This window comes from Noviherbaspirillum sp. UKPF54 (genome assembly GCF_007874125.1).
In the GTDB taxonomy this organism is placed as follows: Bacteria; Pseudomonadota; Gammaproteobacteria; order Burkholderiales; family Burkholderiaceae_D; genus Noviherbaspirillum.
This window is the reverse complement of record NZ_CP040128.1, coordinates 287124-398243: the sequence shown is the minus strand read 5'-3', so window position 1 is coordinate 398243 and position 111120 is coordinate 287124. Positions and strand designations below refer to the sequence as shown.

Annotated in this window: 110 protein-coding genes, 1 tRNA gene and 2 pseudogenes (1 of these 113 cut by a window edge); 60 read left to right on the top strand and 53 right to left on the bottom strand. The window is 63.9% G+C overall.

Annotated features, from left to right (window positions below):
- Both FAY22_RS01840 and infA read left to right on the top strand, forming a co-directional pair.
- Window positions 1–270: the 3' portion of a DUF1488 family protein gene (locus tag FAY22_RS01840; RefSeq protein ID WP_146328653.1), read on the top strand. It extends 6 nt beyond the left edge of the window; 270 of the gene's 276 nt are visible here — the last part of the coding sequence; its start codon lies off the left edge, out of view; the stop codon is at window positions 268–270.
- Window positions 271–685: 415 nt separating this feature from the next.
- A complete protein-coding gene (gene infA, locus FAY22_RS01835) occupies window positions 686–949 on the top strand; it encodes a translation initiation factor IF-1 (RefSeq protein ID WP_146328652.1) in 264 nt (87 codons plus the stop codon).
- A 99-nt stretch (window positions 950–1048) separates the two neighbouring features.
- Here infA and FAY22_RS01830 read toward each other — a convergent pair.
- The 4 genes from FAY22_RS01830 to FAY22_RS01815 all read right to left on the bottom strand — a co-directional run bounded on the left by FAY22_RS01830 (window position 1049) and on the right by FAY22_RS01815 (window position 3170).
- Window positions 1049–1125 (bottom strand) — tRNA-Arg (locus FAY22_RS01830).
- A gap of 73 nt (window positions 1126–1198) precedes the next feature.
- Entirely contained in the window at window positions 1199–1705 is a 507-nt protein-coding gene (locus FAY22_RS01825; RefSeq protein WP_146328651.1) for a pyridoxamine 5'-phosphate oxidase family protein, read from the bottom strand.
- 161 nt (window positions 1706–1866) lie between these two features.
- Complete coding sequence (locus FAY22_RS01820) at window positions 1867–2265, bottom strand: hypothetical protein (protein ID WP_146328650.1); 399 nt, start codon at window positions 2263–2265, stop codon at window positions 1867–1869.
- Window positions 2266–2462: 197 nt separating this feature from the next.
- Window positions 2463–3170, bottom strand: a complete 708-nt coding sequence (locus tag FAY22_RS01815) for a hypothetical protein (RefSeq protein ID WP_146328649.1) — start codon at window positions 3168–3170, stop codon at window positions 2463–2465.
- 107 nt (window positions 3171–3277) lie between these two features.
- Between FAY22_RS01815 and FAY22_RS01810 the strand changes: the two genes are divergently transcribed.
- Both FAY22_RS01810 and FAY22_RS01805 read left to right on the top strand, forming a co-directional pair.
- Window positions 3278–4291, top strand: coding sequence for a PHB depolymerase family esterase (locus FAY22_RS01810; RefSeq protein ID WP_146328648.1), 1014 nt, complete (start codon window positions 3278–3280; stop codon window positions 4289–4291).
- A gap of 135 nt (window positions 4292–4426) precedes the next feature.
- The gene (locus FAY22_RS01805) at window positions 4427–5998 is read left to right on the top strand and encodes a wax ester/triacylglycerol synthase family O-acyltransferase (RefSeq protein ID WP_146328647.1); all 1572 of its coding nucleotides are present in this window, start codon (window positions 4427–4429) and stop codon (window positions 5996–5998) included.
- A 24-nt stretch (window positions 5999–6022) separates the two neighbouring features.
- Here the strand turns inward: FAY22_RS01805 and FAY22_RS01800 are convergent, their stop codons facing one another.
- Window positions 6023–8086, bottom strand: coding sequence for a YhgE/Pip family protein (locus FAY22_RS01800; RefSeq protein ID WP_168204735.1), 2064 nt, complete (start codon window positions 8084–8086; stop codon window positions 6023–6025).
- Between the two features lie 298 nt (window positions 8087–8384).
- On the opposite strand from FAY22_RS01800, the gene FAY22_RS01795 reads away from it, so the two are divergent.
- The gene (locus FAY22_RS01795) at window positions 8385–8885 is read left to right on the top strand and encodes a TlpA disulfide reductase family protein (RefSeq protein WP_146328645.1); all 501 of its coding nucleotides are present in this window, start codon (window positions 8385–8387) and stop codon (window positions 8883–8885) included.
- Between the two features lie 3 nt (window positions 8886–8888).
- Here the strand turns inward: FAY22_RS01795 and FAY22_RS01790 are convergent, their stop codons facing one another.
- Window positions 8889–10514: an NAD(P)/FAD-dependent oxidoreductase gene (locus FAY22_RS01790; RefSeq protein WP_146328644.1), complete on the bottom strand. Its 1626-nt coding sequence runs from the start codon at window positions 10512–10514 to the stop codon at window positions 8889–8891.
- Window positions 10515–10671: 157 nt separating this feature from the next.
- Here FAY22_RS01790 and FAY22_RS01785 point away from each other — a divergent pair, with 157 nt between their 5' ends.
- A complete protein-coding gene (locus FAY22_RS01785; RefSeq protein ID WP_146328643.1) occupies window positions 10672–11316 on the top strand; it encodes a TetR/AcrR family transcriptional regulator in 645 nt (214 codons plus the stop codon).
- A gap of 4 nt (window positions 11317–11320) precedes the next feature.
- On the opposite strand, the gene FAY22_RS01780 is transcribed toward FAY22_RS01785, so the two are convergent.
- The 4 genes from FAY22_RS01780 to FAY22_RS01765 form a co-directional block, all read right to left on the bottom strand.
- The gene (locus FAY22_RS01780) at window positions 11321–11767 is read right to left on the bottom strand and encodes a hypothetical protein (RefSeq protein WP_146328642.1); all 447 of its coding nucleotides are present in this window, start codon (window positions 11765–11767) and stop codon (window positions 11321–11323) included.
- Between the two features lie 173 nt (window positions 11768–11940).
- Window positions 11941–14352: a penicillin-binding protein 1A gene (locus FAY22_RS01775; RefSeq protein ID WP_146333132.1), complete on the bottom strand. Its 2412-nt coding sequence runs from the start codon at window positions 14350–14352 to the stop codon at window positions 11941–11943.
- A 194-nt stretch (window positions 14353–14546) separates the two neighbouring features.
- A complete protein-coding gene (locus FAY22_RS01770; RefSeq protein WP_146328641.1) occupies window positions 14547–15311 on the bottom strand; it encodes a transporter in 765 nt (254 codons plus the stop codon).
- Between the two features lie 76 nt (window positions 15312–15387).
- Window positions 15388–15960 carry a hypothetical protein gene (locus FAY22_RS01765; RefSeq protein ID WP_146328640.1) on the bottom strand — a complete coding sequence of 191 codons (573 nt, stop codon included), beginning with the start codon at window positions 15958–15960 and terminating at the stop codon, window positions 15388–15390.
- Window positions 15961–16182: 222 nt separating this feature from the next.
- On the opposite strand from FAY22_RS01765, the gene FAY22_RS01760 reads away from it, so the two are divergent.
- The 6 genes from FAY22_RS01760 to FAY22_RS01735 all read left to right on the top strand — a co-directional run bounded on the left by FAY22_RS01760 (window position 16183) and on the right by FAY22_RS01735 (window position 21239).
- Window positions 16183–16752 carry a sugar O-acetyltransferase gene (locus FAY22_RS01760; protein WP_146328639.1) on the top strand — a complete coding sequence of 190 codons (570 nt, stop codon included), beginning with the start codon at window positions 16183–16185 and terminating at the stop codon, window positions 16750–16752.
- 74 nt (window positions 16753–16826) lie between these two features.
- The gene (gene asd / locus FAY22_RS01755; RefSeq protein ID WP_146328638.1) at window positions 16827–17678 is read left to right on the top strand and encodes an archaetidylserine decarboxylase; all 852 of its coding nucleotides are present in this window, start codon (window positions 16827–16829) and stop codon (window positions 17676–17678) included.
- 25 nt (window positions 17679–17703) lie between these two features.
- Window positions 17704–18120, top strand: coding sequence for a secondary thiamine-phosphate synthase enzyme YjbQ (locus FAY22_RS01750; RefSeq protein WP_146328637.1), 417 nt, complete (start codon window positions 17704–17706; stop codon window positions 18118–18120).
- Between the two features lie 152 nt (window positions 18121–18272).
- Window positions 18273–19217 carry an ABC transporter ATP-binding protein gene (locus FAY22_RS01745; RefSeq protein ID WP_146333130.1) on the top strand — a complete coding sequence of 315 codons (945 nt, stop codon included), beginning with the start codon at window positions 18273–18275 and terminating at the stop codon, window positions 19215–19217.
- Window positions 19214–19975, top strand: coding sequence for an ABC transporter permease (locus FAY22_RS01740; RefSeq protein WP_146328636.1), 762 nt, complete (start codon window positions 19214–19216; stop codon window positions 19973–19975). Before FAY22_RS01745 ends, FAY22_RS01740 begins: the two co-directional genes overlap by 4 nt.
- Before the next feature lie 121 nt (window positions 19976–20096).
- Complete coding sequence (locus tag FAY22_RS01735) at window positions 20097–21239, top strand: ABC transporter substrate-binding protein (RefSeq protein ID WP_246860619.1); 1143 nt, start codon at window positions 20097–20099, stop codon at window positions 21237–21239.
- Window positions 21240–21256: 17 nt separating this feature from the next.
- Here the strand turns inward: FAY22_RS01735 and FAY22_RS01730 are convergent, their stop codons facing one another.
- On the bottom strand, window positions 21257–21490 hold the full coding sequence (locus tag FAY22_RS01730; RefSeq protein ID WP_146328635.1) for a hypothetical protein: 234 nt from the start codon (window positions 21488–21490) through the stop codon (window positions 21257–21259).
- A gap of 204 nt (window positions 21491–21694) precedes the next feature.
- Between FAY22_RS01730 and FAY22_RS01725 the strand changes: the two genes are divergently transcribed.
- The 7 genes and pseudogenes from FAY22_RS01725 (at window position 21695) to FAY22_RS01695 (ending at window position 29856) form a co-directional block, all read left to right on the top strand.
- Window positions 21695–21913: a heavy-metal-associated domain-containing protein gene (locus FAY22_RS01725; protein WP_146328634.1), complete on the top strand. Its 219-nt coding sequence runs from the start codon at window positions 21695–21697 to the stop codon at window positions 21911–21913.
- A gap of 208 nt (window positions 21914–22121) precedes the next feature.
- On the top strand, window positions 22122–22376 hold the full coding sequence (locus tag FAY22_RS01720; RefSeq protein WP_146333126.1) for a DUF2933 domain-containing protein: 255 nt from the start codon (window positions 22122–22124) through the stop codon (window positions 22374–22376).
- Entirely contained in the window at window positions 22373–23032 is a 660-nt protein-coding gene (locus FAY22_RS01715) for an isoprenylcysteine carboxylmethyltransferase family protein (protein WP_146328633.1), read from the top strand. The genes FAY22_RS01720 and FAY22_RS01715 overlap by 4 nt, the downstream gene beginning before the upstream one ends.
- A 74-nt stretch (window positions 23033–23106) precedes the next feature.
- Window positions 23107–25392 (top strand): annotated as a pseudogene (locus FAY22_RS01710) (heavy metal translocating P-type ATPase); the annotation flags it as partial.
- A 482-nt stretch (window positions 25393–25874) separates the two neighbouring features.
- On the top strand, window positions 25875–26276 hold the full coding sequence (locus FAY22_RS01705; protein WP_146328632.1) for a hypothetical protein: 402 nt from the start codon (window positions 25875–25877) through the stop codon (window positions 26274–26276).
- Between the two features lie 323 nt (window positions 26277–26599).
- Window positions 26600–27793, top strand: coding sequence for a ChaN family lipoprotein (locus FAY22_RS01700; protein WP_146328631.1), 1194 nt, complete (start codon window positions 26600–26602; stop codon window positions 27791–27793).
- Entirely contained in the window at window positions 27790–29856 is a 2067-nt protein-coding gene (locus tag FAY22_RS01695; RefSeq protein ID WP_210411875.1) for a M1 family metallopeptidase, read from the top strand. The genes FAY22_RS01700 and FAY22_RS01695 overlap by 4 nt, the downstream gene beginning before the upstream one ends.
- A gap of 66 nt (window positions 29857–29922) precedes the next feature.
- On the opposite strand, the gene FAY22_RS01690 is transcribed toward FAY22_RS01695, so the two are convergent.
- The 3 genes from FAY22_RS01690 to FAY22_RS21890 all read right to left on the bottom strand — a co-directional run bounded on the left by FAY22_RS01690 (window position 29923) and on the right by FAY22_RS21890 (window position 31733).
- Window positions 29923–30516, bottom strand: coding sequence for a phospholipase D family protein (locus tag FAY22_RS01690; RefSeq protein WP_146328630.1), 594 nt, complete (start codon window positions 30514–30516; stop codon window positions 29923–29925).
- Window positions 30517–30648: 132 nt separating this feature from the next.
- Complete coding sequence (locus tag FAY22_RS01685; RefSeq protein ID WP_146328629.1) at window positions 30649–31197, bottom strand: hypothetical protein; 549 nt, start codon at window positions 31195–31197, stop codon at window positions 30649–30651.
- Window positions 31198–31496: 299 nt separating this feature from the next.
- A complete protein-coding gene (locus FAY22_RS21890) occupies window positions 31497–31733 on the bottom strand; it encodes a hypothetical protein (protein WP_168204734.1) in 237 nt (78 codons plus the stop codon).
- Here FAY22_RS21890 and FAY22_RS01680 point away from each other — a divergent pair, their 5' ends adjacent.
- Window positions 31734–33467 carry a glycosyltransferase family 39 protein gene (locus FAY22_RS01680; RefSeq protein ID WP_168204733.1) on the top strand — a complete coding sequence of 578 codons (1734 nt, stop codon included), beginning with the start codon at window positions 31734–31736 and terminating at the stop codon, window positions 33465–33467.
- 26 nt (window positions 33468–33493) lie between these two features.
- On the opposite strand, the gene FAY22_RS01675 is transcribed toward FAY22_RS01680, so the two are convergent.
- The gene (locus FAY22_RS01675) at window positions 33494–34420 is read right to left on the bottom strand and encodes a hypothetical protein (protein WP_146328627.1); all 927 of its coding nucleotides are present in this window, start codon (window positions 34418–34420) and stop codon (window positions 33494–33496) included.
- Window positions 34421–34613: 193 nt separating this feature from the next.
- Between FAY22_RS01675 and FAY22_RS01670 the strand changes: the two genes are divergently transcribed.
- Window positions 34614–35900 (top strand): DUF2863 family protein, encoded by a 1287-nt coding sequence (locus FAY22_RS01670; protein ID WP_246860618.1) that lies wholly within the window; start codon window positions 34614–34616, stop codon window positions 35898–35900.
- A gap of 6 nt (window positions 35901–35906) precedes the next feature.
- Here the strand turns inward: FAY22_RS01670 and FAY22_RS01665 are convergent, their stop codons facing one another.
- The 4 genes from FAY22_RS01665 to FAY22_RS01650 form a co-directional block, all read right to left on the bottom strand.
- Window positions 35907–36104 (bottom strand): DUF3079 domain-containing protein, encoded by a 198-nt coding sequence (locus tag FAY22_RS01665; protein ID WP_146328626.1) that lies wholly within the window; start codon window positions 36102–36104, stop codon window positions 35907–35909.
- Window positions 36105–36178: 74 nt separating this feature from the next.
- A complete protein-coding gene (locus FAY22_RS01660) occupies window positions 36179–36796 on the bottom strand; it encodes a hypothetical protein (RefSeq protein ID WP_210411874.1) in 618 nt (205 codons plus the stop codon).
- Window positions 36797–36845: 49 nt separating this feature from the next.
- Window positions 36846–37091 (bottom strand): hypothetical protein, encoded by a 246-nt coding sequence (locus FAY22_RS01655; protein WP_146328625.1) that lies wholly within the window; start codon window positions 37089–37091, stop codon window positions 36846–36848.
- Between the two features lie 379 nt (window positions 37092–37470).
- Window positions 37471–37728 carry a hypothetical protein gene (locus tag FAY22_RS01650; protein WP_168204732.1) on the bottom strand — a complete coding sequence of 86 codons (258 nt, stop codon included), beginning with the start codon at window positions 37726–37728 and terminating at the stop codon, window positions 37471–37473.
- Between the two features lie 167 nt (window positions 37729–37895).
- Here FAY22_RS01650 and fusA point away from each other — a divergent pair, with 167 nt between their 5' ends.
- Window positions 37896–40016, top strand: coding sequence for an elongation factor G (gene fusA / locus FAY22_RS01645; protein ID WP_146328623.1), 2121 nt, complete (start codon window positions 37896–37898; stop codon window positions 40014–40016).
- 188 nt (window positions 40017–40204) lie between these two features.
- Here fusA and FAY22_RS01640 read toward each other — a convergent pair.
- Window positions 40205–40603: pseudogene (locus FAY22_RS01640) on the bottom strand (hypothetical protein); the annotation flags it as partial.
- Window positions 40604–40672: 69 nt separating this feature from the next.
- Window positions 40673–42187 carry an AMP nucleosidase gene (locus FAY22_RS01635; RefSeq protein ID WP_146328622.1) on the bottom strand — a complete coding sequence of 505 codons (1515 nt, stop codon included), beginning with the start codon at window positions 42185–42187 and terminating at the stop codon, window positions 40673–40675.
- A 205-nt stretch (window positions 42188–42392) separates the two neighbouring features.
- On the opposite strand from FAY22_RS01635, the gene kefC reads away from it, so the two are divergent.
- Window positions 42393–44198 (top strand): glutathione-regulated potassium-efflux system protein KefC, encoded by a 1806-nt coding sequence (kefC, locus tag FAY22_RS01630; protein WP_146328621.1) that lies wholly within the window; start codon window positions 42393–42395, stop codon window positions 44196–44198.
- 26 nt (window positions 44199–44224) lie between these two features.
- On the opposite strand, the gene FAY22_RS01625 is transcribed toward kefC, so the two are convergent.
- The 4 genes from FAY22_RS01625 to mscL form a co-directional block, all read right to left on the bottom strand.
- A complete protein-coding gene (locus tag FAY22_RS01625; protein ID WP_168204731.1) occupies window positions 44225–46834 on the bottom strand; it encodes an EAL domain-containing protein in 2610 nt (869 codons plus the stop codon).
- Window positions 46835–47099: 265 nt separating this feature from the next.
- A complete protein-coding gene (locus FAY22_RS01620) occupies window positions 47100–47999 on the bottom strand; it encodes an FUSC family protein (protein WP_246860617.1) in 900 nt (299 codons plus the stop codon).
- On the bottom strand, window positions 47948–48193 hold the full coding sequence (locus FAY22_RS22235; protein ID WP_246860616.1) for a hypothetical protein: 246 nt from the start codon (window positions 48191–48193) through the stop codon (window positions 47948–47950). The genes FAY22_RS01620 and FAY22_RS22235 overlap by 52 nt, the downstream gene beginning before the upstream one ends.
- Before the next feature lie 64 nt (window positions 48194–48257).
- Entirely contained in the window at window positions 48258–48674 is a 417-nt protein-coding gene (mscL, locus tag FAY22_RS01615; protein WP_146328619.1) for a large conductance mechanosensitive channel protein MscL, read from the bottom strand.
- Window positions 48675–48814: 140 nt separating this feature from the next.
- On the opposite strand from mscL, the gene FAY22_RS01610 reads away from it, so the two are divergent.
- Window positions 48815–49642: an HDOD domain-containing protein gene (locus FAY22_RS01610; RefSeq protein ID WP_146328618.1), complete on the top strand. Its 828-nt coding sequence runs from the start codon at window positions 48815–48817 to the stop codon at window positions 49640–49642.
- Here FAY22_RS01610 and FAY22_RS01605 read toward each other — a convergent pair.
- The gene (locus FAY22_RS01605) at window positions 49608–50642 is read right to left on the bottom strand and encodes an AraC family transcriptional regulator (protein ID WP_146328617.1); all 1035 of its coding nucleotides are present in this window, start codon (window positions 50640–50642) and stop codon (window positions 49608–49610) included. The genes FAY22_RS01610 and FAY22_RS01605 overlap by 35 nt on opposite strands.
- A gap of 115 nt (window positions 50643–50757) precedes the next feature.
- Here FAY22_RS01605 and FAY22_RS01600 point away from each other — a divergent pair, with 115 nt between their 5' ends.
- Entirely contained in the window at window positions 50758–51723 is a 966-nt protein-coding gene (locus FAY22_RS01600; RefSeq protein ID WP_146328616.1) for a sterol desaturase family protein, read from the top strand.
- Here the strand turns inward: FAY22_RS01600 and FAY22_RS01595 are convergent.
- On the bottom strand, window positions 51707–52225 hold the full coding sequence (locus tag FAY22_RS01595) for a hypothetical protein (protein WP_146328615.1): 519 nt from the start codon (window positions 52223–52225) through the stop codon (window positions 51707–51709). The genes FAY22_RS01600 and FAY22_RS01595 overlap by 17 nt on opposite strands.
- Window positions 52226–52643: 418 nt before the next feature.
- On the opposite strand from FAY22_RS01595, the gene FAY22_RS01590 reads away from it, so the two are divergent.
- The gene (locus FAY22_RS01590; RefSeq protein WP_146328614.1) at window positions 52644–53492 is read left to right on the top strand and encodes a type IV pili methyl-accepting chemotaxis transducer N-terminal domain-containing protein; all 849 of its coding nucleotides are present in this window, start codon (window positions 52644–52646) and stop codon (window positions 53490–53492) included.
- Between the two features lie 16 nt (window positions 53493–53508).
- On the opposite strand, the gene FAY22_RS01585 is transcribed toward FAY22_RS01590, so the two are convergent.
- Window positions 53509–54789, bottom strand: coding sequence for an HD domain-containing phosphohydrolase (locus FAY22_RS01585; protein ID WP_146328613.1), 1281 nt, complete (start codon window positions 54787–54789; stop codon window positions 53509–53511).
- 217 nt (window positions 54790–55006) lie between these two features.
- Between FAY22_RS01585 and FAY22_RS01580 the strand changes: the two genes are divergently transcribed.
- A complete protein-coding gene (locus FAY22_RS01580; protein WP_146328612.1) occupies window positions 55007–55348 on the top strand; it encodes a zinc ribbon domain-containing protein YjdM in 342 nt (113 codons plus the stop codon).
- 36 nt (window positions 55349–55384) lie between these two features.
- A complete protein-coding gene (locus FAY22_RS01575) occupies window positions 55385–55732 on the top strand; it encodes a HopJ type III effector protein (RefSeq protein WP_146328611.1) in 348 nt (115 codons plus the stop codon).
- A 54-nt stretch (window positions 55733–55786) separates the two neighbouring features.
- Here FAY22_RS01575 and FAY22_RS01570 read toward each other — a convergent pair whose 3' ends face one another.
- A complete protein-coding gene (locus FAY22_RS01570; RefSeq protein ID WP_246860615.1) occupies window positions 55787–56254 on the bottom strand; it encodes a hypothetical protein in 468 nt (155 codons plus the stop codon).
- 485 nt (window positions 56255–56739) lie between these two features.
- Here FAY22_RS01570 and FAY22_RS01565 point away from each other — a divergent pair, with 485 nt between their 5' ends.
- The 15 genes from FAY22_RS01565 (at window position 56740) to FAY22_RS01495 (ending at window position 69888) form a co-directional block, all read left to right on the top strand.
- On the top strand, window positions 56740–57213 hold the full coding sequence (locus tag FAY22_RS01565; protein WP_146328610.1) for a YbhB/YbcL family Raf kinase inhibitor-like protein: 474 nt from the start codon (window positions 56740–56742) through the stop codon (window positions 57211–57213).
- A gap of 45 nt (window positions 57214–57258) precedes the next feature.
- Window positions 57259–58440: an SRPBCC family protein gene (locus tag FAY22_RS01560; protein WP_146328609.1), complete on the top strand. Its 1182-nt coding sequence runs from the start codon at window positions 57259–57261 to the stop codon at window positions 58438–58440.
- A 270-nt stretch (window positions 58441–58710) separates the two neighbouring features.
- Entirely contained in the window at window positions 58711–59454 is a 744-nt protein-coding gene (locus tag FAY22_RS01555; protein ID WP_146328608.1) for an ABC transporter ATP-binding protein, read from the top strand.
- Window positions 59448–61826, top strand: coding sequence for an ABC transporter permease (locus tag FAY22_RS01550; protein WP_146328607.1), 2379 nt, complete (start codon window positions 59448–59450; stop codon window positions 61824–61826). The genes FAY22_RS01555 and FAY22_RS01550 overlap by 7 nt, the downstream gene beginning before the upstream one ends.
- Before the next feature lie 3 nt (window positions 61827–61829).
- Window positions 61830–63065, top strand: coding sequence for an efflux RND transporter periplasmic adaptor subunit (locus FAY22_RS01545; RefSeq protein ID WP_146328606.1), 1236 nt, complete (start codon window positions 61830–61832; stop codon window positions 63063–63065).
- Between the two features lie 462 nt (window positions 63066–63527).
- Window positions 63528–64648, top strand: a protein-coding gene (locus tag FAY22_RS01540; RefSeq protein WP_146333116.1) for an IS3 family transposase whose coding sequence is annotated in 2 segments (ribosomal slippage) — window positions 63528–63771 and window positions 63771–64648 — 1122 coding nt in all. Because the reading frame shifts where the segments join, the coding sequence is not laid out codon by codon here.
- A gap of 42 nt (window positions 64649–64690) precedes the next feature.
- A complete protein-coding gene (locus FAY22_RS01535) occupies window positions 64691–65161 on the top strand; it encodes a hypothetical protein (protein ID WP_146328605.1) in 471 nt (156 codons plus the stop codon).
- A gap of 120 nt (window positions 65162–65281) precedes the next feature.
- On the top strand, window positions 65282–65755 hold the full coding sequence (locus FAY22_RS01530) for a GNAT family N-acetyltransferase (protein ID WP_210411873.1): 474 nt from the start codon (window positions 65282–65284) through the stop codon (window positions 65753–65755).
- Between the two features lie 48 nt (window positions 65756–65803).
- Window positions 65804–66199 carry a VOC family protein gene (locus tag FAY22_RS01525; RefSeq protein ID WP_146328603.1) on the top strand — a complete coding sequence of 132 codons (396 nt, stop codon included), beginning with the start codon at window positions 65804–65806 and terminating at the stop codon, window positions 66197–66199.
- A 140-nt stretch (window positions 66200–66339) separates the two neighbouring features.
- Window positions 66340–66663 carry an EthD family reductase gene (locus tag FAY22_RS01520; RefSeq protein WP_146328602.1) on the top strand — a complete coding sequence of 108 codons (324 nt, stop codon included), beginning with the start codon at window positions 66340–66342 and terminating at the stop codon, window positions 66661–66663.
- 38 nt (window positions 66664–66701) lie between these two features.
- Window positions 66702–68006 (top strand): glycosyltransferase, encoded by a 1305-nt coding sequence (locus FAY22_RS01515; RefSeq protein ID WP_146328601.1) that lies wholly within the window; start codon window positions 66702–66704, stop codon window positions 68004–68006.
- 54 nt (window positions 68007–68060) lie between these two features.
- Window positions 68061–68294 carry a GDCCVxC domain-containing (seleno)protein gene (locus tag FAY22_RS22230; RefSeq protein WP_146333113.1) on the top strand — a complete coding sequence of 78 codons (234 nt, stop codon included), beginning with the start codon at window positions 68061–68063 and terminating at the stop codon, window positions 68292–68294.
- Window positions 68295–68339: 45 nt separating this feature from the next.
- Entirely contained in the window at window positions 68340–68777 is a 438-nt protein-coding gene (locus tag FAY22_RS01505; RefSeq protein ID WP_146328600.1) for an SRPBCC domain-containing protein, read from the top strand.
- 36 nt (window positions 68778–68813) lie between these two features.
- Window positions 68814–69194, top strand: a complete 381-nt coding sequence (locus FAY22_RS01500) for a nuclear transport factor 2 family protein (protein ID WP_146328599.1) — start codon at window positions 68814–68816, stop codon at window positions 69192–69194.
- A 91-nt stretch (window positions 69195–69285) separates the two neighbouring features.
- Window positions 69286–69888, top strand: coding sequence for a trans-aconitate 2-methyltransferase (locus tag FAY22_RS01495; RefSeq protein WP_146328598.1), 603 nt, complete (start codon window positions 69286–69288; stop codon window positions 69886–69888).
- Window positions 69889–69946: 58 nt separating this feature from the next.
- Here FAY22_RS01495 and FAY22_RS01490 read toward each other — a convergent pair whose 3' ends face one another.
- The 7 genes from FAY22_RS01490 to FAY22_RS01460 all read right to left on the bottom strand — a co-directional run bounded on the left by FAY22_RS01490 (window position 69947) and on the right by FAY22_RS01460 (window position 75243).
- Window positions 69947–70489, bottom strand: a complete 543-nt coding sequence (locus FAY22_RS01490; RefSeq protein ID WP_146328597.1) for a hypothetical protein — start codon at window positions 70487–70489, stop codon at window positions 69947–69949.
- A 1-nt stretch (window position 70490) separates the two neighbouring features.
- Window positions 70491–70739 (bottom strand): hypothetical protein, encoded by a 249-nt coding sequence (locus FAY22_RS01485; protein ID WP_146328596.1) that lies wholly within the window; start codon window positions 70737–70739, stop codon window positions 70491–70493.
- 208 nt (window positions 70740–70947) lie between these two features.
- Entirely contained in the window at window positions 70948–71712 is a 765-nt protein-coding gene (locus FAY22_RS01480; RefSeq protein WP_146328595.1) for an FRG domain-containing protein, read from the bottom strand.
- A gap of 45 nt (window positions 71713–71757) precedes the next feature.
- Window positions 71758–72741, bottom strand: a complete 984-nt coding sequence (locus FAY22_RS01475; protein WP_146328594.1) for a lysylphosphatidylglycerol synthase domain-containing protein — start codon at window positions 72739–72741, stop codon at window positions 71758–71760.
- Complete coding sequence (gene clsB, locus FAY22_RS01470; protein WP_146328593.1) at window positions 72738–73955, bottom strand: cardiolipin synthase ClsB; 1218 nt, start codon at window positions 73953–73955, stop codon at window positions 72738–72740. Before clsB ends, FAY22_RS01475 begins: the two co-directional genes overlap by 4 nt.
- A 204-nt stretch (window positions 73956–74159) precedes the next feature.
- Window positions 74160–74660: a hypothetical protein gene (locus FAY22_RS01465; protein WP_210411872.1), complete on the bottom strand. Its 501-nt coding sequence runs from the start codon at window positions 74658–74660 to the stop codon at window positions 74160–74162.
- Between the two features lie 121 nt (window positions 74661–74781).
- Window positions 74782–75243 (bottom strand): hypothetical protein, encoded by a 462-nt coding sequence (locus FAY22_RS01460; RefSeq protein WP_168204730.1) that lies wholly within the window; start codon window positions 75241–75243, stop codon window positions 74782–74784.
- A 593-nt stretch (window positions 75244–75836) separates the two neighbouring features.
- On the opposite strand from FAY22_RS01460, the gene FAY22_RS01455 reads away from it, so the two are divergent.
- Together FAY22_RS01455 and FAY22_RS01450 are read left to right on the top strand one after the other, a co-directional pair.
- Window positions 75837–77171, top strand: coding sequence for a triacylglycerol lipase (locus FAY22_RS01455; RefSeq protein WP_246860614.1), 1335 nt, complete (start codon window positions 75837–75839; stop codon window positions 77169–77171).
- 129 nt (window positions 77172–77300) lie between these two features.
- Window positions 77301–79853: an EAL domain-containing protein gene (locus FAY22_RS01450; protein ID WP_146328589.1), complete on the top strand. Its 2553-nt coding sequence runs from the start codon at window positions 77301–77303 to the stop codon at window positions 79851–79853.
- 1 nt (window position 79854) lies between these two features.
- Here the strand turns inward: FAY22_RS01450 and FAY22_RS01445 are convergent, their stop codons facing one another.
- Together FAY22_RS01445 and FAY22_RS01440 are read right to left on the bottom strand one after the other, a co-directional pair.
- The gene (locus tag FAY22_RS01445; protein WP_146328588.1) at window positions 79855–80502 is read right to left on the bottom strand and encodes a DsbA family oxidoreductase; all 648 of its coding nucleotides are present in this window, start codon (window positions 80500–80502) and stop codon (window positions 79855–79857) included.
- On the bottom strand, window positions 80499–80705 hold the full coding sequence (locus tag FAY22_RS01440) for a hypothetical protein (protein ID WP_146328587.1): 207 nt from the start codon (window positions 80703–80705) through the stop codon (window positions 80499–80501). Before FAY22_RS01440 ends, FAY22_RS01445 begins: the two co-directional genes overlap by 4 nt.
- 321 nt (window positions 80706–81026) lie before the next feature.
- Here FAY22_RS01440 and FAY22_RS01435 point away from each other — a divergent pair, with 321 nt between their 5' ends.
- The 3 genes from FAY22_RS01435 to FAY22_RS01425 all read left to right on the top strand — a co-directional run bounded on the left by FAY22_RS01435 (window position 81027) and on the right by FAY22_RS01425 (window position 83305).
- Entirely contained in the window at window positions 81027–81806 is a 780-nt protein-coding gene (locus FAY22_RS01435) for a YdcF family protein (RefSeq protein ID WP_146328586.1), read from the top strand.
- A gap of 173 nt (window positions 81807–81979) precedes the next feature.
- Window positions 81980–82837: a CHASE domain-containing protein gene (locus tag FAY22_RS01430; RefSeq protein ID WP_146328585.1), complete on the top strand. Its 858-nt coding sequence runs from the start codon at window positions 81980–81982 to the stop codon at window positions 82835–82837.
- A gap of 312 nt (window positions 82838–83149) precedes the next feature.
- The gene (locus FAY22_RS01425; protein WP_146328584.1) at window positions 83150–83305 is read left to right on the top strand and encodes a DUF3096 domain-containing protein; all 156 of its coding nucleotides are present in this window, start codon (window positions 83150–83152) and stop codon (window positions 83303–83305) included.
- Window positions 83306–83384: 79 nt separating this feature from the next.
- On the opposite strand, the gene FAY22_RS01420 is transcribed toward FAY22_RS01425, so the two are convergent.
- The 3 genes from FAY22_RS01420 to FAY22_RS01410 all read right to left on the bottom strand — a co-directional run bounded on the left by FAY22_RS01420 (window position 83385) and on the right by FAY22_RS01410 (window position 87257).
- Entirely contained in the window at window positions 83385–83975 is a 591-nt protein-coding gene (locus FAY22_RS01420) for a chalcone isomerase family protein (protein WP_246860613.1), read from the bottom strand.
- Window positions 83976–84071: 96 nt separating this feature from the next.
- Window positions 84072–85766 (bottom strand): methyl-accepting chemotaxis protein, encoded by a 1695-nt coding sequence (locus FAY22_RS22555; RefSeq protein ID WP_210411871.1) that lies wholly within the window; start codon window positions 85764–85766, stop codon window positions 84072–84074.
- 318 nt (window positions 85767–86084) lie between these two features.
- Window positions 86085–87257 carry an ATP-grasp domain-containing protein gene (locus FAY22_RS01410; RefSeq protein ID WP_146328583.1) on the bottom strand — a complete coding sequence of 391 codons (1173 nt, stop codon included), beginning with the start codon at window positions 87255–87257 and terminating at the stop codon, window positions 86085–86087.
- A 364-nt stretch (window positions 87258–87621) separates the two neighbouring features.
- On the opposite strand from FAY22_RS01410, the gene FAY22_RS01405 reads away from it, so the two are divergent.
- Window positions 87622–88785 (top strand): GGDEF domain-containing protein, encoded by a 1164-nt coding sequence (locus FAY22_RS01405; RefSeq protein WP_168204729.1) that lies wholly within the window; start codon window positions 87622–87624, stop codon window positions 88783–88785.
- Here FAY22_RS01405 and FAY22_RS01400 read toward each other — a convergent pair.
- Window positions 88775–88975 (bottom strand): hypothetical protein, encoded by a 201-nt coding sequence (locus tag FAY22_RS01400; RefSeq protein ID WP_146328581.1) that lies wholly within the window; start codon window positions 88973–88975, stop codon window positions 88775–88777. The two genes, FAY22_RS01405 and FAY22_RS01400, sit on opposite strands and share 11 nt — an antisense overlap.
- A 193-nt stretch (window positions 88976–89168) precedes the next feature.
- Between FAY22_RS01400 and FAY22_RS01395 the strand changes: the two genes are divergently transcribed.
- Complete coding sequence (locus tag FAY22_RS01395) at window positions 89169–89735, top strand: hypothetical protein (RefSeq protein ID WP_146328580.1); 567 nt, start codon at window positions 89169–89171, stop codon at window positions 89733–89735.
- Window positions 89736–89890: 155 nt separating this feature from the next.
- Window positions 89891–90145, top strand: coding sequence for a hypothetical protein (locus tag FAY22_RS01390; RefSeq protein ID WP_146328579.1), 255 nt, complete (start codon window positions 89891–89893; stop codon window positions 90143–90145).
- A 38-nt stretch (window positions 90146–90183) separates the two neighbouring features.
- Here the strand turns inward: FAY22_RS01390 and FAY22_RS01385 are convergent, their stop codons facing one another.
- The 4 genes from FAY22_RS01385 to FAY22_RS01370 form a co-directional block, all read right to left on the bottom strand.
- Complete coding sequence (locus tag FAY22_RS01385; protein WP_146328578.1) at window positions 90184–90576, bottom strand: group III truncated hemoglobin; 393 nt, start codon at window positions 90574–90576, stop codon at window positions 90184–90186.
- Window positions 90577–90671: 95 nt separating this feature from the next.
- The gene (locus tag FAY22_RS01380; protein ID WP_146328577.1) at window positions 90672–91166 is read right to left on the bottom strand and encodes a hypothetical protein; all 495 of its coding nucleotides are present in this window, start codon (window positions 91164–91166) and stop codon (window positions 90672–90674) included.
- A gap of 54 nt (window positions 91167–91220) precedes the next feature.
- Window positions 91221–91727, bottom strand: a complete 507-nt coding sequence (locus FAY22_RS01375) for a DUF1269 domain-containing protein (protein WP_146328576.1) — start codon at window positions 91725–91727, stop codon at window positions 91221–91223.
- An 87-nt stretch (window positions 91728–91814) separates the two neighbouring features.
- Window positions 91815–92237 carry a nuclear transport factor 2 family protein gene (locus tag FAY22_RS01370; protein WP_146328575.1) on the bottom strand — a complete coding sequence of 141 codons (423 nt, stop codon included), beginning with the start codon at window positions 92235–92237 and terminating at the stop codon, window positions 91815–91817.
- A 242-nt stretch (window positions 92238–92479) separates the two neighbouring features.
- Between FAY22_RS01370 and FAY22_RS01365 the strand changes: the two genes are divergently transcribed.
- The 4 genes from FAY22_RS01365 (at window position 92480) to FAY22_RS01350 (ending at window position 95990) form a co-directional block, all read left to right on the top strand.
- Entirely contained in the window at window positions 92480–93484 is a 1005-nt protein-coding gene (locus tag FAY22_RS01365) for a formylglycine-generating enzyme family protein (protein ID WP_146328574.1), read from the top strand.
- 75 nt (window positions 93485–93559) lie between these two features.
- Window positions 93560–94666, top strand: a complete 1107-nt coding sequence (locus FAY22_RS01360) for an S-(hydroxymethyl)glutathione dehydrogenase/class III alcohol dehydrogenase (protein ID WP_146328573.1) — start codon at window positions 93560–93562, stop codon at window positions 94664–94666.
- A 23-nt stretch (window positions 94667–94689) separates the two neighbouring features.
- A complete protein-coding gene (fghA, locus tag FAY22_RS01355; RefSeq protein WP_146333108.1) occupies window positions 94690–95535 on the top strand; it encodes an S-formylglutathione hydrolase in 846 nt (281 codons plus the stop codon).
- 41 nt (window positions 95536–95576) lie between these two features.
- Window positions 95577–95990 (top strand): DUF2721 domain-containing protein, encoded by a 414-nt coding sequence (locus tag FAY22_RS01350; RefSeq protein WP_146328572.1) that lies wholly within the window; start codon window positions 95577–95579, stop codon window positions 95988–95990.
- Window positions 95991–96020: 30 nt separating this feature from the next.
- On the opposite strand, the gene FAY22_RS01345 is transcribed toward FAY22_RS01350, so the two are convergent.
- Both FAY22_RS01345 and FAY22_RS01340 read right to left on the bottom strand, forming a co-directional pair.
- On the bottom strand, window positions 96021–97043 hold the full coding sequence (locus FAY22_RS01345; protein WP_210411870.1) for a cyanophycinase: 1023 nt from the start codon (window positions 97041–97043) through the stop codon (window positions 96021–96023).
- Between the two features lie 110 nt (window positions 97044–97153).
- Window positions 97154–98833 (bottom strand): N,N-dimethylformamidase beta subunit family domain-containing protein, encoded by a 1680-nt coding sequence (locus FAY22_RS01340; protein ID WP_146328570.1) that lies wholly within the window; start codon window positions 98831–98833, stop codon window positions 97154–97156.
- Window positions 98834–99139: 306 nt separating this feature from the next.
- On the opposite strand from FAY22_RS01340, the gene FAY22_RS01335 reads away from it, so the two are divergent.
- Together FAY22_RS01335 and FAY22_RS01330 are read left to right on the top strand one after the other, a co-directional pair.
- Window positions 99140–100312, top strand: coding sequence for a diguanylate cyclase (locus FAY22_RS01335; RefSeq protein WP_146328569.1), 1173 nt, complete (start codon window positions 99140–99142; stop codon window positions 100310–100312).
- Window positions 100313–100463: 151 nt separating this feature from the next.
- A complete protein-coding gene (locus FAY22_RS01330) occupies window positions 100464–102035 on the top strand; it encodes a PAS domain S-box protein (RefSeq protein WP_146328568.1) in 1572 nt (523 codons plus the stop codon).
- Window positions 102036–102062: 27 nt separating this feature from the next.
- Here the strand turns inward: FAY22_RS01330 and FAY22_RS01325 are convergent, their stop codons facing one another.
- A complete protein-coding gene (locus tag FAY22_RS01325) occupies window positions 102063–103295 on the bottom strand; it encodes a malic enzyme-like NAD(P)-binding protein (RefSeq protein ID WP_146328567.1) in 1233 nt (410 codons plus the stop codon).
- Window positions 103296–103887: 592 nt separating this feature from the next.
- Complete coding sequence (locus tag FAY22_RS01320; RefSeq protein WP_146328566.1) at window positions 103888–104250, bottom strand: hypothetical protein; 363 nt, start codon at window positions 104248–104250, stop codon at window positions 103888–103890.
- Window positions 104251–104728: 478 nt separating this feature from the next.
- Between FAY22_RS01320 and FAY22_RS01315 the strand changes: the two genes are divergently transcribed.
- A complete protein-coding gene (locus FAY22_RS01315) occupies window positions 104729–106120 on the top strand; it encodes a CHRD domain-containing protein (RefSeq protein ID WP_146328565.1) in 1392 nt (463 codons plus the stop codon).
- Window positions 106121–106191: 71 nt separating this feature from the next.
- Here the strand turns inward: FAY22_RS01315 and FAY22_RS01310 are convergent, their stop codons facing one another.
- Window positions 106192–106725: a DUF3617 domain-containing protein gene (locus tag FAY22_RS01310; protein WP_168204727.1), complete on the bottom strand. Its 534-nt coding sequence runs from the start codon at window positions 106723–106725 to the stop codon at window positions 106192–106194.
- 154 nt (window positions 106726–106879) lie between these two features.
- On the opposite strand from FAY22_RS01310, the gene FAY22_RS01305 reads away from it, so the two are divergent.
- Together FAY22_RS01305 and FAY22_RS22550 are read left to right on the top strand one after the other, a co-directional pair.
- Window positions 106880–108673, top strand: coding sequence for an ExeA family protein (locus FAY22_RS01305; RefSeq protein ID WP_146328563.1), 1794 nt, complete (start codon window positions 106880–106882; stop codon window positions 108671–108673).
- Window positions 108674–108677: 4 nt separating this feature from the next.
- Window positions 108678–109334, top strand: a complete 657-nt coding sequence (locus FAY22_RS22550; protein ID WP_168204726.1) for a general secretion pathway protein GspB — start codon at window positions 108678–108680, stop codon at window positions 109332–109334.
- A gap of 59 nt (window positions 109335–109393) precedes the next feature.
- Here the strand turns inward: FAY22_RS22550 and FAY22_RS01295 are convergent, their stop codons facing one another.
- Both FAY22_RS01295 and FAY22_RS01290 read right to left on the bottom strand, forming a co-directional pair.
- A complete protein-coding gene (locus FAY22_RS01295) occupies window positions 109394–109843 on the bottom strand; it encodes a host attachment protein (protein WP_146328561.1) in 450 nt (149 codons plus the stop codon).
- Window positions 109844–109950: 107 nt separating this feature from the next.
- Window positions 109951–111012, bottom strand: a complete 1062-nt coding sequence (locus FAY22_RS01290) for an alpha/beta fold hydrolase (protein WP_146328560.1) — start codon at window positions 111010–111012, stop codon at window positions 109951–109953.
- Between the last annotated feature and the right edge of the window lie 108 nt (window positions 111013–111120).

Sequence of the window (111120 nt, the reverse complement as noted above, 5' to 3'; positions counted from 1 at the left end):
CAACCGCTCAACGCGCCGCGCCTCTCGCCCGAAGGCGTGGCCTTTACCGTCGTGGTGGATTATGCCAGGCGCGATTGCCTGATCACGACGCAAGCGCTTTGCAAGCTGCGCGCCGTCGACGGCGACAACCCGCACGCCGACATCATGGGCATCTTCAAGACCTTCGAAGCGTACATCCACGGCATCGCGCGACGGCTGGCCGCCGCCGGCGTGACCGGCTCGCCGCTAATCTTGCGGCCGGAAACCTTTGCCTCGCCGCGCACGCGGTAACACTGGCTGACCGCGCCGGTTGCGCAGCCATTCGTCACCTGTCATTTCACCATGGCCGAACGGCGCTGCCATGCCCTCCGGCAGCGCGGCATGACCGCCTGTGGTATAGTGCGGCAGTCCGATGGCGATTGTCCGCTTGGCCGGAACCCGGTTTCCGCATCCGCCTTTTCCAGTTCCTCGGTCGCGCAGAGATCACCACTTTACGTGCGCTGACCACCTTCATCGTTCATTGCCGTATTCGCCGCCGCCCCGTGCGGCGCCCTATGTCCGCGCCGGCCCGCTTGACGCCGGTGGCGTTGTTTGCTTTTCTCCACCCGGCGCTTGCGCGCCCACTGCCTGGAATGGCCCGTCTCGATGCATCGCAGGCGCGGCATCGGGCATGGGCTCCCGGCGCAATTTGATATTGGATTACATCATGGCTAAAGAAGACTTGCTCGAAATGAATGGCCTCGTCACCGAAGTGCTGCCGGATTCGCGTTTTCGCGTCGATCTCGAGAATGGACACCAGCTGATCGCCTATACCTCGGGAAAGATGCGCCAGCACCATATCCGCATCCTGGCCGGCGACAAGGTATCGATTGAATTGTCGCCCTACGACTTGAGCAAGGGCCGGATCACCTTCCGTCATCTCGAACAGCGCGGTCCCGCCCGCACCGGCGGCTACCAGCGCCGCCGCTGATGCCGCTTCGGCCCCGGCATGCCGGAGCCGAGCGATCAGAGATTAGAAATAGAAAACAGAAAAGGGGCCACATTCCGAAAAATGTGGCCCCTTCGTGTATGGTGCGGCTGGCAGGAATCGAACCCACGACCCCTTGGTTCGTAGCCAAGTACTCTATCCAGCTGAGCTACAGCCGCGAGGGGCGCAAGTGTAACACGTTTGTCGAAAAAAGGGGGCGCTTTTCGGCATGCGCGCACCGCCAATCGATGTTCAGTGCGGCGGATGTGCCCTGCCGTGCTCGCCCAGGGCGTCGGTCTTGCCGGTTAATATCCCCTTCGCCAGGCCGTACAGGCGCTTGACCGCGCTGCCGGGCGCATCCCAGTAGTAAGCCTCTTCGAGCTTGACCTTCAGCAGCGCAAGATTGGGGTCGTCCAGACCGTCGCGGAACCAGGGTTGCAGCCACGGCGTCCACAATTCTTCCATTTTCTTGCGGTCGCGCACCAGTTCGGCGGTGCCCGCAACCGACAGGTAGTCCTGCTTGTCAGGGCGGGCATAGGCCAGGTTCACGCTGGCTTGCTCGCTGACGTCGTCGACCTTGTGGGAATCGAGGCTCGTAAAAAACCACAGGTAGCCGTCGCTGTCCATTTGCAGCGTCGTCATCGGCCGGCTATGCAGGGTGTCGCCGTGCTCGCATGTCGTCAGCATCGCGAACTTGATTTCCTCAACGAGCTGCGCCACCTTTTCCATGCCTTCGTTGGCTTGCTTGTCCACATCCATTTCGATCTCCCCGAGATCCGGAAACGAACGGGTTTGACCGCGCGGGAATCGGATAAATTCCGTCAACGTTGCCAGCGGCGCGGCGCCGGTCGGAGCGCCGCGACCGCCGCTCGCCGGCAAAGACGAATGCCTGGCGGTGACGAACAGGCACATCGCTGCCGTTAGCCGCCCATCGGATTGGTGCCGGCGCCTCCAGTAGCCGGTGTGCCGCCGCTCGAGGAACCTCCGGTGGCCGGCGTGCCGCCGCCCGAGGTGCCGCTGCTGGCGGCCGTCGGCACCGCCTGCGCGGAGCAGGCGAATGTTGGCGCGCCGCTCGTGCTGGTGGTCGTGCTCGTGCCGGTGTTAGTCTGGGTGCAGAACACCACCAGGCCCTTGGCCGTGTCGATGAACCATGCCGAGCCGGGCGTCGTGGTGCCGGTCAGGGTGCTGCCGCCGCCATTGGAAATGAGCGGGATGAAAGGAATCGAGGTGCTCGTGGTGCTGGTTGTCGAGGGAGTTTGTGCGGATGCAATAACGGCGGGGATCACCATGGATGCCGCCAGGAGAGCAAAAGGCTTCATGAGTCACTCCTTGAATCAAGGTTGGAGGACTTACCATTATGTGGAGCGATTCGGGATGATCAATGCGGGGGCGGAAATTTCGCGCTGCGTTGACGCACATCGCGTACGGTATTTGACCAATGTCCGAGGTCGTGCAGTTTCAGGAACTCGCCTTGCCCCTCTCTCCATGCCGCGGGCGCTCGCGGGATTACTGCGCGTCAGTAGTACCGTTCAATCGCGCGCATGGACCCGACATAGGTATGGCGGATCTGTGCGTCGCAATAACGGTGGCTGCTGCCAACGGGACAACTGATCCTGGCCAGGCAGGTGGCCCTGCACTGCGATCCCTCGCGCTTGCGATAGGCAACGCATTTTGCCAGGTCGAATTGCTCCCCGCTCAAGGCGCCGGCCGGGCAACTGGTCACGCATACCCTGTGCTGGCACGTCGCGCACGGATGCACGCCGCGCACCGGCCTGGTCGGCTCGAAGCGGGTGTCCGCCACCACCAGCGCGCGGTAGGCGTACCAGGAACCCCACTCGGAATCGATGCCCACCATGAACGGGCTGGCGTGGTGCCATCCAGCCAGCTGGCCGAGACGCTGCAAACCGATCGCCTGGGTGCCCGGGTAAAGGATGTCGTAAGCGTGTTGCGCCAGGCTGCCGGCGAACCATTGCCTTACCGTCCGCACAGTGAAGTCGTCGATCGGATCGTCCGAGGCGATGCCGGCGGCGGTGACGGATTGCCACAGTTTTCTGCCGGCGTGCCCGATCAGGATCAGCTGGCGATAGGAGCGGCCGGGAGTGCAACTCGCGGCGACCGCGGCGGCGATGTCCGTCGGCAGCGCATCAAGATCGAACACCGCCTGCCGATTCAGTCCTGCGCCGTCGAGCAAGGCGGGATCGAACACCTGGAAATTTCCCATCATTTTTCCATGATTCCTTCTTATAGTTACCGGAGGCGGCGCGCCGCCGCATAAGATTGCAGTTTATCGGGAAGATAAAGATTTTGCAGTTTGGACATCCGGAGTCATCCATGAAACGATACGCCTCACTTGCCCTCTCCCTTGCACTGCTCGCCAGCGGCATCGCCCTGGCGCCGCCCTCGTCCGCCGCGGATGGGCCGCTGCGGCAGTGGCTCAAGGAGCGCCGGCTGCAACGGCAGCAGCAGGGCGCCGCCGACGCCGGCGAACGGATTACGCAGCCGGGCGACTACCGCTTCGAGCTGGAGCACGGCGGGCTCACGCGCACGTACCGGGTCCATGTCCCGGCGAAGTACGATCCGGCCACGCCCGCGCCGCTGCTGGTGGCGCTGCACGGCGGCGGCGGCAGTATGGATTACCAGGCCGATGACGCCCGCTACGGCTTGATCGGCAAGTCCGAGCGCGAAGGCTTTGTCGCCCTGTTCCCCAACGGCTTCAGCAAACTGCGGTCCGGCAAGTTCGCAACCTGGAACGCCGGCAACTGCTGCGGCGGCGCGCGCGATGAAAATATCGACGACGCCGGTTTCATCCGGCAAGCGGTCGATCGCCTCACGCGCCAGATGAACATCGACCGCAACCGCGTCTACGCCACCGGCATGTCCAACGGCGGCATGATGGCCTACCGCCTCGCCTGCGAGATGCCCGACGTGTTCAGAGCCATCGCGTCGGTAGCCGGCACCGACAACACGCGCAGCTGTAACCCGAAAAGCCCGGTAGCAGTGCTGCACATCCACGCCAGAAATGACAACCACGTGCTGTTTGCCGGCGGCGCGGGGCCGGGGCTGCCGGACGCCTCGAAGGTCACCGATTTCACCTCGGTCGCCGACACGGTGGCCAAATGGGTGCAGCTGGACGGCTGCAGCGCGAAGCCGCGCCGCATCCTCGACAAGGACGGCGCCTATTGCGAGCTGCATGCGCCTTGCCGGGGCCAGGCCGAAGTCGAGCTCTGCGTGACCGAGAGCGGCGGCCATTCCTGGCCCGGCGGCCAGAAGGCGCGCGGCGACGAGCCGCCCTCGCAGGCGATCTCGGCCAACGACGTCATGTGGGAATTCTTCAAGCGGCGCTGAGCAGGCGCGCCGCCTTGATTAGAGCCCCTACTACTGGTCACATGACCTATTTGATTGAGGAAAGTCCAAAGCCCGCTTTTTCATTGTGGAAGACTGACGCGTTTCCCGACCAGTCAGTCCACCATAGGAGAAGCAATGAAACAACTCAGCGGCCTGGATGCGGCATTTCTGCATCTGGAACTGCCGGAAATGCCCATGCATATCGGCGCCCTGCACCTGTTCGATCTGCCGCCAGGCTATTGCGGCGACTTCCATGAAGACGTGAAGGCGCATGTGGCCGGCCGCATTCACCTGGCCGACCTCTTCACCAAGAAACTCGCCCACCTGCCGCTGGATTTCGCCAACCCGGTATGGGTCGAGGATGGCGAAGTCGATCTCGACTACCACGTGCAACGCGTCATGCTGCCCCGGCCGGGCACCATGGCGCAGCTGGAAGCGGTGGCGGCGCGGCTGCATTCCCACCTGCTCGACCGCAGCCGGCCGCTGTGGGAGTTCCATGTGATCGAAGGCTTGAAGTCGGGCCAGGTTGCGCTCTACATCAAGGTCCATCACGCGGCGATCGACGGCGTGGGGGCGGAATCGGTATCGCGCGCCGTGCTCGATACGAGCCCGCTGCCGCGCGCGGCAGCCACACTGCCGGAGCGCACGAAGGCGGCGGACCAGCCCGGCGTCAGCGCCATGATCGCCAACGTGCTACGCCACACCGCCACGCAGTACTGGAAGATCGTGAAATACCTGCCGACCACGGCCAAGGCCGTCGGCAGCCTGATGCTGCCGTCAGCCGGCAAAAACGGAAAAGGCGGCAAGCGTGGCGGCCTGGCGAACCGGCTCAAGCCGGGCCCGAGAACGCCGCTCAACACCACCATCACCAACCAGCGCGTCTTCGCCACCGTCCGGATTCCGCTGGTCGAAGCCAAGGCTGTCGGAAACGCGTTCGGCGGCAGCCTCAACGATGCCGTGCTGGCCGTATGCAGCGGCGCCTTGCGGCGCTACCTCGACGCCCGGGGCGCGCTGCCCGCCGAGCCGCTGAAGGTGGTGATGCCGGTGAACCTGCGTGCGCAGGGCAATACCGAGCAAAACAACCAGTTCAGCATGGCGCTGGCCAGCCTGCCGACGGACCAGGCCGGCGCGAAGGAGCGCATGCTGGAGATCGTTGCATCCTCCAGCTCCCTGAAGTCCACGCTCAGCCGCGTCAAATCGGCGCTGCCGACGGATCTGCCGAGCCTGGGCGTGCCGTGGCTGATGAGCGCGTTCGCGTCGCTGTACAGCCGTACGCGCCTGGCCGACCGGGTGCCGCCGCTCGCCAACGTGCTCATTTCCAACGTGCCCGGCGTGCAGACGCCCTTGTACATGGCGGGCGCGCGCATGGCGAGCTATTACCCGTTGTCGATACCGCTGCACGGCATCGCGCTCAACATCACCGTGATGAGCTATAACGGCGCGCTCGAATTCGGCTTGATCGCATGCCGCCGCGCCATGCCGGACGTGCGCGAACTGGCGAAATTCATGAGCGAGGCGCATCTGGAACTGATGGCGCTGCTGCAGGCGGAACAGAGGAAAGCGCCCCGGCGCAAGGCCGCAAGGAGAACGGTCAAGGCGCACGCCGCAGCGGAAGAACCCGCCCGCGCCAGCGTCACGCCCCTGCCGTTGAAAACCCCAGTCAAGACCGCGCGCCGCGCCAGGCGGGCCGCCGCCGATGCGGCGTGAGCCCTGCGGGCGGCGGATGGGTGATTACTTGGCGGTCGCCGCCAGCGCGCCCGCCTGCGGGAATGCGCCGGCGCGGCCGGCCATGTCGACGTCGAGCGCCGGGCGGTAATCCTCGGCCCTGACGATCTTCCACTTGCCGGCGAACGCCGCGATCAGGAACGCTATCGCGCCTTCGAGCAGCAGCAAGCCCAGCGCATTGGGCCAGGCGCCGCCCGCCGCGCCGGACAGGCTTGCGCGCAATGCCTGGACGACGCCGGTCATCGGCAGATAGGGTTGCACCGCGTGGTAGACGCCGGTGGTCAGTTCGAGCGGCATCAGCGCGCCCGCGGAAGTCAGCTGCGCCAGCAGCAGCAGGATGGCAGCGCCCTTGCCGGCCGCGCCGAACACCCTGACCAGCGCGAACAGCAGCGCGAGATAGGCGAAAGCCGCCGCCGCCAGCGTGGCGCCGAAGCCTGGCATGTCGGGAATGCGCACCTCCAGCAAGAGCACCAGCGCCAGCACCGCGACGATGACCTGCATCAGCACCAGCACGCCCGGCACGGCCAGCTTGCCGAGCGCCTTCGACAATCCCGGCGCCTGCTGCACGGAGGCCGGCAAGCGGTTGAAATGGAACAGAAAGGCCATCGCCACCACGCCCATCCACAGCGCGGCCGCCAGCAAGTTGGGCGCGAATCCGGCGGCGCGCCCGGCCACCGGCGCGCTCACCTGCAGATCGACCTGCACCGCGCCGGCCGGAATGGCGGCGCCTGTGTCGCCCTCGGCGCCCGGCGCCGGCAGCGCTGCGTCGACTTGCTGCAAGCCAGCGGAAAGCGTCGCGGCGCCCTCGTTCAGCTTGACCAGGCCGGCGGCCAGCTTGCCCGCGCCTTCGTTCAGGCGCATGGCGCCGCCGGCGAATGCGCCTGTGCTGTCGGCGAGCTGCTTCATGCCGGCGGCAAAAGCGTCGATCCTGGCGTCCTCCGGCATCTTGGCAGCCATGGCGTGGATGCCTTCGTTGAACTTCATCAGGCCGGCGGCCAGCTTGCCGGTGTTTTCATCGAGCCGGCGCGCGCCTTCAGCCAGCCTGGCCTGACCTTCGCCGGCCTTGCCCATGCCTGCGGCCAGCTGGCCAGCACCGGCGTCGAGCGGCGCCATCGCTTGCATCAGCATCGGGTCGGGCACCCGCTCCTTGAGCTGGCGCACGCCGCCTGCCAGCTGCCTGGCGCCGCCCTGCAACTGCGCCAGGCTCTTGCCGAACTCGGCCTCGCCCGCCGCCAGGCCATGCGCGCCGTCGGCCAGCGCCTGCAAGTCGCCATTCGACGGCTTTTTCGCATCCATCATGCGCAGGCCAGCGCCCAGCTGCTTCATCCCCGGAACCAGTTCCCCGGCGCCGGCGTTGAGTTTCCTGGTGCCTTCCTGCAGCTGCAGCGCGCCGTCCTTCAGGGTGACGGTGCCCTTTTCCAGCTCGCCGCTGCCCTTGACCGCGCCCTCCAGGCCGAACGTCAGCAGCGAAGCGCCGACATTCAGCCGCATTACCGCTTCCTTCAGCTTTGCCAGGCTTTGCAGGGAACCGGCGGCATTCAATTCGGCGCGCTTAGCGCTCATGAGGCCGTTGACGCCTTGCGCGAGTTCCGGCGCAAAGCGCCTGGCCAAACCGGCGCCGACATAGTTATTGGCTTCCGAGGCATAGACCGCCACCTTGGCCGCGCCCGGCTGGGTGCCGGCGACGACATGCTGGCTGAAATCCTTCGGGATCAGCACCGTGAAATGCAGCTTCCCGTCGCGCACCGCCTGCTGCGCCGAAGCCGCGTCGGAAAAGCGCTGGTAGCCGAACTGGCCCTGCTTCTCCAGCGCCGCCGCCACGTCGTTGCCGAATCTGACATCCTGCCCGCGAAAGCTCGTCCCGCTGTCCAGGTTGACCAGGCCGACCGGCAAGGCGGATGTTTTCGCATTCGGGTCCCAGACGCTGTCCAGGTAAATCACGGCGTATATCGCCGGCAGCAGCACCATGCCGAGCGCGGCCAGCTTAAGCGTGGGGAATCGTTGAAACAAATGGCGGTCGGCTTGAATGACTGCGGCGACGCCCTGCATGAAGCGACGGATTGATTTCATGGTTCTCCTCTCCCATTGTTTTTCATGGTTCCAATCTGCGTTGGATCTGGTCATCATCCCATGAAATGCGCTAGCAGGACTGGCGATTTATTGTCTTGAGCGGCCACAATATTCTCTAAACCAAGCTGCGCATTGTTTTTCTTATAGGAAATAAGCTCTCATAATTCCTAACTTAAATCAAATACCCGGCGACGAAAAGCTGTCATAAGTATTTCCAATTGGAAATTTCAACCTTAACCGAGGTGGGCACGGCAAATCGCCAGGCTTGCCCCGCGCACGGAACAACGGATCGCAGGACATGTTTCCCACTTCAATCAACCGCCGGCTCGTTCTGGCCTTGTTCGCGCTGCTGCCGGCGCTGCCTGCCTTGTCGCTGGCGGCGGAGCAGCCGGCCGCGTCGCACCGCGTCGAGGCCGAGATGCTCGACGGGACGCCGTTCTCGCTGGCCGGGCGCGACGGGATCACGCTGGTGTCGGTCTGGTCGCCGGAATCGCTGGCATCCCGCAAGTGCATCTGGGAATTGCAGCGCTTCGCCGCCGCCTATGCATCGCGCGGCGTCTACACGCTCGCCGCATCGGTCCCGATCGACAGGAATGCGCTGCGCGAATTCGTGGCAAAACGCCATCTTGACCTTCCGATCGCCATACTTGGCCAACACGATCTCGGCCCGCTGGACGAAACGCGCCTGCCGCTAGTCTATGTGTTCGACCGTCAGGGGCAACTGCGCGCCGCGCATGCCGGGCTGTACGCGATGCGCGTGCTCGAACGGCTGGTGGCGCCGCTGCTGGAACCGCAGTAAAGGCTAGCCGGCGGACGCGGTTTCGGACGCCGGCGCCCTGCCCGTCTGTTCAGTACGCCGCTGCGCTTCAGCCATGGTCTTCATCAGCCTGAAAAAGCCGAACGGTCCCATCATCGCGCCCGCGGCTTTCACGCCGCCTATCATCGCGCCGACCACGCCGGGAGACATGACGTCGCCCCCGGTCAGGTACAGGTTCCCGACCGGCGTTTTGGCGCCGGTCCAGGGCTGGAACAGGCGATCCGGCGTGGCGGGCAAGCCGTAGAATTCGCCGCGCGGATTGCCCTGGAAATGTTCCATCGTCAGCGGCGTCGAGACATCCACATAGTCGACCAGGGCGGCAAAGCCGGGGATGCGGCGTTCGACGCGATCGATGAGCTGCTGCGCGATGTCTTGCTTGAGCCGCTCGTAATCGTCGCCGCGCTTCTTCCAGCGGCCGTCGGACCATTGGGCGAAGCGCTCGTATTTCGCGAAGGTGATGATCTCGGCGGTATGCGATCTGGCCTGCGGATTTTTCAGCGACGCGAACGACAGGTAATAGCCCTGCGTGAAGCTGGTGTCGGCCGCCGCCCGGTTGTGGTCGTAGCCGCTATAGACCCAGTGGTTCTCGCCGCGAATGCCCAGCGTGGCCGGCGACGCTTTCAGGCCGAGATAGACCGAGATGGCGCTGGTGCCCTGCTGCAGTTGGGCGAGGTGGGCCAGCCGGTCGCGGAACGGGATGTCGACGTGGCGCGGGACGAGCTTGAGATAGGTGTTGACTGCGCCGGCGCCGGAGATGACGATGGGCGCGGCATAGTCCACTGGCGGCCGGTGGGGCTTGAGGGTGGCGATGGTGCGAACGCCGGTGGCGCGGCCGTGTTCGACCAGGATTTCAGTGACCGTCTTGCCGGACACGACCTGTCCGCCGAGGCGCTCGATGACCGGGATGATGGCGCGCGCGATCTGCTTGGCGCCGCCCACCGGATACCAGGCGCCACGCCAGTAATGGGTGACGATCAGTGCATGCATGCCGAACGCCGCCTGGCTCGGCGGCAAGCCGTAGTCGCCCCATTGCGACGCCAGCAGCGCCTTCAGCCGCGGGTCGCTGAAATGCCGCTCCAGGTACTGTTCGACCGTCAGCGCGGCCAGGCCGCCTTTCCAGCGGAACGCCAGCTTCAGCAGCGGCCGCAATGCCGCGGGCAAGGCGTCGCCCAGGTGTCCCATCGAATACCAGGTGGCCGCCGCCTTCACGTCGTGGAAGTACCGTTCGATGGCGGCCCGTTCGGCCGGATAGCGCTCGATCAGGCGCTGGCGGTACAGCTTGCCGTCGGACGGCACGTCGAATTCCAGGTCCGGGTAAACGAATTTCTCGAACTCGTCCGGCATCTTTTGCCACAGCAGGCGCCCCTCGGTGAGATAGTCGAACACCGCCTTGCCGCTGCCCCTGTCCATGCCGCCGATATAGTGCAGGCCGACGTCGAATTCGTACTTGCCCTTGCGCTTGAATTCATGGGTCTGGCCGCCGAGGTTGAAGTGCTTTTCCAGCACCAGCACGCGCATCCCGCGCTCTTTCGCCAGCAAGGCGGCGGTGGTCAGCGAGCCGATGCCGGAACCGATGACGATGGCGTCGAACGAGGCAGTGTTCTGCTGCATGGACTTTCCCCCGCTTTCGCAGTTTAATGTTATCGATGATTACATTTGATCGACTCACGATAGCACCGCGCGGCGAGCGGCGTCAATTGAAATGTGATCGCCGCTTACATTTCATCATGGCGATGCATGCGAGAAACAGACCGGCGATAATGCGGAAATGAAAAAACCAACCAAGGGCTACCATCACGGCGACCTGCGCAATGCCCTGCTGGAGGCGGCGATCCGCCATATCGCGGCGGCGCGCGAAGTCAGTTTCACGCTGCGCGAACTGGCCGGCGCGCTGGGCGTGAGCAGCGCGGCGCCATTCCGGCATTTCCCGAGCAAGCGGGCCTTGCTGGCGGCGATCGCGCAAGCCGGATTCCGGCAACTGGGCGAGGCATTCGACGCCATCGATACGGAATTTTCGAACGATCCGGTGGAATGCTTTCGCCGCAAAGGCGTGGCGTACGTGCGGTTCGCGGCCTCGCACCAGCCCTATTTCCTGGCGATGTACCACCCGGACTTAAGCGACAAGAGCGACTTCCCGGAGCTGAAGGCGGCGTGCGACCAGGCATTCGCGAGCATGCGGGCGACCGTGCGCAGCTGCCAGGAGAGGCAGCTGCTGCATGACTTCGGCGTCGAGAAAATCACGCTGGCCGCCTGGTCGGCGGTGCACGGCCTGGCGGCGCTCCTGATCGATGGCCAGCTCGCCGAACTGGGCATCGACGCGACCGAGCAGGCCGCGATCGAGGCGGCGGAAACGGTAACCATGATCGCTGGCACCGGTTTCCTGAAGCCGGCCCGGGCCAGCTCGAAAAAATAAAGGCCTAGGCCAGGGAATGCTCGTCGATCCGATTCGCCGGCAACGGTTCCTGCCCCGGAGGCTTGAACTTGCCGGGATCGCGCAATCCCTGACGCAGAATGGCGATCGCCTGTTCCCGGCCGACCTTGTCGGTCAGGCGAATCAGGTCGGTGAAGGCGGTCACGCCAAGCACTTCCGCGGCCCGGCGCATGCCGTGCACGATGGACGGCGAGTAGCGGCTGCTGTTGCCCAATAGAATGAATACCGGAATGTTGCGCGCCGCCGGATGGGTGCGCACGCAGCGCAGGTAGTCGAACACCTTGCCGTTGTCGAAATGGACGCCGCACACCACGGCGTAAATGCCTTCATCCAGGCAGGCTTGCGCCTGTTCATAGGTGTGGCAATACACGGCGCGGTACGCGTTGTCGATAATGGCGGCCGCCAGTGCCTTGTCCTCTGGCCGTATTGCCACTAATACCGTTCGTTTTTCCTGCTGCATGATGGGCCGAATCAGAAATGGCGCGGATGTCCCCGTCCTTTAAGAAGACGCGGTCCCCGGCGGGCTGCCATTGTATCGCATGCAATACAGGTTTCATCTGGAGGGAAACTTCCAGTTTCCCTCCCCGCATGCCATGGCAGCCCGGCTCATTTCCCAGGAGCGCCGGCGCCTTCCATCCCGCCGCCCGCCGCAGCGGCATCCTGGCGGCCGCCATCGGCGGGGACCGCCGGGTTGACGTTGTCGGGCGCGGCGCCGTCTTGCACCGAGTCGTCGGCCTGATTCATGATGCGCTCCATTTCATCGGTGCGCACATCGGCCCCGGCCCCGGCCTCGGCCGGCGGCGGCGCGGCAGCCGGCGCGCCTTGCGGCGCCGCAGGCCTGGTCTTGGCGGGCACCGGCGCGGGCGGCGCCGGGTTCCAGCCGAACCACCCGCTCACCTTGTTCAGCATCGATTGCAGGAAGGACTCCGGCGGTTTCGGGAAGCGGGCGCCGGCATCGATCAGGCGGGCGCGGAACGCGTGCCGGTAAAAGTCGCCCACTAGCGGCAACGCCGCGTGCGCGCCCTGCCCCCAGTAGTTGCTGCGCAGCGTCACGCGCGCATCGTTGAAGCCGACCCAGGCGCCGGTCACCAGGCGCGGATGCATCAGCATGAACCAGGCGTCGGTATTGTTTTGCGTGGTGCCGGTCTTGCCGGCGACATCGGCGCGCGCGCCGATTTGCCACTTGACCGGGCGTCCAGTGCCCTGGTTGATCACGCCGCGCAGCATGTCGGTCAGGTCATAGGCGATTTTTTCGGACAGCACGCGCTTGCCGTCGCTGGTGAAGCTGCCGAGCTCCTTGCCGTTCTTGTCGAGGATGCGGCTGACCAGGATCGGCCGGCGCAACTGGCCGCCGCTGGCGATGGTGCCGTAGGCGGTCGCCATTTCCAGCAGCGTGACCGGGCTGGTGCCCAGCGCCAGCGCGGGAACCGGCTCCAGCGGGCTTTGATCGACGCCCACCCTGCGCGCGAAGCCGGCCACCTTTTTGGGGCCGACTTGCTGCATCACTTGCGCGGTGATCGTGTTCTTCGAGTAGGCCAGGCCTTCGCGCAACGTCATCTCGCGCCCGCTCGAGCCGGACATGTCGGTCGGGCGCCACACGCTGCCGTTGCCCATCGGGATGTCGACTTCCTTGTCGGTGAAGCGCGTCTCCGGCGTCATGCCGTCCTCCAGCGCCGCGCCGTACACGAATGGCTTGAAGGTCGAGCCGGGCTGGCGCCTTGCCTGCGCCACGTGGTCGTACTGGTCCACTTCGAAGTCGCGGCTGCCGACCCAGGCCTTCACCTCGCCGTTGCTCGGGTCGATGGCGACGAATCCGGTTTCCAGCCGCGTCTTGTCGGCGATCAGGCGGACCATCAATTCGCCGTTCGCCTTGAGCTGCTTGAGCGCCGCCTCGGGCGTGGCGCCCTCGTCGAGCGCCTTGCGGTAGGCGGGCGTTTCGCGCACGAAGGCGTCAAGCAGCTCGCCGCGCGCCTTCCAGAGGTAGCCGGACTGGCGCACCGTGCGCATGCCGCGCAAGGCCGCCGGATTGCCGGCCAGCCGGCGTTCGGCGCCCACGCCCCACTCGGTATCGGCCACCGCCTGCAGCGTCTGCATCTGGCGCGCCACCGCCTGCTCGGCGAACTGCTGCAGGCGCGAATCGACCGTGGAAACCACCGTCAGGCCGTCGGAATACAGGTTGTAATCGTTGCGGTCGGCCCAGTCGATCAGCCACTTGCGCACTTCCACCGCCAGGTGGGGAGCGGCGCCGACCGGCTCCGGCTGGCGCTCGAAGTCGAGCCGGATCGGGCGCGTCTTCAGCCGGTCGAACTCGGCCTGGCTCAGCACGCCGCGCTTGGCCATCTGCGCCAGCACGACGTTGCGGCGGTCGAGCGCGCGCTCCGGGCGCAGCACCGGGTTGTAGTAGCTGGTGCCCTTCAACATGCCAACCAGGGTGGCGCTTTCCAGCACGTTCAATTCCGCGGCCGATTTGTCGAAGTAGGTGCGCGCGCCCATTTCGATGCCGAAGGCGTTGTACAGGAAGGGCATCGTGTTCAGGTAGGTGAGCAGGATCTCCTTTTTCGAATACGCGTATTCGATCTTCAGCGCGGTGATCAGCTCCTTGAGCTTGCGGGTGATGGAGCGCGTGCGCCCGATGTCTTCCGGATAGAGGTTGCGCGCCAGCTGCTGGGTCAGCGTGGAGCCGCCTTCCGGGCGCCCCTGCAGCGTGCGCACGATGCCTCCCACGGTGCGCTTCAGGTCGACGCCGTGGTGCTCGTAGAAGCGGTGGTCCTCGGTGGCGATCAGCGCGTCGACGACGTGCGGCGAGATGTCCTTCAGCTCGACCCACTCGCGGTTCATGCGCTTGAACACCGCGAGCTCCTTGCCGTCGGCCGACATCAGCACGCTGGGCGTTTCGGCCTTGGCCTTGCGCAGGTCGGCAATGCTGGGCGTAAACGGGATCAGGACAATCGCGTACGCCAGCAGAAGCGCCGCGCCTATCGCGCCGCTGGCCAGCGCCGCCTTGAACAGCGCCTTCATCCTGGCCGGCCAGGGCAGCGTGGAGTCGATGACCGATTTGAAATAACTCGCGATGCGCGCGGCGACGCGCACCAGGCGTTCGCGAGGCTTGATGTCTGCTTCCAAGATGGATTCCTACGTTGTAGCGTTGCTCGGGCAGAAGTATACGCTCTTACTGTAGGGTAATTACTCCATCTCCACCGGATTTGTCCGGCTCAGAAGTGGTAGCCGACGTTCAGGCCGGCGCCCCAGTCCGGGCTGCCATCGGAAAAGCCCTTGGTGGCGTATGCCTGCAGCTTGTAAGCCTCGCCCAGCTTGCGCGAATAGAAGGCGGTCAGTTCGCGCTGGTCGAAGCCGGCGTCGCTTGCCTTGCTGCGGTAATCGAAGATCGCGCCGGCGCTCGCCTGCGCATCGAGCTTGTAGGACAGACCGGCATTGGCGCTGACGACGTTGTTGAGCTTCAGCGTGCTGGAACTGCCGAGGAAGCCCACGCCCAGGCCGCCGAAATACGTCATGTTTCCGAATTTCTTGTAGGGATCGACCGTGAGCCAGTAGTCGTTCTGGCCGGTGCCGAGCCCCTTGTCGCTGTCGGCGGTGCCGAACTTGATCTTGCCGGTGACGTCGACGCCGGACTGCGTCTTCGGATCGGCGAACAGGGAATAGGTCGCCGCAGCCATCAGGTCACCCAGCCCGGACTCGGTGCGCACCGCCGTCGTGCTCCGGCGCACCGCGCCGACGCCGGCGATGACGTTGTCCGAGCCGGTGATGCGCACGTAAGGCAGTGTCGCCTTGAACGCCCAGTTGCCGGTTTCGTAGCCGGCGATAAAGGGGATCGACGTGATCTCGGTGCGGTTACTGGTGCCGTAGGTACCGCTGGAGTAGTCATAGCCAGTCTTGAAGGAAAAACCGCCGTCCGCCAGCGCCACCTGCGAAAAAAGCGGCGACAGCAGGGCGATGGCCGCAAAACTCAATCTTTTCATTCGTATAACAATCGCAAATCCAATAAAAAAACCGGGCAACCGCCCGGTCAACTTGACTGATCGCCAGGCGACCTGATCAGTTGCGGCGAACGCGCTCGATCTTTTCGGGACGCTCGACCTTGTCGATCCGGGCCACCTTCTCGACTTTTTCAATCTTTTCCAGCTTCTCGGCTTTTTCCACCTTGTCGGCCCGCTCGGCCTTGAAGGCGTCGACGGCTTCGCGCTTTTCCGCCGCCAGGGCCTTGCCTGCCAGCGCTTGCGCCGGCAGCACGACGGTGGCGCCATGCCCGTGCTTTTTCGCGGTCACGCCGTCCGGCAGCGTCGCGCCCGGCTTGTAGACGGTCGCCCCTTTCTTCGCGACCGCGGTGCTGGTCGTGGTCGTGGCGGCTGTGCTCGTGGTGGAAGTAACGGTGGCGGTCGTGCTCGTGGCCGGCGCATTGGCGGTCACGGTGCCCGTGATGCTCGTGGTGCTCGTAGTGGTAGTCGCCGGCGCGGTAGCGGTCGACGACGTCGTGGTGGTGGTCGCCGGTGCCGTCGTGGCGGTCGTGTCGGTGGTTGTCGTCTGCGCGAATGCGGCTCCCGTCATCAGCATGGCGGAAGCGATTGCGCTCAGGATCGCGGTGTGGCTTACGGTCTTGGTATGTTTCATGGTTTTCCCCGTTGGCGTTGTTCAAGTGAGTCGTGCCATGTAGATATTAAGGAGGAAGCGCCGCCGTGTGAGCCAGCAAAGTTGTTTCAGCTGTAAGTGAACGTTACTAGCAAGAAAACAAGTGTGTTCGCCCGCCGCGGCAGCGGCAGGCGCGGCGAACCGCGCCGATCCAGGCTGGTCTACCCGATAGTTGTGTCTCATGAAAGATGACCGGGAGGATGCGTGAAAACGGAAAAAGAGAAGATGCTGGCCGGTGAACCGTACGATCCGCTCGACCGGCAACTGTCCGACGAGCGCCGCCGCGCGCGCCTGCTCCTCAAGGCATTCAACGACACGCGCGACGACCAGATCGAAGAACGCCAGCGCCTCCTCGGGGAACTCATTCCCGCCGCCGGTGCCGGCACCTGGATCGAGCCGCCCTTCCATTGCGATTACGGAAGCAATATCGTCCTGGGCGACAAGGTCTACTTCAATTTCAATTGCGTGGTGCTCGATGTCGCGGCGGTGCGCATCGGCTCGCGCGTCCTGTTCGGCCCGGCCGTACAAATCTATGCCGCCAGCCATCCGCTCAGCGCGGAGTTGCGCAAAACCGGACTCGAACTGGGCAAGGAAATCGAAGTCGGCGACGATGTCTGGATCGGCGGCGGGACGATTCTGTGTCCCGGGGTGCGCATCGGGGCGCGCTCCGTGATCGGCGCCGGCAGCGTGGTGACGAAGGACGTCCCGGAAGGCGTTTTTGCGGCCGGCAATCCTTGCCGCATCCTCAGGAACCTCGATGACGAGAGCGCGTGACCGGGCCGGCGCGCGCGGCGATGCGCAAATGCATGAGGCTATAATCTCGCCAATTCTTTTCCACGAGGTTGGCCGTGCCCAAGCGAATTTCCGTTTTACACCAATATCTGTTGCCGAAGCAGGCGCTGACCACGCTCGCCGGCCGGATCGCGCGCGCCGAGGATGAACGCTTCACGCCGCAACTGATCCGCTGGTTCGCCAAGCGCTACGGCGTGAACATGGCGGAGGCGCTCAATCCCGACCTTTCCAGCTACACCAGCTTCAACGATTTCTTCACGCGCGCCCTGCGCCCGGATGCGCGTCCGCTGGCCGCGGCCGACTTCGTCTGCCCGGTCGACGGCGCGATCAGCCAGTGCGGCGCGATCGAGCACGACCAGATCATCCAGGCCAAGGGCCACCGCTATTCGACCGCCGCGCTGGTGGGCGGCGACGGCAAACTGGCCGCACAGTTCGATCACGGCAGCTTCGCCACGCTGTACCTGAGCCCGCGCGACTACCACCGCATCCACATGCCCTGCGACGGCAGGCTCACGCGCATGATTTACGTGCCGGGAGCGCTGTTCTCGGTCAACCCGGCCACCGCGCGCGGCGTGCCGGGGCTGTTCGCGCGCAACGAGCGCGTGGTGTGCGTGTTCGAGTCGGCATCCGGCCCGTTCGTGCTGACCCTGGTGGGCGCCACCATCGTCGGCAGCATGGCCACCGCGTGGTACGGCGTGGTCAATCCGCCGCGCACCCGCACCGTGCGCGAGTGGCGCTACGACGACCAGCAGATCGTGCTCAAGAAAGGCGAGGAAATGGGCCGCTTCCTGCTCGGCTCCACCGTGGTGATGCTGTTCCCACGCGGCGTGCTCGAATTCAATCCGGACTGGACGCCGGGACGCGCCATCCGCATGGGCGAGGCGATGGCGCGCAAGCCGAAGGCGTGATGCACGCAGCGATGACGGAGGCCCGATGACGCACCAGAGCATCCTCGAATTCACCACGCCCGGGCGCGGCACCAGCAACATCACCGCCGCCATCGCGCAAGCCGTGGCCGCCTCCGGCGTGGACACCGGCCTCGCGCACGTCTTTGTTCAGCACACCAGCTGTTCGCTGACGATCACCGAGAACGCCGACCCCGACGTGCGGCGCGACCTCGACACCGTCCTCGCACGCCTGGCGCCCGACGGCGATCCCGCCTACCGCCACGACCTGGAAGGGCCGGACGACATGGCCGCGCATGCGCGCAGCGTGCTGACCGGCACCGGCCTGACGGTCCCGGTCGGCGCCGGCCGCCTGCTGCTCGGCACCTGGCAAGGCATTTACCTGTGGGAGCACCGCGCCGGCGCGCAGCGGCGCAGCGTGGTGGTCACCGTGCTGGGCGACTGAGCCCGCGCGCGTGCCGCTGTCAATTTGCCTGATCATCTGTTGCACTTGAATCAACGCGATGTTTTAACATGATGCCTTCGCAAGGCGAGCAGGCCGGGCATGTCCGATTTTCCGTCGGCACCGCCCTGCCCGCCATTCAGCAAGGAGCACGCGTGCAACCAGTCATTTCGATCAAGGCGCTGACCAAGACCTATGCGTCCGGTTTCCAGGCGCTCAGGGACATCAATCTCGACATCCGGCGCGGAGAAATCTTCGCGCTGCTCGGCCCGAACGGCGCGGGCAAGACCACGCTGATCAGCATCATCTGCGGCATCGTCACGGCTTCCACCGGCAGCGTGACGGCTGACGGCCACGACATCGGCCGCGACTACCGCGCCGCGCGCAAGAAGATCGGTCTGGTGCCGCAGGAACTGTCCACCGACGCCTTCGAGAGCGTGTGGGACACGGTGAAGTTCAGCCGAGGCCTGTTTGGCAAGGCGCCCGACGACACCTACCTGGAAAAGGTGCTGAAGGACTTGTCGCTGTGGGACAAGCGCGATTCAAAAATCATGGCTTTGTCGGGCGGCATGAAACGCCGCGTGATGATCGCCAAGGCGCTGAGCCACGAGCCGGCCATCCTGTTCCTCGATGAGCCGACCGCCGGCGTCGACGTCGAGCTGCGCCGCGACATGTGGGCCATGGTGCGGCACCTGCGCGAAAACGGCGTGACCATCATCCTGACCACGCATTACATCGAGGAAGCCGAGGAAATGGCGGACCGCATCGGCGTGATCAGCAAGGGAGAGATCCTGCTGGTCGAGGACAAGGCGGTGCTGATGAAAAAGCTGGGCAAGAAGCAGCTCACGCTGCTGCTGCAGCATCCGCTCGCTGCGGTGCCGGCCGACCTGGCCGGCTATCCGCTGGAGCTGTCCGCCGACGGCAGCCAGCTGGTCTATACCTTCGACGCGCAAAGCGAGCATCCGGGCGTGCCGGACCTGCTGCGGCGCCTGGACGAGCGCGGCATCCACTTCAAGGACTTGCAGACGCGCGAAAGCTCGCTGGAGGAAATTTTCGTCAATCTGGTACATGGTAAAGGCGGCGAAGGAGGCCGGGCATGAACGTACACGGAATGAAGGCCATCTACCGGTTCGAAATGGCGCGCTGGTGGCGAACGCTGCTGCAGAGCATTGCGTCGCCGGTCATCTCGACGTCGCTCTACTTCATCGTGTTCGGTTCTGCCATCGGTTCGCGCATGGCCCAGATCGACGGCGTCAGCTATGGCGCATATATAGTGCCCGGGCTGATCATGCTGTCGGTCCTGACCGAGAGCATTTCCAACGCTTCCTTCGGCATCTACATGCCGAAATGGGCCGGCACGATCTACGAAGTGCTGTCGGCGCCGGTGTCGCCGTTCGAGATCGTGGTGGGCTATGTCGGCGCGGCGGCGACGAAGTCCGTGCTCCTGGGCCTGATCATCCTGGCCACGGCCCGGGTGTTCGTCGATTACACGATCGTGCACCCGTTGTGGATGGTGGCCTTCCTGGTGCTGACCTCGGTGACGTTCAGCCTGTTCGGCTTCATCATCGGCGTCTGGGCCGATGGCTGGGAAAAGCTGCAGATCGTGCCGGTCATGATCGTCACCCCGCTGACCTTCCTCGGCGGCAGTTTTTACTCGATCAGCATGCTGCCCGCATTCTGGCAAAAGGTGACCCTGTTTAACCCGGTGGTCTATCTCGTCAGTGGCTTTCGCTGGAGCTTCTATGACGTGTCCGACGTCGGCGTCGGGCTCAGCCTTGGGATGACGCTCGTATTCATGCTGCTGTGCCTGGCAGCGATCTGGTGGATATTCAGGACCGGCTACCGGTTGAAGAAATGAGCAAGCGCTTCCATACAAGGGCGGAAACCATGGCCGGAACCGCCTGTAATTTTCCAGTAAGCAAGCCGTCACTATACTGGCGCACACTCCAGATCCTGTCCTTACCGTTGCGAGGAATCCGATGCTTGTCTCCAGACTGATGCGCGCCGCGCTGATCTGCGCGCTGTCGTTGCGCGCCTTTGCCGCCGGCGCCGAAACCGGCGTCACCGACAGCACCATCGTCCTCGGCATGTCGGCCCCGCTCAGCGGCGTCAACGGCGCCTACGGCGTCGAGATGAAGGATGCGATCGCCGGCTATATCCGGCAGGTCAACGCCGAAGGCGGCATACACAACCGCAAGATCGAGCTGGTGGCGCTGGACGACGGCTACGAAACCGAGCGCGCGGTCGCCAACACCAAGGCGCTGATCGACAACCACAAGGCATTCGCGCTGCTGGGCTACTACGGCTCATCCCCGACCACGGCGGCGATGCAGGTATTCTCCGCGGCCAGGGTGCCGCTGGTGGGCACCATCAGCGGCGCGGACGCCCTGCGCACGCCGGTCAACCGCTACATGTTCCACGTGCGCGCCAGCTATGGCGACGAAACCGAGGCGATCACGGAGCAGCTGGTGTCGCTCGGCCTGAAGAATATCGCGGTGTTCTACCAGAACGACGGCTTCGGCAAGTCCGGCCTGGATGGCGTGACCGCCACCCTCAAGAAGCATGGGCTGGCGCCGACAGCGCTGGGCACGGTGGAGCGCAATTCGACCGATGTCGGCGCGGCCGTGCAGGCGATCTCGAAGGTGCAACCGCAGGCGGTCATCATGGTCAGCCTGTACAAGCCGACCGCCGCCTTCGTGCGCCAGATGAAGAACGCGGGCTTGCATCCGCAGTACGCGACGCTGTCGCCGGTGGGCGCCGACCTGCTGGTGGCGGAACTGGGCAACGACGCGCGCGGCATCGGCATTTCGCAGGTGGTGCCCTATCCATGGAACGACACGGTGCCGCTGGTGAAGGAATACAAGCACATGCTGGCGCAGCAGGGCAAGACGCCGGTGCTGTCCTATTACGGCGTCGAAGGCTTCATCACCGCCAAGACCATGGTCGAGGCGATCCGCCGCGCCGGGCGCGACCTCACCCGCGAGAAGCTGGTCGCCGCGCTGGAAGGCATGCAGGGTTACGACGTGGGCGGCTACAAGCTCGGCTATTCGGCCGCCAGCCATAACGGTTCCAGATTCGTCGACCTGACCGTCATCGGCAGCAACGGCAAGGTGCTGCACTAGAGCAGATTTGTCGCCGTTTAGATGACGAGCGACACCGGCACCAGAAGGCCGACCAGGACCAGCGTGACGAGGGAAACGCGGCTGGAAGATCGGGGATGGCGGCAAGTTTCGGCACTGTCCGATGCATCCCGATTGCGGGCAAAGAGGCGCTCGTAGTACTGGTTATGAATCACCCGGTAACGGTAGTGGGAAAAGCCGGCACCGGCCAGCGCGCCAAGCGCAAGCACCGTCCATAACAGAAATAGCAACATCGAAGCGACCTTGAAAGAAAGGCGCGCATTCTAGCACGCGGCCCGTGCGCGAGCCTCCTGCAGCCGGGCTTCCGGCGTCCATGCGCATCCCGCGCCGCCCCGCCACCTCAAGCCGGAAACGACCGGATCTATCCGATTCTCCCTTGACCTTCCCACCGCTGGAAGGTCTATCTTGACAATACGGTCAACAAAGGAGGTCACACCATGTACATGTTTCGAGTGGAAAAGATGTCTTGCGGCGGCTGTGCCGGCCGCGTGACGAAGGCAATCCGCCAGGTCGACAGTGCCGCGCAAGTGGACGTCGACTTGCAGAGCAAGCAAGTTCGCGTAACAAGCGCTGCCGATGCGCCCGTTCTGGCAGCAGCGATCACCCAAGCGGGTTATCCGGCACAAATTGCGGCTGTGGGTAACGCCGAAAAATAGCCGGCCGCAGGCGCCCTATCCGTGAATTTTTGACATGGATCATTCAGTTTGATGACCATGCTTCCTAGGATGGGCAGGAAAGGGAAATGAGCAGCGTATTACCGTGGCGGAACCGAAAGTCCTGCGGGTAGCTGAAAAGCCGGTTCCCGTCCCCTTGATGTCCCGATAAAGCGATGCGGCAAAGGAGCGGGTCATGGACAGAACCAGAATGCACAATGAGGCGCCGAGATATGCCAGGCGCTGGAAATGGGCGCTGATCGGCTTTCTTTTGGTTGCGGCCTTCTTCCTGTGGACGGAACACCGCGCCCACCTGTTTGGCATCTTGCCGTACCTGCTGCTGCTTGCCTGCCCGCTGATGCACCTGTTCCATCACGGACACGGGCACGGTCGTCACCGGGGCGGCGCTGATCCTCATGCGGGCAACACACCGCGTAAAAGCGAACGTATCGGAGAACAGCCATGAGCCACGATACGTCCGCATATGGCCTGTGGTCGCTAGTAATTTTGAACTCGCTGGTGTTCATCATCTTCGCGTTCAGCTTCACCAAGCCGAAGACGTCGCGCGACTGGCGCTCCTTCGGCGCGTTCTCGGCATTCATCGTCGCGCTGTTCTCCGAGATGTACGGTTTCCCGCTCACCATCTATCTTCTGTTGCCCTGGCTGTCGCGGCATTTCCCGGGCATCGACTTCCTGTCGCACGATGCCGGCCACTTGCTGGAAATGATGTTCGGGTGGAAGGCCAATCCGCATTTCGGGCCTTTCCACATGCTCAGCAACATCTTCATCTTCGGCGGATTCTTCATGCTCGCGTCGGCGTGGCGGGTGCTGTACGAGGCGCAAACCCGCCACCGGCTGGCCGCCGATGGACTATATGCGCACATGCGGCATCCGCAGTACGTCGCCTTCGTCTTGATCATGTTCGGATTCCTGCTGCAGTGGCCCACGCTCATCACGCTGCTGATGTTCCCCATCCTGGTCGTGGTGTATGCGCGCCTGGCGCAATCGGAAGAACGGAACATGCTTGCCGAGTTCGGGCCGGAATATGAAACATATCGGCGCCACACGCCGGCCTTCATCCCCGATTTCCGGCGCAGAGGCGCGGCCGCAGGTCGCCAGTAAGACAAGAACAGGAACGCATCATGGACGATAAAACACACCACCATCATGGCCACCAGCATGGAGACCATGCGGGCATGGCGCACGATCACGCAGAAGACAAGCCGTTCACCGACCCGGTATGCGGCATGAAGGTGGCCGCGACCCCGGACAAGACCATCGATTACGCCGGCGCCGAATATCACTTCTGCAGCGCCAAGTGCATGGAAAAATTCCGCGCCGATCCGCAGCAATACATAAAACCAGCCACGCCGGCACCGGCCGAGGCGCTGCCGGAAGGGACTGTCTACACCTGCCCGATGCATCCGGAAATCCGCCGCGACGCGCCCGGCAACTGCCCGATCTGCGGGATGGCGCTGGAGCCGGTGATGCCTTCGCTGGAAGAGGAAGAAAATCCGGAACTGGTCGATTTCAAGCGGCGCTTCTGGTGGACCTTGCCGCTGACCGTCATCGTCACGGTGCTGGCGATGGCGGGCCACCGCATCTTCCCCGACGGCCTGCCCTACCAGAGCTGGATCGAACTCGCGCTCGCCACGCCGGTCGTGCTGTGGGCCGGCTGGCCGTTCTTCGTGCGCGCCATCCAGTCGCTCAAGAACCGCAGCCCGAACATGTGGACACTGATCGGCACCGGCGTCGCCGCCGCCTACGGCTACAGCGTGGTCGCGACCGTCGCGCCCGGCCTGTTCCCGGACACGTTCATGATGCATGGCCGCATCGGCGTCTATTTCGAGGCGGCTGCGGTGATCATCTCGCTCACGCTGCTGGGCCAGATGCTGGAGCTGCGGGCGCGCTCGCAGACCTCCGCGGCGATCAAGTCGCTGCTCGGCCTGGCGCCGAAGACGGCGCGCCGCATCCGCGCCGACGGCGGCGAGGAAGATGTGCCGCTGACGCACGTGCACATCGGCGACACGCTGCGCGTGCGTCCCGGCGAAAAGGTGCCGGTCGACGGCGAAGTGCTGGAAGGCGAAAGCTCGCTGGATGAATCGATGCTGACCGGCGAACCAGTGCCCGTCACCAAGCGCGCGGGCGACAAGCTGATCGGCGCGACCATCAACACCAACGGCAGCCTGGTCATGCGCGCCGAAAAGGTCGGCTCGCAAACCATGCTGTCGCAGATCGTGCAGATGGTCGCAAACGCGCAGCGCTCGCGCGCGCCGATGCAGCGCATGGCGGATGTCGTGGCCGGCTACTTCGTCACCATCGTGGTGGCGATCGCCGTCCTGACCCTGCTCGGCTGGGGCTTGTTCGGACCGCAGCCGAGCTGGGTCTACGGCTTCGTCAACGCGGTGGCGGTGCTCATCATCGCCTGCCCGTGCGCGCTCGGCCTGGCCACGCCGATGTCGATCATGGCCGCGACCGGACGGGCGGCGACGCAGGGCATCCTGTTCCGCGACGCGGCGGCCATCGAAGGCATGCGCAAGGTGACCACGCTCATCGTCGACAAGACCGGCACGCTCACCGAAGGCAAGCCCGCGTTCGACCGCGTGGCGGCCGCGCCCGGATTTACCGAGCAACAGGTGCTGCAGATCGCCGCCAGCATCGACCAGGGCAGCGAACATCCGCTGGCGCATGCCATCGTCGATGAAGCGCGCCGGCGCAACATCGCGCTGGACAAGCCGGACGTGTTCGAGTCGGCCAGCGGCATCGGCGTGCGCGGCATGGTGGCCGGCCGGCGCATTGCGCTCGGCAACGCCGCGCTGATGGACACCGAAAACGTCGACTGGCGCGCGCTCGCCGGCGCAGCCGAGGAACTGCGCAACGAAGGCGCGAGCGTCATGTACCTGGCGGCGGACGGCAAGCTGGGCGGACTGATCGCGGTATCCGACCCGGTCAAGTCCACCACGCCGGAAGCGCTGAAGACGCTGCGGGAAGCCGGCCTGACGGTGGTGATGGCGACCGGCGACGGCGTTACCACGGCCAGGTCGGTCGCCAACAAGCTGGGCATCGCCGAATTCCACGGCGAGGTCAAGCCGCAGGACAAGCTGCAGCTGGTCGAGCGCTTGCAGAAGGAAGGCAAGGTGGTCGCGATGGCCGGCGACGGCATCAACGATGCGCCGGCGCTGGCCAAGTCGAACGTCGGCATCGCGATGGGCACCGGCACCGACGTGGCCATCAACAGCGCCCATGTCACGCTCGTCAAAGGCGACCTGCGGGCGATCGCGCGGGCGCGCATGCTGTCGGAGGACACGGTGCGCAACATGCGCCAGAACCTCGGCTTTGCTTTCGTCTACAACTCGCTCGGCATCCCGCTGGCCGCCGGCCTGCTGTATCCGTTCACCGGGCACCTGCTGTCGCCAATGATTGCCGCGCTTGCCATGAGCCTGAGCTCGGTGTCGGTCATCACGAATGCGCTGCGGCTGCGCGGCGGCGGCAGTGAAACGAAGTTGCCGCCGGCATCCGGCCCGGCGCGCGGCAGCGCGCGCCCGGCCATGTTCGGCATGCTGGCTTTCGCGCTGCTGCTCGGCCTGTACTTCGGCGCGCTCACCGCAGTGTCGGGATGGGAGTTCACCGTCAACCAGTTCGCCGAGTTCTGGTATTTCATCCTGCCGCTGGCGGCCGGGTTCGGCCTGCAGATCGGCCTGTTCGTGCGCCTGCGCGACCTCGTGGCGCAGTCGAAGCAGTCGGGAGCTGTGATTGCCGCCTCCGGCACCACCTCGACTGCCGCGATGGTGTCGTGCTGCGCGCACTATCTCGCCAATGTCGCGCCGGTGCTGGGCGCGACCGGGCTGGTCGCCTTCGCGGCGCAATTCCAGGTGGAGCTGTTCTGGGTCGGCCTGCTCTTCAGCGCCGCCGGCATCGCCTATATCGGGAACAAGGTTTTCAATGCCTCCAGGGAGCACGCAAAATGTCTCGCATGATTTTCCGCGCCTTCGTCCTGCTGGCCGCTATCGCGGCATGGAGTAGGGCCTATGCTGCCGCCGGCCCGGCGCCGCAAACGAGCAATGAAAATGCAGTGACCGTCAAAGTGACGCCGAAAAACCTCGCCGGCTCGACGTGGGAATTCGATGTCACCTTCGATACCCATACGCAGCCGCTGAACGACGATTTACTGAAGAGTGCCGTGCTTGTTTCGGCCAATGGCGCGCAGGCGTCTCCGGTGTCGTGGCAGGCCGATCCTCCCGGAGGGCATCATCGCAAGGGCGTGCTGCGCTTCAATGCATTGACGCCCCCGCCCTCCGTGGTGGAATTGCGCATCAATCGTCCGGGCGAATCCAAGCCGCGTTCATTTAAATGGGAGCTGAAATAACGCCCGGCATGGCCGGCATCGGAAATACTTGTTGTATATCTCGCGCTATTCGGCGCTTCCTTTGACGGCATTCAGCTGCACGAAAAACATCGCCCCGCGAAGGGGCGCCATGAAGCCGAAGAAACGGTCTTTTTTCATGCCCCCGAGCTCCTTGCGCGGCCGTCCTTCCTGCAAGCGCCATAGTTGACTCATGTCGATGTTCCCTTCCCGCGCGTATCCGCGCTACTGTGGATTGACGGAAGTCATGTGAAATCCAGCGTGCCTGATGCGATCATAGATGGACTCAAGCAGTTCAATCTATCCTCGGAATCGGGTCAGACACCATGCAGACAAACGGTCTACGAATCGCCAAAGCGGTACTGGCCTGCCTGGCGGCGCTCATGACCGCCGCCCATGCGGCATCGGGTTGTTTGAGTCCAAGCGCATGGACAAGCCTGGAGCAACAAACGCCCGGCGCCATCTCTGCCGCCAAGGTAATGGACGAGATGGCCAAACGCGATGTCGTCCTGCTGGGCGAATACCATGACGACGCCGATCATCATCGCTGGCAATTGCAGGTACTTTCCGACCTGTACCTATTGCGCCCGGACATGGTCATCGGCTTCGAGATGTTCCCGCGCCGCGTGCAGCCCGCGCTGGATCGCTGGGTGGCGGGCGAGCTGACGGTCAAGCAATTCCTGGAGCAGTCGGACTGGAGCAAGGTGTGGAATACGTCGCCTGAACTCTACCTGCCGTTGTTCCAGTTTGCGCGGCTTAACCGCATTCCGATGATCGCGCTGAATGTCGAAAACGCACTCAACAAGGCAGTGCGCGAAAAGGGTTGGGATGCAGTTCCGGATTCGCAGCGCGAAGGCTTGGGCAAACCGGCGGCGCCATCGGATGACTACCGCAATTTTCTACTCGAAATCTACCGCATGCACCTGGCCGCGCATGGCAAAGCACAGGACAAGGTGCGCGCCTCCGATCCCGGCTTCCGCCGTTTCGTCGAATCGCAGACGACCTGGGACAGGGCGATGGCGGAAGCGCTCGCGCAGCGTGCGCGCCCGGCTCAGGCGGGCGCGGCGCCGCTGGTCGTGGGCATCATCGGTGCCGGCCACGTGCGTTTCGGCCGGGGCGTGGCGCATCAGTTGCGCGACCTGGGAATACGGAACGTGGGGGCGTTGCTGGCCGTGGAGCATGACGCCGATTGCAAGGAGATCCGAAACGGCCTGGCCAGCGCCGTGTTCACGCTGCCGCCTCAGGCGCAGGAAAAGCAGGCCCCGCCGCGGCTCGGCGTGCGGCTCGACGACAGCGGGGATGCGGTACGCATCGTGGACGTCAGCGCCGGCAGCCTGGCCGAGCAAACCGGGCTGAAGGCTGACGACCGCCTGCTGGAAGTCGGCGGCGCGCCGGTCAAGGCGGCAGCGCAAGTGGCGCAGGCGGTCCGAAGCCAGCCGGCCGGCACCTGGCTGCCGATACGCATACGACGCGGCGCCGAAGCGCTGGACATCGTCGTCAAGTTTCCGGTGAATCCATGAAGGCAGGAAAAATGCGCTGCGCCTTCCGCCTGCTGGCCGTCCTGTTTTTCCTGCTGATCGGCGCAGCCGCGCGCGCGGCAGCGCCCGCGCTGCAACTGCAGGTCGAACTCGATCCCGGCACCCGCCGCTTCGACGCGCTCGCCGAGCTGGTTCCCGCATCGGCCGATTTCCGCTTCGCGCTGCATGAATCGCTGCAAGTAACCGCAGCCGCGGTCGGCGGCAAAAAGCTGGAACTCCATCCCACCGGCCGCAACGGCGCGCTCCGCGGCTGGCGCGTTCAGTTGCCTCCCGGCGGCGGCCTGCTGCAGCTGAAATACGGCGGCATACTGCCGCCGCTGGACCGCAGCCTGGACCATCGCGGCGTGCTGCGCAGCCTGCCGCCGATGGCGTCGCGCGAAGGCAGCTTTCTGCCCGCGGGCGGCGCGTGGTATCCGCAGCCCGCCACCCTGTTCAGCTATCGGGTAACGATCACGGTGCCGGCCGGCCAGCATGCGCTGGTTCCCGGCACCCTGCTGTCGGAGCGGGAAGCGCCCGCCGACGGAGCCAAATCCTATCGCGCCACGTTCGAGTTCGCGCAACCTGCTGACGGCATCGACCTCATGGCCGGCCCGTGGATCGTGCGCGAAAAGATGATGCCCCGGACAGATGCCCCGGACGCCGCGCCGCTGCGCCTGCGCACGTACTTCACGCCCGAGCTCGACGCCATGCCCGGCTTGGCAGACGGCTATCTCGACGATACGGCGCACTATCTCGCACGCTATTCCAGGCAGATCGGCGCCTATCCTTTCGCCGGATTTTCGATCGTCGCCAACCCGCTGCCGACCGGGTTCGGCATGCCCAGCCTGACCTATCTCGGCGCCGACGTGCTGAAGCTGCCGTTCATCCGCGCCACCTCGCTCGGCCACGAGGTATTGCACAACTGGTGGGGCAACGGCGTGTACGTCGATTACGACAGCGGCAACTGGAGCGAAGGCCTCACCACCTTCATGGCCGACTACGCCTACAAGGAGCGCGAATCAGCCGAGGCCGCGCGCGAAATGCGGCTGGCTTGGCTGCGCGATTTCGCGGCGGTGCCCGCGCAAGACCAGCAGACGCTCGCCAGTTTCCGCTCCCGCACGCATGGCGCGGCAGCCGCCATCGGCTATGGCAAGTCGGCGATGCTGTTCGTGATGCTGCGCGACGCCATCGGCGAGGAGGCATTCGACAAGGGCGTGCGCGCGTTCTGGCAAAGCCAGCGCTTCAAGCGGGCGAGCTGGGACGACTTGCGTATTGCCTTCGAGCGGGCGTCCGGTAAATCGCTGGCCGGCTTTTTCAGCCAATGGCTCACGCGCGCAGGCGGACCGGCAGTGAAAATTGACGCCGCCAGCGCAACAAGCCAGGCGGGAACGCATCGCATGCAGCTCAACGTGCAACAGACGGCTCCGGCCTATGCGCTGCATCTGCCGGTCGAGCTTGTTTTTGCAGATCATGCCGAAATGCGCTGGATCGACGTTGCGCGCGCCAGCGAAACGGTGACGCTGGATGTGCCCGCGCGGCCTGCCGGCGTGCGCCTCGATCCCGACCTGCGCGTCTGGCGCAGGCTCGACCCCGACCAGCTGCCGCCGATCCTGCGGCAATGGTTCATTGCCAGCCCGGCACGCCTGGCGGTCGTAACGCCATCGCCGGAGGCGCGGGAAGCGGCTGATGCACTCGCGCGCCGCCTGTTCGAAACCCCTCCGCGCCCGGCAGCGGCGGTTGATGCCAAAAGCGGAACGGAGCCGCTGATGCTCATCGGCCTGCACGCCGATATCGATGCTGCCCTCATGCGCGCCGGCCTGCCGCCGCGCCCCCCGGAGCTGGCAGGCAAAGGCAGCGCGCAGGTATGGACGATTTTCCACGGCAGCGCCGGCGCCAGTCCGGTCGCAGTGGTATCGGCAACCGACGCGAATGCATTGCGCGCGCTGCAGCGTCCGCTGCCGCATTACGGCGCACAAAGCTGGCTGGTGTTCGACGGCAGCCGCGCCATCGCACGCGGCGTGTGGCCGCAGCCCGGACGCTTGACCGAAGTCCGGGCAGGACCGTGAGCGTGCGCCGTTCTGCCAAAGACAACTATCGTCGCCCTCGCAATTCCTTGATTCCTTTTGTGGGCGCTAGTACGTCGAATTGAATTCCTTGCCCTCCGCGTAACGGCTCTCCCAATGCCTTGCATAGGACGCCGCCAGTTGCGGGTTGTGCCAGACGACGATCACGTTTTCGCTGTTGGAACTGGCCGCCGCCTGACTGTAGTTGAACGAGCCGGTCTGCACATGCTGGTCGTCGACGATGATGTACTTGTCGTGGTGAATCGCGTACTTGCCATTGGTGCGGGTCGGAATATGCGCGTTCGCCAGCAGGTTGAGCGCGGCGACGCCGGACTTCGACTTCAGAGCGCTGTCGTCGACCACCACGCGCACGTCCACGCCGCGCTTTTTCGCCTTGACGAGCGCCTGCACGATTTTCGGCGAGGTGAACGAGTAGGCTGCCAGGCGCAGCTCGCGTGTCGCGGAATTGATCACCTTCAGGATAAGCCGCTCGGCATCGCCGTCGGGCGAAAACCCAGTCTCGATCTGCGGCGTGGCCGGCGCCTTGTCGGTGCGCGCCTGGACCGCCTGGCTCAGCTCGTCGAGCAGTGAGATTGGCTTGGCGAAGGCGGGAGCAGCAAGCGATAAGAGTGCGGAAAGGACGACGGGAAAGGCGAATTTCATTGGGGACGATGAAGCGCTGCGCGGATGGCGATACCCGCTCACTTTACACGTTTCATTATTGTCTTACAGAAAATAATTGTTAAGAAACCGTTACATTTTGCGTCCGCCGTGCGCCCGCTATACCTCTTCGCCTCAAGCCAGCCCGTAGCTGACCACCGTCTTGAACCTAGAGTCGAACTGCAGCCGCGCCGCCGATGCCGGGTAGTCCCTGTTCCTGTATGAAAAGCCGGCGATTTCCAGCGTGCCGTTGTCGAGCGCCTCGCAGTCGCTGGGCAGCGCATAGGTCAGTTCCGTCATGCCGCCATCGATGCGCCGCGACTTCGGTGCATCGGGCACGGCAACCGCCTGCCCGACATAGGTCGTGATGTGAATTCGCGGCAGTGCTTGTTCTGCGTCCTGGGGCACCCTGATGTGCAGGTAAGAAACGTGCTTGTTGACGAACCCGACCGGGACCACGGGCGGCAACGGGTAGAAGAACGACGTCATCGCGCTGAAGATCTTGGTAGGACAGGAGAATTCGACCGTCAGCGGCACGTCGCCGTGCGGCTTTAACACGGCGTGCTGCCGGGCTTGGCCGGCGCCGTCGTTCACAAAAGAAACCTTTTCCTCGGTGCCGGATTCGGAAATGACGGCGCATGCCGACAGCATCAGCGCCAATCCGGAAATCAAACTGCCACGCATGATATACCTCCAACGGTGTGTCACGGACAACTGTCAATGCAACACAGTGACTGTCCGAATATCCATTGGTATATCTCCTTCAGAAGTCGTGCCAATGCGGCTTCCCGCTCCTTGCCAAGGACGTGAAACGGGACTGGGCAATTCGGAAAAAACAGGCTGCTTCCATCCTCTCTTTATGGAGAGACAACGGCTTTCCATAAAGTTCCATGTCCTTATGCGCCGGCTCCTAATGTTGAAAAAAACATTATCCATAGCCAATAATTTTCCGCGCTTGTAACGTTTTGTATCTATCTGTAACGCTATAATTCGGGCGGTTGCATAACGACAACGTTTCCGGCTCCCGGCCTTTGTCCGTCGAATTGCGGCACTTCTGATTTATCACTTCCTTTTTGTAAATTAGCCGGCTTCCAGGACGCAAGTCCTTGAAGCGCCGAAATCGTTTTTACTTTATGCACGGACAACAGTCGCACCAGCCGCCCCTGGGCCGGAAAACCGCCAGCCATTTCATCAGGGCCTTGCTGTTCAAAACAGCCCATATGCTCGATTTTCCCTCCCGCATACGGCGCAGCGCAGATCGCGAGGCACCGGCGCCTGTTCCGAAGCTCGGCATGCCGGCGCTACTGGCCCTGGCCATTGCATTCCTTTTGCCGGGACTGATCGGGCACGATCCCTGGAAACAGGATGAGACCTACATTTTCGGAATCATCCACCACTTGCTCGAGAGCGGCGACTGGGTAGTGCCGACGGTGGCCGGTGAGCCGTTCATGGAAAAGCCGCCGCTCTACTACTGGATCGCGGCCGGCTTCGCCTGGATGTTTTCGCCCTGGTTGCAGCTGCACGATGGCGCCCGGCTGGCAACAGGCTTTTTCATGACGATCACCTGCTGCGCGCTCGGATGGACAGCCCGGCACTGCTGGGGCCGCGGCATCGGCCGCCTGGGCGTACTGGCCCTGCTCGGTTGCCTGGGCACCGTCTACTACAGCCACCTGATGTTGACCGACGTCCCCCTGCTGACCGGATTTGCGCTGGCATCGTGCGGTTTTGCGCTGGCGCGTACCCGTTCGCAAGCTGGCGGCCTCCTGCTCGGCATCGGCGTGGGCGTCGGTTTCCTGTCCAAGGGCGTGCTTGCCCCCGGCGTACTGGGACTGACCGCCATCCTGCTGCCAGCCTGCTTCGCAAACTGGCGTAGCCGCACCTACCTGCGCACCTTGGCGCTGGCGCTGCTGGTGGCGTTGCCGGCGCTGCTGCTGTGGCCGACCGCGCTGTACCTGCGTTCGCCCGCGCTGTTCATGGAGTGGTTCTGGATGAACAACGTCGGCCGCTTCCTCGGTTTTTCCGTGCAACAGCTCGGCGCTCCGCATGCCGACGGTTTTTGGCAGGAGACCTTGCCCTGGTTTGCCTTCCCGGCCCTGCCGCTTGCCATGCTCACGCTCTGGCAGCGGCGCAAGACGATACGGGACAGCGCGCCGCTCCAGTTTTCGCTGGTCCTGTTCGGGGTGCTGATGGCGGTGCTGGCGGTATCGGCGTCCGCCCGCCCCAACTACGCGCTGCCGTTGCTGGCTCCGCTGTGCATCCTGGCGGCCCCGTCGGTCGCTGCACTTCCCGCCAGCGTGGATCGCATGTGGGCGTGGAGCGCGCGCCTGCTGTTCGGGTCGCTGGCATTTGCCGTCGGCGCGATCTGGGTCTGGCTCATGGTGCGCGGCCCGCTGCCGGACAGCTGGTCGGCGATAGGCCGCTACCTGCCTCTCGATTTCAGGCCGCAGCTGAACTTCAATGCGCTCACGATGGCGCCGCTGCTGATACTTGCGGTCGCCTACGCGGCGTCGCGCCAGCCGCGCGCCCAGGGGCGCGGCATGGTCAACTGGGTCGCCGGAATCACACTGTGCTGGGGGCTGGTTGCAACCTTGTGGCTGGACTGGATCGACACGGCCAAGAGCTATCGCGGGGTGTTCGCATCGATGGAAAGCGCGCTGCCCTACAGTCATCGTTGCATGGCCAGTTCCGGGCTGGGCGAGTCGGAACGCGCCATGCTGCGCTATGTCCTCGGCATCGATACGCAGCGCCGGGAGATCGCGCCGGACGATCACTGCGACTTGTTGCTGATCGATGGCGTGGCCGACGCCCCGCCGCGCGATATCGACACCAGCCTCTGGAAGCTGGTGTGGGAAGGAGCCCGCCCGTCCGACCAGCACGAACGCCTCTGGCTGTTCAAGGCCGTCGAAACGGCAGGATCGCTCGCGACAGCCGGGCAATCATCCTCCCCTCACTGAGAGGCCCGGTGGCGCTGATGGCGCCGTCAAGACAGGCACACACAACCTGTGTTGACGACACCGCCGTTGGCGCCCGGTTCGCAATATAGCTTGGAAACGGGCGTGCTGTTCCTTAAGACGGGCAGCAAGTCTTCCGGATTGCCGTATCCGGTTCCCAGGTTGGAGCATTGCTGCGGCGGGGTCGAGGTCGGCGTTCCCGTGATGCATACCACTGGCAAGTCCGCGCTCGGATCGGTGTAGGGGAAGCCCATCATCTGGCAGCGCGCCGCGCGCCCCTCTTGCGTGCCGAACGGCGGCGGCTGGTTGTCGAAGCGCCAGGTGCGGGGCGCCATGGCAACGACTTCACTCGCCCCGGCAGCCCCCGGCGGCAGGTTGAAGGCGCTGATGCGCACCCGCAAGGTCCCGTTCGGGATGGTGGTGGTATTGAATACCAGCGATGCCGACCTGCGGTCGGGCGCGACCACGAAGACACCGAGTCTGGGCGTGTATCCGCCTGCTGGCAGTAATTCCGCGTTCTGGATATTCGTTCCCTCGATTTTCAGGAACACGTTTCCGTTCAGAGTCGCCCCGTCCTGCGGCGCAGTGACAGCAGTAATGACGACCGGTGCGCTGTCGGTCGTGCCGGTGGAAGGCGTTGTCGTTCCGGAACTGCTTGTCGCACCCGTCGTATCAGAATTGCCGGATGAAGTGTTCCCGGTATTGGCGGATGATGTGCCGCCGCCAGCCGATGGCGTGGCGCTTGTGCCGGACGTGCCGCTGCCGGTATTGGCGGCGCCCGCCGTTTCGGCGACGCCGCCGGTGCCGGACGTGCCCGAATTATTGGCAGGAGCATTTGTACCGGATGTATTGCCGGCGTTTTGCAGGGGAACCAGAACCGCGTCGCCGCCGCCTCCGCCGCATCCGCCCAGTACGGAAAGAAAAACACAACTGCCCACCCACAGATTGACCCGCATAGATGCATCCTCTTGCAAAAGGAAGAAGCTCCCTGGTCTTTTCTTGGAGTTGTTGTGCCCGCCTCTGAGCGCCTAAGGCCCTCATCTGCGACCCATCGAGTGTGCCCATCTTTTCGCCGGGAAGTTTGATTTATTCAAAAAGTCGCTTTGCGGTATTCGAGACGCGATCATTCCCGTGACAGGAGGCCCCGACATGATGCATATTTGCATGCGCGCGGACCGCGCGGCAGCCGTCGCCTCCGCCTGCACAGCTTACGAAGAGAAAATCATGCAAAAGAACAAGCGGCCAAACCGGGGCGTTGCCGCCCCTTCTCCGGAACAGCAGGACGACGCCTTGACGCGGGAACTGGCCAGCCTCGGCGTCGAGCTCGCACGCTACGATGAAGCCGCCCTGTCCGATCCGTTGAAACGGAAGATGGGCGAGCTGCGGCGGCTGATCAGGAAATGCGTTCAACAGAAAAAGGACGACGTGCTCGACGAAGCGCTGGAACGCGTGCACGAACAGGACCGCGACGCTTATCTGTTCTTGAAGGAAAACATCGAAGAGGCCGCGCAAATCGCGATATTCCGGCGCGAGCACGGCCCCGAGCAGGAAGTGAATGCCTTTGTCATTCCCCTGTTCGCGCATAGCCAGGGCGGGCTGCGGCGCGACCAGTGCTTCCAGGACGAGGAAGCGTTCGCGCTGTTGCGCGACAGCCTGTTCGACGCGCGGCTGGAAAGCCCGGACGCGAAGATCGTGCTGGCTGCGCACGCCTACCACCTGGACGAACTCGAGCGCATCGGCTACGGACAGCTGGGCGCCATGGTGCGCGAAGCGTTCGATGCCATGACGCGCAAGAAGGCGGCGGAAGCGCCGGAAATCGCGCGCAGCATCAGCGGCTGGCCGGAAAACCGCTTCGCCCCGGACGACAGCGCCGTCGAGCTGCGCTTCCTGCTGGGCTTTGCGCTCAAGGCGCTGGACGATCCGTTTTACCAGGTGCCGGACAACGAAGCGGCCGCCGACCGCTATTTCGACGCGTGCGCGGCCCGCTTCCGGCACTGGGCGCAGCGGCATGCCGCATTGGTCCAGCGCTGCCTGGTCACGGACGGCCGCGACGTGCAGATCGATTTCCTGTACCAGGATCTTTTTTATGGCGGGAAAGAGACCGGCATGGCCGAGTACTTCACGCTGCAGATGATGGCCGACCTGCACCATGCGCTGGAAGAGAACGGGCTGGCGCCGGAACGCGCCCATGCCGTCATCGGCCCGGCCGAAGCCGACGGCGAGGCGGTCTTGCGCGTGAACTTATATGCGCAAGGCAACGACCAAGCGCTGGCCTCGGTGGACAAGCCGGCCGCTCCCGGCAGTGACTTGCGCGGCGAGGCCGACGATGCGGCCGATGCGCTGGCGACGATCGGCCTGCAGTCGGTCGCGCTGGCGATGAAATTCGATGCCGACGGACGGCCCGTCAATGCGCGGCCGTACCAGCGTCCGGCCTAAGCGCGACTATTTTTCCGTCGCCTTGGCCGGCTCCGCCTCGGTATCGAGCCCCCACTCCGCCCAGTCGTCGCCAAACAGCTCGGCCGGATGCTGGGTACGTTCCGAACCGTTGCCGCAGGCCAGCGAATCGGTCGGGCAGTACTTATCGCATCCCCAGCAGATGCGTTCGGGATTCTTTGGGTGGATGGGAAACTTTTTAGCCATTTCAGGTACTTCCCGCAAATTTGCATGCCCCGGACACGGCAGGGTCATGCATGCATTCTGACATTGTCCCGCGGCTAGGCGTGATTGTGAAGAATCAACTCCGGGTCGTCCGCGTGGTCGATCAGGATGCGCCGCACCCGGTCCTGCCAGAGTGTCGCGAATTCGCCGCGTTCCTGCGGGGCGGCAACGCCGGACAGGATCTTGCGCAACAGGGGCCCGGTGCGCGGGTCGGCTTCGACCCGGTTCATGTGCATGGAAAGCACGACTGACGAACCGTTGTCGAGCCGGTCGAAGCGCACTTCGCCTTCCAGCGCGCAAGCAAAATACATCAGGTTCTGGCGCCGGAAATCATGCCCGATGCCCTTGAAGCCGCCCAGGCCGGCGGCCCCCGTGACCAGGCTGACGACGCTGCCGATGACGCCGGTCACGCCTTCGTCGAGCGCTGCGGCAAACCGCACCTGGACCGCGCCGCGCTCGGGCACCTGTTCCGGATAGAGCAGGTTCAGCGCACGCCGCGTGAGCAGGTAGGCGCCGGCCACCGTCGGGCAGGAATGCCCGGCCAGGCGCACCGCGTCGAGATAGCGATAGGTAATCATGCCGTCGCCGCAGGCGCCGAGGAATTCGGCCAAGCCGTCGTGGACGGTGATGGCGGGAGCCTGATCGAAGAACGCAGGGTAATTCATCGTCTTCATTGCCTTTTCATCATGGGCGCGAAATACGGCCGGCGCGCGGCCGGACTGCTTAGCTGCCGCAGCTGCCGCAGCACATGCCTTCGCCGTGCGCAGGTTTCTTGACGCTGACGCCGGCGCGCTGCAAGGTGGCGCGCAATTCCTGGAGCGACGTCACGTCGTCGTCGAATTCGACATTCACGGCGGCTGACTCGGCGGACACCTTGAGCACGCCTTTGACGGCAGCCAATGCGCGGGCGGCGTTGGCGGCGCCGTCCTGATCCAGCGGGTTCAGCAGGGACAGGGTTTCGGATTTCATGATCGTCCTTCGAAGTAGGGGAAACAGGGTTCAACAAACGGATGGAAGTACTCTACCATAACATTCATTTTAAATGAATGTTTAATGCCTATTTTTTGCACTCTTCCAGCCCGCCTGGCCTGTAACGCAACACTTCAGCAGGAAACACGTCCTGTCGCCCGGGGGCTGCAACCGCCAACCGAGGCGTCGCCGATGGAATGGAATATGGAATGACACAAAGGCAATCGGCGCCCTCAGGCGCCGATTGCAGGTGCGGAAGCGTTCATGAGGTCGGGCGGAACATGTCCGCCCTGTGCTCCTCTTGCTTCAGATCACCAGACACATGCTAGTGTCGGTAGATTGCTCTGGCGAGCAATGCATGGAAGTGCCGGACAGTAAGCTAATCGATTTTCTCGACTTCACGCGTATCGGCACTCGGTTTCATTTCGATATCGTCCTTTTGCGAAATATCTCCTTTGCCTTTACTGAACGGTGCAAGCACCTTGTGCAGCATGCCTGCAAAGCCTGACTCGGACACCTGCGGCAGGTCAGATACTGCCGATGCCGTAGTGTCTTCCCGCGGAGTAAAGACGCTCTCCTTTACTGAAGAGAGTGTGGATACATCCTTCTCCGCGCCTGCGGGAATTCTGTAACACATGATCAACTCCTTCATGTCAGAGGTCGTTCCCCCGATTTCAGAATAGGACGAAGTATCTCGCATGGCAAGGATTGTTGATCTGGCGACGGATACGAACGGCTGGCTTTCCTATAATGATTTGCAGGCATGATTTGCAGGTGAAACACGCCTTTCCCGGGAGGATGACCGTGACGCGCACCACTCCGATCGAACGCTACCGCAATATCGGCATCAGCGCCCATATCGACGCCGGCAAGACCACCACCACGGAACGCATCCTGTTCTACGCCGGGGTCAGCCACAAGCTCGGCGAAGTCGATGACGGCTCGGCCGCCATGGACTGGATGGAGCAGGAACAGGAGCGCGGCATCACCATTACCGCGGCGGCCACCACCTGTTTCTGGCGCGGCATGGCCGGCGACTATCCGGTGCATCGCATTAACATCATCGATACGCCTGGCCATGTCGACTTCACGATGGAAGTCGAACGCGCGCTGCGCGTGCTCGACGGCGCCTGCATGGTGTTCGACGCGGTCGGCGGGGTGCAGCCGCAATCCGAAACGGTCTGGCGCCAGGCCGACAAATACCGCGTGCCGCGCCTGGCCTTCGTCAACAAGATGGATCGCGTCGGCGCCGATTTCTTTCTTGTGGAGCGACAAATCCGCGAGCGCGTCGACGGCAACCCGGTGCCGGTGCAGATCCCGCTCGGCAGCGAAGACGATTTCCACGGCGTGGTCGACCTGGTCAGGATGAAGGCAATCGTGTGGGACGACGCGTCACAGGGCGCGAAATTCACGGAAACCGACATACCTGCGGCGCTGCAGGCCAGCGCCGCGCAGTGGCGCACCCGCATGATCGAGGCGGCGGTGGAGGACAACGACGCGCTGCTGCAGAAATACCTCAGCGACGAAGCGCTGACCGAGGCCGAAATCAAGGGTGCGCTGCGCGAGCGCACCATCGCCGGCGCGCTCGTGCCGATGCTGTGCGGCAGCGCATTGAAAAACCGGGGCGTGCAGGCGCTGCTCGACGCGGTGGTCGACTTCCTGCCCTCGCCGCAGGACATTCCGCCGGCGGCGGGCGTGGACGAGCGCGAGCGGCCGGCCCGGCGGCGCGCAGCCGACGACGAAAAATTTTCCGCGCTGGCGTTCAAGATCGCTACCGATCCGTTCGCCGGCGACCTGGTCTACCTGCGCGTCTATTCCGGCGTGCTGGCCTCGGGCAGCGTCGCTTATAACCCGCGCACGGGCAAAAAGGAACGCATCGGCCGGCTGCTGCAGATGCATGCGAACCAGCGCACCGAACTGGCCGAAGTGCGCGCCGGCGACATCGCGGCAGCGGTCGGCTTGAAGGACGTGACTACCGGCGACACACTGTGCGACCCGTCGGCCGTGATCGCCTTCGAGCGCATGGCCTTCCCGGAACCGGTGATCGCGCAAGCCATCGAGCCGAGGAACCAGGCCGACCAGGACGCGATGGCCGCGGCGCTGGCGCGCCTGGCGCGCGAAGACCCGTCATTCCAGGTGAAAACCGACGAGGAATCGGGCCAGACCGTCATCTCCGGCATGGGCGAGCTGCACCTCGATATCCTGGTGGAACGCATGCGGCGGGAATTCGGCGTCGAGGCCAGGGTCGGCCAGCCGCAGGTCGCCTATCGCGAGACGATCCGCCATGCCTGCCCGTCAAGCGAAGGCAAGTTCATCCGGCAGACCGGCGGGCACGGCCATTACGGCCACGTGATGCTGAAAATCGAACCGCAGCCGCGCGGCCAGGGCTTCGCCTTCGCCGACGAGGTCAGGGGCGGCGCCATCCCCGCAGCCTACATTCCCGCCGTCGAGCGCGGCATCCGCGACAGCCTGACGGCCGGCGTGATGAGCAGCTACCCGGTGGTCGACGTGAAGGTCACGCTGCTGACCGGGTCCTGGCACGAGGTCGACTCCGACGACAACGCCTATCGCACCGCCGCCTCGATCGCCTTTCGCGACGGCTGCCGCCAGGCCGGACCGGTGCTGCTGGAGCCAGTCATGCTGGTCGAAGTCGACGCGCCGCAAGAAGCCATGGGCGACGTGATGGGCGACCTGTCGGCGCGGCGCGGCACGATCCTGGGCGCGGACGAGGCGGCGGGCGGCGCGGCCAGGACGATACGCGCGGAAGTGCCGCTGGCCGAGATGTTCGGCTACGCCACCACGCTGCGCTCGCTCAGCCATGGACGCGCCAGCCATACGATGCAGTTCAGGCGCTATGGGGAAGTGCCGGACAAGCTGGCCGATGCCGTGCTGACCGGGAGATATGTCGGCGGCGCGCGCCATTGACGCGGCTTTCGCGAGCGAGGGATGGCGTGAACATCGCCTTACGGACGATCGCGATGATTTTCCCGATCGGCTTGCTCGCGGTGGGCGTCATCCTGCAGCGGATCTTCCAGGCCCTCCTCTTCGATCAGCCGCGCGGCCAGCGATGGTTCGTCCATTGGCAACGCCCAACCGGGCTGTCCGTCGCCCGCGCCGAGCAGGTCGTGCGCATTCAGGATGGCGTAGACGATATCAGGATGCCGTTCCAGGCAGCGGCGCACGGCGGCGGGAACCGATTGCCGGACTTTCCGGCACAGGCCCGGCTGCTCGGCGAGCCGGATGGCCAACCCGCGCACCGTGCGCACTTCGCGCGCGCCGGGCGTGATGCGCAGCTCGATGCCCAGTTGCGCGCGCATGCGCTGCGCGACGTGCTGCAGGTCGGCGTAGCTGGCGATCGCCTCGATACGGGCGACCAGCCGTTTCTCTTCCTCCCGCGTCAGCCGTAATACGCGCAGATCGCCGCCAGGCGCGTTCAACAGCTCGTCGCGCCCGCAGATGCAGGCGCCCGGCGGGCATTCCTTGCGAATTGGATAGGAAACCGGATCGGGCATGGGTTCGGCTACGCGCGGGGTGCTGTATTAGAACCGGCGCCCGCGGTTTTGTTTCAGGGCGCCGGCTCCCTATTGGAAAGCGACCTCGGCGAAGCTGCGCAATTTCCGGCTGTGCAGCTTGTCGACGCCTTGGCGGCGCAACAGCTCCACGGCGCGAATGCCGATGCGCAGGTGCTGGTCGACGCGCTCGCGATAGAAATGGTTGGCCATGCCGGGCAGCTTGATCTCGCCGTGCAGCGGCTTGTCGGAGACGCACAGCAGCGTTCCGTACGGCACCCGGAAGCGGAAGCCGTTGGCGGCGATGGTGGCGCTCTCCATGTCCAGCGCGATCGCCCGGCTCTGGCTGAAGCGGCGCTCCGGCGTGCGGTGCGGCAGCAGCTCCCAGTTGCGGTTATCGGTGGACGCCACCGTGCCGGTACGCATTACCCGCTTCAGCTCGAAGCCGGTCAGCTGCGTGACCTCGGCCACCGCCGCTTCCAGCGCCAGCTGCACCTCGGCCAGCGGCGGGATCGGCACCCACAGGGGCAAGTCTTCGTCGAGCACGTGGTCTTCGCGCACATAGCCGTGCGCCAGCACGTAGTCGCCCAGCTGCTGGGTGTTGCGCAGGCCGGCGCAGTGCCCGAGCATGAGCCAGGCGTGCGGGCGCAGCACCGCGATGTGGTCGGTGATGGTCTTGGCGTTGGCCGGCCCCACGCCGATGTTGACCATGGTGATGCCGCTGCCGTCGGCGCGGATCAGGTGGTAGCCCGGCATTTGCGGCTGGCGCGGCGGGCGCACGCCGAGGTCGTCGCCCGGCTGCACGCTCTGGCCGATGCGGCGCGTGATGACGTTGCCCGGCTCGATGAAGGCAATGTAGTGGTCTTCGTCCTCGGGCGCCTCGGGGTCCGGCACGCGGTTCATGATTTCATGGCCGAGGCGCACGAACTCGTCGATGTAGAACTGGTAGTTGGTGAACAGCACGAAGTTCTGGAAATGCTCCGGCGCGGTGCCGGTGTAGTGGCGCAGCCGCTGCAAAGAGTAGTCCACGCGCGGCGCGGTAAACAGCGACAACGGCCGCGCCTCGCCCGGCGGCGCCTCGTGGGTGCCGTTGGCGATGCCGTCGTCCATCGCCGCCAGGTCCGGCAGGTCGAACAGGTCGCGCATGGCCAGGCGCCGCTCGGCGCTCATGCTGCCTTCGATATGGTCGTGCTCGGCAAACGAGAAATGGATCGGGATCGGCTGCGAGCTGGTGCCGATTTCGAGTTGCACCTGCTGGTGATAGCCGTGGTTCTTGAGCAGCAGGCGGAACTGCTCCAGGTAGTAGTTGGAGAACAGGTCGGGCCGCGTGATGGTGGTCTCGTAGGTGCCCGGGCCGGCGACGAAGCCGTAGGACAGCCGGGAGTCGGCGCGGGCGACGGTGTCGGTGTGCACGCGCACGAACGGATAGCAGGCGCGCACGCGGCCCGGCAAGTCTTCGCCGTTGACGAAGCGTTGCAGGCAGTCGCGCAGGTGGTTGATGCTGCAATCGTAGATGGCATGCACTTGCTTGAGCGCGGCGGCCGGGTCGTCGAAGCGCGCGGGCGCGATGAAATTAGGCGTCAGCAACTTGCCTCTCCTAAAGATGAAGTCTGGTGGAAACGCGGTTGTCTTTGCGGCTATTGTAACGAGGCCGCTGCGCTCCCGCTCGACATCGACAGGAAATAAATCCGCATGGGGCAAGGCAAACGATCCCGCCGAAACAGCCCCGTGCCGATGTAAAGTAACTGCTTTGGCGCGCCGCCATAAGTCGCCATAACGCCCGGGATCGTCGATGGACCACAGCCTGCTGTTCAATGCCCTGATTTACCTTGCCGCCACGGTGCTGGCGGTACCGATCGCCAAGCGGCTGGGCCTGGGCGCGGTGCTCGGCTATTTGCTGGCAGGCATCGCTATCGGACCGTGGGGGCTGCGCCTGATCGAAGGCGTCGAGGTGATCCTGAGCTTTTCCGAGTTCGGCGTGGTGCTGCTGCTGTTCCTGATCGGGCTCGGGCTCGACCCGAAGCGCCTGTGGTCGCTGCGCCGCTCGATCTTCGGCTGGGGCGCGCTGCAGGTCGGCGCGTGCACCCTGCTGCTGTTCGGCGCGGCGATCGCGCTGGGCGCGGCCTGGAAGATCGCGCTGATCGCCGCGCTCGGCCTGTCGCTGTCGTCCACCGCCATCGCGCTGGCCACGCTGGACGAGCGCAACCTGACCAGGACGCCGGCCGGCGCGGCCGGGTTTTCGATCCTGCTGTTCCAGGATATCGCCGCCATCCCGATGATCGCGCTCATCCCCTTTCTCGGCGCGGGCGCGCGCGCCCAGGCAGACGACGGCTGGATGGTGGCGCTGAAAGTGGCGGCAGTGCTGCTGGCGCTGGTGCTGTGCGGGCGCTACCTGATGCGCCCGGCCATGCGCTTCATCGCCAAGACCGGCTCGCGCGAGATCTTCACCTCGTTCGCGCTGCTGCTGGTGATCGCCATCGGCTGGCTGATGCAGTCGGTCGGCATGTCGATGGCGCTGGGCACCTTCCTGGCCGGCGTGCTGCTGGCCGATTCCGAATACCGGCATGCGCTGGAATCCGACCTGGAGCCGTTCAAGGGTTTATTGATGGGCTTGTTCTTCACCGCCGTCGGCATGTCGGCCGACTTCGGCGCGTTCCTGGCCCAGCCGCTGCTGGTCGTGGGACTGGTGCTGGCCCTGCTGACGATCAAGATCGGCGCGCTGTACCTGCTCGCCAAATGGTTCGGTATTCCGCGCGGCGAGCAGGCGCTGTTCGCCTTCCTGCTGTCGCAGGGCGGGGAATTCGCCTTCGTGGTGTTCGGCGCGGGCGCCACGGCGCGCGTGTTTTCCGAGCAAGTCGCGTCGCTGCTGGTGGTCGTGGTGGCCTTGTCGATGGTAGCCACGCCGCTGCTGCTGGTGTTGTACGACAAGCTGATCGCGCCGCGCTTCCGGCAGGACAAGCGCCGCGCGGCCGACCGCATCGAGCCGCAGGAAGCGCCGGTCATCATCGCCGGTTTCGGCCGCTTCGGCCAGATCATCGGCCGCATGCTGCTGGCCAACCGCATCCGCGCCACCGTGCTGGACCATGACGCCGACCAGGTCGACCTGCTGCGCAAGTTCGGCTTCAAGGTGTTCTACGGCGACGCCACGCGCGCCGACCTGCTGCGCGCCGCGGGCGCGGCCAGCGCGCGCCTGCTGGTGGTGGCGGTCGACGACGTGGAAGACAGCCTGGCGCTGGTGGACCTGGCGCGCCGCGATTTCCCGCACCTGACCATCCTGGCGCGCGCGCGCAACCTCACCCATTACTACGACCTGATGGACCGCGGCGTGACAATCATCGAGCGCGAAACCTTCGAGGCTTCGCTGCAGCTCGGCGGCAAGCTGCTGCAGGAACTCGGCTATGAGCGCCGGCGCGCGCAGCATGTGGTGAGCAAGTTCCGCGAACACAACCTGCGGCTGCTGCACGCTGCCTATCCGCATTACAAGGATCAGCCACAGATGATCTCGATGGCCAAGCAGGGGCGCAAGGAACTGGAAGACATGTTCGCGCGCGACGCCGAGGCGCTGGAGGAGCAAACGCGCGAAGCGGCCAACAGGTAGGCCGGAGATAGACCGGTACTGCGCCGCTACGCGGCCTCGGCCATCAGCGACGCGAACGCGTCGGCGGCGAGCGCCTGCGAAAACAGGAAGCCCTGCCCGTAATCGCAGCCGGCACGCAGCAGCATGTCCCGTTGCTCGGGCGTCTCGATGCCTTCCGCAACCGCCTGCAGGCCCAGCTCGTGCGCCATCACGATGATCGACTTGACGATCGTACGGTCACTGGCGCTGGCGACCATCTCCCGCACGAACGACTGGTCGATCTTCAGGTAATCGATATCGAACTTCTTGAGGTACTGCATCGAGGAGTAGCCGGTGCCGAAGTCGTCGATCGCGACCTGGATGCCGGCGTCGCGGTACGCCAGCAAGCGCTCGGCCACCGCCGGCGAAGCGTTGAGCAGCAGCCCCTCCGAGATCTCGACGGCCACCGCGCCGCCCAGCAGTCCGAGCATGTCCAGGTACTTCAGCCAGCCGACGCCCTGCTCGGCCGCGTGGAACTGGATCGGCGACGCGTTGACGCTGACCTGCACGGTCTTGCCCAGCTGCGACTGCCACTGCCGCGAACACCCGGCCGCCTGGCGGAACACCCAGTCGCCGATCTCGTTGATCAGGCCGGTTTCCTCGGCGATCGGGATGAACTGTGCCGGCGGCACCAGCCCCAGGGCCGGGTGGTTCCAGCGCAGCAGCGCCTCCGCCTTGACGATGCGTCCGGTCGCCAGCTCCACCACCGGCTGGTAATGCACTTCCAGCTGCCCGACCGCCAGCGCGTCACGCAGGTCGTTCGCCAGCCGCAGGCGGCGCTGCGCGCGCTCCTGCATCGAGGGCGTGAAATAGCGGAACTGGTTGCGCCCGGCGTGCTTGGCGGCGTACATCGCCTGGTCCGCGTTCGTGATCAGTTGCTCCGCGGTGGAAGCATCGGCCTCGAACATCGTGATGCCGACGCTGCCCGAGATGTAGACCGTCTGCTGGTTGATGAAAAACGGCCTGGCCAGCGCGCGCAGGATCTTCTGCGCCACGTCTTCGACGTGCGCCATGTCGACCAGCTCGGTCAGGATGACGGTGAATTCGTCGCCGCCCAGGCGCGCCACCGTGTCCGACTTGCGCACGCACGCGGTGAGCCGCTGCGCGGCCTCCACCAGCAGCCGGTCGCCGGCGTCGTGCCCGAGCAGGTCGTTGACTTCCTTGAAGCGGTCCAGGTCGATGAACATCAGGCTCATGGTATGCGGCGAGCGCGGCGCCTTCCTGACTTCCTGGTCCAGCCGGTCGCGGAACAGGCGACGGTTGGGCAAGCCCGTCAAGGCATCGAAGTTGGCCTGGCGCCAGATCAGCTCGTCCGACTCCTTTTTCTGCGAGATGTCGGTGACGGTGCCGGTCATGCGCGACGGCTTGTCGCTGTCTTCGTGGCCGACGACGATGCCGCGTGCGCGCGCCCATTTCCACTTGCCGTCGCCGCAGAGAAAGCGGAATTCGAACATCACCGGCATGCCCGCGCGCACGGCCGCGCGCACGGCGTTAAGCGCGCCGTTCAGGTCGTCCGGGTGCACGCGCATCTTCCATGTCTCGATGCTGTTGGGGAAATCCTGCTCGCCGTAGCCGAACATTTCCCGGAAGCGCCGCGAAAACACGACTTCGCCGGTGAGCATGTTCCAGTCCCAGACGCCGTCGCCGGAGCCTTCCACGGCCAGCTTCCAGCGCTCGTTGCTGATGCGCAGGGCTTCTTGCGCCAGCACATGCTCCGTCACGTCCTGCCCCTGGATGAAAATGCCCGCAGTCTTGCCGTCCAGGTCAGTAAACGGCTGGAACACGAAATCGACATAGCGCTCGCTCAGGGGCGCATCGGCACGCTGCTGAAACATGGCCTTCATCTGATGCCCGACGAACGCTTCGCCTGTCGTGTAGACCTGGTCCAGCAGGCGGTCGTAGCCCTGCCCGACCACTTCCGGCAGGGCCTCGACGACCGGCTTGCCGAGCACCTCGCGCTGGCCGACCAGCTGGCGGAACGATTCGTTGGCGATGTCGAGCACATGCTGCGGGCCGCGCGTGACGGCGACGAAGCCGGGCGCCTGCCGGAACAGGTGCAGCAGGTGTTCGCGTTCGCGGTCGAGCAGCCGGTTGGCCGACTGCAGCGCTTGCGCGCGGCTGAAGACGCTGCCGGCGATCTGGTAGCCGATGTCGTCGCACGCCGGCAGGCGGCCCCCGGCCTGTTGCAGCCTGACCAGTTCGGTGACATCGATCGGGTTCTGGAACAGCAGCGCCACGCCGCCCTGCGCGCTTGGCACCGGGGTATGGATCAGGCTCCAGTAGCGCTCCTCGAACACGCATTTTCCATCCGCCGTCCGGCGCGGGATGTTGTAGCGCACGACGGCGAGATGATCCGGTCGGCCGGTCGCCAGAGCGCGCTCCAGCGATGCCTGGATGATGCTGTGCCCGGACGCGGCCAGCGTATCGGGGTCGGCGGGGAACGCGTCGAACAGGCCGCGCCCCACGATCTCATCGCGGGCGCGACCGGTCAGGCACAGGTAAGCGTCATTCGCGCCGAGAATGACGAAATCGGTGGATAAAAGGAGATAGGGGAAAGGCGACGCATTTATCAGCGCCGCCAGATCCGCCTCTTCGCACAACGCGCCCAACTGGCTCATCGGATCGGAACTCCCGCTTCTCATCGTAAAACGCTGCGATGAACAGATCACGATGAAAAATTGCTCATCAGCTATATCGCCTTGCTTAAGCTTGAATAACTCTGGTTCTCTATCCTATGGTTCATTTTTTTGCAAAAAGTTTAACCTGCGGACGTATATTCATGCCCTAGAGCCGTCCAGTCATGTCGCCAGCTGGTTGATTCTCAATGGAAAGCCGCGTACACGTGTTGGTGCCGTTCAAGCAGCTGGTACGCTCACCGGACTGTCAGGGCAGAAGGCGCGCGGGAATCAGGCGCCGCACCCAGCGGCCTGCCGTGTCCCGGAAGCGCGGGCTGTGCAGGCATATGCCGCCGATCAGGCCCACGAAGCAGCCCAGCACCGTATCGAAGAAGCGCGCCTCGACCAGCGCGTACGGCGATCCATGCCCCAGCGTCGCTGCTTCGGCCAGCAGGATGGTCAGCGGCGTGATGAAAGCCGCGGCCAGCGCGTAATGCCGCACCACGATCGATTCGATCACGAAGGTGAGCGCCATCATGGTCAGCGAGATGCTCCACTTGTCCAGCGGGATCAGCAGCAAGCCCCATGACAGCAGCAGGCCGACGCTGGTGCCGATCACGCGGTGCAGCTGCCTGGTCCAGACCGCGCGCAGCGATGCGCCCTGGATCACGGCCAGGCAGCTCACCGGCACCCAGTACGCCTTTTGCAGCTGCAGCAGCTGGGCCGCGGCGAGCGAGATACCGACGAATGCGCCGATGACGACGGAATCGAACACCACGAAATCGAAGGTCGGCTGCGGCAAGGGAGCGACCGGCTTGGGCGCATGTCGGCGCAGGATGTAGACGCTGTAGAAGAAGCCGATTGCGCAGGCCAGCACGCTGCCCATCGCGATCAGCCCGACCTGCAGCGGCAGTTGCAGCAGCTCGACCGGCGAATACGCTCCGATCGACGCGGCCATGATGAAAAACAGGCCGCCCGGCGGCCCCATGCCGTAATAGCGGCACACCATCATCACCAGCAGCGCGATGGCGGCCAGCACCGGCGTCATTGCCACCGGAAAGAAATGGCTCATCAAGCCCAGCGTATAGCAGGCGATCATGCCGAAGGCGCAGGCCATCAGCGTGACCATGCGGTGATACAGCGGCGTGCCGGGCAGGTAGAGAAACACCAGCCCCCGAGCGAGGACACCAGCCCGTAGCCGAGGTGATCGAAATAGGCGCCGACGAGCAGCGGCAGGCCGGAAGCCAGCGCCGCCGCGAACGGCATTTGCCAGGCGCGGTCGCTGGCCTGGACGATGGTCAGCTGGCGCAGCTCTTCCCGCACCAGCGCCTGCAGCCTGGTCCACCTGGCGGAGGCCGTCATCGGCTGCCTTTCCGGCGTTGCGTCGCGCATCCGGTCCGGGCAGACGGGCAAGCGGCCATGGCGGCTACTTCTTCAGGCTGTCACGGATCTCGCGCAGCAGGACGATGTCTTCCGGGGTCGGCGCCGGGGCCGGGGGTGCCGACGGCTTTTCCTTCCTGAAGCGGTTCATCTGCTTGACCATGATAAAGATCACGAAGGCCAGGATGAGAAAGTTGAGCGTCACGGTCAGGAAGTTGCCGTACGCAAGCACGGCGCCCGCCTTCTTCGCTTCGGCCAGCGTGTCGGCGCTCTGGCCTGCCAGCGGCACGAAGTAGTTGCTGAAATCGAGCCCGCCGAACAGCTTGCTCACCACCGGCATGATGACGTCGCCGACCAGCGAATCGACGATCTTGCCGAAGGCGCCGCCGATGATGACGCCGACGGCGAGATCCATGACGTTGCCCTTGACGGCAAACTCCTTGAATTCACTGATGATGCTCATGACACGTTCTCCCTGACAGTATGAAAAAGGCGCCGCCGATTACGGGCGGCTCCCGGAATTATGCCATCCAGGAAAGTCGCTGGCGCAGACGCCGCCGCAGTACAATAAGATTTCCCTGGCAGCCACCACCGCGCGCCCGCATGACGACTCTCCTGACCGGCCTCGCCCCCTGGACCACCTTCCTGAGCAACCAGGAAATCCCGGTGCTGCGGCAAACCGCCCGCGCGCTAGCCGACGTGCGCCAGTATGCAGACAGCGTGGGCGTGCGCAAGATCGCCGCCATCGTGCTCAACGACCCGCTGATGACGGCGCGGGTATTGCGATTCGCCGCCAGCCGCCGCAGCCGGCGCCAGCTGCAGGACCTGTCGACGGTCGAACATGCGGTGATGATGCTCGGCGTCGAGCCTTTCTTCCATCACTTCGCGCACTTCGACATCATCGAGGACCGCCTCAAGCCCTATCCGCAGGCGCTGCTCGGGCTGCTGCACGTGGTGCGGCGCGCGCAGCGCGCGGCGCGCTACGCCCTGGACTGGGCCACCTGGCGCTACGACCTCAACAGCGAGGAAGTGGCGGTCGCCGCGCTGCTGCACGACCTGGCCGAAATGCTGGTCTGGTGCGCGTCGCCGCAGCAAGCCCTGGGCGTGCAGGCGCTGCAGGCGGACAACCTCGCCCTGCGCAGCGCCGACGCCCAGACGGCCGTGCTCGGCTTCGCGCTCAACGACCTGCAAACCGTGCTGTGCAAGGAATGGCAATTGCCGGAACTGCTGGCCGACCTGATGGACGACAAGCACGCCGGGCGCGCGCGGGTGAAGAACGTCAAGCTGGCGGTCGATCTGGCGCGCCACTCGGCCCAGGGCTGGGACGATCCGGCGCTGCCGGACGATTTCCGCGCCATCGCGGCGCTGATGAATATCGACGAGGCGACGCTGCGGCTCAGGCTGGGCCTGCAGCGCACCGGCGCAGACTAGCCAGTCGGCGGCGATAGCGCCCCGGCGAACTTCCCGCCCAGCGCAGAAAGGAGCGGCCGAACGCGCTTTGCTCGGAAAATCCGAGCAGCTGCGCGATGTCGGCCAGCGTCAGGCGCGGGTCGGCCAGATAGGTTTCCGCCAGACGGCGCAGCGTGTCGTCGCGCAATGTCCGAAACCGGTGGCCGCGCTCTTCCAGCCGGCGCCGCAAGGTGCGCGCCGACATGTGCAGTTCCGACGCCACCCGCTCCAAGCTCGGTTCCCCCTCGTGCAACAGGCCGGCGATGCAGCGGCGCACCGTCTGTTCGAAATCGTCGATATCCGGCAAGCCGGCCAGCAAGGCGTCGGCCTGCTGCTCCAGCATGCCGACCAGGGCCGGGTCCGGCTGACGCAGCGGCAGGTTCAGCATCGCCAGCGGAAACTGCACCACGGTTTCGCACTGGGCAAAGCGCACCGGGCAACCGAAAAAACGGAGGTAGGGACGCACGTCGGCGGGTTCCGGATTGACGAAACATACCTTCAGCGGCGACAGGTTCCGGCCGGTGATGTGGCGCGCGAACTGGACCAGCGCGGCAATGCCGCATTCGTCGGCCAGCGCCCCGGGCCGGCCGCGCTCGACGCCCCAGGCCAGCGTGACCGTGTCACCGTCCATGCCGTAGCGCATCGGACTGATGTCATAGATGAGGCGCTGGTAACGCTCCATGCGCTGCAAGGCCGCCGCCATGTTGGCCGAGGCCAGCAGGACGTAGCCCATGATGCCGAAATGGGCCGGCGTGATGGCCTGGCCCAGGCGCAGGCCCAGCAAGGGGTCGTCCAGGTGGCGCGCCGCCTTGTCCAGCAGCTCGCACCAGCACCGCGCCGGATAGCGCACCAGGCCGCGGTCGGCCGCGTCGGGCACCGGTTCGCCCAGCAATGCACGCGCATCGATGGCGCGCGCTTCCAGGTGCTCGAACAGCAGGCGCACGTAGGCCCCCGGCACTTCGCCGCGCACGTCCGTCGCCATTGATGTCGCCTCCTCGTTCATGGCCAGAAGTGTCCAAAAACTGTCCCGGCTTGTCAATCCGGCATGCCGCGATTGCGCTCAAATAGCGGTGTCATGGTCGGCGAGGGGAATAACGATGGAAGCATTCGTCAATGCGGCGCATGCGTGGCTGGCGGCGCTGCTCGGCCCGCAGGTGGACTGGAAGCAGGTGCTGTTGATCGGCATGTCGCCGGTCTTCCTGCTCGCCTTCATGCTGGAATTCGCGGTGGAAAAGCGACGCGGACGCGCGGACAAGTTTCACTTGAAGGAGATCGCCGCCAATCTGGCGCTGGGGGGCAGCTACCAGATCATGGAAGCGCTTGCCTGGGTGGCGGCCACCGGCGGCGTGTTCGCGCTGGTCTACCGGCACCGCCTGTTCGACATCCCCGTCAACGGCTGGACGGTGCTGCCGATCTTCGTGCTGGTGGAGTTTTGCTATTACTGGTTCCACCGCTGTTCGCACCGCGTGCGCTGGTGGTGGGCGGCGCATGTGCCGCACCACAGCGGACAGACCATGAATTTCACCACCGCGATGCGCCAGAGCCTGCTCAACGCATTTGTCGGCACCTTCGTGTTCTACCTGCCGCCGGTGCTGCTGGGCGTGCCGCCGGCGGTGGTGATGTTCATGCTGGCTGTGGACCTGAGTTACCAGTATTTCGTGCATACCGAATGCGTCGGCAAGCTGCCGGCGTGGTACGAGTACATCTTCGACACGCCGTCCAACCACCGCGTGCACCACGGCCGCAATCCGCAGTACATCGACAAGAACTATGGCGGCGTGCTGATCATCTTCGACCGCCTGTTCGGCACCTACGAACCGGAAGTGGCGCCTGTCGACTACGGCATTCCGCGCCAGATCCGCTCGTACAATTTCCTGGTGCTGAACTGCCACGAGTTCGTCGACATGCTGCGCGATGTCCTGGCGCCCGGGCCGTGGCGCGACCGGCTCAGGCATCTATGGATGCCGCCGGACTGGAACCGCCCGGGCCACGAGCGCGCCAGCACCTGGGCCACGGACGAGTGCTCACCGGCGGCAAAGCGTCAGACTAGAAATATTTCTTGAGGACTTCGCCGAATGCCTCTTCCGCGGACTTGCCTTGCTTCATCAGGGCCGTGATCTCGTCCGAATATTCGGAAATCGTCGGCGGCAGCATCTGGCGATTATTCTTGAAATATTCGTAGCGCTGCGCGGCGAACTGCTCTTCCAGGCGGGCTGCGCTGGTGCGCGGCGTGCCGCCGCCGGAGCGCGCCACGCGCGCGCCGCGCGGTGCGGCGGTGCGCACGCCGGCGATCGCCGCCTTGATCTGGTCGAGCGTATAAATCTGCGTTGCGTTGACGCCGGCGAATTCTTCCTCGGAAGGGCGCAACAGGTGGTGGTTGCGGTCGAACGCCATCGTCTTGTCGAGCGACGTGAGGACCTGGTAGCTCGGCTCGGCGCCGATGCTGACGCGGGAAAATTGCACACGGTCGCCATAATCGACCATCTTGGCCATGACGCCCTTGAGATACTCGACCGGAAGGCTGTCGAAATTGCCGTTCCAGCGCTTGCTTCTAGATGTAACCAATCTGCTCTGCTTTCAAAAAAGTTGCTCGTTTACCTACAACCTGCACGCGCCGCAAGCGGCCTCGCCAGGCAGGGTGCGCATTATCCTCTGATTATCCTCCGTATTGAAGGAACACGCTTTGATCCATCGGGTCTGCGCTCGTTCTGCCTGTTGCCCGGCCGAATTGCGAGGCTGGAGAAAACCGACGGCCGCGCGGGGCGCACTGCCATGATCACGGTACAGCATTCGCCGCGTTTCGCCTTGCGCAATGCCGACGCTCCTGCGCGGCAGATGAACTAGTTGCCCCTCCACCAATCGGATAAGTACGCCCTCCCCCGAGCTACGTATTGGCATCCTCATTGCGTATTGCCAATATTGGCATGCCCGCCCTGTGCGGCTTCGGGAATGCCCACGACATGAATTGAGGATAAAAGTAAGTATGCTGCGACGAGCAATGTTGGCGATTTCGATTTCCTGCCTCGGCGCCGGCTTCATCGCCGCCGCCGTCGCCGCCCCGGCAGGCGAAACGGCGCGCGCAGAACCTTCGCGCGGCGAACTCGTCAACGAATCGGGCCGGCTGCGCATGCTGGCCGAACGCATGGGCAAGGCCTACGCGCAAATCGCGCTGAACGTCATGCCCGACAAGGCGCGCGAACAGATCGCGCAGTCGCAAAAGCGGTTCGAGGACAATCTCAAGTTCGTCGCGCGCGGCGCCGGCACGCCTGAACTCAAGAGCCAGCTGTACGCGGTCACCATCGCCTACCGCTCCTATACGCTCGCCCTGTCCGCGCCGCCGGCCAGGGACAGCGTGCTGCTGGCGCACCGCCAGACGGAACAGGTGGTGCTCGAAGCGGACCGCCTCACGGCGGCGTTCGAGGCGCAAGCGCCGGCCGGCACCGCCAAGATCGTCAATATCTCGGGACGCCAGCGCATGCTGTCGCAACGCCTGGCCCGGTTGTATTTTGCCTCTGCGCTCAACGGCAACAACAAGAGCGACATCGAGAAATACCGCCTCGAATTCAAGAACGCGCTGGCCACGCTGGACGACGCGCCCCTGTCGAGCCCGCAGATCAAGAGCGAGCTGGAACTGGCCAAGACCCAGTGGCTTTTCTTCAACCAGGCCATGCAGGGCATCGGCGACACCGCCAGCAATATCCGCAACGTCGCCACCACCAGCGAGCGCCTGCTCGAAACGATGGACAACATCACCGCCATGTACAGCAATTCGCTCAAGTACATGGTCGGCGCCTCCGGCTTGCCCGCCTGGGTCGGGTCCGGCATCGCCTGAGCCGGCCTCGCCGCGACTACGAGGCTGCGGCCTGCGCCACGCCGCGCGATGCAGGCTCGCGCCGCCGCTCCACGAACTGGCCGAATGCGCCCGGATCGCGCCGCACCAGCGCGACCACTTCTCCGTCCAGAACGCCGCGCGCGGCCATGCCGTCGAGGATGCCGACCGACCGTTCCCAGCTCATACCCGCGCGATAGGGCCGATCCTCGGTGAGCGCGGCGAACACGTCGGCCACCGCGACCACGCGCGAGCCGAACGGCATGCCGCGCATCCGGTACGGGTAGCCGCTGCCGTCGATGCGCTCATGGTGCAGCGCTCCGTAGAGCGCGACTTCTTCCAGCCCGGGAACCATCGAGAGAATGCGGTAGGTATGGTAGGGATGCTGCCGCACGATCAGTTCTTCCTGCGCGCTGAGGCCGGCCGGCTTGTCCAGGATTTCCGGCGGCACGGCCAGCTTGCCCAGGTCGTGCAGCTGTCCGGCCAGGCCCAGTATCCGCACCTGCGAGGGCGGCATGCCGGCCAGCTCGCCGATGCGCTGCGCGGCGGCGGCCACGTTGGCGGAATGCAGCACGGTAAACGGGCTGCGGTAATCGATGATGCGCCCCAGCAGCCGCGCCAGCTCGTACAGCGCGTCGGACGCGAGCGCGACCCGGTGCGTGCCGAAATAGGGCCGCAGGATTTCTTCCTTGTACGGGCTGACCAGGTCGAGCCAGAACGATTCGCGCTGCGCGGCCTGCTCGAATGCCGCCACCAAGTCTTCCCGGTACCTGGTGCCGGCATGCGCCCGGATAAGGGCGCGGATGTGGCGCGCCTGCGCCAGGATGTTGTCGCCGCGCCGGGGCAGGATGGCCACGTTGTCGGCCACCCGCAGGATGTGGCTGGCGAGCGGCACCGGCTCGCCGTCGAACTCGGCGCCGCGCCCGCCCTCCCAGTCCACGTGATGAAAGCGGATGGCGCGCGCGGCATTGGCGAACGGCTCGAATTCGTGCAGCAGACGGTAGCCGTCCAGGCCGTGCCGGTGCACATCTTCGCCGCAGTCGCACTCGTGGCCGGGCAGCGCCGATTGCAGCAGCGCCAGCCGACTCGACATGGATACCGCGCCGGCGTCGTGCAGCGCGCCGGCAACCACGATGTCGCGCTTTTGTTCGGCGTCGAGCTGCAGTTCCTCGGCGATGCAGGCGGCGACGTAAGCCGTGCGCTGATGATGATCCGACAGCACGGGAGATAGCAGGTCGAGCGCGCGCGACACGCACAGGACGACGTCGAAGTATCGGATGTTGGACTGGCTTTCCGGCATGTTCCGCACCTTTTCAGCGCAGCGGCGCCGGCGCGGCGCCGCACTCCTTGCTGTCCATTATGGTTCCGAAACACTTGCGTGCCGCACCAGTAAAACAGTTCTCTGCGGAATTACTTGACTCCTGTCAAATAGCAGCCGCGGCGCCCGTTTGCGCGGCCGTGCCGCCGGCGTCGGTTATACTTCAGCCCCCAATCATTTCTGCAATCGTCGAGGAATCATGTCTGCCCTACCCCCCTGCCCCCAATGCGCCATGGAGAACACTTATCCGGACGCGGACAACTATGTGTGCGCCGACTGCGGCCACGAGTGGCCGCAAGCGCAGGCCGCGCAGGCGGAGGAGCCCGCCGACATGGTGGTCAAGGATGCCAACGGCAACGTGCTGGCCGACGGCGACGCGGTGGTGCTGATCAAGGATCTGAAAGTGAAGGGCTCGTCCATCACCCTGAAGATGGGCACCAAGGTCAAGAGCATCCGCCTGGTCGGCGGCGATCATGAAGTGGACTGCAAGATGGATGCAGGCAATTTCATGCTCAAGGCTTGCTATCTGCGCAAGGCGTGAGCCGCTTCTTCAGATCAACCTGTTCCAGCCTAAAAAATGAAAATCGACGCTTTTCTCAAGAAACTCAACGATGCGCCCGAGTCCGTCAGCTTCGACGACACCATGGCGGTCATCGGCGACGCCTATGAATTCACGCCGGCCGCCTTCACCAATGGCGCGCTCAGGAACGAGGCCGGCCAGAATTCCGGCTCGTGCAAGCTGTTTGCATTCGCCAAACTGAATGCCTTGTCGGAGCAGCAGACGCTGGCATGCTTCGGCGCGTACTACCGCGAGGACGTGTTGAAGAACCCGGACGGCAGCGACCACCAGAACATCCGCAATTTCATGAAAACCGGCTGGTCCGGCGTGCAGTTCGACAGCATGCCGCTGCGCCCCAAGGCGTAATCCTTCTCGCAGCGGATCAGGGCGCGCCATGCCTGCGCCCTGATTCTTCCGCGCTCAAGCCGTCATCACGACCGCCTGCTTGCCGTAGGCGACCACATGACCGCCGTTTTCCCGCTGCCACCGGCGGGCAGCGGCCTGGTCGGCGAACCACAGCTGGTTGAAATCGCCAAAAGCGCCCAAGTCCACCCGAAACCGGTCCAGCTCGGCAGCCGGCCGGCGTTCGATGTCTCGCTTGCAATCGGCCCAGCTCGCATAACCGAGTTCCGCCGCCAGCGTGCGCAGCATGTGCTTGAGCTGCAGGCTTGTGCGCGCGTGATACAGCTCGGCGAGCCGCCCGAACGGCAGGATGCCCGCCGCGTGCACGCGCCGCGCCACCGGCAGCGCATCGCTCGGGCGCTCCGAATGGACGTCATTCAGCATGCGGCGCGCATGGCGGCGCAGGAAATCCGCGTTGGATTGGGTGGAAAGATGCCGGGAAAAAGTAAAACGCATACCGTCTTCCATGGTGAGTCCCTTTGTCATTTACGTGCCGTTCCCGCTGCGGCAAGGGTTGGATAACAGGTATGGATAGAAACAACGGCCGTCATCGACGGTGGCAGGCGCGCTGGCTTTTGCGGGAGCGGGCTTCCTGCGTGGCCCGGCGGCGATATTAGCACAAGCCGGGCGGCAGCATCGCCGCCATGTCGCGCGGCCCGAGCGACAGGCCGGCGCCCGCAAAGCCACGACATGACGGCGCTTCCAGAAGCAACGGCCAAATGCGCGGCAATGTCATTTCCCGGTTGAACATGCAGAAGGATGCGCGTGCGTCCTTTGATATCGCTCAAATAATCAAATTTTCAAGCGCACCAACCGGAAAAACGGGCTTCATAAACGAGAGATTCAAAAGCGAAAGCCCACTTCCGTTTGTCACGGCATCCGCACAAGATGCGGATGGAGCGGCCTGTCACGCTGCCCGCCGCCTGGCCCCGGCGCACAGCCGGTCGGGAGCGGGAAAAAGGAATGATGTGATGAGCCTGACCCTCTCTTCCGCCGCATTCGATGCCGGCGCCAGCATTCCGCCGGCACACACTTGCGACGGCGGCGACGTTTCTCCTCCATTGTCCTGGTCCGGCGTGCCGCCCGGCACGCGCAGCCTGGCGCTGATCGTGGACGATCCGGACGCGCCCGATCCCGCCGCGCCGCAACGGGTATGGGTGCACTGGGTGCTCTACAACATCCCGCTGGAGGCGAGCGGCCTGCCGCAGGGCGCGCACGGCGACGCCCTCCCGCCCGGCACGCGCGAGGGGAAAAACGACTGGAAGCGCACCGGCTACGGCGGCCCCTGCCCGCCCATCGGCCGCCATCGCTATTTCCACAAGCTCTATGCGCTCGACACCGTCCTGCCCGACCTGAGCCAGCCGAGCAAGCGCGATCTCGAGCACGCCATCGAGGGCCATGTGCTCGAACGGGCCGAGCTGATCGGCCTGTACCAGCGCCGGTAACGTCGCGCCGGACCGTGTCGCATGCCGACAGATAAGGAGATCACCGTGAACACCGAATCCGCAACGACTCAGAGATGGGCCACCCTGCTGGGCGCGGCCGTGCTGGGCGCGGCCGGAATGTATTTTTCCGATCCCGGGCGCGGCCGGCGCCGGCGCGCGCTGGTACGGGACCAGATGCTCCATGCGCGGACCAGTGCGGCGCGCGGCACGGATGTCGCCATGCGCGATCTTTACAACCGGCTGGTCGGCCTGCAGGCGCGCGCGCGCAACCTGCTGTCCCGGCGCGGCGCGATGGCCGACGACGATCTGGTGGTGGCGCGCGTGCGCGCCAGGCTCGGCCGCGTGGTGTCGCATCCGCACGCCATCGAGGTCGCCGCGCAGCAGGGACAGGTCAGCCTGCGCGGACCGGTTCTGGCACACGAAAAGGACAACCTGCTGCGCTCGGTGCGCGCGGTGGCCGGCGTCGCCGGCATCGACGACCGGCTGCAAGCGTACAAGCGCCCTGCCGGCGTATCCAGCCTGCAGGGCGGCAATCCGAGATTGGGGATGCGCTCCAGATTCGTGCAGGAGAACTGGACGCCGGCGCTGCGCGGCGCGGCGATCGCCGGCGGTGGCGCGCTGGCCGTGCTCGGCCTGATGCGGCGGCGGCCGGGCGCCCTCGCGCTGGCAGCGGCCGGCCTGACGCTGGCCGCGCGCGCCCTGAGCAACCGCCCGGTGCGGCGACTGACCGGCTTCCATGCCGGCCACCGCGCGGTCGACCTGCAAAAGACCATCGACATAGCGGCCTCTCCGCAGGCAGTGTGGGATGCCTGGGCCAACTACGAAAATTTCCCCCGCTTCATGTCCCACGTGCTGGAAGTGCGCGACCTGGGCGACCTGCGCTCGCACTGGGCGGTGCAAGGGCCGATGGGCGCGCGCATCGAATGGAATGCCAGCCTGACCGAGTGCAAGCGTCCTTCCGTCATCGCCTGGACCAGTGAACCCGGCGCGGTGGTGGAACATAGCGGCATCGTGCGCTTCGAGCCGTCCGACACCGGCACGCGCGTCAGCGTGCGGCTATCCTACAATCCGCCGGCCGGCGCCCTCGGGCATGGCGTGGCGGTGCTGCTCGGCAGCGACCCGAAACGCGAGATGGACGACGACCTGATGCGCATGAAAAGCTTCATCGAGACCGGCATCCTGCCGCACGATGCGGCGCAGCGCAGCGCCAGCCAGGTCCTGCACTGAGGTGCGCGCCCAGCCAGAAAGCCTCCGCTGGCGCTGGCCTCCGCAATCTTCAGCCAGATGGCGCAACGCGGGCCATATCATCGCCCGTCCCTGGCTGACCGGAGAACCGCGGAATACGCGCAGAGGCAGGCCGGCATACGAAGCGAAAAAGCATGGCAAGAACCGGGGGGCGTTTGCCGAATCGGGCGCATTAGTGCCTGATTGACATGGATCATTGAAATCGGCGGAAGCGGCAATTACGGTAGGCCGATCCCAACCCGGACAACCACCATGCCGCTTCCTGACACGCCCGCCGTGCCGACCGATCCGCACCGTTCCGTATTCCGGCTGCGCGGCGTTTCCAAGATCTACACCATGGGCGAAGTGCGCGTGCCCGCGCTGATGGATGTCGACCTCGACCTGTACGACGGCGAGTTCGTGGTCCTGCTGGGCGCATCCGGCAGCGGCAAATCGACCCTGCTCAACATCCTGGGCGGGCTCGACACGCCCACCTCCGGCAGCGTCGCCTACCTGGACCATGACCTGAGCCATGCGGGCGATGCCGGCCTGACGCGCTTTCGGCGCGAGCACGTCGGCTTCGTGTTCCAGTTCTACAACCTGATCCCCAGCCTGACCGCCCTGGAGAACGTGCGACTGGTCACCGAGATCAGCCCGTCGCCGATGGATGCCGCCCAAGCATTGCAACTGGTCGGCCTGGCTGACCGCATGCATCACTTCCCGGCGCAGATGTCGGGCGGCGAGCAGCAGCGGGTGGCGATCGCGCGCGCCATCGCCAAGCGCCCCGACGTGCTGCTGTGCGACGAGCCGACCGGCGCGCTCGACTTCCGCACCGGAAAGCTGGTGCTGCAGGTACTCGAGCGCATCAACTGCGAGCTCGGCACCACCACCGTCGTCATCACGCACAACGCCGCCATCGCCGGCATGGCGCACCGCGTGGTATCGATCAGCAGCGGCCGCATCACCCGCATCGAGCAGAATGCGACGCGCCTGTCGCCGGAAGAGGTGGCATGGTGAGCGCTTTTGCGCTATCCCCGCTCGACCTGAAGCTGCTGCGCGACCTGTGGCGCATGCGCGGCCAGGCATTGGCCATCGCACTGGTGGCGATGTGCGGCATTGCCACCTTCGTCACCATGCGCGGCGGCTACGAGGCACTGCTGGCGGCGCAAGCCGCGTACTACGAGCATTACCGCTTCGCCGACGTGTTCGTCAACGTCAAGCGCGCCCCGCTGTCCCTGCTCGACCGGGTGCGCGCCATCCCCGGCGTCAACGAAGTAGACGGGAGAGTGGTGTTCGATGCCTCGCTCGACGTGCCCGGACTGGACGAGCCCGCCACCGGCCGGCTGGTATCACTGCCGCCGAAGCCCGACACCGGGCTGAACCGAGTCCATCTGCGCGCCGGGCGCCTGCCGCAGGCCGAGGGCCGGCGCGAGGTGCTGGTCAGCGAAGCGTTTGCCCAGGCCAACAGCCTGAAGCCGGGCGACAGCCTCGCGGCCATCATCAATGGCCGCAAGGAGCGGCTGCGCATCGTCGGCATCGCGATTTCTCCCGAATACGTCGCCGAAATCAACGGCAACAGCTTCCCCGACAACCGGCGCTTCGGCGTGATGTGGATGACGCGCGACGAACTGGCCGCCGCGCTCGACATGCGCGACGCCTTCAACGACCTGTGCGTGACGCTCGCGCCGCATGCGAGCGAAAAGCGCGTCATCGAACAGCTCGACACGCTGCTGGGCGCCTACGGCTCGCTCGGCGCCTACGGCCGCGAAGACCATGTGTCGCACCATTTCCTGGCCAACGAGCTGGCGTCGAACAAGGTCAGCTCGAGCATCATTCCCGCGATCTTCCTGGGCGTCGCCGCCTTCCTGATCCATAACGTGCTGCTGCGGATCACCGCGCTGCAGCGCGCGCAGATCGCCCTGCTCAAGAGTTTCGGTTACGGCAGCGCGGCCGTCGGCGCGCACTACCTGAAGTTTGCCCTGCTGACCGTGATGACGGGCGCGCTCGCCGGCATCGGTCTCGGCAGCTGGCTGGGCAACGGTCTGGCGGTGCTGTACGCGCGCTTCTACCATTTCCCCGAGCTGGAGCTGAGGCTGTCGGCGTTTTCCATGTCGGTCTCGCTGCTGGCGGCCGTGGCGGCGGCCTCGGTGGGCGCGGCATTCGCCGTCAGGCGCGTGCTGGCGCTGGCGCCGGCGGAGGCCATGCGCCCCGAGGCGCCCGCGCATTTCAAGCCCGGCCCGCTGGAACGTCTCGGCCTGCAGCGCTTCATGCCGCTGCCGCTGCGCATGGTGCTGCGCAACCTCGAACGCAATCCGGCCAAGGCGCTGCTGTCCATCCTCGGCCTGGCGCTGGCGATGTCGCTGCTGGTCAGCGGCCAGTACACCTTCGACGCGCTCAACGAAATCATCCGCCTGCAGTTCCGCACCGCCCAGCGCGACGACGTGACGGTAGCCTTCAACGAGCGGCGCGACGTCGCGGTGGCGCACAATCTGGCTGCGCTGCCGGGCGTCCTGCGGGTCGAGCCGTTCGACAGCGTGCTGGTCCGGATGCGTTTCGGGCATCGCAGCAAGAAGACCGTCGTCAACGGGCTGGCGCCGGGCCGCGAGTTGCGCATGGTGCTCGACGAGCGCGAAAGACCGGTCGACCTGCCGCAGGAAGGCCTGGTGCTGACCAAAATGCTGGCGCAGATCCTGGGCGCGCGCACCGGCGACGTGCTGACGCTGGAACTGCTGCAGGGACAACGCCAGACCGTGCGGGTACGGGTCGCACGCATCGTCGACGAGCCGATCGGCACCTTTTCCTACATGGACCGCGCCGCGCTGGCGCGCCTGATCGCGGAACCGGACAGCGCCGCCGGCGCCTTCCTCGCGGTCGATCCGCAACGCCAGGCCGAACTCTACCGCACGCTCAAGACCGTGCCCGCGATCCGCAGCGTGACCCTGCGCGAGGCGACGCTGCAAAGCTTCCTGTCGACCGTCGCCGAAAACATGAAGATCAACACCTTCGTGCTGGTGGCCTTCGCCTGCGTGATCGCGATGGGCGTGGTGTACAACTCGGCGCGCATCGCCTTGTCCGAACATGCGATCGAACTGGCCAGCCTGCGCATCCTCGGCTTCACCCGCGCCGAAGTCGGCCGCATGCTGCTGGGCGAGCAAAGCCTGCTGACGCTGGCCGCGATCCCGCTCGGATGCGCGCTCGGCTACGGCCTGTCGGCCTGGCTGTCGGTGCTGCTGAGCCAGGAACTGTTCCGCATCCCGCTGGTCGTCAGCAGCCGCACCTTCCTGATCTCGATCGCCGTGGTGCTGGCCTCGGCCACCGTTTCCGGGCTGCTGGTGTGGCGCAAGGTGAAGAAGCTCGATTTGATTGAAGTCCTCAAGACACGTGAATAAGACATGGATTCCCGCATAGAAGCCGCTTCCGTTCAAACCACCGAGCGCCGTCCCCGGCGCGTTCGTACCTGGCTGGGCGCGCTCGCCGCGGCGGCGCTGCTGCTCGCCCTGCTCTGGATGCTGTTCGCGCCCGATCCGATCCAGGTCGAACTGGCCGCCGTCACCCAAGGGCCGATGCAAGTGACCGTTGATAACCAGGGGCAGGTGCGCGCGCACGACAAATACGTGGTAGCCGCGCCGGTAGCGGCGGGGTTGCTGCGGGTCGAGCTGCACGACGGCGACCCGGTGCGGCGCGGACAGCGGGTCGCCACCCTCGATCCCCTGCCGATGGACGCGCGCCAGCGGCAGGAAGCGGCCGCGCGGCTGGACGCGGCCCGCGCTCTGGCGCGCGAAGCGGCGCTACGCGTGCAGCGCGCCGACACCGACCTGAGGTTCGCGGCCGGCGAGCGGGCGCGGGTGGAACGGCTGATCGCCGAACGGTTCGTGTCGCCGCAGGCGCTCGACAAGGCGCTCAGCACGGAAAATGCGGCGCGCGCCGAAGCGTCCGCCGCGCAGTCGCGCACGCAAGCCGCGCAAGCCGACGTGCGGGCGGCGGAGGCAGCCCTGCTTTCCGTCGACAGCAAGGGCGAAGGCCGCAACCTGGAACTGGCGTCCCCGGTCGACGGCTACGTGCTGAAGGTGAATGAGAAAAGCGCGCGCACGGTCGCCGCCGGCACGCCGCTGGTCACGATCGGCGACCCAGCCCGCTACGAAATCGTGGTCGACGTGCTGTCCACCGATGCCGTCAAGGTCAAGCCCGGCGACACGATGCTGCTGGAAGGCTGGGGCGGCGCCAAGACCCTGCGCGCGAAGGTGCGCCTGGTCGAGCCGGTGGCGTTCACCAAGGTCTCGGCGCTGGGCGTGGAGGAGCAGCGCGTCAACGTCATCGCCGACCCGGTCGACGCGCTGGGTCCGCTGGGCGACGGCTACCGGATCGAGGCGCGCATCGTCATCTGGTCCGACGACAAGGCTGTCAAGGTCACGGGCAGCAGCCTGTTTCGCGTCGGCGGCGCCTGGCATGTCTTCGTGGCCGACGACAAGCATGCGCGCGAGCGCGAAGTGCAGGTCGGGCAGCGCAACCAGGACGAGGCGCAGATCCTGTCCGGACTGGCCCCGGGCACGAAAGTCGTGCGGTATCCGAACAACCAGCTGGCGGACGGCGCGCGCATCGCGGCGGCCGGTAGCGACGGCACGCGCTAGGCGGCGGAAACGAAGCGGGATTCGCCTGCGGTACATCCGAGGAACAGGCGGCGGCTTCCAATGCATTCCCGACGCGCTCCCGGCATGGGGTGGCCGGCGCTTTATTGCCACGTATGCAAGATGCTTTTACACTGGAGAGCGCATGAAAGGCCGTCGCCGCTGTCCGTCTTTCACGTTTTTTGTCTGCCCGTATAACTCGGGCCGCCTGCTGGAATTTCGGGCGTGAGGCGGGTAAGCGGCAAACAGATGTCTGTGTTTATTACACATGTCGTCGTGCGTATTGGGCAATCTTGATATCTAAGTATTTAGTTAATCCGAAGTGAACAAATGCAGTCCGATTTAAGGGGGTATTCAGATGCCTAACAACGGTTCATCCCGGAAGACGTATTGCCCATGATGTGCCCCCAATAAAGAGTGCCAATCGGGATCTAGTAAAGTTCGTTTTCGAAAGGGAGAATGAACGTGAAGAAGCGGTTTACCGACGAGCAGATTATTGGATTTCTGAAGCAGGCAGATGCCGGCGTATCGGTCAAAGAGCTGTGTCGACAGCATGGCTTTAGCGATGCATCGTTTTACACCTGGCGCGCCAAATTCGGCGGCATGACGGTGCCGGATGCGAAGCGGCTGCGGGACCTGGAAGCAGAGAATGCCCAGCTCAAGAAACTGTTGGCCGAATCAATGCTGGATGCAGAAGCTCTGAAAGTGGCGTTAGGCCGAAAGCACTGAACCCACAGGCCAAGCGTGAGATGGTCGCAGCGATGCGGGAGAAGACTACGATTTCCGAGCGCCGCGCCTGTCTGCTTGTGGGGCTGTCACGCACTGTCTTGCACTACCAGGGCAAGGCACAACCCGAGAACGAGCAATTGCAGGCTCGCATGGTTGAACTGGCCGGCGAACGCCGCCGCTTTGGCTATCGTCGCCTGCATGCGCTGTTACGACGTGAAGGCATCGAGGCAAATCACAAACGGATCTTTCGTCTTTATCAGGGCGCTGGCCTGGCGGTAAAGCGCCGGCGCAAGCGGCATGGTGTAGCAGTCGAACGGGAGCAACTGGTACTGCCAAGCCGGCCCAATGAAGTATGGTCTATGGATTTCGTCAGCGATGCGCTGGCCAATGGCCGCAGGATCAAGGTGTTGACCATCGTGGACGACTTCACCAAGGAGTCGGTCGACTTGGTGGCTGAGCATGGCATTTCCGGTCACTACGTCGTTCGCGTGCTGGAGCGAGCAGCGCAGTTCCGTGGTTTGCCATCAGCAATCCGAACGGATCAGGGTCCGGAGTTCACCGGCAAGGCATTGGATCAGTGGGCGTATCAGAATGGCGTGCAACTCAAGCTGATTGAGCCGGGCAAGCCAACGCAGAACGCCTACATCGAGAGTTTCAATGGTCGCTTCAGAGATGAATGCCTGAACGACCACTGGTTCACCAGCCTGGCGGAAGCGCGCATTCGAATCGCGGCATGGCGGCGCGATTACAATGAGCATCGGCCGCATAGCGCATTGAACTACCAGACACCAGCCGAATTTGCTGCAAGCTGCCGGACAAACCGGCTGCCAAAGGCCGGCGAGCAGGAAAGAATTTGATGTTTTTAATTGGACTTTGCTAGAAGGCCCCTGGCACTACGAATGGGGGCACATCACCCAGATGACTTTTACAAAGCATTTGCAATCGCAATGCTTCAATGGCAGTCAGTGGAGCACAGCCTCTTCCATCTTTTTTACCGTCTTAGTGATGCATCCGACATAGAGTCCGCTGGCACCGAGTATTACAGACGAAAGAATTTTGGACCGAAATTCGAATTGGTGAAGGAATATGCAAAATCGCTTCCCGAAGAAGCCACAGTAAGGTGGCACTCAATCAAAGAAGAGCTGGCAAGATTATCGGACTATAGAAACGCGTTAGCTCACTTAACGGCAGCGGTCGACTTTAAAGAGGACGACTCCCTTGAGCTTGTGTTAGCTCCCGCGGTATTTTTACCCAAAGCGTTGATCAAAGAGCGGAAAAAGCTGGATGCGGAAGGGTGTGAACAATTGGCATGTGAGTTCGGTAATCTAGCGCGGAATATCCAAGAACTCGTCGGCTTTTTAGATGAATAAGGCAATTTTTGTTCCGAGCAATATCGGTTTGTGTTCGTAGTACTGCATTGCTTAACTCGGAATTCGACACCAACGCCTACTGTGCCGATCAACATAGGCGCTGCGACAAGTGAAATGAGCATGGACTTTACGATTACGCGAGCAATTGCCGACGATGCCCCGGAAGTGGCTGTAATGGTTGGCGAATTGCTGGCCGAAATCATGGGCGCCATCGATGTTCGGGCGTTTAACTTTGATATCGTTGAGACGACCGCCAGGCTCCAGGATTTTATTAACCGTGAAAAGTACTTTGTGTTTATCGCGCGCGATCAGGGCGGGACTCCGGCGGGATTTATCACTCTTTATGAAAGTTATGCCCTATATGCGGAGGGAGCGTTCGGCACTATTCCCGAGCTGTACGTCCGGCCGGCATACCGCGTTAAGAGATTAGGGATGCGCCTGCTGAGTCAGGCGAAATCCTTTGGCAAATCGTGCAATTGGAGGCGATTAGAGGTTACGACCCCGCCGCTTCCGCAATTCGACAGAACGCTGGCATTTTATGAGCGCGAAGGATTCTCCATCAGCGGTGGACGAAAGATAAAGATGTTGCTGTGATCTATAGCCCAGCTTGTTGAGCGGTTAAGCATAGAGAAGGAGTGTGCCGTGTTCTCACACATATTTGTCGGCGTCAGCGACTTTGACCGTGCGCTCGCGTTCTATACGCCACTGATGGAGGTATTAGGCAATAAGCTGCGGTTTTGTGATCGAGAACGTCCATGGGCTGGCTGGGAGTCACATCCAGAACCACGGCCGCTGTTTCTTATCGGAGTGCCGTATGACGGGCATCCGCACGCCCCAGGAAATGGTCAAATGGCGGCATTCCTGGCTCCCACTCGCGAAGTCGTCGATAAAGCCTATCGGGTGGCGTTGAAAACGGGCGGCTTATCCGAGGGCGAGCCGGGCTTGCGACCGGAGTACCATGAGTCCTATTACGGGGCATATTTTAGAGATCCGGAAGGGAACAAGCTTTGTGTTGTCTGCCACAACCAGGAGGCCTAAGGCCGACGTCGCCACTCAACCGGGAAACGCAACCAAGGACTGCCGTTTCGCGCCACGGGCTGCGGTCCTGTTAGCCCGGCGTTGGGCCTGTCCAATCTCGTCACTGCGCACATCCCTTTATCACCATCTGCGAGACGTCAATGGTAAGAATCAGCATCCTGTACCCAAACAACAAAGGTTCACGGTTCAACATTCCCTATTACGTTGAAACCCACATGCCCATGTCCATCAAGCTGCTGAGTGCTCATCCTGGCTTCAAGGGGGTATCTGTCGAGCATGGCCTTGGTGGCGCAGTTCCGGGATCGGAGCCAACCTTCATTGCAATGTGCCACTTCCTCTTCAATTCCGTCGAAGACTTCCTGGCCGCCTTCATGCCCAACGCGCCGGTGCTTCAAGCAGATATGCCGAATTACACGGATATCGAGCCTGTCATTCAATTCAATGAAGTTCTCATTTCCCGATAGGGATATATTGGGCACCCTTTAGTACGGAGCGGCTTCTCATGAGAGTACTGGTTTCCGCAGCCGGCAGTCACGGCGACGTTTTGCCCTTTATTGCGCTCGGCCGGGAATTCGCCGCTCGCGGGCACGAAGTCATCTTGTATGCAAATCCGGCCTTCCGCTCTTATGCGATCGATGCGGCGCTCCCCTTTGTGCCAATAAGCACGGTCGAGGCATACAGAACGCTCTTTAAAGAAACCGACGACAGCAACCCCAACAAAGCGTTCAAGCGTGTGGGAAAAGAAATAGCCGACATCTGCCCCGCCTACTATCGCGCCATGAAAGCGGATATCCTTCCCGGCAGAACAATCACGGTCGGCAATTCCCTGCTGTTTGCGCCGCGCTTGCTGCGGGAAACCGACGGCGTCCCTTGCGCAACCGTCCATCTTGCGCCATCCGTCTTTCAGTCGAATCTGAGCCCGGCACGGCTGGCGCCCCACTGGATCAATGCGCGCACACCGAGGCTCATGAAGCGCTTGGCTTGGTGGATGCTCGACACGATGTTCTACGACCCCAATATTACGGAGCCGTTGAACCGCTTTCGCGCTACGCTTGGCTTGCACCGTGTGGAGCGGATATTTCGTTCCTGGATTCACGAGGCGGATTGTGTGGTCGGCATGTTCCCTGACTGGTTCGCCGAGCCCCAGGACGATTGGCCCAAGCATGTCGTCTTGGCTGGTTTCCCGCTCTATGACCATGGCGAACAGGTCCCGCTGCCTCGGAGCCTTGACGAATTCATCGAGGCTGGACCGCCTCCCGTTGGCTTCTCTGCGGGTACCGCGACGGCTACCGCTCACCGATTTTTCAAAGCCTCTATCGAGGCTTGCCAGGAAGCCGGGTTAAGGGGAATTCTCCTATCGCCTTTCCCTGAGCAAATCCCGGCTTCGCTCCCCGGAAACATCCTTCACGTGAACTATGCGCCGTATAGCGCGCTGCTGCCCAAACTGGCAGCATTTGTCCATCATGGCGGCATCGGATCTACCAGCCAGGCACTACGGGTAGGCGTTCCCCAGCTCATTCGCCCGGTAGCTTACGACCAGTTTGACAATGCACAGCGCGCGGTCCACCTTGGCGTGGCGAAAGAGGTATTATCAAAAAAATATAGCGGGCGAGTCGTTGCGACCGCATTGAATGAGTTAACCGCTGATGAAACGATACGCCGCCGCTGCCAGCAAGTGGCGATGCGCCTTGCCAATGGCGATTCAGTCGCCACTGCCTGTGACACAATTTTGGACCGGCTAGGAGAAATGATGCCTGTTCCATCGGTCGACACCGACCGCGTCACCGCTGGGTATCTTGGCCGGTAAAAACCAACGATGAGCCCGCTGGCGCAACGCATTACCGAGGAGCCTTCCGTGTCAATGCCGGTCATTCTGGAATCCATCATCACTTGTCCCGCATGCGGTCATTCGCGTACGGAAATCATGCCAACCGACGCCTGCCAGTGGTTCTATGAGTGCGGCACTTGCCATGCCGTGTTGCGTCCGAAACCCGGCGACTGCTGCGTGTTTTGCTCTTACGGTTCGGTTCCGTGCCCGCCGGTCCAGCTCGCAGGCAAGTCCTGCTGCGGTTCCGGCAGTTCGTCGGCGCCCTGACCGCCTCTCGTGGTTTAATGAGCGGCATCGACAGCAAAGGCGCAGATGAGCACGTTCAGGACCACCCGACAGTTGGCAGCGGAGCCTGCCGCAGTATTCGCCGCAATCAAGGACCCTGCCCGCCTCGCCACATGGTGGGGGCCGGACGGCTTCTCCAACCGCTTCGACGTGTTCGAGTTCAGGCCCGGCGGCAAATGGGTCTTCAGCATGATCGGGCCGGACGGCAAGGTCTATCCCAATGAATCCGTCTTCACGGAAATCGAGGCCGATCGACGGGTTGTGATCCGGCACATCTCCCAACCGCACTTCCGGCTGACCATCACGCTGGAGCCTTCCTCCGGCGGCACGCTGCTTCGCTGGGAGCAGGCGTTCGACGATGCGTCAGTGGCCCGTTCCATTGCCCATATCGTCGAGCCGGCCAACGAGCAAAACCTCGACCGCCTGAGCACGGAGCTTGGGTCAGGAAATGCATCTGCCGCCTGAGTCGGTATCGGGCGGAAAAACGACAAGGAGTTCTGGATGGATACGTTAACGTCGCCCAAGGAATCGGCCGTCGAGTTCTTGCGGCTGGCAGCAGCGGGGCAAGTGGATGAAGCGTTCAGCCGGTTCGTCGGCCAGACATTTCGCCACCATAATCCGCATTTCGCTGGCGATGCACAATCGCTGAAGGCGGGGATGCGCGAGAATGCGGCCCGATTTCCTCACAAGATATTTGAAGTTCAGCGGACCATCGCGGAAGGTCCGCTCGTCGCCGTTCATTCACGGGTCCGAATGCAACCGGATTCGTCGAGCATTGCGGTAGTTCATGTATTCCGGTTCGAAGGGCAAAAGATTGTCGAGCTATGGGACATCGGCCAGCCCGAACCCGCAACAATCGTGAACCAGCATGGCATGTTTTAACACCGTGCTCCTGCCTCAACCTCCCGTCTTACGGGACGCGTGTCTTTGACGGCGCAAGAATAGCGAACGAAGACGGAAGCGTTTTCCTGACATGAACCGGGAGTCATACAACAAGATTGCGCTGGAATGGGACAACGCGCGGAAAGGCTTTTTCGGGCGGGAACGCGCCTACCTCGATGCCGTGCTGGAGGCCGCGCCCGAGGGGGCAACGATTCTCGACCTGGGATGCGGCACGGGACGCCCGATGGCGGAATACGCGGTATCGCGGGGCTACCGCATTATTGGCGTGGACCAGTCGGAATCCTTGCTCGCTCTGGCGCAGGCCCGCCTCCCGCAGGAGCGCTGGATCCTTGCATCGATTGAAACCGTCGATATCCGCGACGCGTATGCGGGAGCTATTCTCTGGGACTCGCTGTTTCATATACGGCGTTCCGAACACGAAGCCGTATTGGCGGAGGTGGTCGGCAACCTGCCGCGAGGCGGACGCCTCATGGCGACCGTGGGAGGATCGGAGCATCCTCCGTTCACGGACCTCATGTTCGGACAGCGCTTCTTCTATGATTCTCATGCGCCGGCACAGGCCGAACGAATCCTGCGCAGCCTTGGCTGCCGGCTGGTGCTTGCCGAGTTCATGAACGTGCCGGACGGCGCCGCGGACAAGGGCCGCTACGCCATCGTCGCGGAGAGGACGTGACTATGCGCGTCGGACAGCCGATCCGCGGCGGTCCGGCTCAGGCGCGCTCAAGCCTTCTTCAGGCCACCCTTACCGAGGTGGAGCGCAGATGCTCTTCCGGTAGCGGCGGGTGCACGTTGGCCCGTCGCAGGAAGCGCTGCTCGCTGCCTGGGTCCTGCAGGTGCAGCATTTGCGCCGCCATCACGTCGAACACCGGCACGTCGCCGGCCGGGTGGGCGCACAGGCGGTGCCGCACCCTGCCCTCGGGAGTCAGCACGTCGATATTGGCAAACGCCGCGATCCGGATGCGGTAGCGGTTGCCGCTGCGCCCGCCGGTGACGTGGAAGTACCGGAAATTGCGGAACTCCTCGCGCTGCTGCGGGTTCAGCAGCTTCATCAGCAGGCTGAGCGAACGGCGCTTGGCGCGCCGCTCGTCCCGCATTTCTCCCTGCCGCACCAGTTCGTTGTTGCGCTGGTTTTCGACCACCTGGTCCCGTAACCAGCCATACAGCCCGTTCAGGCCGGAGCCGCCCTGCGCATCGCCGGCGCGCCGCGCATCCGCGCGCGCCTCACCGCCCAGGAGGCGGCGCAGGATGCGCCATGCGCCGCTCAGGATGGGCATGTCAGCCCCCCACCGTCCTCGGCACCATCACCACTTCTTCCATCGTCGGGTCGAACTCCTTGAGCGTGTGCTTGGCCTCGGCCTTGGTCTTCGATCCGAATCCCGTGTAGCCTCGCTTGACCAGGTTGTCGAACGTGTCCTTTGCGACTGCGATCTCCTCCAGTTTATCGGTATGCCACTTCAATTCCTTGTGACCGGATTTGTCCATGATGCTCATTTCGCCGACCAGCGATTGAGGTGCCTTATCCATCATTCACTCCTTGCTAACTGACTTCCAGATAAACTCCCTGACGGTACGGACTGCAGTTTTTTCGTATGCGAAGTTCGTGCCTGTCGCGATGTGACGGGCCGCTCCATGCACTCTAGACACCGCCGCCGCAAACAAGATCAATTTGCGCCTAAGAAGCTGTGATTTATCTCAAGGGCGATACCCCATATCAACAAAGCCGGGGACACGCTCAGCTTTCTTCGTCCGCCGGGCGGTGCATGGACTTTAGTTCCGAAGTGAGCGCGGAAAGATCCGGAAACAGCGTGTATTTTCTGATACCCAGTGCGGTAAGCTCTTCAAAGAAGGCCGCAACACGGGAGCGGTCGATGACGAGCTTGCGCAGCCAGGTGTCGGCCCCATCCATCAAGTTGATCGGCGTGCGGCAGGAATGGATCGTAAACGCCCCCTGCTGCAGCTGGATGCGGGGATCGTGCTCGATCGCCATAGCCACGCCCACGGTGCCGAGCTCGTCCCGATTCTTGAATGCAGGCACGATGAGCGGCTCGTAGGACGAGGCGTCGAGCGGAAAGATCAATGGCTCGAAACCCTGCGATTCGTTCAGTTTCCTTGCATCCAGTGCCCAGACGCAGGCGTCGCAGGCGCCCAACCCGGCCGCGGAATAATCGGGATGGACCGAGAAAAAGGCAGCGATCAGCGGCGAATAAGTCCAATCCAGCAAGCGCGTCGGCAGCCCATAGTGCTGCATGAGCGCAAGCCAGCCCGGGTAATCGTCGCTTTGCGGGCAGGCGATGTGCCGGCTGCGCGCGCGCACGCGGAATTCGTTGGTCAGGTAGCGTTCCTGCTGTGCCGAGTAGCCGCGTTGCACGCTCGGCATGAGGTTCCAATCGGAATCGGTTTGGCCACGAAACAGCCACTTCCGGTTTTCCGACGCCAGCGCCAGCACTTCGCGCGACAGGTCGCCGACGCTGGCGATGGGGATGGCGGTGATTGTCATGATCGGCTCGACAGGTCACTTCGGACGACGGCGGTTTCTCGTCGCTTATGCCATGCGCTCGGCGCGCCGCGCGCGCGCCTCGAACAGCAAGTAGGCTGGAATCGCCAGCGCCAGCGGCACCAGATAGTAAATGGTGCGATACGCGAGCAAGGCGGCCAGCACCTCGCTCTTAGGCAATTGATCCGCCAGCAGCACGACAAACACGCCTTCGAGCACGCCGAGACTGGCGGGAATGTGCGCGACGACGCCGGCGATGGCCGCCACCAGCATCACGTTGAGCACGGTAAAGAAGGCAACCTTTTGCTGCAGGAGAATGAACAGCAGCACCGCGATCAGCAGCCAGTTGACCGTCGACATGGCCAGCTGCAGCAGCGCGATGCGCAGCGACGGCAACACCAGGTCATGCCCGCACACGCGCCAGACCCGACGGTGGGCGCGCGCGCACAGCCACATGTATGCGACGACCGCCACGCACAACAGCGCGCCAAGCGCGCGCAAGCCGGCGAGGTCGAGCCGCCACCCGGGCGGGAGCGCCGGCGGCACGATCCAGAAGGCCAGGCCGGCCAGCAGCACATAGCCCAGCCAGTTGGTCAGCATGCTCATCGCCACCACGCCGGTGACGGTTTGCGCATCCAGCCCGAGCACCGAGTACATGCGGTAGCGAAAGGCCACGGCGCCGACCAGCGAACCGAGATTGAGGTTGAACGCATAGCTGATGAAATTGACCACCATGACCTGGCGCGTCGGCACCGTGTGCCCGGTGCTGTAACGCCCCAGCAAGTCGAAGCAGCAATACAGCAGGTAACTCGCCACGCCCAGCGCCACCGCGCCCATCACTCCCTGCGCCGGGCGCTGGCGCAGCGAGGCCAGCACCTCGGCCCAGTCCACCGAGCGCGCCTGGAGCACGAGCAGCCAGGCGACCAGGATGAAAAACGCCAGCGTCAGCACGCGCCGCGCGAGCGGCCACCATGCGCGCGGCGAGCGAGGGCCCGGTGGCGGGCGCGGCGCGGAATGCTGCGCTTCGCTCATGGGCAGGCCGTCTCGTCCAGCCCGTCGGCGGCGTCGCTGCGCGCCTGCGGCTGCAGCAGCGCCAGCCGCGGCGCGTGCGCCGGCAGGCGCCCGGCCCAATAAGGATAGCGCCGCAGCAGGTGGAATAGGAAAAAGCTGCGCACCTTGCGCCAGGCCTTCGACTCGTTCAGATCGCGCACGTCGATCTGACGGCAATGCCGGGCCATGAGCCGCTGCAACCGTTCGTCGAGCACGCGGTTGAACGCGCGGTCGCGGATCAGCAGGTTGGCTTCCAGGTTGAACGCCAGGCTGAGCGGGTCCAGATTGCTGGAGCCGACGGTGGCCCATTCGTCATCGACCAGCGCCACCTTGCTGTGCAGGGGCCGGGCGCAGTACTCGAAGATTTGCACCCCGCCGTGCAGCAGGTGCTCGTAGAGCATGGCGGCGGCGGTCTGTACGATCGGCATGTCGGGATTACCCTGCAAGATCAGGGAGACTTCGACGCCGCGCCGCGCGGCTTGGCGCAAGTCTCGCAAAAAACTGTAACCAGGGAAAAAGTAGGCATTCGCGATCACCACGCGCCGGCGCGCCAGGCGCAGCGCCAGGCGGTACTGCCGTTCGATGTCGTTGCGATGTTCGCCATTGTCGCGCCACATGAAGACCGCATCGGCCTCGCCGCGCGGTGCCGCTTCCTGGCGCGGGCAGCGGCAGCGCCGCGGAGCGTGCTCGCCGGTTTCGATGGCGGCATGCATGAAGCGATGGATCTCGGCCACGACCGGCCCTTCGACTTCGACCGCGTAATCCTGCTTGGCGCCGGGACCGTCATGCACCAGATGTTCGGCGGAAAAATTGATGCCGCCGACAAAGGCGCGCGTGCCGTCCACTACCAGCAGCTTGCGGTGCAGGCGACGGAAATAGCTGATGTGCCGCAACAAGCGCGGCACCGGCCCGTACATATGCACCCGCACGCCGGCGGCCACCAGCGCGGCAATGAATTCCTGCGGCAAGTCGTGCGAGCCGAAGCCATCGACCGTCAAGTCGACTTGCACGCCGCGCCGCGCCGCCGTCAGGATTGCCGCCTGCAAGCCTTGTCCGACCTTGTCGTCGAGCAGGATGAAGGTTTCGACCAGCACTTCGTGCCGCGCGGTGGCAATAGCCTCGAATACGCGCGGAAAGAATGACTCTCCATTTTCAAGAAGCGTGAATTTATTACCGCTAATCCATGGCTGGCTCAACGTTCGCTATCCCTTCGTCTGTCATAGTGTGGCCGCCGACGGCGTGACGCATAAACCGCACCAGCCGGGGTGTTGCGCCCGGACATCCATCACGCCGCACGGACGCTGCTTATGGATATGAGAGGACTAGGGCCGGAAGGTTTTCGGCGTGCCCGAAGGAATGCGGTCCGCCGCACGGCACCATGCGACGGATTGGCCAGGCTGTCAGCGCCCCAGGCCGTTGGTCGGTCCGCTCTGCGAGCCGGCCGGCGCCCCGGAAGAACCGCCGCTGCCGACCGCTCCGCTGCCCGGCGACACCGGGTAGGCGGACGAACCGGTGGATGAGCCCGTGGACGGCAGTGTGCCGCTGGTTCCCGAAGCGTCGTTCACGCCGGAAGGGCTGCCGGGACCGGCAGCGGCGCAATCGGCGTTTCCGGCTGGCGCGGCGGTCCCTGAAAGATTACCGCCGCCGGCGGTACCGGAACTCCCCGCGCCGCCACTCCTGTCGCGCATTACCGCAGGCGGGCAATCGATCGTCGCGCCGGAGGCCGAGGTGCCGGGCGTGCCCGAATTGCCGCTGCTATCGGGAGCCGGCGCGGGAGTCGCCGTGGTTCCCGGCGCGCCCGACGGCGTATTCGGCATATCGGGTGTTGCCGGGTTGCCGCTGCCGAAGGCGCGCGACGCGCTTCCCGATGTACCCTGCGATGGCGTTTGCGCGCAAGTCATTCCTGCCATCGTGGACAATGCCGCGACTAGAATCGCCGAGGATAGTCTCTTCATCTCCATCATGTGCCTCCATAAAAAAATGCCGTCATTGGTTGCCATGGGCATGCGGCCGGCGTGCCCGCTAGCGCGCGTTGCCCTCCGGTGCGTTGCGGGCGGGCGTGCCGGGGCTTTCCTGGCCCGACGCGGCGCCCGAGCCCGACGCCTTGCCGCTGCTGCTACCCGACGTGCCGGGCGCCGGTGCGCCGGACGCCGCCCCTGCGCAATCGGCACCGGCCGACGGCGTGCTCGGCCCGGACAAGGCATAACCGCTGCCGGTGCTGGAACTGCCGCTGTCCTTGTGCGCGCTGCGCGCCATCGCTCCAGGGCAATCCGCCTTTTCGCCGGAAGCGGACGTGCCGGGCGTATGCGAACCACCGGTCGAATTGGGAGAAGCCGGCGCCGTGCCGCCGGACGCTGCGCTGCCTGCCGTGCCGCTGGCGCCGGAACTCTGCGCCGGGCTGTTCTGGTCGTCCGGGCCGCTGGTGCCAAGGGTGCGATAGCTCACCCCGGAAGTGTTACGCGCCAGCACTTGCGCCGATGCCATTGCGCCTGTTGCGATGAGTGCGACGAGCAATAAGGTCGATGACACTGTCTTCATCATTCCTCCACGATAACAATGAACATGGTCGGCTCTCATGTGCAAAGACCATGCCATTGGCATTCGCACGCCATCGTCATGCAGTGGCTCGCGAAGTCATGCCTTTGTCCCTGAAGGACAAGCCGCGGCGCGAATGCGGCGACGCGCCGGCTGTCTATCGGTGGCGATATGCATTCGTTTTTTTTCGTATGTAGTCGAACAAGATCGTTTGCATTCAAAACCAGAACAGGAACACCGATTCCACAGGAGACAAAGCATGCCCCCCGTTCCATCCCGCCTGCCGCATCACCGCTAGCTCAGACCTGGCCCGAGCTCCCGCAGCGACCGCCCGCTTCGATGCAACGGCGGCCGCTGCGCTTTTTACATGGCGATGCTGCCCTGCCGCGCAGGCATCCCCGTAATGCACGACCGCTTTTACGCCGGAGAGCGACGAAGCTGTTTCTCGTCGATGCGTTTTTTTATGAAGGCTTCGCCAAGAGAGCCCCATCCACAAGCAACCACTTTTATTGGAGACATCTATGGCAATTTGGAATTCAGTCTTGAAACGAGCGGCCAGCACTTTGGCGCACGCCGCCGTCGCGGCATCCGTGCTTGCGCTGGCGCCATCGGCATTTGCGGCCAATAACTACCCGGTGATCCTGGTGCATGGCTTTCTCGGCTTCGGTCCCGATGAATTGCAGGGCACCGGCTTCAAGTACTGGGGCGGCTACAACGATGTCGAAGCGCACATGAAGACCTACAACGGCTCGCATCTGGTGCGCACGGCGAGCGTCGGCCCGGTCAGCTCGAACTGGGACCGCGCCGTCGAGCTGTACTACCAGATCAAGGGCGGCTGCGCTGACTACGGCGCCCAGCGCACCGCCCAGTTCGCCGCCTACGGCAAGATCCAGAAACCGGCCGGCAAATGCTGGGCCGCCGATCCCGACAACAACCCCAACCATTACCCGGTCGCGCTGTATCCGCAGTGGGATGCGGCGCACCCGATCCACCTGGTGTCGCACAGCCAGGGCGGGCAAACCGTGCGCACCCTGATCCAGCTGCTGGAAAACGGCTCGCCCAACGGCGACGAGGGCGGTGGCGCGCTCTACGCCGGCGGCAAGATCGGCTGGATCAAGAGCGCCACCACCATCGCCACCCCGCACAACGGCACCACCCTGCGCGACGTGATCATCGATTACGTGCCCAAGGTATCGGAACTGGCCGGCGACATCATCCAGGTGGCCGGATTGGGCGGCGCCAATGCCGTGTATGGCTTCGATCTGGAGCAATACGGATTGGCGCAGGGGCCGGCGGAATCGTTCAGCGATTTCATCGAGCGCACCAAGGGCGCGCCGTTCTGGTCCTTGTCCAACCGCGATTCGGCGCAGTGGGAACTGGGCCCGGACGGCGCGAAGGCGTTGAACAGCTGGGTCAAGACATCGCCCAACGTGTACTACTACTCGATCGGCGGCAAGGCGACCGAACAGGGCAGCTTCTGCTGCAATTCGACCGACCGCCTCATCGCGCCGTTCCAGAGCTCCAGCTACCAGTATGCGCGCGACGACATGATCTTTTTCATGAAGAACACCGCCGGCGAATGGGTGGTGCCCTCGCTTTTTGTGCCTGGCATGGGATCGTATACGCAGACCGATCCGAGCCGCGTGCTGATCGACAGCAGCTGGTTTGCGAATGATGGCGTGGTCAACACGGTCAGCATGAAGTCGCCGTCCGGGCAACCGGTGCGCAATTACGACGGCACCTCGGTGCGCGGTACCTGGAACTACCTCGGCTACTACAACCAGTACGATCACTTCGACGTGATCGGCTGGCAGTTGCCGGGTTATGCGGTCTACCCGATCTACGACAATATCTCGACCATCCTGTTTGGCCTGTAATTGCCTCGACTTGCCTCCGGAGCCGCCGTGCGGCTCCGGCCAGAACGATGCACGCCAATCGTCGTCCAATACTGAGCGTCTGTTCCGGCCTGAATTTCAGGCTGTTACGAAAGCGCATGGAGGACATCTTTGGAAACCGGATTGCGCGAAAACGATGTCCGCATCAGGCATCTTGCCGATTCGAACGTCATCGGAATATTTTGCTGGGATATTCACGGCCATATCACCGATGCGAACGATGCGTTCTGCCGCATCGTCGGCCAGCCCCGCCAGATGCTCCTGGCGAAAAAGGTCAAGCTGGACGACATCACGCCGCCCGAGCACCATGCCGCCGACCGGCAGGCGAGGGATGAGTTGATGCACTCCGGCAGCGCGATGCCTTACGAAAAGGAACTCATCCGCGGCAGTGGCGAACGCGTGCAAGTCTTGATCGGCGGGACGTTTTTCGCCGGCTCGCGCGAGAATGGCATCGCTTTCGTGCTCGACCTGAGCGAGCGCCGCCAGGTGGAACAGGCTTTGCGCGAAAGCGAGGAACGCTACCGCATCGTTACTGCCGCCGCCAGCGACGCCATCATCACCGTGGACGATAGCAATACCATCGTCTACCTCAATCCATCAACCGAAAAAATCTTCGGCTACCCGGCCGCGCAAGTGCTTGGACAACCATTGAGCACGCTGATCCCGGATTGCCTGTGGCATGGCCGTAAAGCCTTGCAGCAGCAAAACAATACCGAAAAGGAACCGTCCGAAGCCAGAATCGAAGCCCGGGCGCTGCATCGGGAGGGCCAGGAAATCCTGCTCGAAATATCGATCGGCCAGTTCCATCTGGCAAACCGCTATTTTTTCACGGCGATCGCGCGCGACATTACCGAGCGCAAGAAGGCCGACGCGCTGCGCGACGGGCAAAACGAGGTGCTGGAAATGATTGCCGCCGGCGCGCCGCTAAGCCAGATCCTCGACAAGCTGATCCGCCTGATCGAGTCGCAAAGCCGCGGCATGTCCGGTTCGGTCCTGCTGCTCGACGAAGACGGCATGCACCTGCGCCATGGCGCGGCGCCCAACCTGCCGGGCGACTACACCAACGCGATCAATGGCGCACCGATCGGGCCCAAGGCCGGTTCCTGCGGCACGGCGATCTATTCCGGCAAGCCGGTGATCGTCACCGACATCACTCGGGACGAACTCTGGGTCGACTATCGCGCCCTGGCATCGAAGTTCGGCCTGCGCGCCTGCTGGTCGACGCCAATCTTTTCCTCGCAGGGAACGGTGCTCGGGTCGTTCGCGATGTATTACCACGAACCGCGCCGGCCGCATCCGGCAGAGCTGCGCCTGGCCGGCGTGGCGGCGCACATGGCGGGCATCGCGATCGAACGCCATCAGGCCGCGCAGCGCATCAGCTACATGGCGCACCACGACGCGCTGACCGGTTTGCCCAACCGCCTGCTGCTGCACTCCAGCCTGAACCAGGCGATCGCGCATGCGCAGCGCCACCGGAGCATGGCGGCGCTGCTGTTCATCGACCTCGACAATTTCAAGCGCATCAACGACTCGCTCGGCCACCATGTCGGCGACCTGCTGCTGCAGGCGGCAGCGCTGCGCCTGCAGTCCTGCCTGCGGCGCGACGACCTGCTGGCGCGCATCGGCGGCGACGAATTCGTGATACTCCTGTCGCCGCTGGCGCGGCCGAAGGAGGCGGCCCTGGTCGCCGGCAAGGTCCTGAAGGCGTTCGAGCCGTCCATCGACGTCGAGGGACATGAACTGCATGCCGGCGGCAGCGTCGGCATCAGCATCTATCCGTCCGACGGCGAGGACGCGGATACGCTCATGCGCGCCGCCGATACCGCCATGTATCACGCCAAGGAAAGCGGGCGCGGCAATTTCCAGTTCTTCACCCAAGGCTTGAACGCGGCGATCCAGCGCCGGCTGACGGTGGAAAACAAGCTGCGCCAGGCCCTGGCGCGCGGCGAATTCGAGCTGCGCTACCAGCCGCAGGTGGACATGGCGAGCGGGCGCATCCTGTCGGCCGAGGCGCTGCTGCGCTGGCACCCGCCCGGACACGGCCTGGTGTCGCCTGCCGAGTTCGTTTCGGTGGCCGAGGAAACCGGCCTCATCCTGCCGATCGGCGAGTGGGTGCTGCGCGAAGCATGCGCGCAACTGCGGCGCTGGCAGGCCGCCGGCTGGAGCGAGCTGGGCATCGCCGTCAACCTGTCGACGCGCCAGATGTCCCAGCTCGGCCTGTCGGGCATGGTGGAGCAAATCCTGCGCGAGTACGGCCTGCGCGCCGACCTGCTCGACCTGGAGATCACCGAAAGCATTCTGATGCAGCCCGGCGGAGAAAACATGGCGACGCTGCAGCGGCTGTCCGAGATGGGCGTGCGCCTGTCTATCGATGACTTCGGCACCGGCTATTCCAGCCTGTCCTACCTGAAGCGGTTTCCGGTCGACGTGCTCAAGATCGACCGTTCCTTCGTCTGCGGCATCGGCAAGGCGCAGGACGACATGGCCATTGCCGACGCGATCATCGGCATGGCCGCGGGGCTGCACCTGAAGGTGATCGCCGAAGGCGTCGAAACCGCCGAACAGGCGGCCTACCTATCCACGCGCAACTGTCACATGGCGCAAGGCTATTTCTACGGCGAGCCGCTGGCCCCCGAAGCCTTCGCGCAGCGCATGCAGGCCTGACTCAGGCTTGGGTAGCGACTTGGCGCAAGGCCTGTTCGAACACTTCGGCCGGCTGCCCGCCCGAGATAAGGTAACGGTCGTTGATGATCACCGCCGGCACCGAATGGATGCCCTGCTCCAGGTAGAAGCGCTCCTGCGCGCGCGTTTCCTGTTCATAGGCGCCGGAGTCCAGCACTTCGCGGGCGCGCTGCGCATCCAGCCCCGCCTCGCCCGCCAGCCGCGCCAGGACTTCGTGCGAGGAGGGATTTTCACCGTCGGTAAAGTAAGCGCGCAGCAGCGCATGCTTGAGCTCGCTCTGGCGCCCTTCCAGCCCGGCCCAATGCAGCAGGCGGTGCGCGTCGAAGGTGTTGTAGACGCGGTTGCGCCGGTCCATGCGGAATTCGAAGCCGACCGATTCGCCGCGCTCGGCGATCAGCTCGCCGTTGCGCTCCACCTGCTCGGGTGTGATGCCGTATTTCTCGGTCAGGTGCTCGACGATGTCCTGCCCTTGCGGGGGCATCTGGGGATTGAGCTCGAACGGCTGGAAATGCAGCTCGGCGCTGACGTCGCCGCTGACCTGCCGCAGAGCCTGCTCGAGCGACTTCAGGCCGATGGCGCACCACGGGCAGGAAACGTCGGAAACAAAATCGATCTTGAGTTGCTTGCTCATGGTTCCTGGTGTGTCCTTTCTTCGTTCTTGACGGCCTGCTTCAGGCGCTGCAGGCGCGCGTACTCTTCCGGGTCATCCTTGGCCAGGCGATGCTCGCGCCACTTGTAAAAGATGGCGATGCCCAGCATGGCCGCCGCGCCGACGGCCAGCTTTCCCTTGTGCTTGCCGAACATGCTCCCGACCTCGCCGGAGAACTCCGGCATATTCGTGGCGTCGTCTGACTGCTGATCAAAGGAAAGATCATGCAGCCCGTGACCGCTCGGCAATGAGTGTAGCGTAGAAGGATTGTCCCTGTGCATGACTGCTCCCGCCCGATGCTGGTTATCTGGATGACACTTCGATAACTGTTAGTACTTAAAGCGGACCGCTAGTTCATGTCGGTAATCCCTTTGTCAGGAGTTATTTTTAGTAACAAATCCTCTAAATCCATTTTCCGGTGCATCGCCTTCTGCCATAGCGTTGACGCATGGAATTACTCTCGCCACAATGCCCTGTTGCACGCCCCATTGACTTGACTGACGACGATGCCCCTCAGCCTGTTTGCCACCAAGGCCATCAGCGCCCTGCTGCTGCCTCCGCTCAACCTGATATTGCTGTGCGCGGCCGGGCTGCTGCTGCAGCGCCGGTATCCGCGCGCGGGACTTGCCCTGAGCGTGTGCGCGCTGTTGGGTCTGGCGGTCATCAGCACGCCGGCCGGCGCACTGTTGCTGGCCGCTCCGCTGGAAGGCAGCAGCGCCGCGGGCGCGGTACAAGACAGCCGCGCGCAGGCGATCGTCGTGCTCGGTGGCGGCCGCACCAGGAACGCGCCGGAGTACGGCGGTCACGACCTGCCGAAATCCCTCACGCTTGTCCGGTTGCGCTATGCCGCTCAACTGCAGCGCGCAACCGGGCTGCCGGTCCTGGTGTCAGGCGGTACACCGGACGGCGGCGCCGAATCGGAAGCCTTCGTCATGGCGCGCAGCCTGCGCGAGGACTTCGGGGTGCCGGTCCGCTGGATCGAGGGCGGCTCCGACGATACGCGGCAAAATGCCGTGCTGTCGGCGGATATCCTGAAAGCGGCGGGGGTACGGCGCATCCTTCTGGTGACGGATGCCATGCACATGCCGCGCGCGCAAACACTGTTTGCGCAGACCGGTCTGGATGCGATCGCCGCCCCCGTTTCAGTGCGCAGCCACGGCACTCTGGCGGCGACCGATTTCCTGCCCAGCGGCGAAGGCATGTACCGCGCCCACTACGCTCTGCACGAATGGCTCGGCCTTGCGTGGAACGCGACCAAGCCATATAGGGGCCAACCTGCCCGATGAGGGAGGCCCGGCCGTCGAACGCCCCGGCGGCCTTCTGTAAATGAATTGTCGCGCACATTTGTTTCCGAACGTGCAAAGGCGTATTTTGCCCGCTACAATACGCCGGAGAATCCTGCCATACCTGCAACAAGGGGGAATCTTTTTTACGGGCGCACCATTTCCGATTGGGCTTCATGGTATCTACAAAAAGTTCCTCTACCCGCCGCTCGCAGATCAGCACAGTCCTCGTCTTCGCGGTATGCGCGCTGCTGGCGGTGGCGCTCATCTGGTATACGGAAGCCGGCCGCGTCCAGCAGGAACGCAACCGCGTCTCGAACCTGGCCGGCGAATACGCGCTCGCGCTGCAGATGAATATCGAGAATGCCCTGTCCGCCACCTATGCCATGGCGACCATGATCGAACTGAATCGTGGCGACACACATGAATTCGGCACCGCCGCCGCCGCACTGCGCTCCTTCTATCCCGGCATCGCGGCGTTGGAGCTGGCGCCGGGCGGCATAGTCACCAACATTTCTCCGCTTGCCGGCAATGAAAAAGCCGTCGGCCACAACCTGCTGACCGACCCGGAGCGCGACAAGGAAGCCTTCCTGGCGCGCGAAACCGGCAAACTCACCTTGGCCGGGCCGTTCAAGCTGGTGCAAGGCGGCCAGGGCGCGGCAGGCCGCCTGCCGGTCTATCTGACCGATGAAAAAGGAAATCGCCAGTTCTGGGGGTTCGTCGTCGTGCTGATCCGTTTTCCCGACATCGTCGCCCCTGCCCGCCTGCCGGCGCTGGTGGAGCGGGGATACGATTACGCGCTCTGGCGCATCCATCCCGATACCGGCAACAAGCAGATGATCGCCGCGTCGGCCAACACCCCGCTGAGCGACCCGGTGAACCGCACGGTGCAGGTACCGAATGCCACCTGGACGCTGAGCGTGGCACCGCGCGGCGGCTGGTTCAGCCCTTCCGTGCTTGCCATGAAGACGGCCATCGCGCTGGTCATCGCGCTTCTTGCCACCGCATCCTGGCGCAGCCTGGGGTGGAGATAAGCGGCGGCACAGCCTCGTCGCCACCGGGCAGCGCGAGTCGCCAAAAACAAAAGCCCGACGCCAGTACAGGCGTCGGGCCATCGTCGCCTACGGCGACGAGTTTGCATTCGCGGGAGCCGACGGCAATCAACACCGCGGCTCTTCGTAATCGCGCGTCGTCGGGTTGTTCCTCGGCGCGATCTCTGCCCTTTGTCAGGGGCCATCAGCTTTCACCGAATCCGCTTCTGCGGATGCAACTACACGCTGACTTAAATCCAGTTTAGTCGCCTATACTGGAATCGCAAGCACTTCCGACTTCCGAAAGGTGGCGCCATGTCTGTGCACCTGTCCATCGTCCCGCTGGCCTCGCTCATCGCCGGCATCCTGATCCTGCTCATGCCGCGGCTGCTCAACTATATCGTTGCGCTGTACCTGATCGCGATCGGCCTGATCGGCTTGTTTGGCATGGGGAACATCCGTTTTCATTAGCTCACTGGCAAAAAAAAACCATCCTGTTGCGCAGGATGGCTTGTCGATAGCGGCCGGACAGGCGTGGCCGCGCCGTGTCTTAATTGCCGAGCAGCTTCTCTTTCAACGAGCTATCGGCCGGCTTGTCGCCCAGCCAGATCTTGAAATACGCATTGGCAAATGCGATGCCGGCCATCGGTTCGCCGATCTTCTTGTCGTTGACATACACCTGCAGACCGACGTCCGGGATGTAGTCGGTCACGATGACCGAGCCCTTGTCCAGGTCGGAGATCGAGGCAAAGACTTCACCCATCTTGACCGTCTGATCGACGAATTTCGATTTTTCAGCCTTGTCGGAATTCTTGTTCAGGCCATCCATGAAGGCTTGGCCCAGTTCTTCATTGTTGACCTTGCGCAGCAATACCAGTTTCATGCGGCGCGGGCCGTTCGTCGCAAGAACGTCGGCAGGAGTAGTTTTCTTTTCCGGCAGATACATGCCAATGGCATATACCTTGACCAGCCCTGCCCATGCGCGCGCGCCTGCGCCGTTGAGCTTGAGTTCCTTGCCGCCGACCTTGGCAGTATCGTCGAACTTGATGCCGGCGACTTCAGCCGCCTGCCCTGCCTGGCAAAAACCAGCCACGAGGCCACCCACAATCAACAACTGCTTGATACGCATACCGAATTTCATTTTGCCTCCCATAGTTTTTTAGTGAATTCGCTGAATCGACGTCTGACCCGTCTTACTGCAAAACTTCCGTCCCACAACCGTGCCGGACGAACCGGCTTAAAACTCTTCCCATTCGTCGCTGCCGGCCGCCTTGGCGCGCACTTGTTGTAGTGCGCCGGACGCCGGAGCAGCAATTCGAACCGCAGCCGGTTTTGCCGCTGCGGGCGGCACGGATTGTTCTTTCGCCGGCAGGGCGGCCGCACGCTCGCCTCCCACCTTGAACACGCTGACCAGACGCGCCAGGTTGGCGGCCTGGTCCTGCATCGATTCCGCCGCCGCGGCCGCCTCTTCCACCAGGGCGGCATTCTGCTGTGTCACGCCGTCCATCTGGTTGATGGCCATATTGATTTGTTCAATGCCCAGGCTCTGTTCCTGGCTGGCCGCGGTGATCTCGCCCATGATGTCGGTCACGCGCTTGACGCTGTTGACGACCTCGTCCATCGTGATGCCGGCCTGGCCGACCAGCTTGCTGCCGACTTCGACCTTTTCCACCGAATCGCCGATCAGCGCCTTGATTTCCTTGGCCGCCGACGCGGAACGCTGGGCCAGGTTGCGCACTTCGGCCGCCACCACCGCGAAGCCGCGGCCCTGCTCGCCGGCGCGCGCGGCTTCCACCGCCGCGTTCAGGGCGAGGATGTTGGTCTGGAACGCGATGCCGTCGATGACGCCGATGATGTCGACGATCTTCTTGGACGATGCGTTGATCGATCCCATCGTGTCGATCACCTGCGACACCACATCGCCGCCCTTGACCGCCACTTCCGAGGCCGACGCGGCCAGCGTGTTGGCCTGGCGCGCGTTGTCGGCGTTCTGCCGCACGGTGTCGGTCAGCGACGACATCGAGGTCGCGGTCTCCTGCAGCGAGCTGGCCTGGTCTTGCGTATGAGCCGACAGCTCGGCATTGCCGCTGGCAATTTCGCGCGACGCCATCGCAATGTTGTCGGTACCACCACGCACCTCGCCGACGATCTTCGACAAGCTTTCGTTCATGTGCTTGAGCGCCTGCATCAGCTCGCCGGTCTCGTCATGGGTCTTGATCTGAATGTCGCTGGTGAGGTCGCCGTCGGCCACGCGCTTGGCGACATCCACCGCCTCATTGAGCGGTCGGGTGATGCTGCGGGTGGCAAGAAAGCCGACCAGCGCCGAAATCACGCTGGCCACCAGCGCCAGCGCCATGATCATGAGTTCGGTACGCTTGGCGGCATCCGACGATTCCGTGCCGGACGACTCCATCTCGCTATTCTGGTACTTGATGAAGCCATCGATCTGCTCGAAGTACTTTGCCTGCAGGGGGCGGATCGAAAACATCAGCTTCACCATCGCCTCGTCCTTCTTGTCTTCGTTGACGAGGGCGACGAATTTCGTCTGCGCCGGCACGAACTTGTCCCGCAGTTCGGTGATGGCCTTGATGTACTCGATACCCTTGGCGCTGGTGATGATCTTGCTTAAGGTGGCGATCGATTCGTCGATGCTCTTGTTCTTTTGCTCGATGTTGACGAGCTCCTTTTTCATCTGGCCCGGATCGGTCATGACCAGCACGTTGAGCATGTTGCGCGTGGTTTCGCTGACATCGGCCTTGATGCCATTGGCCAGCACGGTCTTCGGATAGCGGTCCTTGATCATGAGGTTAACCTCGCTGTTGAGGCTCATGATGCGCACCCACGCCAACCCGGCCAGCATGAGCAGCAATGCGATGACCACGCCAAAACCGAGAGCCAGCCTTTGTCCGATACGGATCTTTTTAATATTCATTAATTTGTCTCCCACCCAAACGGTACTGTTAACAAGCGAGCGTAAAACTCAGAAAAAATCAGCAACGTTTTTGCAACCAAGTGTACCAACGATCACATAGTATTGCAGTGTTGCAATTTGTGACAATCTCTTTGTTCGGTTTGTTGGTAAACCCCTCTAATCGCAAGCAGGCGACAGACCTTGACAAACATTCTTGCTAACGAGAAATTCTGATCTGGTTATCGATTGGGATGCCGGCTACGACTGACCGGGCAGTCGTAGCGGAGGAAGGAATGAAGAGGCTGGAAACCGGCGCGATGGGGAACTCGCCGCAGCGATTCAGTGCACCGCACCATCGAGTGAATTACCGCGCAGCTCCGGTATCGCCGGCATTGCATCCGGCTCCTTGAGGAGCATGCCCGCTCGCCTGTTCAGGTAGCGCATGCCGGTTTGCGGCAGTTCCCGCGCAAAATCCCTGAGGGTGGGCAAGTCGAAGGCGACGGCTCGCAGCAGCCTGCCGCGCCAGCCGGCATCGCCAATGAGCTGGCGCCAGGAAGACGGACGGATCAGTGGATGACGGGTGCTCGCCGTTCCCGATGTCAGGCATAGCGCGCCGTTCAGGCGCGGCGCCTGCAGGATGCTTTCCGCCACAAAGTTCAGGCCGCACCAGACTGACGCGGTCAGGGTGGCCCAGAAGCGCGGATTGGATTCGATCAGGTAAACCTTGCCGCTGGCCGCATCGATGCGCGCATCGACGTGCATCACGCCGTGATAGGCGCCGGCATGGCACAGCCTTGCAGCCAGCGCCTCCAGCTCGGCATTTTGCACGAAGACGATCTTCGAGGGCGCGCTTTGCTGCACAGCAAAAGCGCATAAGCGCCCGCCGATGGCGAGAAAACTCACGTCGATATCCGTGCCGTCGATGTAGCGCTGCACGATCAGCGGGCCATAGTCGTAGCTGGCATCGTTGAGGATGGCTGTGTCGAACTGAGCCTTGCTGCGGATAATCTGGACACCGGTCGAGCCGGCCTGGTTAAGCGGCTTGACCACGAACGGCACGCCGAATTCAGCCGCGACCGCGTCGTAATCGAGCGCCGACTTCGCGCCGATGAAGCGCGTGGCGGGCACCGGAAGGCCATGCCGCGTGCAGAACTGGTAGAACAGCCATTTGTTGTCGAACATGTCCAGCGTCGCCAGGTCCGGAATCGGCGTCACGCGCAACTGCAACTGCCCGCGCACACGGTTGACGAGGCGGATGGCGTCGCAGTCTGCGGGGATCAGCACCACGTGCGGCGTGCGCTTGACGATGGCATTGACGGCTTGAACGAAACGCACGTCATCGGCGCCGAGCATGTCCATCGTGAACTGCCGCTTGCAGAGCGAAGACCAGCGCAATGACGCGGTCGCCTCGCTGCCGATCACGACGCACTTGGCATCGGTAAAGCTGCGGATCGCCTGCAGCACAGCGGATACCACTCGCTTGCATTTGCCTACCACGATAAAGTTGATCATCTCTGTCCGCCTGTCTAGGTCTGTGAATGTCAAACAACGCTTCCGGGTCGCTATTTAATGTACGCCGCAGTCGCGTTGTCGCGTTGAGAGCGCGCAAGGTGCACAGTTTCAATTAACCGCAAGTGAAAAGAGAATTTCCGAATGGAACAGAACCGTTCGTCCCGGCTCCGGACGCCGCACCGTAGCGGCCCAGCAAGCGCGGAGATAGGCGGGAAATGGCCGCCTTTTTTGAAGACGGGTCGATTGCCAGTAATTTACTATTTGAATATAAAATCGCCCATACCAAAAGTTAGCCGGCACCGGCCGCTTCGGCATGGCATGGAAGGATCGACGCTGCGTCAGACAGCGACACGAGGGAGACGTCATGGCTGCGAATTGTTTTGGAATCTTTCCCCGCAACGATCCTGAACAGGAACTGCGGCTCAAGCGGTTTTTCCTGGGCATTGCCGCCTACTTCATGAATTCGGCATTCGTGCTGGTGTGCTGGCGCATGGGGTATTTCAGCTCAACCATCGTGACGCGTTACGCGGTGCTGACGATCACGTTCAACCTGATGTTCTATTGCCTCATCCGCAGCGGACTGAACAAGCGCCTGGCCGACCCCAGCCTGACCTTTTCCCAGATGGCGGTGGCCACGCTGGTGGTGTTCAACCTGATGTATTTTTCCGGCGACGCGCGCAACACCTACCTCGTGCTGCTGCTGTCGATGCTGCTGTTCGGATTGTTCCGCTTCAAGACGCGCGACTTCGCCGGCTTAGCAGTGCTCATCCTGTGCGGCTACGCGCTGCTGATCGCGCTGCTGGTGCGCCAGCGGCCGGACGGCATTGTGCTGAAGGTTGAAATCCTGCAATGGATGGCGCTACTGGCGACGCTGGCCCAGTTCACGTTTTTGGCCGGCTACATCGGCAGGTTGCGGCACAAGGTGCGCGTCAACAACCAGGAACTGGCCAAGCGCAATACGGAACTGGAAGCGGCGCTGCAACGCATCAGCGACATGGCCATCCGCGACGAACTCACCGGCGTCTACAACCGGCGCTACCTGATGGAGCGGGTCGCGGAAGAGGCGCAGCGCTGCCTGCGCAACGGGTCGGTCTTTTGCATCTGCATGGTTGACATCGACCTGTTCAAGCAGATCAACGATACCTACGGCCATCCGGCCGGCGACGAGGTGTTGCGCAGCGTGGCCGCGACCGTCGCGGGAAGCATGCGCCAGACTGACTTTTTCGGCCGCATCGGAGGCGAGGAATTCGTCATGGTGCTGACCGACACCTTGAGCGAGGGCGCGCTGATTTCCGCGGAACGGGCGAGGAAAAAAGTGGAACAGCTGACCTTTCCCGATATCAGCGCCGACCTGCGAGTCACGATTTCGATCGGCATCGCCGAGCATGTGCGCCGGAGCGAGCCGGCCGCCACGTTCAAGAGGGCCGACGAGGCGCTTTACCGCGCCAAGGAAGGCGGGCGCAATCGCTGCGTGGTCGACGCCGTTTTCCATCTGCATGGCGCTTCAGTGCCTGAGCTCAGAGCCTGAGGATGGGCAGGCGATGCCCGCCCGAGGCGGCGAAATAGCCTTGCCGCGTGCGCACCACCCTGATCCGTCCCTCGTCCGCCACATCGACGTCGACTTCCCGATGCAGGCTCAATTCGCTCGCCAGGCGCAGATGCCCGTGCAGGATACGATAACCGTTGCCATCCCGAATGATCAAAATATCTGGGCTCATCTCCATTCTCCCGTCCGCAGGCAGATGCAAGACTGCCATGCTAGGGTGCCAAGATGACAGCGTGATGACGTCGGGCGCGAAAAAATTGCGCCTGCAAGTGAGCGCTTTTGTGAGCGCCTTCAATGCATCCGCCGCGCGTCTTTGGCATGCTGTGTGCAAGCCCTTCCGCCATCGCAACACCAAGGAGTTTTCCATGCCCCACCCCAGCCTCGCTCCTGCCCTCGCGCTCGCCGCCGCCTGCGCCGCCGCGCAGGCTCTTGCCGAAAGCGGCGCCGCACCGACGCGTCCTGCGGAAGGCGGCGCCACCGTGTATCGGCAGGTGATGCCGGACGGGCGCATCGTCTACTCCGACAAGATCCTCAAGGGCGGCAAGCTCGACGAGACCATCACGGTGGAACCGCCGGTCAAGGGCAATCCGTGGACCACCGAAGCGCGCAACAGGCCATCGATTCCGCCGCAGGTCGAACCGACTCAGATTGACCGGGTGAACTCCGTCCCGGCGACGGGCAGGCGGAAAACCCTGGAAGAAGCGACGTCGGATGTGATTCGCGCGGAAATGCTGCTGGAGGATGCACGCAAGCGACGCCAGGCCGGCATCGAACCCTTGCCGGGCGAACGCACCGGCAACGCCGGCGGCGGCTCGCGGCTGAACGAAGCCTACTGGGCACGCCAGCAATCGATGGAAAAGGAAGTCGCGCAGGCCGAGGCTGCGCTCAAGCGCGCCGCCGCAGAGCGCGACACCTTGCGCAGCGTGCGCTGACGCGCCGTCGTCGCCATTCATTCACACGGCGCGGACATTGCGAGCGCGATTTCGGCGGCAGGCATGGCCGCTTCCCTGGCGTGCCTGCGCATGGCGCCTATACTGAACGAAGGAACTTTTTTCGCCTGCGCAGTCCGAGGGAAAAGGAGGACGTCATGGAACAGCAGACCAGGCATCCGTTGCGCGAGAAACACGAGCGCACGCAGCCGTCACGGCAAGAACCCCGTCCAGACGCTACCGCCGTCGATGGCACCTTGATGACCCATCCTATCGATGGCAGCCAGTATCTCGACGTGATCGAGGAGCAGGAGTATGCGGACCGGCGCCCTTCGGTGGAGGAGCAAAAGCCGCGTTTTTCATACCTGCACAAGGAGGAACCGGGGCCGGACGAGGACGAGTCGCCCGATTAAGCGACTGGGCGGTTAAGCGGCGACTGGCCTCATCCCCATCAGGCCAGCCGCTTGCCGAAGAAGCCGTATTGCAGGCTGCCGGCAATACGGTCGGCAACCAGCAGGGCTTCGCGCGCGGCATCCGGAGCGAAAAGGCCTTCGACCAACAACCTTTCGACCGTTTCCTTGAACAGCGCGAGCCAGCGCACGAAATGCTCCTTCGTTATGCCCGAAAGCGCCATGTGCTTGCCGTACACGTTGCCCTGGAAACTGCCGCTGCCCAGCAGGACCGTGGACCAGAAGGCATACATGCGCGGCATGTGTTCTTCCCATTGACCGTGCAGCGCATGCTCGAACACCGGCCCCAGCACTTCGTCCTTGCGCACTGCCGCATAAAAGCGGTCGACCATGACCCTGATCGACGCTTCGCTTAAAGCACTTCCATTTTCCATTCGCTTCCCGCCTGTTGCCGCTGCCAGGAAAAGCCGGCCGCGCAAAAGGCGTCGATTATGGCATGGCTGCGAACGGGGCGCCGTACGAATCTCGGCTAGCGCGCGCCTTCCAGCTTGCGGTACATGAATGCGGCTGTCATGCCGAAGATCAGGTGCCCGACCAGGTTCGGCCAGCCGCGCAGGTCCATGAACCAGGGGAAGAGACGCGCCATGGCGTAGAAATTGAGCAGATACAGCAACAGGCCGAATACGGCGCCCACGGCCAGCGCCATGCCCATGCTGGAATCAAAACGGAACGGCGCCATCACTGCGGCCAGGATCATGCCGAACACGATGCCAAGCACGTAATGGGTGACGAGGGCGACGCCGACCACTGCGGCGCTGAAGTCGTGCGTGCGCGCCACATCCGGCCCCATCACGATGGCGGCGATCTTGTGCGGGATGGTCCACGGCGTGGCGCCCATCAGGTTGGTGGTCCAGAGCAGTTCCAGCACCATCAGGACCGCGCCGGCGACGAATCCGGCGGCCGCCGCCGCCGCCCAGTCCGGCGCACGCGCATCCCAGCGGTGCGAACGCATGTGAAGCTCCATGTCGGCCTCCAGAAATTCAAACTTGCGGACGCCGTCGCGGGACGTCCGCCAACGTTACGGGAATGCCGGAACGCGCGGGTCTTCGCCGCTGAAGCGCATTTCGGGATGACGCTCCTCCAGCACCTTTTCGATTTCCTTGATGCGGCTGGCCGGGATGTCGGCGATCATCAGCACCTTGCCTTTTTCAATCTCGGGGTAGAAGGCTTTCAGGCGCGAGTTGGGCAAGGCCGCAGCTACCATGCTGGCCGCCCAGCCACCGAAGATCAGGCCCAGCAGCGTGGTGCCGACCACCACCGCCGATGGCGATGCGAGATCGAAATACGTCACCAGCAATGCGCCCAGCGCCAAGCCCAGTGCGGCACCGATCAGCATGCCGTTGCCGGCGCCATGCACGACGTCGGTTCTGTGAAGAATGTTAGCCTCCGGCAAGTCGGACGGAAGCGCCGCTCCCAGGCTGAGGAAGTGGACATGCCTATGCTCTATCCTGCTCAGCAACAAGTCATCGAGCGTGCGGCGCGCGCACTCGATATCGGGAAGCAGGTAATAAAGTCGGTGTCTCATGACAGGCTCCTCTCGTTGCACAAACCGGCTTTGCATCGCCGGCTTTCAGTATAGGCAGCGCTGCCCGACATGCAATCCGCAGATCAATCAAATCGCCACATCCGGCCCGGGCTCGCGGAAGGCGGCGGCGCTCGCGGCGGTATCGGTATATTCGCGGAAGCCGGCGATCTTGCCGTTCTGTACGGTAAACACATGCGCCCAGTCGCTTTCCAGGCGCCGGTCCGTCGATTTGACGCTCCACACGTAATGGCCCAAGGCCACCACCTTGTCATCCTGGGCGATGTATTGCTGCGGTTCGAATTGCAGCGGATGCATGTTTTCACCGAGCAGCTGGAAGAATTCCGCCACCTGTTCCTTGCCGCGGCGCGGTCCGGAAAACGGCACTTGCTCGACCTTGTCCAGCGTCCATGCGATGTCGTCGGCGAACAGTTGCAGCAATCCCGGGATGTCGCCCTTGCTGAACGCGTCGTAACCTTGCCTGACCAGTTGCACATTTTCCTGCTCGTTCATGATCGTCTCCTGTGTCCTTGGCGTCGTCGGCGGTCCCAGCCTCCGATCGGTTCACCATAGGCCACGGTCCACCATAGCGCTTGCGCAAACTCAAACACGAAGGCGCGACGCCATGTTGCGCGGAGGCCGCCGCTCCATGCAGGAGGCCGGCTTTGCCCTTCCCTGTTTTTCGACGCGGCACTTGCGTTCAGGTATGCTTTTCGGGCCAGACTTCCGATCCTCTTTTCCTGTTGCGAGCCGTCATGCATAAATGCCTTCCCAGCCTCTTTTTCGCCTTCATGGTCGCCTCGCCCGCCAGTGCCGGCGAGCCGGCAGCCTTGCCTGCGCACGTCGACAACGTGCTGGGCATGCGGCTGGTGCTGGTGCCCGCCGGCGAATTCCTGATGGGAAGCGACGAAACGCCCGACGCGCTGGCAAAGGACTATCCACAGTACGAGCGCCGGCGCTTCATCGAGCTGTCCGACGAGGCGCCAGTGCACCGCGTGCGCATCACGCATCCGTTTTACTTGGGCCAATATGAGGTGACGGTCGGCCAGTTCCGGAAATTCCTGGAACTGTCGGGCTATGTGCCGCAATCGGTGGCCGACGGCACCGGCGGCTATGGCTACAACCCGGATTACGATCCGCGCACCTCGCCGCGCGGCGATGCCTTCGATGGCCGCAATCCGAAGTATTCCTGGCGCAATCCGGGCTTTCCCCAGGACGATAAGCATCCGGTCGTCAACGTCACCTGGAATGATGCCGTGGCATTGGCAGAGTGGCTGAGCAAGCGGGAAGGCGTGCGCTACCGCCTGCCGACCGAAGCGGAATGGGAATACGCGGCGCGTGCCGGAACGCGCACGCGCTATGACAGCGGCGACGATCCGCAGTCGCTGCCGACGGTTGCCAATACCTTCGATGCCGATACCCAAAAGAACTGGCCGCAGTGGAAGCAGTATGCGCTTGCCGGCCACGACGGCTTTGCCTTCACCGCGCCGGTCGGCAGCTTCGCGCCGAACGCGTTCGGCCTGTACGACATGCATGGCAACGCCTGGGAATGGGTGGCCGACTGGTACGATGAAAACTACTATGCGCGCTCGCCCACCGACGATCCGCAAGGCCCGGCCGATGGCAGCGTGCGCGTGCGGCGCGGCGGCTCCTGGCACACCTGGGCACTGTACGCGCGTTCGTCGTATCGCAACTGGAACAATCCCGATACGCGCTACACGCTGGTCGGTATCCGGCTGCTGCGTGAAGCGCAACCTTAATCGGCGTCTATCTTCAGCCCGGAATCTATCGGCGAAAACCTTATCCAATCAGGCAGTCCGATCACGAGGTGCCTGGTGAAAACAAAAGCCGCTATCGCATGGAAAGCCGGCGCCCCGCTGGAAGTGGCCGAGGTGGAACTCGATGGCCCGCGCGCCGGCGAAGTGCTGGTCGAGATCAAGGCAACCGGCATCTGCCATACCGATTACTACACGCTGTCCGGCGCCGATCCGGAAGGTATCTTTCCATCGATCCTGGGCCACGAAGGTGCCGGCATCGTGCTCGAAACGGGACCGGGCGTCAGTTCGGTGCGGCCGGGCGACCACGTAATTCCGCTGTATACGCCGGAATGCCGCCAGTGCAAATTCTGTCTTTCGCGCAAAACCAACCTGTGCCAGGCGATCCGGGCCACGCAGGGGCGCGGGCTGATGCCAGACGGAACCAGCCGCTTTTCCCTGGACGGCAAGCCCTTGTTCCATTACATGGGCACTTCGACCTTTTCCAACCATATCGTGGTGCCGGAAATCGCGCTGGCAAAGATCCGCCCCGACGCGCCCTTCGACAAGGTGTGCTACATCGGCTGCGGCGTGACCACCGGCGTGGGCGCGGTGCTGTTTACGGCGAAGGTCGAGGCCGGCGCCAACGTGGCGATCTTCGGGTTGGGCGGCATCGGGCTGAACGTGGCGCAAGCCGCGCGCATGGTCGGCGCCGACAAGATCATCGGCATCGACCTCAATCCGGCGCGCGAGGCCATCGCCCGCCGCTTCGGCGTGACGCATTTCGTGAATCCGCAGCAGGCCGGCGACGTGGTCGACGCCATCGTCCAGCTGACCGACGGCGGCGCGGACTACAGCTTCGAATGCATCGGCAACACCGTCACCATGCGCCAGGCGCTGGAATGCTGCCACAAGGGATGGGGCGTGTCGGTCATCATCGGCGTAGCCGGCGCCGGCGAGGAAATCCGCACCCGGCCGTTCCAGCTGGTCACCGGCCGCGTGTGGAAAGGCAGCGCGTTCGGCGGCGCGCGCGGGCGCACCGACGTGCCGAAGATCGTCGACTGGTACATGCAGGGCAAGCTCGATATCGACTCGCTGATCACGCATCGCCTGCCGCTCGACCGGATCAATGACGGCTTCGACCTGATGAAGCGCGGCGAATCGATCCGCTCGGTCGTGCTCTACTGAAGTTCTCTACCGAAGGGGGAATGATGCTGGAAGTCCTACGCGAACATCGCGCATTCGGCGGCGTGCAGGCGTTCTACCGGCACGATTCCGAAAAGATCGGGCTGCCGATGCAGTTTTCGGTATTCCACCCGCCGGTCGAGAAAAGCCAGCTGGTGCCGGTGCTGTTCTTCCTGGCCGGGCTCACCTGCACCGAAGAGACCTTCATGATCAAGGCCGGCGCGCAGCGGCTGGCGGCGCAATACGGGATCATGCTGGTGGCGCCTGACACCAGCCCGCGCGGCACCGGCATCGCCAGCGCCGACGGCGACTGGCAGCTCGGTCACGGCGCCGGCTTCTACCTGGACGCGACCGAACCACCCTGGAATGCGCACTTCCAGATGGAGTCGTACGTCGCCGTCGAACTGCGCGACCTGATCCTGCAGGAATTCAACGCCGACGGGCAGAAGGTTGGCGTCTTCGGCCATTCGATGGGCGGGCACGGCGCGCTGATGCTGGCGCTGCGCCATCCAGGCCGCTTTCGCTCGGTGTCGGCGTTCGCGCCGATCTCGTCGCCGATGCGCTGCCCGTGGGGACACAAGGCATTCTCGAATTATCTCGGCGACCGCATGTCTGCCTGGCAGGAGCACGACGCGAGCGAACTGATGAAAAAACGCAGCACGCCCTTCCCGGAAGGGATCCTGATCGACCAGGGCCTGGGCGACGAATTCCTCAAGGAGCAACTGCTGCCGCTGGCGTTCGAGCAAGCCTGCCTGCAGGCCAGCCAGCCGCTCACGCTGCGCCTGCACGAGGGATACGACCACAGCTACTATTTCATCGCCAGTTTTATCGAAGACCATCTGGCGTTTCACAGAAAGATACTCGGCGAGTAAAATGCGGCGGCAACGCGCTTTCCGTTTTTCCGTTGCCCGCCATGACCCTGACCACCCCCGCCCTGCTGTTCCCGGCCATTTCGCTGCTGCTGCTGGCCTATACCAACCGCTTCATCGTGATCACGCAACTGATCCGGCACTTGCACAGCCAGAACCAGGAAAACCTGACCGACGCCGTGATCGGCCAGATCGCCAACCTGCGCACGCGCGTCACGCTGATCCGCCGCATGCAGGCCATGGGCGTGACCGGCTTCCTGCTGTGCGCGCTGTCGATGTTCCTGGTGTTCATCGAGCTCATCGCGTTCGCGCAATACGTATTCGGCCTCAGCCTGCTGTTCCTGGTCGTATCCCTGCTGTTCTCGCTGTACGAGATCATGATCAGCACCCGCGCCATCGAGATCGAGCTGGGCGAAGTCGAGAAAAAGTGGGAAAACCACCGCCGAACTCACGTCTAACGGCGCATAACCCGTAAAGCCGGCAGCGTGTCAGTATATCGATCCGCTAGTGGAATACAGCGCCCCGTTCACCGCCGATACCGAATAGCTGAACGTGTAGATGCTCGTCCATCTGCGCAGGTCGAACGTCCGGTCGCTGGCAGACAGCCGTTGCACGTCGATATTCGGGTAGGTCAGCGGAATTTTCGAATATATCTGGTTGGTCCCCGTGGTCCGCAGAAAATACGCCGAGCCAGTGGTCGAAGGAGCGCGTTTCAGGGTTGCATTGCCATCGTCGACCAGAAGCGCCGTACCCGGATCCAGGCCAATGCCGCGCACCGCGCCGTCCGGCGTCCAACCGCCCTCGACGATGCGCGCCATGAACGTAATTAGGCGACCCATGCGGTCGCGGGAAGCAAAGTGCGAATCGGTAATCAGCCCGCCCATGAACGGCAACGCGAAAAAATCGCGCCCCAGCACGATCGACTTGTCGAAGGGATTGGCAAGCGCGTCGGACGAGGTGATTCCGCCCTTTAGCGCGGTGAAGATGTACTGCCCCATGACCGCCAGTCCGGCACTGGTGCCACCGATGGGAGCGTTTCTACCGGCCAATTCCTGGATGGCATCCTGTACCGGCGTGTCCTGCCAGTAGTTGATATAGTCGCTCTGGTCGCCGCCTGCGATGAACAACGCTTCCGCCCCCCTGATGCGGGCAATGACGAACGGGTCGTTCGCCGCGGCACGGCTGGGAATGACGAGCGTTTCCACCGACGCCAGCTTGTCGCCGCCTAGCGCGAAGATTTTCGCATTGTAATTGTCGACATTGGTGGCGCGGATCACCACAAAGTTGCCGCCGCCTGATTTGTCGATCATCCATTTAAACGCTTCATCAACATCGACCTCGCCGCCCATCAGCACCAACGACGGCGCAGCCGGCAACGGGCGCACGACATCGGCTGGGTCGCCGAGCACGTATTGCTGGTACGGCTTTCCGGCGTAAGCCGTACTCGCCGCGCCCGCTGCCACGACAAACAGCAGCTTTGCCACGGAACGAAGCAGCGCCCGGCGCAGCATGGTTGGCATTCTCATCGCATCTCCCTTCAAGTGGCGGCCAAGACATGGTCCGATGCCCGCGGCCGCGGCGTTTGATGTCCCATTCCGCAGTGCGGCAGGGCCCCTCAGTGCTATCTCACCGGCTGGGCGAAGCGAGCAAGAATGTTGTGTGTGATCGCTTTCACCTCGGCCGTTTCGCGGTTGCCGTGCGCACCGTCGTTGTATGCGTCCAGCCCCCAGTTCCAGTTCATCGAGCCGCTACCGAACACGCCCGCCCCGCTGGAGGCGGTGTAGTAGGTGGTGTGCGCCCGGCAGTCGCCGCCCTTGGAACAGCCTGAATACGGCGACGAGCCGAGCATGACGATGCCGGGCGGAGAGGACGGCGCGATGCTGTCGACTTCATAACCGAGCATGCCCTTGAGCACGGAACCGGGCCGCAGCGCGGTACCGGCGCAGATCCACTCCGGGCAGTCGGCGATCACCATGTCGCCGTCGAGCGAGTTGTATTCGTACATGACGCCTACCAGCGCCGCTTCCGGGCGGTTGATCGGCGCCTCGCGCCACAGGTAGGTCGACTGCGACGGATCGGTCTTGTACAGCGGATCGCGGGACGGCGTGTCGTACTTGTAGGCGACCATGGTGCGGTTCGGCTGCCCGTTGCGGCCCGCCTCCAGACGGACCTGCCAGTAGCCGGTGTTGGCGCCGAAAAATCCCAGGTTCACGCCGTGGTCGCGCGCCGCCTCCATCGCGTCGCGCATGCTCCTGGTCCAGTATTCGTCATGGCCGACCGACAGGAAGGCGCGATGCCGGAGCAACTCTCCGGGCGCGCGGTGGGTATCGATGTTGGTCGAGTACGACACGTCGTATCCGGCGCGCTCGAGGAAGCGCGTCATGTTGATTTCCCAGGTAAGGAATTCACCGGCGCCCTTGCCCGCGTAAGGCCGCTGCGGATTGCGGTAGGGACGGTTGAAGGACAGCTTGTAGGCCTGCTTGCCATCGATGCCATCCACGCCGTACAGGTTGTAGCCGCCCCAGTTGTTGTAGGCGGCGTAGGTGGTCACGCTCGACTGGAACAGCAGGGCCGCATGGCGGGCGTCGTCGCGCACGACAAAGATGATGTAGCTTTGCTTGCCGCCCGAGGCAGTCAGCTTGGCCAGGTAAAAGCCGCTGGCCCAGTCCGTCGGGTCGTTCGCGTTGTCGGGTATGGTGACCACGTAGGGGGCGCTCCAGTCGCATTCGACGAGCCTGTTTTCCGCGTCGAAGCTCGGTTCCGGCTGCTTGACGCCGGTGCGCCGCACGGGGCCGGCGACCAGGCGCGCCCCCTTGCCGCCATACCAGCCGATACGGTAGATCGCGATCGTATACTCCGCGTCGGCCGTGTTGACGTACAGCCGGATCGATTCGCCGCGATTGACGCTGGTGGCCGAGGCGTATCCCTCGATTTCATGATTGCCGGCGTAGTTGCGGCCGTCAATCTCCCACTGGTCGGTGACGCCGTCTTCGGCCGTCTTGGCATTCTCGCGCTGGACGGCGTTGCGCATGTCGCCCGGCGGTGGGCGCGTGCCGCTGTCCGGCGGCGGTGTGCCGCCGTCATTCGAGGCGGGCGGCGGAAGCGGCTGCGTGCCGGAGCCGGGAGAAGACGGCGCTTCGGGATCCGGCTGAGTGGCCGGCGATGCGGGCTGCGCGTGCGAACCGGAATTCGTGCTAGTGCTAGTGCTAGTGCTGGTGCTGGTGCCGCTTCCGCCGCCGCACGCGACTAGCAACAGGAACAGGATGAAGGAAAAGAATCTGCTGCATGCGCTGCGCGACATAGGCACCTGATCTTATTGTTGATTGACCATCCTCCCTTCGTCCATGCGCGGAACGAAGATCCGTCCCTAATTTATCGATCGGTCCGTACTGCCGCCTTGAGTTTGCACAACGGGATCTGGCTGGCCCCACGGCAACGCCATCTAGTGAACGGAAAGCGCAAAAGCACCTATGCGCGGCATCAAGGCCGCGATACCGACTCGCTGGCACCGATGTAGAGCGCCATATATGCTGTCTTTGATTTACATATCGCCGTTTTCAAATTGAGATCACCTATAATCGGCCGCATCTCAACCACGGCAACCGACATGAACCATTTCGCAGATCAGCTCTGGCAACGGCTCACCGGCATCATGCCGGGCGAATTGCAGCAGGCGGAGCTGGGATGGCTGGCCACGCCGATGCAGCACCAGACGCTGCTGGCGCGCCGCCGCGCCACGCTCATCGTCAACCGGGTGCGGCTGTTCGCGTTCCTGTTCGCGCTGCTCACGCCGCTGTGGAGCGTGGTCGATTTCGTCGTGTTCCCGTTCCCGTTATGGATCGACCTGGCGTTCATGCGGTTCGCCGCCTGCGCCGCATTCGCCAGCCTGCTGATCTACTATCGGCCCAGCGGCAACCTGTTCGACGCCTACCGCGCGATGGCCATCCTGTTCGCGATCCCGACCGTGTTCTATGTCGCTTCGCGCACCGTGCTCGGCAGTTACCAGCTCACCGGCATCTCGGCGGCCATCGGTGCCGGCTATGCCTTCCTGCCGTTCGTTCTGCTGGCCGGGCTGTCGATTTTTCCGCTGACCCTGCTGGAAAGCGTCGTGGTCGCCAGCCCGATTCTGGTTGCGCAACTGGTCGGCGGCTACCTGAGCTGGGCGGCGTTCGACTGGCCGTCTTTTGCCGGCGCGTTCTGGCTGATGATGCTCATCACCGCCGTGTCGTCCCTGGCCGGCATGAGCCAGCTGGCGTTCATGATCGCGCTGGTGCGGCAGGCGATCCGCGATCCGTTGACCGGCACGTTTTCCCGGCGCAGCGGGGAAGAGTTGCTCGATTTGCAATTCATTATTGCCAAGCGCAACAACTTGCCGCTGTCGGTTGCGTTCCTGGATATCGACCATTTCAAGAGCATCAACGACAGCTTCGGTCACGAGGCGGGCGACAAGGTGCTGATCGACTTCACTTCCTTCATCGGCAGGAACCTGCGCCGCGGCGACACGCTGGTGCGCTGGGGCGGCGAGGAATTCCTGCTGGTGATGACCAACACCGACCGCTCGCAGGCAGAAGCCGCCATGGCCCGGCTGCGCGCGGCCGGCTTCGGCCCGCGGCCCGACAAGGCGCCGCTCACCGCCAGCATCGGCATCGCCGAATGCGGCATCGACCAAGCCGGCGACTGGAAGTCGCTGGTCGACCTGGCGGACCAGCGCATGTACCGCGCCAAGCAAGGCGGACGCGACCGGGTGGTCAGCGGCGAAGCACCGGCCACGACGGCATAGGACAGCCGCTTGCGCCGAGCCTCTCTTCGCTCGACATTGTTTCTTGAAGCCAAATTGGCGCTGACTTGCGCACGATAAAACATCAAGAATGAAATCCGGTTACCCTATTCCGGTCCAACCGAATTGTTGAGCCCGGAGAGTTTCATTGGTAATGCCAAACAAGCCACCGCTGCGCGCCATATCCGACGCATTAAGCTTTCAGCTGCTCGTCGACGGCGTGCACGACTATGCCATCTACATGATCAACCCCGAGGGCTACATCAGCAGCTGGAACCGTGGCGCCGAGCGCGTCAAGGGCTATGCCGCCGATGAGATCATCGGCCAGCACTTTTCCCGCTTTTATACGCCCGAGGATCAAGACGCCGGAGAGCCGGCACGCGCGCTGCAATGCGCGTTGGACGACGGAAAATATGAAAAGGAAGGCTGGCGCGTGCGCAAGGACGGCTCGCGCTTCTGGGCGCAGGTGGTGCTCGAGGCGATCCGCGACGAAGGCGGCGAGCTGCTCGGATTCGCCAAGATCACGCGCGACATCACCGAGCGCAGGCAAGCCGCGGAAGCGCTGGAACAGACGCGCGCCAGTCTGGCCCAGGCACAGAAAATGGAAGCGATCGGCCAGCTCACCGGCGGCATCGCGCACGACTTCAACAACCTGCTGACGGTGATCGTCAACAGCCTCGATCTATTGGCCATCAAGCTCAACGACCCGGTAGCCATCCGCTGCCTGAGCAATGCGCAGCGCGCCGCCGGGCGCGGCGCCGAGCTGACCCGGCAATTGCTGGCGTTCGCCCGCCGCCAGCCTCTGCGGCCCGGTACCCACGACCTGAATACGCTGATCGTCGGATTCGAGCCGATCCTGCGTCGCGCCTGCCATGAACGGATCATGTTCGAACTGCGGCTCACGCCGGAACCGGCCATGGCGCACGTCGACGCGCGCCTGTTCGAGGGCGCGCTGCTGAACCTGGTGATCAACGCGCGCGACGCGATGCCGGACGGCGGCCTGCTGTCGATTTCCACCGAGTGCGTCAGCATCGACGAAAGCAGCAGGTGCGTCAGCCTGCAGCCCGGCACCTACATCAAGGTCGGCATCCGCGACCACGGCACCGGCATGCCGACCGAAGTGCTGCGGCGCGCCATGGAGCCGTTCTTCACCACAAAGGAAGTCGGCAAGGGAACCGGGCTGGGCCTGAGCCAGGTATACGGCTTCGTCACGCAGTCGGGCGGCGACATCGTGATCCACAGCGAGGTCGGCAAGGGGAGCACGGTCGAGCTGTACCTGCCCGCCGCCGATATCGCCTCGCTGCAGCCCGCCTCTTCCGCCTCGGCGTCGGCTGCGGCGCCGGTTCCGAGCGCGGGCAAGGTACTGGTGGTGGAAGACGAATCCGACGTGCTGGAAGTGTCGGTGGAGATTTTTCACAGCATGGGCTACGACGTCATCACCGCCACCAACGGCCTGGAGGCGATCGATGTGCTCAAGCATACGCGCGACATCGACGTGCTGTTTACCGACGTGGTCATGCCCAAGGGAATGAGCGGCGTGGACCTGGCGCGCTTCACGCGCAAGCTGTGCCCGCAGATCAAGGTGATCCTCGCCTCCGGCTATCCGATCCCGGCGCTGGCGGAAGAGCACGGCGCGCTGGACGAATTCCTGTTCGTCAGCAAGCCGTACCGCTGGGGAGAACTGATGGAAAAGATGCGCGACGCGCTGCGCAAGAGCGTGCACTGACGCGCTTGCACTGTCGCGCGTGGGCCTTTACAGCAGCGTGGCGGCCAGCGCTTCCAGTTGCGCGCCGTATTCCGCCGGGTCCAGCTGCCTGCACGCTACGCCGCTGTCGAAGGCGGCGGCCGCGATGCGGGGCGTCACACCCGTCAGCAAGCGCTTGTCGAGCAGCGTCGGCACGATGTATTCCTTGCCGAACTGCGCGTCGCCGCGCGCCATTTCCGCCAGCGCGAGCACGCAGGCGCGCTTCATCGCCTGGTTGATGGTCGTCGCAGAGGAATCGAGCGCGGCGCGGAACAGATAGGGGAAGCACAGCGCATTGTTGATCTGGTTCGGGTAGTCGGAACGGCCGGTGGCGATGACCGCTTCCGGCGCCACTTCGCGCACCAGTTCCGGGCGCAGTTCCGGCTCCGGGTTGGCCAGCGCGAACACGATCGGCCGGGCTGCCATTTTCTTCACGTCTTCCTGCTTCAGCAGGCCCGGGCCGGACACGCCGAGGAACACATCGGCCATGCCGATCACGTCGGACAGGGTCTTGGCGTCGGTATCCTGCGCCCAGGCCTTCTTTTCGCCGGTCAGCTCGCGCGACGTGGTGAGCACGCCGCGGCTGTCGCAGACATACACGTTCTCGCGCTTGACGCCCAGGTCCAGCAGCATGTCGAGGCAGGCCATGGCAGCCGCGCCCGCGCCGGAACAGACCACTTTCACCATCGATACGTCGCGCCCGGTCAGGTGGAGTGCATTCAGGAAGCCGGCGCCGACCACGATCGCGGTGCCATGCTGGTCGTCATGGAAAACGGGGATCGCGAGACGCTCGCGCAGGCGGCGCTCGACGTAGAAGCATTCCGGCGCCTTGATGTCTTCCAGGTTGATGCCGCCGAAGGTCGGATGCAGCGCGGCGATGATCTCGACCAGCTTTTCCGGGTCGGTTTCATCGATCTCGATATCGAAGGAGTCGATCCCGGCGAATTTCTTGAACAGCACCGCCTTGCCTTCCATGACCGGCTTGCCGGCCAGTGCGCCGATATCGCCCAGACCCAGCACGGCGGTGCCGTTGGTGATCACGCCCACCAGGTTGCCCTTGGCCGTGTATTCGTAGGCCTTGCCCGGGTTCTTGTTGATTTCGACGCAAGGGACCGCCACGCCCGGCGAATAGGCCAGTGCCAGATCGTCCTGGGTGGCGACGGCCTTGGTGACGGCGATCGCGAGCTTTCCGGGCTTGCCGGCGGCATGGTAGTTCAGGGCATTTTGTTCCAGCGTATTCATGTCGTCAGTTCTAATCGTCAGTTCTAATTAATTGAAAACCATCGGCGCTCGCTTACGAACCGATATGGAAACCACAGCGTCGCTACAGGACGCGCTGCCGACTTTCAAACGGGTTCATGGGCGGCACCGGCTCGTTGCCAAATGCAATAGCCTTCCCGCTTCGCCGAGCGGAAAAGGGCATCACTCCGGGGTACAGCAGTATTTAGGTATCGTGCAAGCGCTTTCGCCGTATTTGCAGTGCGCGCAAAGGCGGGTAAGCCTTTGTCGTTCTTTGGCAGGAACCTGTCGCTGGACTTTCAGGCGACATCTCCGGTCTCTCCCGTCGATATGGGAGAGGAAGCTAACAGCGTAACCGGCAGCGGGCGCATGTTATCCATGCGCTTGCCGCAAGAGTTGATAGCCTATCACACTCCACCGGCCGCCGGTATTTTTCTTAAAGTCTGGACAACGCGCTCCGTGGTGAATCCATGGAGGAGTCAAGAACAAGGCAATATTATGTTTGACGCAATGTCGGATCAACCGTTTTTTATGCGGCACCCATGCAAAAACCACATGCGCCGGCATCCGCGCATGTCGCGCAAATGCCGCATGCCTAACCGAACGCTTCGGCCAGCGACATCACGCGCGGATGCACCTTGATGTTGAAGCCCGCCATGACCTCGTTGATGGTCATCAGGTTTTTCTCGCGCTCGATGTTGGTCCAGCCCTCAAAGATATCGGTGCCGGCTTTCTGGAAGTGCAAGTCGACGATTTTCTTGCCGTTGTGATGGGTGTAAGGCGCGGCATGGACTTCCTTGAAGCCCATAGCCTCGACGGCCTGAATGAACGCCGCGGGGCGGTCGTCGGCATCGACGGCCACGTAAATCATGTAGGTCTTGCCCGGTGGCTTGGCTGCAACGTCAATCGCATACACGCCCGGCGCGACCGGGGCCGCGGTGCTTTTCAAAAATAGCATGTCCTTCCCTTTTCTCTTCTTGCGGAGCCTGCCGGCTCTCTTTGTCGTATGCAGGTCTTGCAATATGCCACAAATACGTGACGGCTCAAACTGCCGCCGCTTCGGGCCGGCTTTCGGCCAGGGTAAATGCATGGGTCACGGTTGCGAGGATTCATCGCGCATCGCCTCGCTCTGCCGTGCCCCTCCAAAACGCATGGCGGACTGTCGGACGCCCATCGGTATTTTTTCCAAGCATCCCGTAGTAATTACCTGCCATGCACGGGCGGCGCCAGCGGATTTGCTCAGCGCCCCGGGAACGGAGACAGGCGGGATTCCGGCTGGATTCAGCCAGCACCGGCCTGGCACGGACACTGCATTCTTCTGGCAAGGAGGTTTGCAATCCCTCTGATCATCCAGCGCGCACCGCAGTCGCTGCCGCACCCCGGTTTGCCGCCTCCGGACAATGATTTGCCGTTGAGCTCCTGCTGGAGGACTTGCCATGACTTTCTCCGATTTCAAGCACCAGGCGCGCTTTCACCTGGCGGCACTCGCCCTGCTCGCGTTGGCTTCCTGCGGCGGTAGCGGCGGCGACGCAGGCGTGAACACGTCGACGCCCGGATTTTCGACGACAACACTTGCCGGAGCACAAGAACTCGTCAATACCTTTGCCGGCACGCTGACCGGTGCCGACGCAACACCGGCCACGGCGAGTACGGCGCAAGGTTCGGGCACCATCGTGGTCAACCCCGGCACGCGCGTGGCAACCGCCACCGTCAGCACCAGCGGCATCAGCGCGACGTCCGCCCTGATCCAGCAGGGCGCGCCGGGAACGGCCGGCCCGATCGTCTTCACGCTGGCCGAAATAGCGCCGGGCAGCGGTGTCTGGAGCGGCAAGTTCACGCTTACCGACGCGCAGCTCAGCGCCCTTCAGGCAGGCAATTTCTATTTCAACCTGCCAAGTGCCGGCTTTCCGAATGGAGAAATCCGCGGGCAAATCCTGTCGCAGCAGGCGGGTGCGACAATCGCCGCTTCCGGCGCCGGCAGCGGCCTGAATGCGGCGGCGACCACGCCCAACGCCTTCATCGCTGCGCTGCGCGGCACGCAAGAAACGCCGCCGAACTCGAGCACGGCGCAAGGCTCCGGCACAGTGTTGGTTGATTCCTCCCGGCATTCGTTGCTGGTTGCAGTCACTACCAGCGGCATGGTCGGCACGGCGGCGCATATTCACTCCGGAGCACCCGGCACGGCGGGGCCAATCATTGTCCCGTTGGTGGAAACGCCCGCGGGCAGCGGCGTATGGACGGCGAGTGCGACGCTGTCGGACGACCAGTTCAGCACCTTGACCGGCGGCGGGATGTACCTGAACGTGCACAGCGCTGCCTTCCCTGAAGGTGAAATCCGTGGACAAATCCTGCCGGTTCAGCAGAGCGTGGCCAGCTTCACCGGCACAGGCAGCACCGGAAGCAGCACTCCCTTCACCACGGGCAGCGGCCTCACCGGCACGGGACTTGTCGATACCGGACTCATTGGCACCGGGCTCACGGGTACCGGACTCACAGGCACCGGACTCACAGGTTCCGGTGTCGCAGGTACCGGACTCACGGGTACGGGGCTTACGGGCACCGGAGTTACCGGTACCGGGGTCACAGGCACGGGGCTTACGGGTACGGGGCTTACGGGTACGGGACTCACGAGCACCGGACTCACAGGCGGCACAAGTCTCACGGGTACCGGCCTCACCGGCACCGGACTGACCGGTACAGGAACAGGGCTTACCGGCACCAACACAATCGGCACCACAGGAACAACTGGAACAACAGGAACGACGGGGACGATCGGACCGAGCATGACCGGTGCCAGTGCGATTGGCACCGGCCTGACCGGCTTCTGACATATCGCATGCGCCGCACGCGTCTCGGACGCGAGCAGCCGGGCGTTGCAGGCTATCCTGCCTGCGGCCGCTTACTTCTTGGGCATCAGGTCGCCGATCGGCTTGATGCCACCGCAATCGGCACCGAGCCATTTGCCGCTGGTTTCATGATGCTGGCTGATCGGCTGGCCATGCATCGTGCCCTTGAAATCGTAGGTCGACGTGAAGCTGGTGTTGCCCGAGAACGTGCCCCTGGCCTTGCCCGCGCCTTGCATCTGCGGGCCGTCGCAGACGATGTCCATCGAATAGCTGCCGCCGTTGCGCTGGAAATTCTTCGTCTGGCAGCCGCTGGCCTTGTCTTCCATCGGCGGCGGTTCGTCGCGTTCGGCCATCTCCTGCGAGATGCAGACCTTGGTGACCATGCCGCCATCCTGCATCTGCGGCACGTTGATGCCCATCTTGCGCATTTGCTCCATTTGCTCCGGCGCGATCTTCGGCATGTTCTTCATCGCGTCGGATTTCATCGTCATTTCCCACAAGCCCGCCCTGGTCTGGCCAGCCGCCAGTACGGCGGCGGATGCGGACAACAGCGACAACAGCAGGATCGAGCGTGCAACGGTGCGCATGGGATCTCCTTGGCAAATAGATGCGGGGGCGGCGTCAAGCCGGTCCATTCTAGCAAAAGAGCCTTCCAGCCCCTCCGTTTCCAGTCCCGTCAATGTTTGACCGCGCGCAGACTGCTACACTGATGCCGGCTTTGGCAACCGACCATGCAACTCCATGTACATCCATTTCTTCCGGCTGGCGCGCAATCCCTTCTCGATCTCGCCCGATCCGCGCTTTCTGTTCATGAGCCGGCATCATCACGAGGCGCTGGCGCATCTTGTCTACGGCGCCAACAGCGGCGGCGGCGTGGTGGTGCTGACCGGCGAAATCGGCACCGGCAAGACGACGGTGTGCCGTTGCTTCCTGGAGCAGGTACCGGCGAACTGCAATGTCGCCTATATCTTCAACCCGAAGCTCACCGTCGCCGAGCTGCTGCAATCGATTTGCGAGGAATTCCATATCGCGGTCTCGCACGAGGGTGCGGGCCGCACCGGCGTGAAGGATTACATCGACGCGCTCAACCGCTACCTGCTCACCGCCCATGCGCAGGGCCGGAACAACGTGCTGATCATCGACGAGGCGCAAAATCTGTCGGTCGACGTGCTGGAACAGCTGCGCCTGCTGACCAACCTCGAAACCAGCGAGCGCAAGCTGCTGCAGATCGTCCTGATAGGCCAGCCCGAACTGCGCGAAGTGCTGGCCCGTCCCGACCTGGAGCAACTGGCGCAGCGCGTGATCGCGCGCTACCATCTGCCGGCGCTGTCGGAGCAGGAAACGGCCAGCTATATCCAGCACCGCCTGTCGACCTCCGGGCTGGCGGCGGCGTCGCCGTTCCAGCCTTCGCTGATGAAGCAGATCCATCAGTTGACGCAAGGCGTGCCGAGGCGCATCAACCTGCTGTGCGATCGCGCGCTGCTCGGCGCCTACGCCGGCGGCAAGCGCGAAGTGGACCGCCAGATCGTTGCCACCGCCGCGCTTGAACTGTTCGGCGCGCTCGCCCCCGTCAACCGGAAAGGTGCGCGCCGGCGTCGCACGGCGCTGGCGGGCTTGGCCGGCATGATGATGGCGGGCGCGGCCGCCTGGACACTGGGCAAGGGAGATCCGGTCAGGATGCTCGATACGCGCCTGTTTGCCGGCATGTTCGGCGCCAGCCGGAACACGCCCCGGCAGCCAGCCGCCAGCGTGGCGCCGCAGCCTGCGCAATTAGCAGCGGCCGCCGCGCCCCCGCCGTCGCCCGCCACTGCCTCCGCGCCGTCGTCTGTGGCGACGCAAGCCGAATTGCCGCAAGCCAAGCCGCCGGCGCCTGACGCGGACACGATCCTGCCCGAGCAGGGCACGGCCAGCCTCGCGCTGCGCAGCGAAAAGGAAGCGCTACGGCAGTTGATCGGCTTGTGGGACGTCGCCGCGCCCGGCAGGAACGAAGACCCGTGCGATGCCGCGCGCAAGTCCAGCCTGCGCTGCTACAGCAGCGCCAGCGGCCTGGCCGAGCTGCGCCAGCTCGACCGGCCGGCTATGCTCAAGCTGCGCGATGACGCCAACCGCGTCTACTACGCGCTGCTGACTGGACTGAACGATTCCGGGGCGACGCTGAGAGTTGGCGGCGCCAGCCAAAAGGTCAGCCTGACGGCGCTGATGCGGCACTTCCGCGGCGAATTCACGCTGCTGTGGCGCGTCCCGGCGGCGTTTTCGGAAGCAGCCAAGCAGGGCGACCACGGCCCGCACGTGGACTGGATCGCCGCCCAGCTGGCCGCGATCTATGGCGGCGCCAGGCCGGTCGCCGATCAGCCCTTCGACCAGCGGATGCTGGCCCAGGTCGTCGACTTCCAGTCGGCGCAAGGCTTGTTCGTCGACGGCGTCGTCGGCCCGGTCACGCTGATGCACCTGAACCGCGTCGCCGGCGTGCAGGAGCCGCGCCTGCGCGATGGCGCGCCGGCCGTTGCCAGCCGCCTCGCCTATCCGAAGGAATAATCCAATGTCGTACATCCTCGATGCGCTGAAAAGAGCGGAAGCGGAACGCGGCACCGGCGCGCCGCATGGCCAGCACCTGCCGCCGGCCGCGGCGGCTTCTGCCGCGCCTGCACCGCAGCGCGCGCCATGGCCATGGATCATCGCGGGCACGCTGGCGTCAGCGCTGGCAGCCGCATTGGCCGCCCTAGCCTGGCTGCGGTCGGCGCCGCAGCCAGCACCGCAACCGGCGCCAGCCGTTCCTGCCGTGCTGGCGCAATCGCCGCCGGCTCCTCCCGCTGCCGCAACGTCGGAACGCCCCGAGGCCGCGCCAGCACAGGCGGAACCGACCAGGCAGCCGCCGGCGCCGCGGGAAGTCCTGCCCGCCACAGTCGCCAAGATGCCGACGGTGAAAAAGGCGCCGGCGCCACCCGCGGCAAATCCGCCGGATGCGGCGCCGGTCCTCGCCCTGCGCGACCTGCCCGACGCGATACAGCGGCAGATACCGCCGCTGAAGGTCGGCGGCTATATCTATTCCACCAACAAGGCGGAGCGCTCGGTCCTGATCAACGACCGGCTGCTGGCTGAAGGCAACGAAGCCGCGCCCGGCCTTGTTCTGGAGCGGATGCTGCCGGACGGGATGATCATGCGCTACCAGGACTATCGGTTCCGGATCCGCTATTGAAAAACGCCGCGCGCAGCTGGGCGTCCCCGGCTCGGCGCCCCCGGCTCGGCGCCCCCGGCTCAATGCAGCTTGTTGCGCACGTAATCTTCGATCTCGCGCGTGTCTTTCCAGGAAATGTCCTTCGGCACCTCGTCCTCGACCAGTTGCTGCGTGGCCTTGCTCATGTTTTTGCGCATCATCCCAAGGAACTTGGGATAAGCGATCAGGCACAGCTTGTCGTAGCGATGCTCGTTGCACGCCTGATCCAGGAAATCGCTGACTTCCTTGGAAAACAGGTCCGTTTCATGCTCGACAGCCTCGACGCGCGGCTGGTAGGTGTCGCCTTCACCATGCGTCCCCTCGGGAGTGGCGAAGAAGCGGCCACGCCGGTCGCTCTCTATTTGCTGGGTATTGCCGCGCCCCGCCGGGTTGGCGAAATCGTGAATTTCCCGCAAATGATCCTTTTGCCCGTGTACTTCGAAAATGCGTGCGCGGCTGCTGTCGGCCGCCAAGATCCAGGTCGTTTGCATGCTCGTCTCCTGAGGAAGGGATGTCCAGTTCGACAAGGAAGCGATTCCATTTGTTCGATCGGCGATGCAAGGCAGACGCGCAGGCTGCCTTGCCTTTCGCCAAGCGTTCAGGAACCGTAATACGCGAACTGGTCCGACTGGCCGGGCGAAACGCCCTGCCCGGCCGGCAGGCCGGCCGCCTGCGCGGCGCGGTCGATCGCCGCCATCACCTGTCGCGGCGCCAGATGGTGCACCATGTGCCCGGCATCGGGCACGGTCCGGTACTCGCTGTGCGGCAGGTCGTGGTGCAAGTGCTCCGAATGCACGCGCGTATTGACATAGGTGTCGCCGTCGCCGGCCAGGATAACGGCCGGTACGCGCAGTTCGTGATAACGCCTGCTCAGCAAAAACGCCGACGGAATCAGCATCGCGGTCTCCGCCGCCGAGGCGCGCAAGGGCAAGGGGCGCAGCGTCATCCAGATCGGAAATTCCGATGAAAAACGCTCCGTCACCGGCGCCGGATTGAAGATGCGGCGTTTCAGCAGCGGCCAGATCATCCGGCCGATCAATGGCGACACCGTGTAACGCAGCAAATCGCCGATCACCGGAATGGCCGGCGGCGACAGCAGCGGCACATCGATGCGCGCGGTCGGATAGTAGTAGCCCGACAGCAAGACCAGGCTCTTCACATAATCCGGGTAATCCAGTGCCAGCGACAACGCAATCATCGTGCCCCAGGAATGGCCCAGCACGATCGGATTTTCGACATCGAGCAGTTGCAGCGCGTGGTGCAGCAAGGCCGCCTGCGCCTGGGGTCCCCACATCCGGTCGCGCGGCCGACGACTGTAGCCGTAGCCGGGCCGGTCGAACACGATCACGCGGTACTTGTCGGCGGCCAGATCGATCAGGCCGCTGATTTCGAAATCCTGGATCATGCTGCCGTCGCCGTGCAACAGCACCAGCGGCTGGCCTTGCCCGCGCTCGATGTAGTGCAGGCGCACGCCATCCACGTACATGAAATGCCCGGCGGGCGGATTATCGTGCTCGGCCTTTTTCGCCCGCTGGCGCACCAGCAGCGCCGCTGCCGCCAGCGCGGCGCCGGCGGCGATCAAAGTCGTGTTGCGTTGCAGCCCGGACCGGCGCGCGGGTGTCCGGCGCGCATTGAGCTGATACTCGGCAAATTCGTTCATGTTCAGGCTCCCGACGTCATGGTGAACAATGGGACTGTTAGCGATAATCCAAGTTCATCGCCGATGCACTTCCGATCGGAGCCGCAAGACATTTGAGCGGTTTGACAA

What these genes read in the sequence shown, in the direction of transcription:
- infA (WP_146328652.1), top strand. Translation starts at nt 686, where the DNA reads ATGGCTAAAGAAGACTTGCTCGAAATGAATGGCCTCGTCACCGAAGTG.
- FAY22_RS01825 (WP_146328651.1), bottom strand. Translation starts at nt 1,705, where the DNA reads ATGGATGTGGACAAGCAAGCCAACGAAGGCATGGAAAAGGTGGCGCAG.
- FAY22_RS01820 (WP_146328650.1), bottom strand. Translation starts at nt 2,265, where the DNA reads ATGAAGCCTTTTGCTCTCCTGGCGGCATCCATGGTGATCCCCGCCGTT.
- FAY22_RS01815 (WP_146328649.1), bottom strand. Translation starts at nt 3,170, where the DNA reads ATGATGGGAAATTTCCAGGTGTTCGATCCCGCCTTGCTCGACGGCGCA.
- FAY22_RS01810 (WP_146328648.1), top strand. Translation starts at nt 3,278, where the DNA reads ATGAAACGATACGCCTCACTTGCCCTCTCCCTTGCACTGCTCGCCAGC.
- FAY22_RS01805 (WP_146328647.1), top strand. Translation starts at nt 4,427, where the DNA reads ATGAAACAACTCAGCGGCCTGGATGCGGCATTTCTGCATCTGGAACTG.
- FAY22_RS01800 (WP_168204735.1), bottom strand. Translation starts at nt 8,086, where the DNA reads ATGAAATCAATCCGTCGCTTCATGCAGGGCGTCGCCGCAGTCATTCAA.
- FAY22_RS01795 (WP_146328645.1), top strand. Translation starts at nt 8,385, where the DNA reads ATGTTTCCCACTTCAATCAACCGCCGGCTCGTTCTGGCCTTGTTCGCG.
- FAY22_RS01790 (WP_146328644.1), bottom strand. Translation starts at nt 10,514, where the DNA reads ATGCAGCAGAACACTGCCTCGTTCGACGCCATCGTCATCGGTTCCGGC.
- FAY22_RS01785 (WP_146328643.1), top strand. Translation starts at nt 10,672, where the DNA reads ATGAAAAAACCAACCAAGGGCTACCATCACGGCGACCTGCGCAATGCC.
- FAY22_RS01775 (WP_146333132.1), bottom strand. Translation starts at nt 14,352, where the DNA reads ATGAAGGCGCTGTTCAAGGCGGCGCTGGCCAGCGGCGCGATAGGCGCG.
- FAY22_RS01770 (WP_146328641.1), bottom strand. Translation starts at nt 15,311, where the DNA reads ATGAAAAGATTGAGTTTTGCGGCCATCGCCCTGCTGTCGCCGCTTTTT.
- FAY22_RS01765 (WP_146328640.1), bottom strand. Translation starts at nt 15,960, where the DNA reads ATGAAACATACCAAGACCGTAAGCCACACCGCGATCCTGAGCGCAATC.
- FAY22_RS01750 (WP_146328637.1), top strand. Translation starts at nt 17,704, where the DNA reads ATGACGCACCAGAGCATCCTCGAATTCACCACGCCCGGGCGCGGCACC.
- FAY22_RS01740 (WP_146328636.1), top strand. Translation starts at nt 19,214, where the DNA reads ATGAACGTACACGGAATGAAGGCCATCTACCGGTTCGAAATGGCGCGC.
- FAY22_RS01735 (WP_246860619.1), top strand. Translation starts at nt 20,097, where the DNA reads ATGCTTGTCTCCAGACTGATGCGCGCCGCGCTGATCTGCGCGCTGTCG.
- FAY22_RS01730 (WP_146328635.1), bottom strand. Translation starts at nt 21,490, where the DNA reads ATGTTGCTATTTCTGTTATGGACGGTGCTTGCGCTTGGCGCGCTGGCC.
- FAY22_RS01725 (WP_146328634.1), top strand. Translation starts at nt 21,695, where the DNA reads ATGTACATGTTTCGAGTGGAAAAGATGTCTTGCGGCGGCTGTGCCGGC.
- FAY22_RS01720 (WP_146333126.1), top strand. Translation starts at nt 22,122, where the DNA reads ATGCACAATGAGGCGCCGAGATATGCCAGGCGCTGGAAATGGGCGCTG.
- FAY22_RS01715 (WP_146328633.1), top strand. Translation starts at nt 22,373, where the DNA reads ATGAGCCACGATACGTCCGCATATGGCCTGTGGTCGCTAGTAATTTTG.
- FAY22_RS01705 (WP_146328632.1), top strand. Translation starts at nt 25,875, where the DNA reads ATGTCTCGCATGATTTTCCGCGCCTTCGTCCTGCTGGCCGCTATCGCG.
- FAY22_RS01700 (WP_146328631.1), top strand. Translation starts at nt 26,600, where the DNA reads ATGCAGACAAACGGTCTACGAATCGCCAAAGCGGTACTGGCCTGCCTG.
- FAY22_RS01695 (WP_210411875.1), top strand. Translation starts at nt 27,790, where the DNA reads ATGAAGGCAGGAAAAATGCGCTGCGCCTTCCGCCTGCTGGCCGTCCTG.
- FAY22_RS01690 (WP_146328630.1), bottom strand. Translation starts at nt 30,516, where the DNA reads ATGAAATTCGCCTTTCCCGTCGTCCTTTCCGCACTCTTATCGCTTGCT.
- FAY22_RS01685 (WP_146328629.1), bottom strand. Translation starts at nt 31,197, where the DNA reads ATGCGTGGCAGTTTGATTTCCGGATTGGCGCTGATGCTGTCGGCATGC.
- FAY22_RS21890 (WP_168204734.1), bottom strand. Translation starts at nt 31,733, where the DNA reads ATGGGCTGTTTTGAACAGCAAGGCCCTGATGAAATGGCTGGCGGTTTT.
- FAY22_RS01680 (WP_168204733.1), top strand. Translation starts at nt 31,734, where the DNA reads ATGCTCGATTTTCCCTCCCGCATACGGCGCAGCGCAGATCGCGAGGCA.
- FAY22_RS01675 (WP_146328627.1), bottom strand. Translation starts at nt 34,420, where the DNA reads ATGCGGGTCAATCTGTGGGTGGGCAGTTGTGTTTTTCTTTCCGTACTG.
- FAY22_RS01670 (WP_246860618.1), top strand. Translation starts at nt 34,614, where the DNA reads ATGATGCATATTTGCATGCGCGCGGACCGCGCGGCAGCCGTCGCCTCC.
- FAY22_RS01665 (WP_146328626.1), bottom strand. Translation starts at nt 36,104, where the DNA reads ATGGCTAAAAAGTTTCCCATCCACCCAAAGAATCCCGAACGCATCTGC.
- FAY22_RS01660 (WP_210411874.1), bottom strand. Translation starts at nt 36,796, where the DNA reads ATGAAGACGATGAATTACCCTGCGTTCTTCGATCAGGCTCCCGCCATC.
- FAY22_RS01655 (WP_146328625.1), bottom strand. Translation starts at nt 37,091, where the DNA reads ATGAAATCCGAAACCCTGTCCCTGCTGAACCCGCTGGATCAGGACGGC.
- FAY22_RS01650 (WP_168204732.1), bottom strand. Translation starts at nt 37,728, where the DNA reads ATGTGTTACAGAATTCCCGCAGGCGCGGAGAAGGATGTATCCACACTC.
- kefC (WP_146328621.1), top strand. Translation starts at nt 42,393, where the DNA reads ATGGACCACAGCCTGCTGTTCAATGCCCTGATTTACCTTGCCGCCACG.
- FAY22_RS01625 (WP_168204731.1), bottom strand. Translation starts at nt 46,834, where the DNA reads ATGAGCCAGTTGGGCGCGTTGTGCGAAGAGGCGGATCTGGCGGCGCTG.
- FAY22_RS22235 (WP_246860616.1), bottom strand. Translation starts at nt 48,193, where the DNA reads ATGACGGCCTCCGCCAGGTGGACCAGGCTGCAGGCGCTGGTGCGGGAA.
- mscL (WP_146328619.1), bottom strand. Translation starts at nt 48,674, where the DNA reads ATGAGCATCATCAGTGAATTCAAGGAGTTTGCCGTCAAGGGCAACGTC.
- FAY22_RS01610 (WP_146328618.1), top strand. Translation starts at nt 48,815, where the DNA reads ATGACGACTCTCCTGACCGGCCTCGCCCCCTGGACCACCTTCCTGAGC.
- FAY22_RS01605 (WP_146328617.1), bottom strand. Translation starts at nt 50,642, where the DNA reads ATGGCGACGGACGTGCGCGGCGAAGTGCCGGGGGCCTACGTGCGCCTG.
- FAY22_RS01600 (WP_146328616.1), top strand. Translation starts at nt 50,758, where the DNA reads ATGGAAGCATTCGTCAATGCGGCGCATGCGTGGCTGGCGGCGCTGCTC.
- FAY22_RS01590 (WP_146328614.1), top strand. Translation starts at nt 52,644, where the DNA reads ATGCTGCGACGAGCAATGTTGGCGATTTCGATTTCCTGCCTCGGCGCC.
- FAY22_RS01585 (WP_146328613.1), bottom strand. Translation starts at nt 54,789, where the DNA reads ATGCCGGAAAGCCAGTCCAACATCCGATACTTCGACGTCGTCCTGTGC.
- FAY22_RS01580 (WP_146328612.1), top strand. Translation starts at nt 55,007, where the DNA reads ATGTCTGCCCTACCCCCCTGCCCCCAATGCGCCATGGAGAACACTTAT.
- FAY22_RS01575 (WP_146328611.1), top strand. Translation starts at nt 55,385, where the DNA reads ATGAAAATCGACGCTTTTCTCAAGAAACTCAACGATGCGCCCGAGTCC.
- FAY22_RS01570 (WP_246860615.1), bottom strand. Translation starts at nt 56,254, where the DNA reads ATGACAAAGGGACTCACCATGGAAGACGGTATGCGTTTTACTTTTTCC.
- FAY22_RS01565 (WP_146328610.1), top strand. Translation starts at nt 56,740, where the DNA reads ATGAGCCTGACCCTCTCTTCCGCCGCATTCGATGCCGGCGCCAGCATT.
- FAY22_RS01555 (WP_146328608.1), top strand. Translation starts at nt 58,711, where the DNA reads ATGCCGCTTCCTGACACGCCCGCCGTGCCGACCGATCCGCACCGTTCC.
- FAY22_RS01550 (WP_146328607.1), top strand. Translation starts at nt 59,448, where the DNA reads ATGGTGAGCGCTTTTGCGCTATCCCCGCTCGACCTGAAGCTGCTGCGC.
- FAY22_RS01545 (WP_146328606.1), top strand. Translation starts at nt 61,830, where the DNA reads ATGGATTCCCGCATAGAAGCCGCTTCCGTTCAAACCACCGAGCGCCGT.
- FAY22_RS01535 (WP_146328605.1), top strand. Translation starts at nt 64,691, where the DNA reads ATGGGGGCACATCACCCAGATGACTTTTACAAAGCATTTGCAATCGCA.
- FAY22_RS01530 (WP_210411873.1), top strand. Translation starts at nt 65,282, where the DNA reads ATGGACTTTACGATTACGCGAGCAATTGCCGACGATGCCCCGGAAGTG.
- FAY22_RS01520 (WP_146328602.1), top strand. Translation starts at nt 66,340, where the DNA reads ATGGTAAGAATCAGCATCCTGTACCCAAACAACAAAGGTTCACGGTTC.
- FAY22_RS01515 (WP_146328601.1), top strand. Translation starts at nt 66,702, where the DNA reads ATGAGAGTACTGGTTTCCGCAGCCGGCAGTCACGGCGACGTTTTGCCC.
- FAY22_RS22230 (WP_146333113.1), top strand. Translation starts at nt 68,061, where the DNA reads ATGCCGGTCATTCTGGAATCCATCATCACTTGTCCCGCATGCGGTCAT.
- FAY22_RS01505 (WP_146328600.1), top strand. Translation starts at nt 68,340, where the DNA reads ATGAGCACGTTCAGGACCACCCGACAGTTGGCAGCGGAGCCTGCCGCA.
- FAY22_RS01500 (WP_146328599.1), top strand. Translation starts at nt 68,814, where the DNA reads ATGGATACGTTAACGTCGCCCAAGGAATCGGCCGTCGAGTTCTTGCGG.
- FAY22_RS01495 (WP_146328598.1), top strand. Translation starts at nt 69,286, where the DNA reads ATGAACCGGGAGTCATACAACAAGATTGCGCTGGAATGGGACAACGCG.
- FAY22_RS01490 (WP_146328597.1), bottom strand. Translation starts at nt 70,489, where the DNA reads ATGCCCATCCTGAGCGGCGCATGGCGCATCCTGCGCCGCCTCCTGGGC.
- FAY22_RS01485 (WP_146328596.1), bottom strand. Translation starts at nt 70,739, where the DNA reads ATGGATAAGGCACCTCAATCGCTGGTCGGCGAAATGAGCATCATGGAC.
- FAY22_RS01480 (WP_146328595.1), bottom strand. Translation starts at nt 71,712, where the DNA reads ATGACAATCACCGCCATCCCCATCGCCAGCGTCGGCGACCTGTCGCGC.
- FAY22_RS01475 (WP_146328594.1), bottom strand. Translation starts at nt 72,741, where the DNA reads ATGAGCGAAGCGCAGCATTCCGCGCCGCGCCCGCCACCGGGCCCTCGC.
- FAY22_RS01465 (WP_210411872.1), bottom strand. Translation starts at nt 74,660, where the DNA reads ATGACTTGCGCGCAAACGCCATCGCAGGGTACATCGGGAAGCGCGTCG.
- FAY22_RS01460 (WP_168204730.1), bottom strand. Translation starts at nt 75,243, where the DNA reads ATGGCATCGGCGCAAGTGCTGGCGCGTAACACTTCCGGGGTGAGCTAT.
- FAY22_RS01445 (WP_146328588.1), bottom strand. Translation starts at nt 80,502, where the DNA reads ATGAGCAAGCAACTCAAGATCGATTTTGTTTCCGACGTTTCCTGCCCG.
- FAY22_RS01440 (WP_146328587.1), bottom strand. Translation starts at nt 80,705, where the DNA reads ATGCCGGAGTTCTCCGGCGAGGTCGGGAGCATGTTCGGCAAGCACAAG.
- FAY22_RS01435 (WP_146328586.1), top strand. Translation starts at nt 81,027, where the DNA reads ATGCCCCTCAGCCTGTTTGCCACCAAGGCCATCAGCGCCCTGCTGCTG.
- FAY22_RS01430 (WP_146328585.1), top strand. Translation starts at nt 81,980, where the DNA reads ATGGTATCTACAAAAAGTTCCTCTACCCGCCGCTCGCAGATCAGCACA.
- FAY22_RS01425 (WP_146328584.1), top strand. Translation starts at nt 83,150, where the DNA reads ATGTCTGTGCACCTGTCCATCGTCCCGCTGGCCTCGCTCATCGCCGGC.
- FAY22_RS01420 (WP_246860613.1), bottom strand. Translation starts at nt 83,975, where the DNA reads ATGAAATTCGGTATGCGTATCAAGCAGTTGTTGATTGTGGGTGGCCTC.
- FAY22_RS22555 (WP_210411871.1), bottom strand. Translation starts at nt 85,766, where the DNA reads ATGAATATTAAAAAGATCCGTATCGGACAAAGGCTGGCTCTCGGTTTT.
- FAY22_RS01410 (WP_146328583.1), bottom strand. Translation starts at nt 87,257, where the DNA reads ATGATCAACTTTATCGTGGTAGGCAAATGCAAGCGAGTGGTATCCGCT.
- FAY22_RS01405 (WP_168204729.1), top strand. Translation starts at nt 87,622, where the DNA reads ATGGCTGCGAATTGTTTTGGAATCTTTCCCCGCAACGATCCTGAACAG.
- FAY22_RS01400 (WP_146328581.1), bottom strand. Translation starts at nt 88,975, where the DNA reads ATGAGCCCAGATATTTTGATCATTCGGGATGGCAACGGTTATCGTATC.
- FAY22_RS01395 (WP_146328580.1), top strand. Translation starts at nt 89,169, where the DNA reads ATGCCCCACCCCAGCCTCGCTCCTGCCCTCGCGCTCGCCGCCGCCTGC.
- FAY22_RS01390 (WP_146328579.1), top strand. Translation starts at nt 89,891, where the DNA reads ATGGAACAGCAGACCAGGCATCCGTTGCGCGAGAAACACGAGCGCACG.
- FAY22_RS01385 (WP_146328578.1), bottom strand. Translation starts at nt 90,576, where the DNA reads ATGGAAAATGGAAGTGCTTTAAGCGAAGCGTCGATCAGGGTCATGGTC.
- FAY22_RS01380 (WP_146328577.1), bottom strand. Translation starts at nt 91,166, where the DNA reads ATGGAGCTTCACATGCGTTCGCACCGCTGGGATGCGCGTGCGCCGGAC.
- FAY22_RS01375 (WP_146328576.1), bottom strand. Translation starts at nt 91,727, where the DNA reads ATGAGACACCGACTTTATTACCTGCTTCCCGATATCGAGTGCGCGCGC.
- FAY22_RS01370 (WP_146328575.1), bottom strand. Translation starts at nt 92,237, where the DNA reads ATGAACGAGCAGGAAAATGTGCAACTGGTCAGGCAAGGTTACGACGCG.
- FAY22_RS01365 (WP_146328574.1), top strand. Translation starts at nt 92,480, where the DNA reads ATGCATAAATGCCTTCCCAGCCTCTTTTTCGCCTTCATGGTCGCCTCG.
- fghA (WP_146333108.1), top strand. Translation starts at nt 94,690, where the DNA reads ATGCTGGAAGTCCTACGCGAACATCGCGCATTCGGCGGCGTGCAGGCG.
- FAY22_RS01350 (WP_146328572.1), top strand. Translation starts at nt 95,577, where the DNA reads ATGACCCTGACCACCCCCGCCCTGCTGTTCCCGGCCATTTCGCTGCTG.
- FAY22_RS01345 (WP_210411870.1), bottom strand. Translation starts at nt 97,043, where the DNA reads ATGCTGCGCCGGGCGCTGCTTCGTTCCGTGGCAAAGCTGCTGTTTGTC.
- FAY22_RS01340 (WP_146328570.1), bottom strand. Translation starts at nt 98,833, where the DNA reads ATGTCGCGCAGCGCATGCAGCAGATTCTTTTCCTTCATCCTGTTCCTG.
- FAY22_RS01335 (WP_146328569.1), top strand. Translation starts at nt 99,140, where the DNA reads ATGAACCATTTCGCAGATCAGCTCTGGCAACGGCTCACCGGCATCATG.
- FAY22_RS01330 (WP_146328568.1), top strand. Translation starts at nt 100,464, where the DNA reads ATGCCAAACAAGCCACCGCTGCGCGCCATATCCGACGCATTAAGCTTT.
- FAY22_RS01325 (WP_146328567.1), bottom strand. Translation starts at nt 103,295, where the DNA reads ATGAATACGCTGGAACAAAATGCCCTGAACTACCATGCCGCCGGCAAG.
- FAY22_RS01320 (WP_146328566.1), bottom strand. Translation starts at nt 104,250, where the DNA reads ATGCTATTTTTGAAAAGCACCGCGGCCCCGGTCGCGCCGGGCGTGTAT.
- FAY22_RS01315 (WP_146328565.1), top strand. Translation starts at nt 104,729, where the DNA reads ATGACTTTCTCCGATTTCAAGCACCAGGCGCGCTTTCACCTGGCGGCA.
- FAY22_RS01310 (WP_168204727.1), bottom strand. Translation starts at nt 106,725, where the DNA reads ATGCGCACCGTTGCACGCTCGATCCTGCTGTTGTCGCTGTTGTCCGCA.
- FAY22_RS01305 (WP_146328563.1), top strand. Translation starts at nt 106,880, where the DNA reads ATGTACATCCATTTCTTCCGGCTGGCGCGCAATCCCTTCTCGATCTCG.
- FAY22_RS22550 (WP_168204726.1), top strand. Translation starts at nt 108,678, where the DNA reads ATGTCGTACATCCTCGATGCGCTGAAAAGAGCGGAAGCGGAACGCGGC.
- FAY22_RS01295 (WP_146328561.1), bottom strand. Translation starts at nt 109,843, where the DNA reads ATGCAAACGACCTGGATCTTGGCGGCCGACAGCAGCCGCGCACGCATT.
- FAY22_RS01290 (WP_146328560.1), bottom strand. Translation starts at nt 111,012, where the DNA reads ATGAACGAATTTGCCGAGTATCAGCTCAATGCGCGCCGGACACCCGCG.